This is a genomic window from Photobacterium sp. TY1-4 (genome assembly GCF_025398175.1).
In the GTDB taxonomy this organism is placed as follows: Bacteria; Pseudomonadota; Gammaproteobacteria; order Enterobacterales; family Vibrionaceae; genus Photobacterium.
Window position 1 is genome coordinate 1612714 of sequence record NZ_CP099735.1, and the last position, 115343, is coordinate 1728056.

100 protein-coding genes (1 of these 100 running past the window's edge) are annotated in these 115343 nt (G+C 54.3%); 48 read left to right on the forward strand and 52 right to left on the reverse strand.

All coding sequences use genetic code 11. The features are described from left to right. Positions 1 to 87 precede the first annotated feature (87 nt). The gene (lhgO, locus tag NH461_RS24015) at positions 88 to 1341 is read left to right on the forward strand and encodes an L-2-hydroxyglutarate oxidase (RefSeq protein ID WP_261603474.1); all 1254 of its coding nucleotides are present in this window, start codon (positions 88 to 90) and stop codon (positions 1339 to 1341) included. 114 nt (positions 1342 to 1455) lie between these two features. Here the strand turns inward: lhgO and NH461_RS24020 are convergent, their stop codons facing one another. Continuing rightward, positions 1456 to 2382 carry a LysR family transcriptional regulator gene (locus tag NH461_RS24020; protein WP_261603475.1) on the reverse strand — a complete coding sequence of 309 codons (927 nt, stop codon included), beginning with the start codon at positions 2380 to 2382 and terminating at the stop codon, positions 1456 to 1458. 146 nt (positions 2383 to 2528) lie between these two features. Here NH461_RS24020 and NH461_RS24025 point away from each other — a divergent pair, with 146 nt between their 5' ends. The 6 genes from NH461_RS24025 (at position 2529) to NH461_RS24050 (ending at position 12029) form a co-directional block, all read left to right on the forward strand. After that, positions 2529 to 3980: an NAD-dependent succinate-semialdehyde dehydrogenase gene (locus tag NH461_RS24025; RefSeq protein WP_261603476.1), complete on the forward strand. Its 1452-nt coding sequence runs from the start codon at positions 2529 to 2531 to the stop codon at positions 3978 to 3980. Between the two features lie 351 nt (positions 3981 to 4331). After that, positions 4332 to 7844: an Ig-like domain-containing protein gene (locus tag NH461_RS24030; protein ID WP_261603477.1), complete on the forward strand. Its 3513-nt coding sequence runs from the start codon at positions 4332 to 4334 to the stop codon at positions 7842 to 7844. A 239-nt stretch (positions 7845 to 8083) separates the two neighbouring features. Then, the gene (locus tag NH461_RS24035; RefSeq protein ID WP_261603478.1) at positions 8084 to 9112 is read left to right on the forward strand and encodes a TRAP transporter substrate-binding protein; all 1029 of its coding nucleotides are present in this window, start codon (positions 8084 to 8086) and stop codon (positions 9110 to 9112) included. 130 nt (positions 9113 to 9242) lie between these two features. Then, on the forward strand, positions 9243 to 9821 hold the full coding sequence (locus NH461_RS24040) for a TRAP transporter small permease subunit (protein ID WP_261603479.1): 579 nt from the start codon (positions 9243 to 9245) through the stop codon (positions 9819 to 9821). After that, positions 9818 to 11140 carry a TRAP transporter large permease subunit gene (locus tag NH461_RS24045; RefSeq protein ID WP_261603480.1) on the forward strand — a complete coding sequence of 441 codons (1323 nt, stop codon included), beginning with the start codon at positions 9818 to 9820 and terminating at the stop codon, positions 11138 to 11140. Before NH461_RS24040 ends, NH461_RS24045 begins: the two co-directional genes overlap by 4 nt. A gap of 196 nt (positions 11141 to 11336) precedes the next feature. Next, entirely contained in the window at positions 11337 to 12029 is a 693-nt protein-coding gene (locus NH461_RS24050) for a DUF4336 domain-containing protein (RefSeq protein WP_261603481.1), read from the forward strand. Here the strand turns inward: NH461_RS24050 and NH461_RS24055 are convergent. Next, entirely contained in the window at positions 12019 to 12933 is a 915-nt protein-coding gene (locus NH461_RS24055) for a LysR family transcriptional regulator (protein WP_261603482.1), read from the reverse strand. The genes NH461_RS24050 and NH461_RS24055 overlap by 11 nt on opposite strands. Positions 12934 to 13055: 122 nt before the next feature. On the opposite strand from NH461_RS24055, the gene NH461_RS24060 reads away from it, so the two are divergent. Next, the gene (locus tag NH461_RS24060; protein ID WP_261604625.1) at positions 13056 to 13742 is read left to right on the forward strand and encodes an NAD(P)-dependent oxidoreductase; all 687 of its coding nucleotides are present in this window, start codon (positions 13056 to 13058) and stop codon (positions 13740 to 13742) included. A gap of 306 nt (positions 13743 to 14048) precedes the next feature. Here NH461_RS24060 and NH461_RS24065 read toward each other — a convergent pair whose 3' ends face one another. Beyond that, a complete protein-coding gene (locus tag NH461_RS24065) occupies positions 14049 to 15836 on the reverse strand; it encodes an ABC-F family ATP-binding cassette domain-containing protein (protein ID WP_261603483.1) in 1788 nt (595 codons plus the stop codon). A gap of 427 nt (positions 15837 to 16263) precedes the next feature. Between NH461_RS24065 and NH461_RS24070 the strand changes: the two genes are divergently transcribed. Continuing rightward, complete coding sequence (locus tag NH461_RS24070) at positions 16264 to 17196, forward strand: LysR family transcriptional regulator (RefSeq protein ID WP_261603484.1); 933 nt, start codon at positions 16264 to 16266, stop codon at positions 17194 to 17196. Positions 17197 to 17293: 97 nt separating this feature from the next. On the opposite strand, the gene NH461_RS24075 is transcribed toward NH461_RS24070, so the two are convergent. Continuing rightward, positions 17294 to 17863, reverse strand: a complete 570-nt coding sequence (locus NH461_RS24075) for an SOS response-associated peptidase (RefSeq protein WP_261603485.1) — start codon at positions 17861 to 17863, stop codon at positions 17294 to 17296. A 247-nt stretch (positions 17864 to 18110) separates the two neighbouring features. Here NH461_RS24075 and NH461_RS24080 point away from each other — a divergent pair, with 247 nt between their 5' ends. Then, positions 18111 to 19457, forward strand: a complete 1347-nt coding sequence (locus NH461_RS24080) for a magnesium transporter (RefSeq protein ID WP_261603486.1) — start codon at positions 18111 to 18113, stop codon at positions 19455 to 19457. A gap of 87 nt (positions 19458 to 19544) precedes the next feature. Here NH461_RS24080 and NH461_RS24085 read toward each other — a convergent pair whose 3' ends face one another. The 7 genes from NH461_RS24085 to NH461_RS24115 form a co-directional block, all read right to left on the reverse strand. Beyond that, positions 19545 to 20063 (reverse strand): nitrous oxide reductase accessory protein NosL, encoded by a 519-nt coding sequence (locus tag NH461_RS24085; protein ID WP_261603487.1) that lies wholly within the window; start codon positions 20061 to 20063, stop codon positions 19545 to 19547. A 41-nt stretch (positions 20064 to 20104) separates the two neighbouring features. Then, positions 20105 to 20923, reverse strand: a complete 819-nt coding sequence (locus NH461_RS24090; RefSeq protein ID WP_261603488.1) for an ABC transporter permease — start codon at positions 20921 to 20923, stop codon at positions 20105 to 20107. Then, positions 20920 to 21906 carry an ABC transporter ATP-binding protein gene (locus tag NH461_RS24095; protein WP_261603489.1) on the reverse strand — a complete coding sequence of 329 codons (987 nt, stop codon included), beginning with the start codon at positions 21904 to 21906 and terminating at the stop codon, positions 20920 to 20922. The genes NH461_RS24090 and NH461_RS24095 overlap by 4 nt, the downstream gene beginning before the upstream one ends. Continuing rightward, complete coding sequence (locus NH461_RS24100; protein WP_261603490.1) at positions 21903 to 23246, reverse strand: nitrous oxide reductase family maturation protein NosD; 1344 nt, start codon at positions 23244 to 23246, stop codon at positions 21903 to 21905. Before NH461_RS24100 ends, NH461_RS24095 begins: the two co-directional genes overlap by 4 nt. A gap of 92 nt (positions 23247 to 23338) precedes the next feature. Further along, complete coding sequence (gene nosZ, locus NH461_RS24105) at positions 23339 to 25237, reverse strand: TAT-dependent nitrous-oxide reductase (RefSeq protein ID WP_261603491.1); 1899 nt, start codon at positions 25235 to 25237, stop codon at positions 23339 to 23341. Positions 25238 to 25321: 84 nt separating this feature from the next. Beyond that, positions 25322 to 27457 (reverse strand): transcriptional regulator NosR, encoded by a 2136-nt coding sequence (nosR, locus tag NH461_RS24110; protein WP_261603492.1) that lies wholly within the window; start codon positions 27455 to 27457, stop codon positions 25322 to 25324. Between the two features lie 274 nt (positions 27458 to 27731). Continuing rightward, positions 27732 to 28604: a mechanosensitive ion channel family protein gene (locus tag NH461_RS24115; protein WP_410000150.1), complete on the reverse strand. Its 873-nt coding sequence runs from the start codon at positions 28602 to 28604 to the stop codon at positions 27732 to 27734. 501 nt (positions 28605 to 29105) lie between these two features. Between NH461_RS24115 and NH461_RS24120 the strand changes: the two genes are divergently transcribed. Next, positions 29106 to 29615, forward strand: a complete 510-nt coding sequence (locus NH461_RS24120; RefSeq protein ID WP_261603494.1) for a hypothetical protein — start codon at positions 29106 to 29108, stop codon at positions 29613 to 29615. A 42-nt stretch (positions 29616 to 29657) separates the two neighbouring features. Here the strand turns inward: NH461_RS24120 and NH461_RS24125 are convergent, their stop codons facing one another. The 4 genes from NH461_RS24125 to NH461_RS24140 all read right to left on the reverse strand — a co-directional run bounded on the left by NH461_RS24125 (position 29658) and on the right by NH461_RS24140 (position 33309). After that, positions 29658 to 30107, reverse strand: coding sequence for a DUF3429 domain-containing protein (locus NH461_RS24125; RefSeq protein ID WP_261603495.1), 450 nt, complete (start codon positions 30105 to 30107; stop codon positions 29658 to 29660). 87 nt (positions 30108 to 30194) lie between these two features. After that, the gene (locus NH461_RS24130) at positions 30195 to 31721 is read right to left on the reverse strand and encodes a bifunctional GNAT family N-acetyltransferase/carbon-nitrogen hydrolase family protein (RefSeq protein WP_261603496.1); all 1527 of its coding nucleotides are present in this window, start codon (positions 31719 to 31721) and stop codon (positions 30195 to 30197) included. A gap of 164 nt (positions 31722 to 31885) precedes the next feature. Continuing rightward, positions 31886 to 32302, reverse strand: coding sequence for a hypothetical protein (locus NH461_RS24135; RefSeq protein WP_261603497.1), 417 nt, complete (start codon positions 32300 to 32302; stop codon positions 31886 to 31888). A 188-nt stretch (positions 32303 to 32490) separates the two neighbouring features. After that, positions 32491 to 33309 carry a LysR family transcriptional regulator gene (locus tag NH461_RS24140; RefSeq protein WP_261603498.1) on the reverse strand — a complete coding sequence of 273 codons (819 nt, stop codon included), beginning with the start codon at positions 33307 to 33309 and terminating at the stop codon, positions 32491 to 32493. A gap of 120 nt (positions 33310 to 33429) precedes the next feature. Between NH461_RS24140 and NH461_RS24145 the strand changes: the two genes are divergently transcribed. Next, positions 33430 to 34305 (forward strand): MBL fold metallo-hydrolase, encoded by an 876-nt coding sequence (locus NH461_RS24145; protein WP_261603499.1) that lies wholly within the window; start codon positions 33430 to 33432, stop codon positions 34303 to 34305. A 90-nt stretch (positions 34306 to 34395) separates the two neighbouring features. On the opposite strand, the gene NH461_RS24150 is transcribed toward NH461_RS24145, so the two are convergent. Continuing rightward, the gene (locus tag NH461_RS24150; RefSeq protein WP_261603500.1) at positions 34396 to 35916 is read right to left on the reverse strand and encodes an aldehyde dehydrogenase family protein; all 1521 of its coding nucleotides are present in this window, start codon (positions 35914 to 35916) and stop codon (positions 34396 to 34398) included. A gap of 354 nt (positions 35917 to 36270) precedes the next feature. Between NH461_RS24150 and NH461_RS24155 the strand changes: the two genes are divergently transcribed. Further along, complete coding sequence (locus NH461_RS24155) at positions 36271 to 38094, forward strand: sigma-54-dependent Fis family transcriptional regulator (protein WP_261603501.1); 1824 nt, start codon at positions 36271 to 36273, stop codon at positions 38092 to 38094. A 24-nt stretch (positions 38095 to 38118) separates the two neighbouring features. Here the strand turns inward: NH461_RS24155 and NH461_RS24160 are convergent, their stop codons facing one another. Next, positions 38119 to 39015, reverse strand: a complete 897-nt coding sequence (locus NH461_RS24160; protein ID WP_261603502.1) for a LysR substrate-binding domain-containing protein — start codon at positions 39013 to 39015, stop codon at positions 38119 to 38121. 84 nt (positions 39016 to 39099) lie between these two features. Then, the gene (locus NH461_RS24165) at positions 39100 to 40158 is read right to left on the reverse strand and encodes a GlxA family transcriptional regulator (RefSeq protein ID WP_261603503.1); all 1059 of its coding nucleotides are present in this window, start codon (positions 40156 to 40158) and stop codon (positions 39100 to 39102) included. A 113-nt stretch (positions 40159 to 40271) separates the two neighbouring features. Here NH461_RS24165 and NH461_RS24170 point away from each other — a divergent pair, with 113 nt between their 5' ends. Together NH461_RS24170 and NH461_RS24175 are read left to right on the forward strand one after the other, a co-directional pair. Continuing rightward, positions 40272 to 40988, forward strand: a complete 717-nt coding sequence (locus NH461_RS24170) for an HD domain-containing protein (RefSeq protein WP_261603504.1) — start codon at positions 40272 to 40274, stop codon at positions 40986 to 40988. 219 nt (positions 40989 to 41207) lie between these two features. Further along, entirely contained in the window at positions 41208 to 41735 is a 528-nt protein-coding gene (locus tag NH461_RS24175) for a copper resistance protein NlpE (protein WP_261603505.1), read from the forward strand. A 134-nt stretch (positions 41736 to 41869) separates the two neighbouring features. Here the strand turns inward: NH461_RS24175 and NH461_RS24180 are convergent, their stop codons facing one another. The 3 genes from NH461_RS24180 to NH461_RS24190 all read right to left on the reverse strand — a co-directional run bounded on the left by NH461_RS24180 (position 41870) and on the right by NH461_RS24190 (position 45491). Next, on the reverse strand, positions 41870 to 43705 hold the full coding sequence (locus NH461_RS24180) for a hybrid-cluster NAD(P)-dependent oxidoreductase (RefSeq protein WP_261603506.1): 1836 nt from the start codon (positions 43703 to 43705) through the stop codon (positions 41870 to 41872). Between the two features lie 196 nt (positions 43706 to 43901). Continuing rightward, the gene (locus NH461_RS24185; protein ID WP_261603507.1) at positions 43902 to 44543 is read right to left on the reverse strand and encodes a nitroreductase family protein; all 642 of its coding nucleotides are present in this window, start codon (positions 44541 to 44543) and stop codon (positions 43902 to 43904) included. Between the two features lie 57 nt (positions 44544 to 44600). Continuing rightward, on the reverse strand, positions 44601 to 45491 hold the full coding sequence (locus tag NH461_RS24190) for a DMT family transporter (protein WP_261603508.1): 891 nt from the start codon (positions 45489 to 45491) through the stop codon (positions 44601 to 44603). A 125-nt stretch (positions 45492 to 45616) separates the two neighbouring features. Between NH461_RS24190 and NH461_RS24195 the strand changes: the two genes are divergently transcribed. The 3 genes from NH461_RS24195 (at position 45617) to tnaA (ending at position 48278) form a co-directional block, all read left to right on the forward strand. Continuing rightward, positions 45617 to 46156, forward strand: coding sequence for a MarR family winged helix-turn-helix transcriptional regulator (locus tag NH461_RS24195; protein ID WP_261603509.1), 540 nt, complete (start codon positions 45617 to 45619; stop codon positions 46154 to 46156). A gap of 288 nt (positions 46157 to 46444) precedes the next feature. Beyond that, the gene (gene tnaC, locus NH461_RS25860; RefSeq protein WP_410000151.1) at positions 46445 to 46519 is read left to right on the forward strand and encodes a tryptophanase leader peptide; all 75 of its coding nucleotides are present in this window, start codon (positions 46445 to 46447) and stop codon (positions 46517 to 46519) included. 271 nt (positions 46520 to 46790) lie between these two features. After that, positions 46791 to 48278 carry a tryptophanase gene (gene tnaA, locus NH461_RS24200; protein ID WP_261603510.1) on the forward strand — a complete coding sequence of 496 codons (1488 nt, stop codon included), beginning with the start codon at positions 46791 to 46793 and terminating at the stop codon, positions 48276 to 48278. A gap of 16 nt (positions 48279 to 48294) precedes the next feature. Here tnaA and NH461_RS24205 read toward each other — a convergent pair whose 3' ends face one another. The 3 genes from NH461_RS24205 to NH461_RS24215 all read right to left on the reverse strand — a co-directional run bounded on the left by NH461_RS24205 (position 48295) and on the right by NH461_RS24215 (position 52306). Continuing rightward, positions 48295 to 49857 (reverse strand): cryptochrome/photolyase family protein, encoded by a 1563-nt coding sequence (locus NH461_RS24205; RefSeq protein WP_410000123.1) that lies wholly within the window; start codon positions 49855 to 49857, stop codon positions 48295 to 48297. Positions 49858 to 49943: 86 nt separating this feature from the next. Beyond that, positions 49944 to 51251, reverse strand: coding sequence for a DASH family cryptochrome (locus NH461_RS24210; RefSeq protein WP_261604626.1), 1308 nt, complete (start codon positions 51249 to 51251; stop codon positions 49944 to 49946). A gap of 131 nt (positions 51252 to 51382) precedes the next feature. Further along, positions 51383 to 52306, reverse strand: a complete 924-nt coding sequence (locus NH461_RS24215; RefSeq protein ID WP_261603512.1) for a DMT family transporter — start codon at positions 52304 to 52306, stop codon at positions 51383 to 51385. A gap of 134 nt (positions 52307 to 52440) precedes the next feature. On the opposite strand from NH461_RS24215, the gene NH461_RS24220 reads away from it, so the two are divergent. Further along, a complete protein-coding gene (locus NH461_RS24220; RefSeq protein ID WP_261603513.1) occupies positions 52441 to 53334 on the forward strand; it encodes a LysR substrate-binding domain-containing protein in 894 nt (297 codons plus the stop codon). 66 nt (positions 53335 to 53400) lie between these two features. Here the strand turns inward: NH461_RS24220 and NH461_RS24225 are convergent, their stop codons facing one another. Beyond that, positions 53401 to 53961 (reverse strand): outer membrane beta-barrel protein, encoded by a 561-nt coding sequence (locus tag NH461_RS24225; RefSeq protein WP_261603514.1) that lies wholly within the window; start codon positions 53959 to 53961, stop codon positions 53401 to 53403. A 154-nt stretch (positions 53962 to 54115) separates the two neighbouring features. Next, positions 54116 to 55330, reverse strand: a complete 1215-nt coding sequence (locus NH461_RS24230) for a serine hydrolase domain-containing protein (RefSeq protein WP_261603515.1) — start codon at positions 55328 to 55330, stop codon at positions 54116 to 54118. Positions 55331 to 55554: 224 nt separating this feature from the next. Here NH461_RS24230 and NH461_RS24235 point away from each other — a divergent pair, with 224 nt between their 5' ends. Together NH461_RS24235 and NH461_RS24240 are read left to right on the forward strand one after the other, a co-directional pair. Continuing rightward, a complete protein-coding gene (locus NH461_RS24235) occupies positions 55555 to 56106 on the forward strand; it encodes a 3'-5' exonuclease (RefSeq protein ID WP_261603516.1) in 552 nt (183 codons plus the stop codon). 424 nt (positions 56107 to 56530) lie between these two features. Continuing rightward, positions 56531 to 57487: a hypothetical protein gene (locus tag NH461_RS24240; protein ID WP_261603517.1), complete on the forward strand. Its 957-nt coding sequence runs from the start codon at positions 56531 to 56533 to the stop codon at positions 57485 to 57487. A 78-nt stretch (positions 57488 to 57565) separates the two neighbouring features. Here the strand turns inward: NH461_RS24240 and NH461_RS24245 are convergent, their stop codons facing one another. After that, positions 57566 to 58021: a hotdog fold domain-containing protein gene (locus tag NH461_RS24245; protein ID WP_261603518.1), complete on the reverse strand. Its 456-nt coding sequence runs from the start codon at positions 58019 to 58021 to the stop codon at positions 57566 to 57568. A gap of 345 nt (positions 58022 to 58366) precedes the next feature. On the opposite strand from NH461_RS24245, the gene NH461_RS24250 reads away from it, so the two are divergent. Continuing rightward, positions 58367 to 60133, forward strand: coding sequence for a hypothetical protein (locus NH461_RS24250; protein WP_261603519.1), 1767 nt, complete (start codon positions 58367 to 58369; stop codon positions 60131 to 60133). Between the two features lie 110 nt (positions 60134 to 60243). Next, positions 60244 to 62358 carry a YjbH domain-containing protein gene (locus NH461_RS24255; RefSeq protein WP_261603520.1) on the forward strand — a complete coding sequence of 705 codons (2115 nt, stop codon included), beginning with the start codon at positions 60244 to 60246 and terminating at the stop codon, positions 62356 to 62358. A 61-nt stretch (positions 62359 to 62419) separates the two neighbouring features. Here the strand turns inward: NH461_RS24255 and NH461_RS24260 are convergent, their stop codons facing one another. The 10 genes from NH461_RS24260 to NH461_RS24305 form a co-directional block, all read right to left on the reverse strand. After that, positions 62420 to 63406: a DUF3187 family protein gene (locus tag NH461_RS24260; RefSeq protein WP_261603521.1), complete on the reverse strand. Its 987-nt coding sequence runs from the start codon at positions 63404 to 63406 to the stop codon at positions 62420 to 62422. Between the two features lie 289 nt (positions 63407 to 63695). Next, entirely contained in the window at positions 63696 to 65291 is a 1596-nt protein-coding gene (locus NH461_RS24265) for a hypothetical protein (RefSeq protein ID WP_261603522.1), read from the reverse strand. 192 nt (positions 65292 to 65483) lie between these two features. Beyond that, positions 65484 to 66959 carry a hypothetical protein gene (locus tag NH461_RS24270; RefSeq protein WP_261603523.1) on the reverse strand — a complete coding sequence of 492 codons (1476 nt, stop codon included), beginning with the start codon at positions 66957 to 66959 and terminating at the stop codon, positions 65484 to 65486. Between the two features lie 170 nt (positions 66960 to 67129). Further along, a complete protein-coding gene (locus tag NH461_RS24275) occupies positions 67130 to 68356 on the reverse strand; it encodes a DUF3179 domain-containing protein (RefSeq protein WP_261603524.1) in 1227 nt (408 codons plus the stop codon). A gap of 121 nt (positions 68357 to 68477) precedes the next feature. Beyond that, complete coding sequence (locus NH461_RS24280) at positions 68478 to 69383, reverse strand: LysR family transcriptional regulator (RefSeq protein WP_261603525.1); 906 nt, start codon at positions 69381 to 69383, stop codon at positions 68478 to 68480. Between the two features lie 145 nt (positions 69384 to 69528). Continuing rightward, positions 69529 to 70692, reverse strand: coding sequence for a glutathionylspermidine synthase family protein (locus NH461_RS24285; RefSeq protein ID WP_261603526.1), 1164 nt, complete (start codon positions 70690 to 70692; stop codon positions 69529 to 69531). A 439-nt stretch (positions 70693 to 71131) separates the two neighbouring features. Continuing rightward, entirely contained in the window at positions 71132 to 71824 is a 693-nt protein-coding gene (locus tag NH461_RS24290) for a ChrR family anti-sigma-E factor (RefSeq protein WP_261603527.1), read from the reverse strand. Further along, positions 71817 to 72386, reverse strand: a complete 570-nt coding sequence (locus NH461_RS24295) for a sigma-70 family RNA polymerase sigma factor (RefSeq protein ID WP_261603528.1) — start codon at positions 72384 to 72386, stop codon at positions 71817 to 71819. Before NH461_RS24295 ends, NH461_RS24290 begins: the two co-directional genes overlap by 8 nt. Positions 72387 to 72466: 80 nt before the next feature. After that, positions 72467 to 73069 (reverse strand): hypothetical protein, encoded by a 603-nt coding sequence (locus NH461_RS24300; protein WP_261603529.1) that lies wholly within the window; start codon positions 73067 to 73069, stop codon positions 72467 to 72469. Positions 73070 to 73578: 509 nt separating this feature from the next. After that, complete coding sequence (locus NH461_RS24305; RefSeq protein WP_261603530.1) at positions 73579 to 74190, reverse strand: TetR/AcrR family transcriptional regulator; 612 nt, start codon at positions 74188 to 74190, stop codon at positions 73579 to 73581. A gap of 108 nt (positions 74191 to 74298) precedes the next feature. Here NH461_RS24305 and NH461_RS24310 point away from each other — a divergent pair, with 108 nt between their 5' ends. The 6 genes from NH461_RS24310 to NH461_RS24335 all read left to right on the forward strand — a co-directional run bounded on the left by NH461_RS24310 (position 74299) and on the right by NH461_RS24335 (position 80042). Beyond that, complete coding sequence (locus NH461_RS24310; protein WP_261603531.1) at positions 74299 to 75462, forward strand: MBL fold metallo-hydrolase; 1164 nt, start codon at positions 74299 to 74301, stop codon at positions 75460 to 75462. 127 nt (positions 75463 to 75589) lie between these two features. Further along, entirely contained in the window at positions 75590 to 76057 is a 468-nt protein-coding gene (locus tag NH461_RS24315) for an arsenate reductase ArsC (RefSeq protein WP_261603532.1), read from the forward strand. A 382-nt stretch (positions 76058 to 76439) separates the two neighbouring features. Then, positions 76440 to 78113, forward strand: a complete 1674-nt coding sequence (locus tag NH461_RS24320; RefSeq protein ID WP_261603533.1) for a GGDEF and EAL domain-containing protein — start codon at positions 76440 to 76442, stop codon at positions 78111 to 78113. A 99-nt stretch (positions 78114 to 78212) separates the two neighbouring features. Next, entirely contained in the window at positions 78213 to 78503 is a 291-nt protein-coding gene (locus tag NH461_RS24325) for a DUF3303 domain-containing protein (protein WP_261603534.1), read from the forward strand. A gap of 224 nt (positions 78504 to 78727) precedes the next feature. Beyond that, positions 78728 to 79147 carry a GFA family protein gene (locus NH461_RS24330; RefSeq protein ID WP_261603535.1) on the forward strand — a complete coding sequence of 140 codons (420 nt, stop codon included), beginning with the start codon at positions 78728 to 78730 and terminating at the stop codon, positions 79145 to 79147. A 172-nt stretch (positions 79148 to 79319) separates the two neighbouring features. Further along, complete coding sequence (locus NH461_RS24335) at positions 79320 to 80042, forward strand: hypothetical protein (protein ID WP_261603536.1); 723 nt, start codon at positions 79320 to 79322, stop codon at positions 80040 to 80042. 88 nt (positions 80043 to 80130) lie between these two features. Here NH461_RS24335 and NH461_RS24340 read toward each other — a convergent pair whose 3' ends face one another. Beyond that, entirely contained in the window at positions 80131 to 81444 is a 1314-nt protein-coding gene (locus NH461_RS24340; protein ID WP_261603537.1) for an anaerobic C4-dicarboxylate transporter family protein, read from the reverse strand. A 335-nt stretch (positions 81445 to 81779) separates the two neighbouring features. Here NH461_RS24340 and NH461_RS24345 point away from each other — a divergent pair, with 335 nt between their 5' ends. Together NH461_RS24345 and NH461_RS24350 are read left to right on the forward strand one after the other, a co-directional pair. Then, complete coding sequence (locus NH461_RS24345) at positions 81780 to 84155, forward strand: Lon protease family protein (protein ID WP_261603538.1); 2376 nt, start codon at positions 81780 to 81782, stop codon at positions 84153 to 84155. A gap of 9 nt (positions 84156 to 84164) precedes the next feature. Continuing rightward, positions 84165 to 84320: a hypothetical protein gene (locus NH461_RS24350; RefSeq protein WP_261603539.1), complete on the forward strand. Its 156-nt coding sequence runs from the start codon at positions 84165 to 84167 to the stop codon at positions 84318 to 84320. Here NH461_RS24350 and NH461_RS24355 read toward each other — a convergent pair. The 3 genes from NH461_RS24355 to NH461_RS24365 all read right to left on the reverse strand — a co-directional run bounded on the left by NH461_RS24355 (position 84317) and on the right by NH461_RS24365 (position 88248). Further along, entirely contained in the window at positions 84317 to 85579 is a 1263-nt protein-coding gene (locus NH461_RS24355; protein WP_261603540.1) for a hydroxymethylglutaryl-CoA reductase, read from the reverse strand. The two genes, NH461_RS24350 and NH461_RS24355, sit on opposite strands and share 4 nt — an antisense overlap. Positions 85580 to 85908: 329 nt before the next feature. After that, the gene (locus NH461_RS24360) at positions 85909 to 87435 is read right to left on the reverse strand and encodes a M28 family metallopeptidase (RefSeq protein WP_261603541.1); all 1527 of its coding nucleotides are present in this window, start codon (positions 87433 to 87435) and stop codon (positions 85909 to 85911) included. A gap of 396 nt (positions 87436 to 87831) precedes the next feature. Further along, the gene (locus NH461_RS24365) at positions 87832 to 88248 is read right to left on the reverse strand and encodes an XRE family transcriptional regulator (RefSeq protein WP_261603542.1); all 417 of its coding nucleotides are present in this window, start codon (positions 88246 to 88248) and stop codon (positions 87832 to 87834) included. A 101-nt stretch (positions 88249 to 88349) separates the two neighbouring features. Here NH461_RS24365 and NH461_RS24370 point away from each other — a divergent pair, with 101 nt between their 5' ends. Continuing rightward, positions 88350 to 89258, forward strand: coding sequence for an aldo/keto reductase family oxidoreductase (locus NH461_RS24370; RefSeq protein WP_261604627.1), 909 nt, complete (start codon positions 88350 to 88352; stop codon positions 89256 to 89258). A gap of 255 nt (positions 89259 to 89513) precedes the next feature. Here NH461_RS24370 and NH461_RS24375 read toward each other — a convergent pair whose 3' ends face one another. Both NH461_RS24375 and NH461_RS24380 read right to left on the reverse strand, forming a co-directional pair. Further along, positions 89514 to 90464, reverse strand: coding sequence for a universal stress protein (locus tag NH461_RS24375; protein ID WP_261603543.1), 951 nt, complete (start codon positions 90462 to 90464; stop codon positions 89514 to 89516). A 147-nt stretch (positions 90465 to 90611) separates the two neighbouring features. Then, positions 90612 to 90986 carry a DUF3316 domain-containing protein gene (locus NH461_RS24380; RefSeq protein WP_261603544.1) on the reverse strand — a complete coding sequence of 125 codons (375 nt, stop codon included), beginning with the start codon at positions 90984 to 90986 and terminating at the stop codon, positions 90612 to 90614. 734 nt (positions 90987 to 91720) lie between these two features. Between NH461_RS24380 and betI the strand changes: the two genes are divergently transcribed. The 6 genes from betI (at position 91721) to choV (ending at position 98963) form a co-directional block, all read left to right on the forward strand. Further along, positions 91721 to 92323 (forward strand): transcriptional regulator BetI, encoded by a 603-nt coding sequence (betI, locus tag NH461_RS24385; protein ID WP_255390836.1) that lies wholly within the window; start codon positions 91721 to 91723, stop codon positions 92321 to 92323. A 70-nt stretch (positions 92324 to 92393) separates the two neighbouring features. After that, positions 92394 to 93854, forward strand: a complete 1461-nt coding sequence (gene betB / locus NH461_RS24390) for a betaine-aldehyde dehydrogenase (RefSeq protein WP_261603545.1) — start codon at positions 92394 to 92396, stop codon at positions 93852 to 93854. 65 nt (positions 93855 to 93919) lie between these two features. Continuing rightward, positions 93920 to 95641, forward strand: coding sequence for a choline dehydrogenase (gene betA / locus NH461_RS24395; RefSeq protein WP_261603546.1), 1722 nt, complete (start codon positions 93920 to 93922; stop codon positions 95639 to 95641). Between the two features lie 216 nt (positions 95642 to 95857). Beyond that, positions 95858 to 96808 carry a choline ABC transporter substrate-binding protein gene (locus NH461_RS24400; RefSeq protein WP_261603547.1) on the forward strand — a complete coding sequence of 317 codons (951 nt, stop codon included), beginning with the start codon at positions 95858 to 95860 and terminating at the stop codon, positions 96806 to 96808. 113 nt (positions 96809 to 96921) lie between these two features. After that, positions 96922 to 97767: a choline ABC transporter permease subunit gene (gene choW / locus NH461_RS24405; RefSeq protein WP_261603548.1), complete on the forward strand. Its 846-nt coding sequence runs from the start codon at positions 96922 to 96924 to the stop codon at positions 97765 to 97767. A gap of 2 nt (positions 97768 to 97769) precedes the next feature. Then, on the forward strand, positions 97770 to 98963 hold the full coding sequence (choV, locus tag NH461_RS24410) for a choline ABC transporter ATP-binding protein (protein ID WP_261603549.1): 1194 nt from the start codon (positions 97770 to 97772) through the stop codon (positions 98961 to 98963). Between the two features lie 91 nt (positions 98964 to 99054). Here choV and NH461_RS24415 read toward each other — a convergent pair whose 3' ends face one another. Beyond that, a complete protein-coding gene (locus NH461_RS24415; RefSeq protein ID WP_261603550.1) occupies positions 99055 to 99690 on the reverse strand; it encodes a glutathione S-transferase family protein in 636 nt (211 codons plus the stop codon). Next, positions 99687 to 101012, reverse strand: coding sequence for an MFS transporter (locus NH461_RS24420; protein ID WP_261603551.1), 1326 nt, complete (start codon positions 101010 to 101012; stop codon positions 99687 to 99689). The genes NH461_RS24415 and NH461_RS24420 overlap by 4 nt, the downstream gene beginning before the upstream one ends. A gap of 164 nt (positions 101013 to 101176) precedes the next feature. Here NH461_RS24420 and NH461_RS24425 point away from each other — a divergent pair, with 164 nt between their 5' ends. Both NH461_RS24425 and NH461_RS24430 read left to right on the forward strand, forming a co-directional pair. Continuing rightward, positions 101177 to 102058 carry a LysR family transcriptional regulator gene (locus tag NH461_RS24425; RefSeq protein ID WP_261603552.1) on the forward strand — a complete coding sequence of 294 codons (882 nt, stop codon included), beginning with the start codon at positions 101177 to 101179 and terminating at the stop codon, positions 102056 to 102058. A gap of 65 nt (positions 102059 to 102123) precedes the next feature. Next, positions 102124 to 102789, forward strand: a complete 666-nt coding sequence (locus NH461_RS24430; protein ID WP_261603553.1) for an SDR family NAD(P)-dependent oxidoreductase — start codon at positions 102124 to 102126, stop codon at positions 102787 to 102789. 68 nt (positions 102790 to 102857) lie between these two features. Here the strand turns inward: NH461_RS24430 and NH461_RS24435 are convergent, their stop codons facing one another. Continuing rightward, positions 102858 to 103820, reverse strand: a complete 963-nt coding sequence (locus NH461_RS24435; RefSeq protein WP_261603554.1) for a GlxA family transcriptional regulator — start codon at positions 103818 to 103820, stop codon at positions 102858 to 102860. Between the two features lie 162 nt (positions 103821 to 103982). Between NH461_RS24435 and NH461_RS24440 the strand changes: the two genes are divergently transcribed. After that, positions 103983 to 104501: a cysteine hydrolase family protein gene (locus NH461_RS24440; protein ID WP_261603555.1), complete on the forward strand. Its 519-nt coding sequence runs from the start codon at positions 103983 to 103985 to the stop codon at positions 104499 to 104501. Between the two features lie 123 nt (positions 104502 to 104624). Here the strand turns inward: NH461_RS24440 and NH461_RS24445 are convergent, their stop codons facing one another. From NH461_RS24445 to NH461_RS24460, 4 genes are read right to left on the reverse strand one after another with little or no spacing between them, the layout of a single operon-like run. Further along, a complete protein-coding gene (locus tag NH461_RS24445) occupies positions 104625 to 105242 on the reverse strand; it encodes an SCO family protein (protein WP_261603556.1) in 618 nt (205 codons plus the stop codon). After that, positions 105235 to 105636: a hypothetical protein gene (locus tag NH461_RS24450; RefSeq protein ID WP_261603557.1), complete on the reverse strand. Its 402-nt coding sequence runs from the start codon at positions 105634 to 105636 to the stop codon at positions 105235 to 105237. Before NH461_RS24450 ends, NH461_RS24445 begins: the two co-directional genes overlap by 8 nt. After that, the gene (locus NH461_RS24455) at positions 105629 to 106198 is read right to left on the reverse strand and encodes a hypothetical protein (protein ID WP_261603558.1); all 570 of its coding nucleotides are present in this window, start codon (positions 106196 to 106198) and stop codon (positions 105629 to 105631) included. The genes NH461_RS24450 and NH461_RS24455 overlap by 8 nt, the downstream gene beginning before the upstream one ends. A gap of 10 nt (positions 106199 to 106208) precedes the next feature. Next, positions 106209 to 107390: an MFS transporter gene (locus tag NH461_RS24460; RefSeq protein ID WP_261603559.1), complete on the reverse strand. Its 1182-nt coding sequence runs from the start codon at positions 107388 to 107390 to the stop codon at positions 106209 to 106211. Positions 107391 to 107570: 180 nt separating this feature from the next. On the opposite strand from NH461_RS24460, the gene NH461_RS24465 reads away from it, so the two are divergent. From NH461_RS24465 to NH461_RS24475, 3 genes are all read left to right on the forward strand, one after another. After that, positions 107571 to 108545 (forward strand): LysR family transcriptional regulator, encoded by a 975-nt coding sequence (locus NH461_RS24465; protein WP_261603560.1) that lies wholly within the window; start codon positions 107571 to 107573, stop codon positions 108543 to 108545. A gap of 234 nt (positions 108546 to 108779) precedes the next feature. Further along, positions 108780 to 109037 (forward strand): type II toxin-antitoxin system Phd/YefM family antitoxin, encoded by a 258-nt coding sequence (locus NH461_RS24470; RefSeq protein WP_261603561.1) that lies wholly within the window; start codon positions 108780 to 108782, stop codon positions 109035 to 109037. Then, positions 109025 to 109336, forward strand: coding sequence for a type II toxin-antitoxin system RelE/ParE family toxin (locus NH461_RS24475; protein ID WP_261603562.1), 312 nt, complete (start codon positions 109025 to 109027; stop codon positions 109334 to 109336). The genes NH461_RS24470 and NH461_RS24475 overlap by 13 nt, the downstream gene beginning before the upstream one ends. Positions 109337 to 109438: 102 nt before the next feature. Here the strand turns inward: NH461_RS24475 and NH461_RS24480 are convergent, their stop codons facing one another. Next, the gene (locus NH461_RS24480) at positions 109439 to 109849 is read right to left on the reverse strand and encodes a VF530 family DNA-binding protein (protein WP_261604628.1); all 411 of its coding nucleotides are present in this window, start codon (positions 109847 to 109849) and stop codon (positions 109439 to 109441) included. Between the two features lie 219 nt (positions 109850 to 110068). On the opposite strand from NH461_RS24480, the gene NH461_RS24485 reads away from it, so the two are divergent. The 3 genes from NH461_RS24485 to NH461_RS24495 all read left to right on the forward strand — a co-directional run bounded on the left by NH461_RS24485 (position 110069) and on the right by NH461_RS24495 (position 113035). Next, on the forward strand, positions 110069 to 110998 hold the full coding sequence (locus NH461_RS24485; RefSeq protein WP_261603563.1) for a hypothetical protein: 930 nt from the start codon (positions 110069 to 110071) through the stop codon (positions 110996 to 110998). A gap of 255 nt (positions 110999 to 111253) precedes the next feature. After that, entirely contained in the window at positions 111254 to 111706 is a 453-nt protein-coding gene (locus tag NH461_RS24490; RefSeq protein WP_261603564.1) for a TlpA family protein disulfide reductase, read from the forward strand. A gap of 75 nt (positions 111707 to 111781) precedes the next feature. Continuing rightward, on the forward strand, positions 111782 to 113035 hold the full coding sequence (locus NH461_RS24495) for a sialidase family protein (RefSeq protein WP_261603565.1): 1254 nt from the start codon (positions 111782 to 111784) through the stop codon (positions 113033 to 113035). Between the two features lie 88 nt (positions 113036 to 113123). Here the strand turns inward: NH461_RS24495 and NH461_RS24500 are convergent, their stop codons facing one another. Then, the gene (locus NH461_RS24500) at positions 113124 to 114986 is read right to left on the reverse strand and encodes a methyl-accepting chemotaxis protein (protein ID WP_261603566.1); all 1863 of its coding nucleotides are present in this window, start codon (positions 114984 to 114986) and stop codon (positions 113124 to 113126) included. A gap of 230 nt (positions 114987 to 115216) precedes the next feature. On the opposite strand from NH461_RS24500, the gene NH461_RS24505 reads away from it, so the two are divergent. Then, positions 115217 to 115343, forward strand: partial view of an IS1595 family transposase gene (locus NH461_RS24505; protein WP_261603567.1) — the 5' portion only. 818 nt of this gene lie beyond the right edge of the window; the window shows 127 of its 945 coding nt (coding positions 1-127); the start codon lies at positions 115217 to 115219; the stop codon falls past the right edge of the window.

Sequence of the window (115343 nt, forward strand, 5' to 3'; positions counted from 1 at the left end):
GCAGTGATTGCGGCGGGCGCATTTTTGCCTGTGATCAGATCGCAAAGTGCGATCACGTGCGGTGACAGGCCAAGGGAGTGAAACACAGTGGATCAGATTTACGATTACCTCATTATCGGCGGCGGCATTGTCGGGGTGTCAACCGCCTGGCAGTTGCAGCAGCGCTATCCGGATAAAACTATTGCTTTGATTGAAAAAGAAGCCGGGTTATCCCGTCATCAGACCGGCCATAACAGCGGCGTGATCCATGCCGGGGTTTACTATGCACCGGGCAGTCTGAAGGCTGAATTTTGTAAGGCCGGGGTGGCTGCCACCACTGAGTTTTGCCGGCAGCACAACATTCCGGTGGAAAACTGCGGCAAGTTGCTGGTGGCGACCAACCCGCTCGAGCTGGAGCGGATGCAGGCGCTGTATCAGCGCTGCGCTGACAACGGGCTCGATGTTGAGTTGCTGGATCAGGCGGCTTTGCAGCAAAAAGAGCCGAACATTGAAGGGCTGGGGGCAATTTTCGTCAGTACCACCAGTATCGTCAACTATCGCCAGGTGACGGAAAAAATGGCCCAAGAGTTTACTGCGCTGGGCGGACAGGTTTTGTTGGAAACCGCGGTGACCGGGCTGGTTGAAACGGATGCCGAGGTGACGGTTCAAGCCAGCCGCCGCGGGGAGCCGGTGGCACTGGCGGGCCGCTTTCTGGTGGTCTGCTCCGGTCTGATGGCGGATCGGATGACCCGGATGCTGGGAATTGAGACCGGCTTTCAGATCATTCCCTACCGCGGCGAATATTATCAGCTGCCGGAAAAATATAACGCGATCGTCAATCATTTGATTTATCCGATCCCGGATCCGGATCTGCCGTTTCTCGGGGTGCACCTGACTCGGATGATTGACGGCTCGGTGACGGTCGGGCCGAATGCGGTGCAGGGTTGGAAGCGGGAAGGCTACGGTAAAATTAACCTCAGCCTGCGCGATATGCTCGATATGTTCACCTTTAGTGGGTTCTGGAAGGTGACGCGCAAACACCTCAAAACCGGGTTGGTTGAAACCAAGAACTCCTGGTGGAAACCCGGTTATCTTAAGTTGGTGAACAAGTATTGTCCGAAGATTCAGCTCACGGATCTCAAACCGTATCCCGCCGGGATCCGTGCCCAGGCGGTGCTCAAAGATGGCACCTTGGTGCATGATTTTCTGTTTGCCGAAAGTCCGCGTAGTTTGCATGTCTGTAACGCACCGTCGCCGGCTGCCACTTCAGCGATCCCGATCGGCAATTATATCTGCGACAAAGTGGCGCAGAAGCAAAGCCCGGCGCCGGCGGATTCGCTTCAAAAGTCAGCAGCGGCCTAACGCATTTAGCTCAGTATTGCTGTCAGCAGCCACCCCGTTCCCGCGGGGTGGCTGTTTGGTTTTGGGTTGTTGCTTGGGGGATGACGAGTCGCGATAGCAATTGCTCAGAAGAGCTTATTGATCACGATAGCAATCACGCAGGTTTTTGATGAACAGGGAGCGGACCTTGTTCACGGCGCTGGTTTTCTTGGTGATCGCCATGATTTCCAGCGTATACAGCCGTCGATCCTGGGCGATGGCCTTGAGCTCCCCGCGATCGACATAAGGCTGGGCATAATGCGCCGGCAGAAAGCCGATAAATTTGCCTGAGAGCAGCAGCGCCAGGCGGGATTCGTAATTATAGGCGGTGGCTTTGAGGTTCATATTCGCCAGATGGCCGTGAATAATTTCCTGGGTTTTCATCCCGGCATAGACTGCTGGGTACCCGTCAATGATCTCATCACTCAGCTCGTCTTCTGACAGGTTAAACAGCGGATTGTCCGGGCTGCAATACAGAAAGCAATGGTCGGAATAAATGTGCTGATATTCCAGTCCTTCCAGGCTGCGGTGGAAGGGAATAAAGCCGACATCAGCTTCCTCGTTCATCACCTGGCGTTCAATTTCGGTCATTCGGGCGACTTCTGAGGTCAGATATACCTCAGGCGCCAGTTTGGCAAAACGCTGGAAGACTTTGGGGATCCGGGCCCGGCTGTCGAGACTGATGGTATCGCTGAACAGCACGGTCAGGCTGCCGGCCGGTTGAGCGTCGAGATCGTTAATGGTGTTGCGGAAATCTTCCAATTCGCCAAGCAGTTTGATGGTGGCATCGTAGACCACAGAGCCTTCTTCGGTGAGGGCGAACCCGGCCCGACCGCGACGGCACAGGATGAGATTGAGCCGGGATTCCAGATTGGAAATATGAATACTGATGGTGGAGCGGCTGATGTTCAATTCGGTTTCGGCCGCGGAGAACCCGCCGCAGTCGACCACGGTTTTAAAGATTTTCAGTTGCTTGATTTCGTAATCCCCGATCTGTCCGATCGGCAGAGAGGCTCTTGTCATTGTTTTACGCCTTTAAAACTTAAGGTTTACTCGTCGTGATTTACCCGTTGAGCCCGGGTGATAATATGCGCAACAAGCATTATGAATTGATTTGAAGTGTGTTTCTATGAACCCGTGATGGGTTCTTTGCTGCAAGTGGTGAATCTATGGAAAAATTACGTCTGGCTTTGTCTGCCGGTTATATCAACGGACAGTGGGTTGCGGCCGAGAGCGGGGCAAGCGTCCCGGTGGCGAACCCGGCGACCGGCGAAGTGATCACCCATGTGCCGGACATGGGGCCCCATGAAGCGGAAGCGGCGGTGCTGGCGGCCGATGCCGCGTTTCAACGCTGGCGTAAAACGACGGCCAAGCACCGGGCCGGATTGCTCAGAGCCTGGTTTAATTTAATGGTTGAACATGCCGAGGAACTGGCGCGGCTGCTGACGTCCGAACAGGGAAAGCCTTACAAGGAAGCCTACGGCGAAGTGCTTTACGGTGCTTCTTTCATTGAGTGGTTTGCCGAAGAAGCTAAACGAACTTACGGCGATCATATTCCTTCGGCGATGCCGGGCACCCGTTATTTGACGCTGAAGCAGCCGGTCGGGGTGGTCACCGCCATTACCCCGTGGAATTTCCCGATTGCAATGATCACCCGCAAAGTTGCGCCGGCCCTGGCGGCGGGCTGTACCGTGGTGGTGAAACCGGGGGAAGATACCCCACTGTGCGCCCTGGCGATGGCCAAACTGGCGGAGCTGGCTGGGATCCCGGCCGGGGTGATCAACGTGGTGACGACCGCAAACCCTGCCCCCGTCGGCGAAGTGCTTTGTACTCACCCCTTGGTGCGAAAAGTCTCTTTTACCGGTTCAACACCGGTCGGAAAACACATCTTGCGTCAGGCCGCCGATACGGTGAAGAAAGTGTCGATGGAGCTGGGCGGCAACGCGCCGTTTATGGTGTTTGACGATGCCGATCTCGACAAAGCGGTGCAGGGCGCGCTGATCTCCAAATATCGCAATGCCGGGCAAACCTGCGTATGTACCAACCGGTTGTATGTGCACGATGCCGTATACGATCAGTTCATGGCCCGTTACATCGAAGCGGTGAGCCGGTTGAAGGTTGGGGATGGCCTGGCGGAAGGCACGGATATTGGCCCGCTGATCAATGCGCGCGCGATTACTAAGGTTGACAATTTAGTGGCGGAAGCGGTTTGCCAGGGGGCCAATTTGGTTCTGGGCGGCGCAGTGTCCGATGTCGGCCCACAATTCTATCAGCCGACGATACTGACCGATGTCACCGAACAGATGGCCATTGCGCATCAGGAGCTGTTCGGGCCGGTCACCACGGTATTTCGGTTTAACGACGAAGCCGATGTGGTTCGCCGCGCGAATGATACGCCTTTTGGTCTGGCAGCCTATTTCTATACCCGTGACCACAGCCGGATTTGGCGGGTCAGTGAAGCACTGGAATACGGGATAGTCGGGATCAACGAAGGTATTATTTCCACCGAAGTGGCGCCGTTCGGGGGGGTGAAAGAGTCCGGGTGTGGCCGCGAAGGTTCAAAATACGGCATTGAAGATTATCTGGAAATAAAATATCTCTGCTTAGGGATCGACTCATAATTCCGAATCGTGCTCAACTTTTTTCTCCTGAGCTTGTGTTGCGTCATGCCCCATTCCGTTTTTTGTCGTGACGTCTTTGGCGATACCTTGAAGGTATCGCCTTTTTTGTATGGCCTCTTATCACATTTTATGGAGAGGAATGATGACGTTGGTTTGTATTGACTGGCTTGATGGTATCTATATGACATGCATCGCATAAGATGCATGTAAAATGAAAATTTGCTTCAGGATCTTCGGACGAGGCGTATAAATACATTCCGCATATAAAACTCACATCATAACAAGACTACTTCCGGTCTGAGGCATGTTGCTTCGGGCTGATGACGCGTTTGTTCACAGAGGCGGAAATATATGAGAAAGGAATGGGGTTATCTTTTACTGACAGCGGTGTTAAGTGGCTGCGGTGGTGGTGATACGCCAAAACCGGAGCAGCCGAAAGATGACGGCGGGACCGTTGTGCCGACCAGTTATCAGGTGACGTTTTCCGGCAAAGTGTTTGCCAAAGCCCAAACGGCGCAGCAACTGACATTTTTCGCCGGTGACACCCAATTGGGCCAGGGGGCCAGTCAGGCAGACGGTACCTACAGCATCGCGTTGACGGTTGATCAATCTGCCTATGATCAACTACAGACGGTTCCGCTCCGTGTGGTGGCCTCGGCTGGAGATATTCAGCTGGTAGCCCTGTCTTCAGGTACGTCACCGCAGACGGTCAAATCGCTCACTCGCAGTGTAAATCTTTCCAGTTTCAGTACGGCAGCCTATGTACTCGCGGATCTGGATCAGGATGGCGTCGTAACGGCGGGTGAGTGGGATACTTATCAGGCCGCGTCCGAGGCCAATCGGGTCAATCCAAACCTGCTGAAATTGGCGACATCCTTTGAAGCCGTAATAGCGGAGCAGATAGAGAGCCCAACGAAATCGGTGCTGCGCTGGTTGCAGGATTTGAAGTCAACGACGGCCTGGGACCAATGGCTGACCGCGCACGAAGCGACGTTAACGACCGTGTGGGAAACAACCAAAACGAATGCGCAATTGCGCCAACAAGCCGGTAACTACCTCAAGGGGAAAGCGCTCGAGGATTTCACGGCCGCCGATGTGCTGGTGAAAGCACCGACGTTGGCGTCCTGTCAACTGATGATTCATATCACAGATGTCGGGGCGAATCCTCATCAGGTCGCCGTTGGCCAGCAGCTTCAGTTGGCGACGGATATCACCGACAATCTGACTGGTAATGTGATCCAGGGAAGAGCCGCTTGGTCGAGCAGCGATGCTCAACGAGTCAACGTCAATGCGACTGGTGGGATTACTGCCAAGGCCGCAGGGAAGGCGGATATCACAGCGCGTTATCAGCATGGGCAAGAGGCTTGCGCGGATGAGATGACCTTGACGGTGATCGGTGTTGATCCGGGGGAGCCGGTGTTGTCTTCGATCCAGTTTCATCGCTGGCCGGGAGCAGTCAACGCAGGAGTGACCATTGCACTTTCCGTTACCGGAACTTGGTCGGATGATACCACCACGGATATTTCCGATCAGGCGGTGTGGCGAGTTGCGCCGGACGACTTGGCTGTAATGAATGGCCATCAGTTGACAGCGCTGAAAGCCGGAGTGGTGACGCTGACGGCCAGTTTCGAAGGCAAGACGGTCACCCAACAGCTGACGATTAAACCGCCGGTGCCAATGCCGCCGGAACTGACCGCCATTGCAATTGAGGGCAGCACTTTGGCGAAGCTGGTTGGTGAGCAGTGGCAACTGACGGCGATGGGCAGCTATGACAACAATAGTAGCGCGAATATTACGGCAGAAGTGGACTGGTTGTCTTCAGATCCCGCGATAGCGACGGTGTCGGCCCAGGGTTTGGTCACGGCGAACGCTGTCGGCACGACATCGATCACGGCGACCAAGGGGGCGGTGTCTCAGCAAATCAACATGACGGTGAAGACGGCTGATCCCGTCGTCGAGGCGTTATCTGTCAACGGTGACTTTAGTGATTTCAATAAAGGGGAATCCACTTCGATTGCGGTGATCGCGGACTACAGTAACGGGCGTATCGAGGATGTCACAAATCAGGTGACCTGGGAGATGAGCCAAGCCGGGATCGTTGAGGTGAGTCAGAGCCGGATCTCCGCGTTGCGTGAAGGTTCTGTAACACTGACGGCAACTTGGACCCTGGCGGGTAAAACCGTACAGGCGACGCTACCGGTGACGGTCCTGCCACCGTCACTCGTCTCGATTGAGCCGAATATTCTGGGTGGCGAACTCAGAATGCAAGAAGGGGAGGTGAGGCGCGCAATTTTTACGGTGACCTTCTCAGATCAGTCGGAAGAGACATACGATAACATCACAATTGCGGCCGATACGGACTCCTCGGGGTTACCGGTGGCGTCGTACAAGAAGATGAATCCGATTTTCGGCTTGATCCGCGCGCAGCGGGCAGGAAATACGACGCTGTCGATTTATGACTTGCCACAGCGGGTGTTGGACCAACTGCCGGTCGAGGTCGTGAAACAGGATCGGGCGGAGGTCAAACTGGTGGTTGATGATAATCCGGATGTTTATCAGTGGCACCGGGAAGTCACCCCGTTTATTGGTGAGCAGTTTATCGTGAGTACGCAAAATGTCTTGTGTGACAATAAGGTCTATCGCTTCAGCCATAAAAGCGTTCCGGTGGACAGCGACTGGAATGCCCAGAGTGTTTTACTCTCGACCTTTGATGGAGATCAGCATACAAACAGCACCTTGGTCTTAGGTACAGCCAATAAGCGAGGGATGATTTCGAATCAAATGGTTGATGGTGGCGGCCATGGCTATTACTTGCTGATCGCCCCTGATGAGCAAGGTGTGAGAGCGTACTATATCTACAATCTGTTTGAGTCACGCAGAGTCTTGCATACGGTGGATCTGACCGGCGCGCCGGGCAGCCTGCTGACAACCGGAGATACGGTACAACCCTTTGGTTTTACTGCTGAAGGTCATCTGACGGTGCTGGATAATACCGATGCCACTAAATTCCAAGTGTATATGTATCGTCCGCAGGCCGGTCAGCCCGGAAAGTTTGAGTGGGTTGCCGGGGATACGGTGGTTGGTGAAGGACTGCGGTTTATTCAGATGCCGAGTGTAACCGAACATCTGGTGCTGTTCGAGCAGGGCAGCACTGCGAATGTGGAACCAAAGTATCACTTTATCAACCGGACAACCGGACAGGTCGATCAGGTCGTTCAATGGCGTTATCCGGATTCGGCTGTCGATACGCATTGTAGTGGGATCACCTTGCTGCCCGGCAGCACACTTGCTGAGCTGAAAGCATTCTGTACCGTGAAAGATGCGGGTAACACTGCTGTTGGGTACTGGCTGTGGGAAGATCTCAGTCAACCGCCGTATGAAATTGCGCTGGATCTGACCGTGGGGGATTCCTACCAAGGGGGCGATTCCCCAATCTTGACCCGGACACCTGACGGAACGTTGCTTGCTACCGGTGGATTTATTCAGGAGCAATATAATTCATGGATGCAACTGCATCAGGTGACTTCTGGCACTGTCGCGACTGAGCCGCTGTATCAAGTGTCGGAGAAGTCGGCGGCGCCGATCTACAGCCAACTGTTCCCGCTGGGTGAGACTGCCAATGTGTTGCAGACCAACCCGAATGTTGAGGGCGAACTGCTGATGCTGACCAATCACGGGATGGCGGTGAAGTCAAAGCCGATGGAAACCTGGGAAACGAATGTGAGTATGTATGATTTGCCGCAGAACATTTCTGAAACGCAGCATTTGTACTACTTGAATAAAACCTGGTACATCATTCCGAATGATCTGACAAAGGATATCTGGCGCTTCCAGATGCGTGATCCAAACGTCGTTCAGAATTAATCCGGTTCAATTCATCGGTCGTCAATCAAGCCAGCCTTCGGGCTGGCTTTTTGTTTTCATGAAGCAGCCCCAGATCCCCAAAAAGGTTTGAGGGCAATAAAACTTTACTTAGATAGAGCGGAATTTATCGATTGTGAACGAATTGTAATGATTGATAACAAGGTGGCAACCCAAAAGCCATTTCCCCGGTCTGCTGCGGGAAGGCAGGCATCAGAGAATGATTACAAGGAGCGATATTCATGCTGAAGACCTTATTCAAGTCACGGAAGAAAAGTGTCAAGCAAACCCTGGCTGGTTATCTGTTGGCGTTTTCCGCCACATTGCCGATGATCCCGGAAGCTGTCGCAGCTGAGCACAACTGGCGTTTCGTGAACCTGTACTCCCGCGGTACCGCCTATGGTGAGGTGTACAAACATTTTGCGGAAAATATTGAAGCCATGTCCGGCGGCCGGATTTCGGTCCAGGTCATGTATGCCGGGGAGGGCGTTGGCCAGACTGGGGTACTGGGGTCGGTGAAATCGGGTCTGATCACTATGGGGGCACCGTTTCAGCCGATGCATGCCGGAGAATTCCCGCCGGGTGTGGTGGAAGTCGGCTTGCCGGGCATGACCGATGATGTGGGTGAACTCAGTGCCCTGTTCCATGAACGGGGGTGGGGTGAGGTGCTGGCCGAAGCGTATGACAAGCAGAATCTGGTCTGGCTGGAGCCCTATATCCAATTGCCGGTATACGTGCTGACCAAGCAGCCGATCAATTCGATTGAAGATTTCAAAGGGATGAAAATCCGCGCGCCGGGTGCCTACGGGAAATTCCTGCGCAAGCTGGGCGCGTCGCCTGCATCGCTGTCCTGGAGTGAGATTTATACCAGCCTGGCCACCGGCGTGATTGACGGCTCGATCGGTAGTAACCTGATTGATCACCGTGACGGAAACCATGTCGAAGTCGCCAAGTATATGTATCCGTTGCCGATCGCCGGGGCCCAGGCGCTGCCGATTGTGGTCAACAAGCAAGCCTGGCGTAAGCTGCCGGACGACCTGAAAGCCATTGTCCGAGGGGCCAGTGCCCAGCATGCCCGTGAGCAGATGACGAAGTCCCGCTTGTGGGAGTCGCAGGCGATAGCCGACATGCAGGCCAAAGGGATGAAATGGAGCCCGCAGCCAAGTGAAGCCGATGTTCGGCAGTGGAACGCAGCCGCCAATTCGCTGTGGAGCGAGTACGCGACATCCGATAAATACAGCAGCCGTCTGGTGACAATCCTTCAGCAGTAACATGTTGCCCGGTTGGTTTGTTCGCGACCGGGCACGGCCAGGGGCGGTAAGCCCCTGAGTTGTCTCAGCCTACACCCTGGTCTGAGCCGGGGTGCGGGAGTGAAAAGGTTCTGCTGTAAGGATGAGTGTTATGTTAAAAATGGCAATACGAGGCGTTTGCCTGACAATCAATCGACTGGTGTTTTGGGTGGGGGCATCCGCATCTGTCCTGATGCCTTTTCTGGCCCTGACGGTGGCATTTGAAGTGTTCTCCCGGTATGTCTTGGGGGCGCCGACCATCTGGGCGTACGATGTTTCCCTGTTTCTGTTTGGCTATATTGCCGCCCTGGGTGGTGCGCTGGCGCAGCAAAGAAAGGCCCATATCAACGTCGACGTGCTGTATCTGTCGGTCCCGCCGCGCATCAAAGCCCTGTTTAACCTCTTTTCGTATATGCTGGCGATGTTTTTCCTGGCGGTAGTGCTGAAGATGAGCTTCGGTAAATTTGAAGAGGCCATTGAGTTTAACTATCGTCGCCAGTCGGAATGGGCGCCGAGTATGACGCATTTCTGGGTCATGATGATGGTCGCCTGTGGGGTGTTTTTGCTGCAGTACCTCAGCGATCTGATACAGGATGTCTATTTTCTGATGACAGGACGAGATGTACTGGCATCGCCCTCTGAAGTGGTTGAACAACAAGGCCATTATCTGACGGCCGGGGAGGATGCATGAGTATTGAATTGCTGACCCTTGCTTTGCTGGGCTGCATCCTGGTGAGTTTTGCCCTCGGGGCACCGGTCGGACTGGCACTCGGCGGCATTGCCATGGGGGCCGGTTACCTGACCTGGGGAGAAGGGATTTTCAACCTGATCCCGACGACCATTGAGAGCAACTTCTTCAGCTTCATTTTGCTGGCGATCCCGTTGTATATCTACATGGGCCAGTTGCTGACCCGCTCCGGGATTGGTGATGCGATGTTCAATGCCAGCCAGATGGTGATTGGTAAAATACGCGGATCACTGGCGATTAGCGTGATCGGTGTGTGCTCGATGATCGGCGCCATGGTGGGGATCATCGGGGCCGGGATCATGACCTCGGGCAGTATTGCGCTCAAGCCGATGCTTGAACGGGGCTATGACAAGCGCTTGGCGCTTGGGGTGATCATGGCCGGCGGCGGGCTGGGTATCCTGATCCCGCCCAGTATCCCGATGATTATGTACTCGGCCACCACTCAGAATTCGGTCGGGCGGATGTTCATCGCGGCGATTGTCCCGGCGCTGATGTCCATTACCTTGTTGGTGGTGTACGTGATCATCAGCTGTAAGCTCAATCCGGCTAAGGCACCGCTGGGAACCGGCCAGGAAAGCCGGATGAGCCCGAAACAAAAAGTACGCACGGCGCGGGATGGACTGTTCTCCCTGTTGCTGATCATTGCGGTGCTGGGCAGCATTATCACCGGCATCGCCACGCCGACCGAATCGGGCGCAATCGGGGTGATCGGCGCGATTCTCCTGGCGGTGCTCTTTAAGCGTTTCCGGCTGGAGATGTTCAAATCCTCTGGATTTGAAACGGCGATGCTGGTCAGTGTTTCGATGTGGATCATTCTCGGCGCGTCGGTGTTCAGCAATTTCCATATGCTGAGCGGGGTACAGAATATGGTCGCCCAGTTCACCCAGGACTTAGGTTTGTCGCCTTTGGGGGTGGTGATTCTGATGCAGGTGATCATGCTGCTGCTCGGCTTTATCATTGATGAGTTGATCATCGTCCTGATGTGTGCGCCGCTGTTTACCCCGATTGTGGTTTCATTGGGTTATGATCCGATCTGGTTCGGTATTCTGATGATCCTCAATATCGAAATCGCGGTGCAGACCCCGCCTTACGGCTTTGCCCTGTTCTACCTGAAAGGGATTGCGCCGCCGGGGGTGACCATGATGGATATCTATCGCTCGATCCTGCCGTTTGTATTGCTCAAGCTGTGTGTGCTCTTCACCTGTATGCTGTTCCCGGAAGTGGTGTTGTGGTTACCGAACCTGATTATGGGGGCCAATTGATGTTCCCGCGCGAGCGGAGCACGTGCTGAACAGCGGCGCCTCCGGGCGCTGCTTTGCTTTCCGAGGTGGGAGGCAGGCAACATGATGAAGCGATTAAACAAGGTTTTAGCTGAGATTTGTGATCCCAAAGCAGGGCGGATCCGGCTGGCTCTGGCAAGATGATTGGATTCATCCTGAGCGCGAATGAGGGCCTTGCATGCAACAAATCGGAACAGATCTCTGGGTACATGAAGATGCCATGTCGTTAGTCGGGGTCCGGCTGGGTTTGCGGATGACCATCGTGAAACTGGCCGATGGCGGGGTGTGGATTCACTCTCCGACGGCGTTGTCGTCGCAACTCAAAGCTGAGGTGGATGCCATTGGTCCCGTGACCGCGATTGTCGCCGCCAGCAACAACCACAGCCTGTGGCTACAGGATTGGTGCGAAGCTTATCCGGAAGCGGAGGCTTATGTCAGTGCCGGGATCCCGCGCAGCGTCCCGCTGTCAAACTATCACATTCTGCAACCCGGGCTGGACAACCCGTGGCCGGAGGATTTTACCTGGGCAACTATGCCGGGCGTGCCTGTATTCAACGAAACGGTTTTCTTCCATGACAAAACTCAGTCGCTAATTGTGACCGACCTGATCCAGAATCATCCCGAAACGACGCCTTCCGGCTTTGCCGGGATCATGAGCAAATATGTGTTTCAGCCAATCGGGTTTAAAGGGGTTTGTGTTGCGCCCCCGTTGAAATGGGGGATCATCCGCAAAGACAAATCCGGCTTTGCCTATTTTATCCGTACGGTGTCCGGTTGGGACTTTACCCGCATTATCGTTACCCACGGCGATATCATTGAAGAGAACGCCAAGTCTGTGTTTACCAATCTTTGCCAGCGGTTCACTCGCTGACAGAGTTTGGATTGGGCTCTTTTCGAATATCCGCATGCCAGCCACTGGCGATAAAATCAATCAATTGCCGGACAACCGGCAATTGATAACTGCGCGACAGGTAGACCGCCCATAAAGTGCTGCCGGGGACGTGATACTCGGGCAGCAGTCCAATCAGCTTTCCCTGACGGATCCACGGATTGGCCATATCGCAGGGCAGGCGGGCGACCCCTTTCCCCTTGAGCGCGGCTTGAGTCAGGGTGCCGACATCATTGGCTCTGAGGTTGCCGGTGACCGCAACCGTCTGGGGGTGATTATCCCGGATAAAGGTCCATCGCGATGCTTTGAGATGAACGAAACAGTTGTGTTGGCTTAAATCCGAGGGTGACTCTGGAGCCGGATATTGCTGCAGATATTCGGGTGAGGCGCACACCACGGAATCAATGTGCATCAGTCGGCGGGCAATGAGGTTGTCATCAGGCTGGTCGGTATAACGCAGCGCAATATCCACCCGCTCATCCACCAGTTGGGAAAAATGATCCGAGGCCAGGATTTCGATGGTGACATCCGGGTGTTGATCGGTAAATCGAGTCACGACATCCAGCAACAGGTGCTGAGCCAGGCCGATGGGAGAGGCGATCCGGATAGTGCCGGACAACTGCTGGCTCCGGCTGAGCGCCGAGACTTCCAGCGCTGCAGTTTCGTCTAGAATACGTTCACAGTGGATCAGGGCTTCTTCCCCTGCACTGGTCAGGCTGACTTTGCGGGTGGTGCGATGCAGCAGGCGCTGTTGTAGCCAGGATTCAACTTCCTGAACATGTCGTGAAACCTGTAACCGGCTCAGCGCCAGATGATCAGCAGCCTTCGTAAAGCTCCCGGTTTCAGCCACCTCAATGAAACTGCGGATTGCGGTGAGTTTGTCCATCTCGTTCTCTATTTGTATCTCTGATTGATACAATCTACATCATAACTGCACATTTATCGCCCCGTGATGAGCAATTAGACTGCAAGGGTCGTTAATTGAAACGGAAATATCGGGAGAAAATGATGCAAAAGACAATCGATGCAAACCAAAGCCAGCAAACGAGAAAAAGCCAGAAAGTTGCCGTTCTCGGTGCTTCCGGCTGGATTGGCAGTCATCTTGTGAATGAAGCCGTGTCCCGTGGGCATGAGGTGATCGCACTGGTTCGGGATGCGGAAAAATTCTCCGTTGCAGGTGTTCAAGTACGCCAGTTCGATTTGCTGGATACTCAGGCGGATTTAGCCACCGCGGTACAAGGAGCGGATGTAGTGATTGCCGCGGTGGGTGGTCGTGCTGCAGGGAACCATGAGTTGGTTGCACAAACGGCGCAGCGCCTGCTGGCGACGTTGCCGGAAGCGGGTGTGTCGCGCTTGCTCTGGGTCGGTGGCGCGGGCTCGCTTGAAGTAGCGCCGGGCGTGACTTTGCTGAGCGTGCCTGAGTTTCCGGACGCGTATCGCGCGGAAGCCCAAGCGCAGGGCGAAGCGCTCGCGGTGTTTCGTCAGAGCGACAGCCCGATCGCCTGGACCTTTGTCAGCCCGGCTGCCGAAATCTTCCCGGGAGAAAAACAAGCGCCCTATCGAGTGGGCGGTGAGCAACTGCTGACCGATGCCGACGGCAACAGCCGAATTTCGGTCAGTGACTATGCGATGGCCATGGTTGATGAGCTGGAAGCCGAGCAGTATCCGAACCAGCGTATTGGCGTGGCGTACTAATACCAATCGTAGTAAATAACTGGTCATCCTAGCTTGTTAAAACGCTCGATAACTGCGTTAGAATTTTTGATTGTAGAATAACTACTGATCGAAAAATTCCGCCTTGTTCTCAAACGTTTTTCCTGCGCTATTTCTGATCACTTACTTACTGTGATTGGTATAACAGCGAGCCCCCGGCCTTGCCTGAGGTCGAGGTTGAGGTTGGGGTCGAGGTTGGTGGCTCGCTGCCGGTTGCGGCAAAAAAAACGGACCGTGGTCGCCCACGGTCCGTTTTGCTTTTGGGTTCAATCAGTTCGGGGAGGGTACCTACACCAATCCCAGGGCATGATTGATTTGCTCGATTTCATCGCGCCAGGCTTGCTGAAGCTTGGGCTTCTGATGCTTGGCCTTGCGGGCTTGATCCTCGGTCAGCCAGGTTTCCAGTGTCACCAGCCGTTCAAGCAGTCGTTCGTCCTCGCGGATGACCGCTGCGCCGCCTGAAACCGGTACCGAGCCCCCGAAATCAGGGGCGGGGTGGACCACATCGTCAGCACCCGGCATCGCATCGTGGCCGGCGAGACGCTCGTACAGCGGTGCCAAGTCGTGCCACTCTTCCAGCTTACCGTCATGTACCAGCCAGAACCGGTTGCAACTTTGCTCGATCAGGGCGCGATCGTGGCTGACCAACAGGCAACCGCCGGCAAAAGTTTGCAGGGTTTCAGCCAGCTCCTCTTTGCCTTCCAAATCCAGGTGGTTGGTTGGCTCATCGAGAAACAGCAGGTGGTATTTCGCCAGAGTTAAGCCGACAAACAGCAGCCGGGAACGCTCGCCGCCACTGAGGGTGGCAACCGGCTCCTGATGGCGGATATACGCAAAACCGGCACTGATCAGCGCCATTTTGCGCAACTCATCGGTCAGCGGCGCGAACGGCCGCAGCGTATCCAGCAGGGTGTCCTGATCTTGTAGCTGCGCCAGGCGCTGATCGTAGTAACCCAACCTGAGCTGCGGATGGAAAGCCAGCTCAGGCGTCTGAATACGGCCCGTACTGCTATCCTCATCGGTGATGAAGTCCTGATAATGCTGCCACAACAGGCGCAGCAGGGAAGACTTCCCGGAACCGTTACGGCCCAGGATCGCGACCCGATCCCCGCTTTTGAGCTGCTGGCTGATCACCTCGAACAGCGGTTCAGCCTCCGGGGCAGGCCGTACTTCAAGCGCTGTCATACTCAGCAGGCGGTTCGCGGGCAGTGATTCCCCTTTCAGGGTCAGTTGCCACGGCGTTCCGGCCGTCAGCTGGGTTTGGCTGTCTTTCAGTCGGTCGACCCGTTTGTCCATCTGCTTGGCTTTACGGGCCAGATCTTCGTTGTCGTAGACCTTGCCCCAGGTGGCCAACCGCTTGGCGCTTTTTTCCAGCCGGTCGATCTCCTTTTGCTCTGACAAGTGGCGGTGTTCATCGGCTCGATCCTGCTCTGCCAGGGCTTGCCGGGCTTGCGAGCAAGGCAGACGGAAGAACTGCAGCTGTTTGTCGCGCATGATCCAGGTGCAGTTGGTTACCCGGTCGAGCAGATACTGATCGTGGGAGACCAGGACAAAGCTGCCTTTCCAGTGGATCAGGAATGTTTCCAGCCACAGCAGGGTGGGCAGATCCATATGGTTACTCGGCTCGTCGAGCAACAACAGATCAGGTTGGCGGATCAATGCCCGGGCTAACAGCAACCGGGTATGTTGGCCGCCGCTCAGGGTACCGGCAGTGAGCGACCAGTCCTGCTCGGTAAAGCCCATGTCTGCCAGCAGCACTTCTGCGCGCCAGCGCTCTGCCAGTCGCTCAGTTGGCGGCAAACGGTCAATCACCGCATCCAGCATGGTGACCTGATTCAACTCGGCAGGCAGATGTTGCTCGACCCGTTCAATCAGGCAGTGGCCGGCACGGATCAGTTGACCGTGAAACTCACCGATGGTGCCATCCAGCAGTTTCAGCAGGGTACTTTTGCCGCAGCCGTTATGGCCGATGAGGCCAATGCGATCGCCTTGATTCAGGGTGAAAGAAACCGCTTCAAGGAGAGATCCTGAAGTGACGTGATAAGAAATCGATTGTGCAGTTAGTAAAGTGCTCATGGCTTACTCAAGAATTGCGGGCACAGCGTTTCGGCTCAAAAAATGAGATAAAAAACCTGCGCCATCGTCAAACAAAGCTGACGACAACCCGGTAAGCGTGAGTGAAGATTACGCGTTGATGTTGATGGCTTCGCTCAAGCTCTGGTTATCGCAGCACGATATCGCAAAAACTTGAGTGGTTTCGAATACCAAAGAATTGTGCGAGATGGATTGCACACAAGATCATAAGTTTACCTCCTTTATTTTGTCAGTTAATCAATGTGTTGCATTGTAGGCGGGAATGAGAGAATTAACAACTAATTAACAGCGTGACTTCGGCAGATTGGGAGGTCACCGTCATTTGTTGCGTGAGAATAATTGGTATGCACCTGTTGCGGCGTTCTCCGGTTCGGTTTAGGGTAAACGGCGGTTTTGGGGGAGTTACAGATTGAATCACTTTGACTATAACCTGCTTCGGGTGCTGGAAGTACTGCTTGAGGAGCAGAGCGTGACTGCGGCGGCAGCACGGCTGCACTTGAGCCAGTCGGCGGTGAGCAAGCAACTGGCCAAACTGCGGGAGACCTTCAGCGATCCTTTGTTTGAGAGAACGGCACATGGCTTGCGGGCGACACCGCGGGCTAAAGCGTTGGCGCCGCAGCTGCGGGTGCTGTTGCAGCAGCTGGAACAGTTTACCCGGCCGAATGCGTTCGATCCGGCGCTCAGCCGCCGTGAGTTTCGGATTGATATGGTCGAGGCGGCGTACTCACTGACTTATCCCTGTTTTATGCCGGAACTTCTGGCACTGGCTCCCAATCTTCGGCTCAGCAGTCAGATCTGGAGCCAGGATAGCCTGGAAAAGCTGCTTCGCTGTGACATAGATATGGCGATTTGTATTCGGGAGTGGGATGAGCGCTCGCCGCTGCATGTTAGTCAGATCCCGCCGGAGCTCAATTATGTCGCGCTGGTGCGGGATCATCCGATTTGCATCATGCGGGCGGATCACCCGTTATTTGAGGAGCCCTGGGGGCTTGAGACGTTTCTGAACTATCGCCATTTGCAGGTCAGTTTTGGCGGGGTCGAGCACTGGCTGCTGGATGACGTACTGGCGCGCGAAAAACGTCAGCGGGATATTGCGGTGAACATGGCCGAGTTTCACAGTGCACTACGGTTGTGTGAAAGCAGCGATTTGATCATGAGCGCTCCGGCCAAATATGCCGCGACCATGATGGGGAATTTCAACGTGCGGAGCCTGGACGTCCCGGTCGACCTGGTGCCCGGGGCTTATGTGCTGATGTGGCACCAGCATTATGATTTGGACCCGAGCCATCGCTGGCTGCGCTCCCTGATGATCGATCAGGTCCATGCCCGGTATCCGGCGTAACCGGGCTGTGCTGTGTCGTGTTGAGTTGTGGTGAACTGCGATGAAGCGCCGGTGTAGACCACCGATGTAAACCAACTGTGTGCGCTGTCTGGGTTGCCTACACGGCAGTGACCGTGATCGGGAAAGGTTTGTCTGGGGTCAGGAGCGGCATCGCCGACGTGATATTGCCCTCCAGCCATGACCAGGCATCCTTGGGAAGGATCAGGGCCGGCATCCGGTCGTGGTAAGGGCGACAGGCCTCATCCGGGGATGTCGTCAACGTGACCAGCTCCGGCATGTCACCGGGAAACCAGATCCCTGCCATATAAAACGGGCGGCTCTCGGCATGGCCGAACCGGTATTTCTGTTTGCGTGGGCCGCCTTCATCATGCCATTCATACCAGCCGCTGCAGGGGATCAGGCAGCGATGGTTTTGCATCGCATGGTGAAACAGTTTCTTCTCATTCACGGTTTCGGCCCGGGCATTGATGATCTGTTTTTTCGCCCAGTCCGGTTTGATCCCCCATATTGACTCTTGCTGTTCCAGCTGGCCCTGCTGATAAATAATGGTGGCGATCTGCTGGCTGGGGCGAATATCCGGGCTGGCTTGGGCACTGAAGGCACAGCCAATGTCGTCACGGACCATTTGATTGAAGGTATCGCCGGAAATAATGAATCGTCCACACATGGGGCGTTCCTCCTGGCTTGAATCGGTACGGCTGATCGTCGGTGAAAGTGCCGGGACAATCTTGCGCCAATATCAGCTATTTCAGTATGGGCACAGGCGGGAGCTGTGTAAAATTCGCGCGATCCCAGGCCCGCAGGCAAAGTGGCCTGCACAATTGCCAAGCTTGTGGCCTGAAGGCAATTGTTTGGGCGGCATTGAGCCTATATGCTTGAGTGGTAGCATCAATATCTGACTTGAAGGACTTTCCATGCAAGAGAATGAACTCCAGAGTGCCGTGAGTGAGCTGCTGGCCAGCGATCTTGACCCGACCACCCAGCAGGCGGTGATTGAACAATTTGAACAGGAAAAGTCACCCACTGAGCTTGCCTTGTTGCTGGAGTCCTTGCCGCAGGAAGATCGTCTGGAGACCTGGAAACAGATTTCCGATGCGATCAAGGCGACAGTGCTGGTGGAAATGCGCCTTGATGCCAGCAAGACGATCATTGATTCGCTGGACGAGCCGAGCCTGTTGGCGCTCTTTACCGGCATTGATGCCGATACCTTGCTGGAGCTGCAGGACAATCTGCCGGATCACCTGCTGGAAGAAGTGATCCAACGGATGGATGAGGAGCAGCAGCAACGCTTCTCCACCGCCCAGCAATTCTCGGATGACGAAGTCGGTCACTGGTGTGATCACCAACCGCTGGTAGTGCCGGCGAAAACCAAAATTAAAGTCGTGCAGCGGCTGGTCCGGCGCATGATGCCGGCGCATAGTAATGCGATTTTTCTGGTGGATCAGCGCGGGAACTGGGAAGGCGCGGTGCGGTTCAACAAATTGATTGGCGCTGATCCCCTGTTGCGGGTCTCGGAGCTGGCGGAGCCTGAGTTTCCGACCCTGAATGCCAAAGAGGACGTGTATATCGCGGCAAATAAGGTGGCCAGTAGTGCGGAGTCGGCCTTGCCGGTGATTAGTGACGGGGGGATGCTGATTGGTCGCCTGGATATCGGCAGCGCCTATGAGTTGCAGGCCGAGCGAGCCGAGTCGCAAATCATGGCCACTGCGGGTCTGGATGAAGATGAAGATCTGTTCTCCAGCGTGCGTAAAAGTGCCAAGAATCGGGCCATCTGGCTGGGGATCAACCTGTTAACGGCCTTCCTGGCTTCCTGGTTTATCGGTCTGTTTGAAGCCACGCTGCAACAGGTGGTGGCGTTGGCGGTGTTGATGCCGATTGTTGCCTCCATGGGTGGGATTGCCGGCAGCCAGACCCTGACGCTGATTGTGCGCGGTCTGGCCCTCGGGCAGATCTCCCGGGCCAACCTCAAGCCGCTGCTGAGCAAAGAGATGAAGGTCGGCGCCCTGAACGGGGTACTGTGGGCGATTATCATTGGTCTGGTGGCCGGGTTCTGGTTTGACAGCCTGATGCTCGGCGGGGTAATTGGCATGGCAATTATTGCCAATATTATCTCTGCTGCGCTGGCCGGGGTATTCGTGCCAGTGCTGCTGGACAAGCTGAAAATTGACCCGGCGCTGTCCGGCTCGGTGATCCTGACCACGGTGACCGATATTATCGGCTTTGTGGCCTTTCTTGGCTTGGGAACCTTGCTGCTGCTCTAGGGGAGAGCCAAAACAAGCCGACAAACATTCGTTCCAAGAGGTGGTCTGAGGCCACCTCTTGTCGTTTTACTACCCTTCCTGTTTTCTTTAAAGCATCTCGATGCTGATCTCATCGAAGCGATAGACCTTGCCGCCAAACTCGTCCCTAAAGCGGTTGGCATCGGCTTCCCGGCTGAAGCTGGCCAGGGTTTTGCCCATCGCGCCTTTTTTCTCCGAGCCGATGACATACCAGGCCTCGCGGGCATCAATGAAATATTCGTCTTCCGGTTTTTGCCACGGCGTTTTGCTCATGTCATGGACATAGATCTCTTTCACCTGGCGTTGGTTTTCCGGCTGCAGAATAAAGCTGAACAAGTCTCGGGTGGAGCAGAATTTACTGACGGACTCGGTCGATTTGCTATAGCTTTCGCCTTTGGGGCCGGGGAAGCGGCTGATAATCATCCCGCACAGGTGACATTCATCTGCCTGTTCAATCGCTGCGGCCTGACGCACCTTGGCCTGTTGTTCGGTGTTCTGATCACTGCAAGCGACGCCCAGGCTCAGGAGGAGCGCTATGGCGAGGGATTGGAGAGAAAACAGAGATTGGAGAGAAAAAAAAGTACGCATAAGTCATCCTTAGTCGTTGGCCAAACCAAGCCGGTCAGCATTTAGAGTTTTTTGTGATGAAAGATCAGCGCAGCCAACGCCAGCGGTGCCAGGACCCAGCCGAGCATGATGAGAAAGAGCTGGGCCAGAGACTGGCTTTGCTCGAGGGCGACGGCCACTACCCCGTTGACATCCCCGGTATCGAGCGCGGCTAAATTGATCAGCCGGAACAGGTCGGCCGGGTTGAACCACATCAGTTGCACCAGGAACGACTGGCTGAGGCCTTCTTCGACGCCGATCAGCAGAGCCAGTAGCGCCAGGTCAAACACCAGCACAAAGAAGAACCACAGCAGCAGGGCGATCCCCGCCGCTTTCGATTTTTCAGACACCGACAGGCTGATCACATAGGCGATAGCGATGAAACACAGCCCCAGCAAGATGGCCGACAGAATAAACAGGCCAAAGGCCGGTAACACCTCGCTTGCGCCCGTTTGCCATGCCATTAGCATGGCTGCGCTGCCAAACCCCAGGCTGGTCGCCAGTCCGATAATAGTGCCCTGGCCGAAGAACTTGCCGAGCAGGAGCTGGCGGTGGCTGAGCGGATAAGTCATTAGCAACAGCAAGGTTCCGGATTCCTGCTCGCCGACGAAGCTGTCGTAACTCAGTAGCAGCGCGATGAGCGGGATCAGAAACACCGCCAGGCTGGACAGGCTGGCGATTGTTGTCGAGAGCGAGGCGACGCCCAGTTGGCCGGAAGCGGCTGAGCCATAGTAGCTGAGGCCGATGGCCAGTACCGCGAAAATGAATGTGATGGACAGTAGCCAGCGATTGCGTAGGCCATCCTGAAACTCTTTCAGGGCAACAGCGAATAAAGCATTCATGATGAAGCAACCTCCGGTGGGGTAAGCGGGCGTCCGGCAGCGTCTGGCTGCAGGGCTGAGGGAGCGACAGCCCCCTGACACTGTGCGTTGTCTGTGTTGAGGTAATACTGGTAGAGTTGCTCCAGGTTGGCCGGCTCGATGCTGATATCCGGCAGCAGAGGATCGTCCAGCAGCCGGCGGATCACGGCGAGTTTTTGCTTTTCAGGAACCTGTAGCTGCTCCGGTCCGGTTTGCCACTGGCTTAGCTCGGGGTGGCTGCTGAGAAGGGGCGCCAGCTCAGGGATACGAATCGTGGCCGGGAGGTTGGCTTTCTCCCGCAACTGGACCAGGGTGCCGATGGCTTTTTGGCGCCCCCCGGCCAGGATCATGGCCCGATCAATATGCTGCTCGACGCCTGGGAGGACATGGGAGCAGAGGATGACGCTGGTGCCGTTGGATTTTAGCTGGTCGACACGCTGGTAGAAGTCCTGGGTGGCGATAGGATCCAGCCCGACCGTGGGCTCATCCAGCAGGAGAAGCTTCGGGTTGCCGAGAAAGGCCTGTGCCAGCCCGAGGCGCTGGCGCATCCCTTTGGAGTAATGTTTTACCTTCCGGTTTAAAGCATGGGTCAGGCCGACCTGCGCCAGCAGTGCCGGTACTTCCTGCTGGCTGACTTGTTTCAGCCGGGCAAAGTAGGTGAGAATTTCCAGGCCGGTTAAATGGTCGTAGAAGCTGACGTTTTCAGGTAGGTAGCCAATTTGCCTGCGGCTTTGCCAGGCCTGTTTGGACTGGGGGTCCACGCCGAAAATACGAACTTCTCCGCTGCTGGCTGGGATCACCCCCAGAATGATTTTCATCATGGTGGTTTTGCCCGCTCCGTTATGGCCAAACAGGCCAAGTACTTCTCCGGGGTTCAGCGCCAGGTTGATTGCCTGCAGTGCGTCCAACTGCTGATACTGTTTGCCGGTCTCGCTGAGTGAAATAATAGGTTTCGTTGCTGTCATTGGATTCCCCCGACGTATGCTGATTGGCCGGATGTTGAGGATGTTCGGGCTGCCGATGTGGCCGACTCTTCTGCTGAACCTGTCATGGGCAGCATCAACGGAAAGCTGTCTTTGACCCCGGCAGGCTTGAGCACCGGGAACTGTTTCTGGACCCAGCGCAGCATCAGGATGGCCGGGCTGTCCAGCAGCACCTTGGCTTCAGGATATTGCCAGACGAGCTTGTCGATGCCGTCATTGGGCTCAAAAGGCGTATCGCCGCGGCCATCGTTATTGAGATCCCAGCCGAGATAGTTGCTCCAGAAGTTCCCGGTGCCATTTTGGCTCCACTCCTGCTTCCGGTTCGAGACATATTTCACCTGAACCGGGTTGTTGAGAAAGGTGTTGCCAAAGACCTTGACGTTCTCTGAGCCGGCCGTCAGGTGAATACCGATTTCAGTGGTGTCAATGGTGTTGAAACTCAGGGTGTTGTAGCCCGAGTTGTAGACGAACAGCCCTTTGCCGTCGCGGCCGTTGACCTTGTGCTCCGGCTTGGTCCAGACATTGCTGATGCGGTTGTGGCTGATCTCTGAGTAGGTGATGAAGTTCATCAGAAAGCCGTAATCTTCGCTGTCGCGGGTTTCGTTGCCAATCACGGTCAGCTTGCGGGAGCTCATCAGTGCGTAACCGGCCCGGGTACGAAAGGCCAGATTGTCCTGAACCCGGTTGCTGTGGGAATACATATAGTGAATGCCGTAGCGAAGATCGTGCATGGTATTATTTTTTAATACACTTTGCTGGCTGGCGATAATATAGAGGCCGTCGCGGGTGTGGCTGACGATGTTGTTACTGACGTCGGCATGTTGAACCCGGGACAGCTGGATGCCGTTGCCGCGGTCGGGAGAGCGCAGTTTCGGGTTCCCGATAACTTCATTGCCTTCGACTTTGATGTGTTGGCCGCCCTGGATCCAGATGCCAAAACCGTCCCCTTTCAGGCGGTTGTTGCGGATCACCAGGTGGCTGGCATGCTTGTCGGCATAGATGCCGGCATTTTGTGCGGTCAGATCGCGCCCCCAGTTGTGAATATCCAGGCCTTCAATCCGGATCCGTTCGTTCTGTAACAACAAGGCATGTCCTTTACCGCCGGCATTGATCCTGGCCCCTGGGGTGCCCTGCAGTTTGACGGCGCGGCGTATGACAAAGTTGCCGGTGTATTCTCCGGCAGCCAGGGTGATCACGTCGCCGTCGGCAGCGGTGTCCAGCACCTGCTGCAGGTTATCTTCCACTGAAACCCGAATGGTCTCAGCCAGTGCCACCGGCTGCAGACACAGCAATATCAGCAGTGAAATTATGGATTTGATCATCGCTGTCTCTCTTCCGCGATTTCTGTACAGGAGATTGCGTTCATGATGTCGATGAAGCGCCATCACCGAGTGATGGCGCTTTGGCATCGGGCTTATGCTTCGACCAGCATCCGGCCGCGCATCTCCATATGGAGGGCGTGGCAGAACCAGTTACAGTAGTACCACTGGACGCCCGGCTTGCTGGCAATGAAGGTGACTGACGCGGTCGCTTGCGGCCCAATCTCCATCTGTACGCCGTGGTTGGTCATACAGAAGCCGTGGGTGACGTCTTCGACCATATCCAGGTTGGTGACCACCATAGTCACTTCATCCCCGAGCTTGACCTTGAACTCGGTCAGGCCGAAGTTCGGAGCGACCGAGGTCATATAGACCCGCACCTTGTTGCCGTCGCGGATCACCTTGTTCTGGGTCATCACATCAACGCCGTCTTTTTCCGCCATCGCCAGTGTTTCAGCGAACATCGGATCATCCCGGGTCCACAGTTTTTTCGGTTTGACGACACTGCGGTGAACGATCATGCAGTCGTGGGGCTCGGCGAAGGTCGGGCCGTCATGGACCAGCTTCATGTCATCGCCGGAAATGTCGATCAGCTGATCGTTTTCCGGGCGCAGCGGGCCAACTGGCAGGAAGCGGTCTTTGGAGAACTTACACAGCGAGATCAGCCATTTGCCGTCAGCATCCCGGGTTTCCCCCTGTGAGGTGTGGTTATGGCCGGGTTGGTAATGGACATCCAGCTTCTGACGCAGGTAATTGACCTTCTCACCATTGTAAGCCTTGATCGCATCTTCAACGTTCCATTTGGCGATCTGGCTGTCGAGGAACAGGGTGGTGTAGGCATTGCCGCGGTTGTCAAAGGCGGTGTGTAGGGGCCCCAAGCCAAGCTCTGGCTCGGCAACAATCGCATCCCGTGGCTGGATCTTGTCGTCAAACAGGTCATCGAGCTTGTCGATGCCGATCACGGACACGGTTGGTGACAGTTTGCCGTTGGCAACAAAGTATTTACCGCTGGGAGAGGTGTTCAGGCCATGCGGTGACTTGGGTACAGGAACATAACGGGTGAGCTCTGAGCCTTTGCGGCCGTCCAGCACCGGGATATCGTTGCCGTTGTAGGTTTTATATTTGCCCGCTTTCAGAGCCGCTTCACAACGCGGCAGGTTGAATATCACCACATGATCCCGCTCAGCGGTGATCATCTCACCCAAGTTCATGCCCATCTCTGAGTTATAGCAGGTCGAGGCAAAGTACTTGCCGTCATAGTCGGCATCTGTGTTGTCGAGGTTACCGTCAACCATGACCTGGAACGCCACTTCCATTTTCTCGGCATCAATGACGTTGAACAGCGAGCGGTAGGTGCTGACATCTTCCAGGCTAGCTTTGCCGTCGTTGTTCATTGGGATCTCGAACTCGCCGTTACAGAAGATGTACTTGGTTTCCGGGACTTTCTGCACCCGTAGCCCATGGATCGCCTGAACGTTCGGAACGGTCATCATTTTGTCGGTTTTCATCACATCACAACGGATCCGGGCGACCCGGCTGTTGGCTTTGTCATTGATAAATACGTATTTGCCGTTGTAGCGGCCGTCGGTCATGCTCATATGCGGGTGGTGTGAATCGCCGACCAGCATATCGACACTGTCGCCTTTAATTCGCTTACTTTCGTTGGTGATCCCCCAGCCGGTGGCGCTACAGGTGTTAAATACCGGGATCCGCATCAATTCGCGCATGGAAGGCAGGCCCATAATGCGCACTTCTCCAGAGTGGCCGCCACTCCAGAAGCCGTAATACTCGTCCATTTCGCCCGGATGGACAAATGGGGAATTTTGCGCTTCCTTGGCTTTGGCCTGTGCCATCGACGCAAACATGGCTGCGGACATCGGGGCAACGGCTGCCCCCAGGCCGATCGCAGCCGTTTTGCCGAAGAATTTACGCCGTGATTCGTTTTGCGGGGCGTCCGGGGTCGCGTTCAGATCGTTGCTTTTGTTGTCACTCATGGGTGGTTCTCCATACCGTTCACATCGACACAATTGTGTTCTGGAATCGTTGTTATTGGGGCTGCGCAATATCGCGCTGTGTTGTTATTCGGTGACGCTGATCGGGATGTCTTGTGAAGTATCCCGGCGTTTCTTGCGCGCCAGCTTTTTCAGTGGCGGGCATTTGGTTTCGTTGTAGTAGGTGATCTGGCAATCCAGGCAGTAATGGCATTCGCGCATGTTGATGGTGCCATCCGGGTGAATGGCCTGGATCTCGCATTCTTTCGCACAGGTTTTACAAGGCTGGCCGCATTCAGGGCGGCGCTTGAGCCAGCTGAACAGCCGGGCACCGCTCGATACCGACAGGGCCGCGCCGAGCGGGCAAAGATAGCGGCAGAAGGTTTTGCGCTGGAACAGATTGAGCACCAGCAGGAATCCTGCCCAGGCGATAAACGGCCATTCGCGATCGAATTTGAGTAAAAAGGTGGTCTTAAAAGGTTCGACTTCAGCGAACTGCTCGGCCAGGGCCAGGGAGTCCAGCGACAGGCCGAACAAGCCCAGCAAAATGAGGTATTTGATCGCCCACAGGCGCTCATGGATTGCAAACGGCAGCTCATATTGCGGGATCTTCACATAGCGCGCGGCGACATTGATCAGCTCCTGCAGCGCGCCGAAGGGACAGAGCCAACCGCAATAGACGGCGCGGCCCCATAGCAGCAGGATCACCGCGGCGGCGCTCCAGAGGGTGAAAATGATCGGGTCAAGCAGGAACAGATCCCAGGAGAACTCTGACATCAGGGCATGCAAAAAGGTAAAGACGTTGACGATGGAGAGCTGTCCGCCCCATGACCAGCCGATGAAGACCACGGTGATCACTAAAAATACATGACGCAGGTTGTGCATGAATTTGGGGTGGCGTACCAGCAGATCCTGGAAAAAGAGGATCAGCAGCAGTGTCAGCAGCAATGTCGCCAGGATGATGACTTCCAGTTGGCGTTCTTGCCACACTTGCTCGGTGAGCGACAATTCTGGTTCGGGAACAATCGCCGGTGGGGTATCAACGTAGCGATCCGGGATGTCGTAATTAGCGCGGAAGCTGGAAAAAATACTGTCGATCGGCCCGGTCTGGCGGCGCACCAGCAGCTCCAATTGCCAGTCCGCACCGGGATCAAAATCATGATGGGCCTGAATGCGAAAGACAGACATCTCCTGAAACGCAGGCGCACCCGGAATATAGAGATCCGTGATGCGGTGATGGTCGAGATCGCGAAAGTCGATTTCCCCTTCGTGCTGGTGGATCTGGATCCGGTCGAAGATGCCGCCGCGGACATAGCCGGAGCCTTTGAATGAATAACCGTTGCCCAGCACAACCACCAGGTGTTCGTCTGGCTTGAGGGTCGACATCAGCCATTGGTAATCAGCCTCGCCAAACAGGTTCCGGCCAATGGTCGGAACATCGGCCAGCGCGTAATACAACTCGGCAAACATTGTCTGCTCCTCTCCGGTCAGTGCCGTGTCGACCTGCTCGGCTTCGGTGCCGATAAAGGCCTGATCCACGGTTTCTCGGGTCAGAAAGAGTTTGCGGATCGAGCCGTCCCCGGTGAGCTGCTGCCAGGTGGCTGGGGCAAACTGATCCTGAATCACGGTTGAGGGCGGCTGAATGATGCCTTGTTCGGTTGCAATGATCCCCAGCGATTGCGCAGCTTTGGTGGCCGCCTTGGTCAGCGCGGCATTCATCACTTTGACCGTGACGGTCGCGCCGGACAGGCCATCGATAGCGACGTAGCCTGGCTCTGTGTTGCCGCCCACTTTGATCCGGTCTGATACGGACAGACCCAGGTACTGCTCGGCAAAGGTGGTCAGTTTGTGCTCCGGGATCCCGGCCAGAATAATCGGCTCATGATGTTCCAGCACCTGGGCGTTCAGGTATTGCCCTTGCGGGTCGATGACAACCAGCATGTTGACCGGCTCGCCGGAGTAGGCTGGGATCGGGGTGATATCGTTGGTCTCAAAGGCGTAGCCAAGGAGTGCTTGCGCTTGATAAATCTCGCGGATCAGCGGCTCACCGGCTTTGTCAGTGATCCGGGTTGCCTGTGGAAAGGTCGCTTTGATCAACGGCAGCGGATCCTTCGGCGGGCTGACAAACAGGGCGCTGGCCGGAGAGATCCCGCCAATCCAAAGAAAAGCTGCAAGGATGAGCTGTATTGCGGTCGCGCTGACTCGATTGAACCTGGACACCATTCACTCCCTGACCAAGATCGGCCCTGATGACTTTTAAGTTGTATTCTATTTGCAACTTTATGGTCGGATATGATTGAGATCAATTTAGTTACAACTGGTTACATATCTCGGCTCAAACTGAGAGATTGGTAGATAAACGCATGGCCGACATGGCCGACATGGCCGGGGGAGCGGAAATGGGTCGGGAATTCGCGCGCGGACAAAAAACCGCCTTCGAGAAGGCGGCTGTTGGGGATGGGTTGTATCTGGGATGCGTTGTATTGGGCCTGTCGGCTTAAACGACCTGCTGAGGCTGCATCACCATTTTTTCCTTGTTCTGGAAGTGATGGCAGTACAGGCCCATGAAATCTTCCCGGATCAGCTGCTCAATTTCCGCGGCACGGTTGGTCGGGCAAAACAGCATAAAATGCACCAGTTGTTCGCCGGTATCGGTGTTGGTGATATGAATGTGCGCCTCAGCGCCCGGTAAGTCGACCCCGGCGTGCCGTTCAATCACATGGTTATACCGCTTGGCCACTTCGGCAAAATCTTCGCAATGCTCGTCGATTTTCGCCAGCATGATCGGCACCAGGGGAAACAGATTCACCGTTTCGCGGATCGTGATTGAAAAATGATGATACACATAGCGCTTCATAAAGTTCAGGTTCTTCACCGGGATGCTGAAAAACATGCTGTTCGGCAGGGTGACGGTCTTCCCGGTATAGTGATAGTTGCCGTGATGGATATCGACTTCCTGGATCACGGTGGCCATCAGGTTGTGCTCGATCACTTCGCCACACAGCGAGCCGACTTCAATCCAGTCGCCAATTTGGAATGAACGTGAGCTGGCGCGCTGGATCGAACCGGTAAAGCAAAGAATAATTTCTTTCGACGCCACCACCACCGCCACGGCGATGGCGGTCAGCGACAGGGCAAACTTGCTGATCTCCGACTGCCAGAGGATGAACATCAACAGCAGCAGCACCGTAAACGTGCCGTTTTTGGTGCGCGAAATCCATTTACGCTGATCATCGCTGAGGAAATTATCGTCCCCTCGGATCTGCGAGATCGTCAGGCGTCTCAGCAGCAGCATGATGCTGAATAACAGGACGCTGAACAGTAGTTTATGCTGCAGCAGGTAGTCGGCGATTAAATTAAAATATTCCACAATCATGTTCAGTTACTTTCGGATTTGTTCGCCCTTAGCCGGGGCAGGTGAGACAGGGACAGCAGCGAAGCCATTCTGATGTCATTCTCGACATAAAGGCTGAAAATTCTCCATGATGTTCGGTAGGAAGTAAATATCGTTGGAAAGATTATTTTCAGCAGTCGCGATGATACCGGATCTTTGTTGCATGTGTCTGAATTTCCTGTCCTATACTCCATAAATAGTCGGCTGGGCGACCTGCTGATGTCGCGGTGCCTGGACAGGTTTGGGACAAATTGTACGCACTTGTTGCCGGCGAAAGATGCATTTATTGGACGGACCCGGCAAAAGTTGGGTCGGATGCCACGCTTTATTGATGTTGCATATGGTTGATGATGTCCAGGATATGGCAACCTACCCCTTTTGCCCGGCAGGTAGTTGCGGGCAAACTCTTTGGCCTGGCGACCTGTTGTCGGGCAAATTATGATAAACCGTGTGGAAGTGAACCGCAGGGACACCTGCGTGAAAGAAGGACTCAATGTGATCCGTTTCATTCAATTAATCGTCGCCTTGTCGCTCCTGGCTGGCGTCGGCTATTTCATCTTGCAGGGGGCACCGCACCCCGATGAGCATGAGCCGAAATATAAATTCCTGGTCTCGAAATACCGGTCCGAAACAGAAGAGCACCGGAACCTGTATCTTCACCACGCCAGTTTGCAGGATATCCCGATGCCGGTCGGGAGCTGGGAGGCTTTTGCGGGACCGGGGCGTCACTTTCTGTTGAAGGTGAATGAAAAAGGTGGTTTTGTGTTGTCGATTAACCCCAACGCGAATGATGACTCGGAAGGGGCGATCACCGGGATCCTGAAAATCACCGGTCAGGCGTTTAAAGCCCACCATGTGGTCGGCTCTGCCAAGCAGGTGATTCCGAAAAGCGGCCATATTATCGTAAAGTCATATGCCGATTCGGCATTTCAGCTCATCCATCCGCAGACGATGGAAGTGATCCGGTTCGAACGCATTGCCGGGTAGGCAGACTTGTCCAGCGAAGCCCGGGGAGTCGTTTCCCTCGGCTCAGCTGGCCAGCGCAATGAGGTGGATCAGGGCAACAATGCCGGTCAGCCTGTTACGCATCGGCTGGTAATCGGCGGGTTGGCCTTCTTTTTCAATCTGCCGAATCTTCATCTCGGCGAACCACACCGCAATAAAGCCAAACAGCAGCAGTAACACCGACAGGGCGAAGTGCTCAGGTGCGCGCAGCAACACCCCCCAGGCGATCAGCGAGAACAGAATACTCAGGATCAGCGCATTGCGGCTGAGTTGATGTTGGATATGGTCAATGGCATTGCCCCACAGGATCCCGGCAAGAAAACTTAAGATCACCGCGCTGTAAGCGATGAACAGTTGCTGCGGCGGAATATCGAACAAGCTGGTCTCGGTCCAGAGGCAAATCAGGCTGATGATGAAAGGCAGTAGCCCTAAGTAGGCGAGCCGGGTCATGAGGTTCGTGACGGGTTGTTCCATAAGACACTCCTGATTGTTGAGTGGAAGACGTCTTTCTTTTTTAAAATTCGACTACTTTTTGAAATCCAACTACTTGCTGCGATTCAATTACTTGCCGCGATTAAATGGCCCGTAGAGATCCATCCGGCGGTGGCGCAGGTTGGTGACCGAGCCGGCTTTGTTGAGATATTTGAGTTTATCCAATTCGACATCGGCAAAAATGATCATTTCCGTGTTCGGGCTGGCTTCGGTGATGGTGGCATCATGCGGAAAGTAGATGTCGGAAGGTGAGAACACCGCGGACTGGGCATACTGGATGTCGACATTATCCACCCGCGGCAGGTTGCCGACACTGCCACCAATCGCCACATAGCACTCATTTTCAATCGCACGGGCCTGGGCACACAACCGGACTCTCAGATAGCCGTTTTTGGTATCCGTCCAGAAGGGGACAAACAGAATCTGCATGCCCTGCTCGGCCATGATGCGCCCGAGCTCCGGGAACTCGACGTCATAGCAAATCAAAATCCCGATCCGCCCGGCATCGGTATTAAACACCTTGATTTTCTCACCGCCGTCAATCACCCAGTCGCGCTGTTCATGGGGGGTGATATGGATTTTATACTGCTCATCAATACAGCCGTCCCGGTGCAGCAGGTAGGAGACATTGTACAGCCGGTCGTTTTCCAGGATCGGCATACTGCCGGCAATAATATTGGTGTTATGGGTGACCGCCATTTGTGAAAAGCGCTGTTTGATCTCTTCGGTAAACTCGCTCAGAAACCGGATGGCTTCAACAGAATTCAACCCGGTTTTTAAACCCATCAGCGGCGCATTGAAAAACTCCGGGAACAGCACGAAATCGGCCTGATAGTTGGACAACGAGGTGACGAAGAACTCGGCCTGATCCATCAAATCTTCCAGCGAAAGCATCGGACGCATCTGCCATTGGACGATCCCCAGCCGGACCAGACTTTTCTCTGATTCCAGCAACGGCACTTCTTCTTCATAAAACACGTTATCCCACTCCAACAGGGTCGCGTAGCCGCAGGATTTATCATCTTCCGGCAGATAGTTTTTCATGATCCGTTTGACGTCAAAATCGTTCGAGAGCTGGAACGAGAGGATCGGGTCATGGATCTCTCGGCGTTTGACTTTCTCGATATATTCCAGCACGGACAACTTGTTGGCGACGGTGTGATAACCGGGGATCCGCCCGCCGGCCAGAATGGCCTTGAGATTCTGATCACGGCAGACCTCTTTGCGGGCTTCGTAGAGCCGACGTCCGAGGCGCAGCCCGCGATAATCGGGATGGACAAACACATCCAGGCCGTACATGGCATCTCCGCTGGCCTGGTTCTGGATGACATTTTGCTCATTAATGATATCGGTGTAGGTGTGGCTGAGGGAAAGCCGGTTGTAGTCGACTTTAATCGTTAATGCGGCGCCGACAATTTTACCGCTGTCTTCAATACAAATTTGACCTTCGGGAAACTGATGGATTAAATCCATAATGGTCATTCGTGGCCAGGCGCCGCCCACATCGTAAAACACTAAATCCATCAGGGTCGCCAGTTCATCGTAATCGCCGGGCTCGATATTGCGAAGGTTCAACAGGGGCGTATTGTTCTCCATGTTTTTTCCTTGTAATTCGTTGGGGTTACGGCCTGCGTATAAGCTAAGTATATACAGTCTGCCGCCCCCGTAATGAAATTGCCGGGCTGTGTTGATGCGCCCGGCGACATGACAGGGTTGTGTGCTTGATGGTGCGGCAGCCCGCTGGTATAGATGACGGCCAGCTAGTAGGTGATGGTGATGTTGTATTTTTCCATAAATGCGTTGCTGCTGAAGGTGCCAATGAGGGCGCCGAACGCGCTACTGAAAGCGATCACAAAGGAGACGGGCAACAGGAGTGCATGGGAAATATAGTTGTCGCCGAACAAGTACAGCAGGAGGGCTGCTGTATAGGCTGCCAGCCCGAATTTGTTGGTGGTGAAGAAGAGCGGGATTTCAAATGCCCAGAGTGAGGTTTGCGGCTTAAAACCGGTCAGCCCGATGAGCACGTAGGCGGCAGTCAGGGCAAGCGCGACGGCAGCTGCTATCAGAAGTTGCGGTATGGCCATTTTTCCATCGGCAAATAAGACATAGCCAATGCGCAGCGAGAACAGCGCAGCGGCCGCCCAGGCGAGCATCAAAGGGCCTAAGATGAGTCCCATATATCCTCCTTGATCGTCTGTTACCGTCATGGCCGAAACCATGGCGGTATTAGGTTAAGCGTATGAGATCACAACGTAAATTGGCTATTCATTTGTTGGCCGGGAGCGGAAAATGGGATGAAGGTAGAAGTTTTGCACTAAAAGGTCATCATCCATACTCGCCCGGTACGTCCGTGAAGTCGCCGTGCTTAATCCAGTAAGGTTTGGATCAAACGCCGGGTTCTTTCCGGCAACAGCTTGCGTTGCGGATAAATTAAGAACAGGGAGAGTTCGGGGAGCGGCTCGGGCGGGGTCAGGCTGATGAGCTCACCACGCTCCAGATAAGGGCGACAAAATAAGGCTGGAAGCACGGCGGCACCCAGACCGTTCAGACACAGTTGAAGCGACGTGTTGAGATCTGAGGTATGAATATCAGGTGTTTGATGGGGAAAGCTGGCTTGCCGGTGCGGATCATGGACCGGCAGGTGTTGCCAGTGGGTGATGGGTTGATGCTGCGCCAACCAGGCCGGGCTGGCAACCAGCAGCAGCGAGCGGGCACGCAGTGGTCGGGCAATTAAATCGGGATTGGCTGGATCGCGGCCGCGGATCGAGAGATCGATTCGTGCTTCGACTAAATCGACGGCCTGATCACTCAGAACCAGTTCGATGTTTACCTTGGGATGTTGGCGACAAAACTCGCTTAATTTTGCCAGTAGTCCGCTATCCGGGGTTGCTGCCGGATAGCCGACCCGGATTGGTCCGGCAATCTCATGGGTTGCTGCCAGTTGATTCTGCGCTTCATCCAGCAGGGTCACCGCCGGTGAGGCGCTGGCAAGATACTGAACTCCTTCCGGTGTTAAGGCAACCTGTCGGTTGCTGCGTTGAAATAGCCGGACCCCGAGGCGTTTTTCCAGCTCCTGGATCCTGGCGCTGACGGTACCGCGGGGGAGTCCGAGTTGGCGCGCGGCGGCAGAAAAGTTCAACAGCTCTGCCACAAGGATGAAGGTTCTGAGAGCGTCAATATGCATTTTTGTCAAAAATTATCAGACATAGTGTCTAATTAGTCTCATATATCCGGACAAAGTCAACACGAGTAAGCTGAATTTCCTGGTTCATTTGTTTATTGAGACGTATCAAGGAGTTCAGTGATGAAATATTCCCTATTAAGTGCCGCATTGATGATGAGCCTGACTGCGACCAGTCAGGCCGAGGAAGTCACGCTGCAATGGTTAGGCGGCCCGACGCTGCTGGTTGAATTCGGCGGGATCCGGCTCCTGACCGATCCGATGTTGGGAGAAGGTGAGCAGGCCTACCAAATGATCGACCCCAATCAGATGTTTCAACTCAGTCAATTGCCTCCGCCAGTCGATCACAAGCGCCTGACCCCTTTGCCGGCGTTGGATCTTCAGGCGCTCGATGTGGTGTTGTTAAGCCACAGCCACGAAGATCACTTCGATCAGGTTGCCCGCCAGGAATTACCAAAAGATGTGGCTCTGGTCGCGGCAGAATCGGATGTCCCGCTGGCCCGGAAGCTGGGATTTGACCAGGTAACCGGTCTTTCCGTCGGGAAAAGCTGGTCATACCGTGAAGGCGAATACCAAGTGACGGTGACTGCCGCACCGGCAAATCATACCCTGGAGCAGGCCTTCTCGCCGGTGCTGGATGGCGGGAATGGCTACTGGCTCAATTTTCGCCATGGTGACTGGCACAAGAGCCTGTACTGGAGCGGTGACTCGTTTTTCACTCAGTCGGTTCAAAACTGGCTGGCGGCCTATCCGGCACCGGATATCTTTGTTCCGCATGTCGGGAGAGTGGGCACCACCGGGCCTTTTGGTCAGCTGTCGATGGGGGCCGAAGAGGTGATTGGAGCGATGAAAGCCCTGAAACCGGCACATACCTTGCCGATCCACCATTCGACGTATGCCCTGTATCTCGAACCGATCAGTGAGTTGAAGCGCCAGGCCGAGCAAGCCGGGATGCCGCTGGACTTGCCTGCACCGGGCACCCGGATCAGTTATCGCTAGGTCTGTAGATGTAAAAAGAGGGGAAAGCGTGTGGATGACATGGGCCAAAGGCGGCCCATGTCAGGGTTAGTTGCGGAAAAGGGACGCGGCTTAGAAGAAGCCCAGCGGATTGACGTCGTAGCTCACCAGTAGGTTCTTGGTGTTCTGATAGTGATCCAGCATCATCTTGTGGGTTTCACGTCCGATCCCGGATTTCTTGTAGCCACCAAAGGCGGCATGCGCCGGATAGGCGTGGTAGCAATTGATCCAGACACGTCCGGCTTCGATCTTACGGCCCATGCGGTACGCCAGGTTGGTATCGCGGGTCCACACCCCGGCGCCCAGGCCGTACTCGGTATCATTGGCAATTGCCAGGGCTTCGGCTTCATCTTTGAAGGTGGTCACGGCAATGACCGGGCCGAAGATTTCTTCCTGGAATACCCGCATTTTGTTGTGCCCTTTGAGCATGGTTGGGGTGATGTAGTAACCCTGCTCCAGCCCGTTGCCTTGCTTGATGGCATGCCCGCCGATCAGCACTTCTGCGCCCTCGTTGCGGCCGATGTCGAGATAGCTGAGGATCTTGTCGAATTGCTCTTTCGAGGCCTGAGCGCCGACCTGACTGTCGGTATCAAGCGGGTTCCCCTGCTTAATGGTTTTCGCGCGCTCGATGACTTTGGCGATGAATTTGTCGTAAACCGATTCCTGGATCAGGACCCGGGACGGACAGGTGCAGACTTCGCCCTGATTAAAGAAGGCCAGCAGCAGCCCTTCGACACATTTGTCAAGATAGGCATCTTCATGATTGAAAATGTCGGCAAAGTAGATATTCGGTGACTTGCCGCCCAGCTCAACCGTCGATGGGATCAGGTTCTCTGCGGCGCACTTGAGAATGTGGTTGCCGACTTCGGTTGAGCCGGTGAAGGCCAGCTTGGCAATGCGATTGCTGGTGGCCAGCGCCTGACCGGCTTCATGGCCGTAGCCGTTGACCACGTTGAGAACACCTGGTGGGATCAGATCGCCGATGGTTTCCATCAGCACCAGAATGGAAGTCGGGGTTTGTTCGGCAGGTTTAAGGACCACGCAGCAGCCGGCGGCCATGGCCGGAGCCAGTTTCCACGCCGCCATCAGCATCGGGAAGTTCCACGGAATGATTTGCCCGACCACACCGATAGGTTCCGGGAAATGGTAGCTGGCGGTATGGACATCAAGCTCGGCGGCAGAGCCTTCCTGGGCCCGGATACAGCCGGCAAAGTAGCGGAAGTGATCGACGACCAACGGCAAGTCGGCGGCCAGAGTTTCCCGTACGGGTTTGCCGTTTTCCCAGGTTTCCGCCACAGCCAGTTTTTCAATGTTCTGTTCAATCCGGTCGGCAATTTTCAGCAGGATGTTAGCACGCTCGGTCACGCTGGTGGCAGCCCAGCTTGCGCGGGCGTGATGCGCTGCATCCAGCGCCAGGTTGATGTCTGCTTCCCCGGAGCGGGCAACTTTGGTGTATGCCTCGCCATTGACCGGCGAGATATTGTCAAAGTACTCGCCGCCGACGGGTTTGACCCACTCCCCACCGATGAAATTGTCATAGTGCGACTTGAAAGTGATCACAGCGTTTTCGGTGCCTGGTCGTGCGTAAATCATAGATCCTTCCTTCTTTGCTATGGTGAGCCGTGTTCCCGATTCGTGATGATGGGTGATTCCGATCTATCTCAGGTCACGGCCTGTTCACGTTATGTTTTCGGCCGGGTCGCGATGCCTCACAAGGCCCGTTCCAGCACGTTGATTTTTATGGTGTTCTGATGTGTTGCGTCCCACTTACTAACGCAAAGCACGGGCCAGAATTGCAGACTTGTTGTTAATGTTTTGTAACGCTATGATTAATAAAAATTTGTTAATCCCTCGTTAAATTCACCCAGAGTAGCGGTAACCGCTTGAAACTGTTCAAGTGCTACAAAATGGAACAGTTGCTCTGTGACAACCTGGAACAGTTGGCTTATGCACCCATTTCTTGAGACCGATCTATCCCCCTGGCGTGACAATTGGCTGGAACAGTCCTGGCGCCGCAGTGAGCAGGCCGGGTTGGCGCAACAACAGGCCCCGGAGCACATCCGGCTGGATCAGCAGCAGTTGTCGGAGCGGCAGTTTCATGCCCAGGGATTGATCCGGGTGGTCGAGCAATGGGCCTTGCCCTTGTTCAACCAAATGCTGGCTGGTTCCAGCAGTCGTTTGCTGCTGACCGATCAGGAAGGGGTGATTATCGGTGCCTGGGGACAGTCACGATTTGAACAACGGCTGACCAGTATTGCGCTGGAGTCCGGCGTCTGCTGGCAGGAAAGTCTGAAAGGCACCAATGCGATTGGTACCGCATTGGCCGATCAGCGGGTGGTCTCGGTGATTGGGGATCAGCATTTTATCCGCCAGCACCGGTTTATCAGCTGCTCGGCCGGGCCGGTGTTCGGGCCTGCCGGGGAGCTGCTGGGGGTGTTGGATATTACCAGCGAGCAACAGGTGCACTCGGAGCAGGTCCGGATGCTGATCCAGACCATGGTGCAGCAAATCGAGAATGCGCTGCTGTGCCAGATCCCCAACGGCAAGTTCCGGGTGGATATCGCCTGCGATTCCGCGCTGCTCGACAGTGGCTGGCAGGGAATCGTGATAGCTGATGCCGATGGCCGGATCCTGGCAAAGAATGCAGTGGCGACCCGGTTACTGGCACGGACCATGCGTGCCGGGGAGCAGTTGGAGTCGATGCTGGCGCGTCCGCAAACCGGGGCCAGTACCATGTTGCTTCCGGCCGGAGAGCTGGTGCTGAATTGTCAGCCGCTTGAAACACCCGCCCATGAGCAGATCCCGCGTGCCCGGGTCTATTCTCCGTCTTGTCCGCTTCATTATGGCGATGATCAGATTGAACAGGCCTGGCAGCAGGCGTGCAAACTGATCAACAAAGACATCAGCTTGCTGATCCTCGGGGAAACCGGGGTCGGCAAGGGGGAATTCGTCAAACAGCTCCACCGCCACAGCCTGCGCCATGCCGGGCCACTGGTCGCGGTCAATTGCGGCGCATTGCCGCAGGAGTTGATTGAATCGGAGTTGTTTGGCTATGCGCCGGGGGCATTTACCGGAGCCAGCAAACAGGGCTACCCCGGCAAAGTGCGCCAGGCCGATGGCGGGATTCTGTTTCTGGATGAAATTGCCGATATGCCGCTGGCCGCCCAGTGCCGCCTGCTGCATGTGCTGCAGGAAAAAGAAGTGGTGCCGATTGGCTCGAATCAGGCGCAGCAAGTCGATATTCAGATCATTGCCGCAACGCACAAAAATCTGGAACAGCTGGTGGCAGAGGGCCAGTTCCGCCAGGATCTCTATTACCGGCTCAATGGCCTGATCCTGACCCTGCCAGCTTTGCGTGAGCGTCGAGACCGCACCGTTTTGATTGAGGCCATTCACCGTCAGCACCGGCGGCAGGCACAAGCGATTTGCCCGCATCTGATGCAACTGCTGTCCGGCTACGACTGGCCGGGCAATATTCGTGAGCTGGACAACGTGTTACGGGTGGCGACTTTACTGTCTGATCATGCTGCGCAACTGACGTTGGCGCACCTGCCGCAGCATATTGCGACGCCGCTGGTACAGCAACCCCAACCCCAGACGGCACAGGCGTCGGGAACCGGCAAAGATTTGCGAACGACGCTGTCTGATACCTTGCTTGAGACCTACCGCGCCAACAAAGGCAATATCAGCAAGACGGCGCGGATGCTGGGGATCAGCCGCAACACCCTGTACCGTCAACTCCGGAAACTCGGGATCAGTTCGGGAGCATGAGACCTCTCTGAATCTGTCGGGCCTCTACTTCGCCTTATGGGCCACCGGGGTGTGCTGTAACTGCTCGTTGAGGAAATCGACCAGCAGCCGGACTTTCGGTGACAGGTGGCGATTGTGGGGATACAGCGCGTAGATCCCGTCGTCATTTTCGGTGAACTGGTCCAGCAAGGGGATGAGCTGGCCGCTGTCGAGATAGGGTTGGACGTAGTAGTCCGGGAGCTGGACAATGCCCAGCCCTTTGAGCGCCGCATCGGTCAGGGCATGGCCACTGTTACAGCGTAGCGAGCCTTTCACCCGGATGTTGCGGGACTTGCCGCCTTCCTGAAATCGCCAGTAATCCAGCGTGCCTTTGAGGCAGTTATGGGCATCGAGCTCAGACAGGGAGTCCGGGCGGCCGAAGCGGGACAGGTAGTCTGGGGAAGCACACACGTAAATGGCCCGGGCACCGAGCCGCTTAGCCATCATGCTGGAGTCTTCCAGTTTGCCGAGGCGAATTGCCAGATCAAACCCTTCCTCAATCAGATCGACTTTGTTGTTCGACAGATGCAAATCAATCGTCAGCTCGGGATACTGGCAGGCAAAATCATTGAGCAGCGGGGCAATGGTTCCTTCGCCATAGGTGACCGGGGCGGTGATCCGCAGGGTCCCCCGGGGCGTGCTCTGTAGGTGCGTGATGGCTCGCTCCGCTTCTTCCAGGCCGTCCAGCACCTGGCGGCAATGCTGGTAATAGACACGGCCGACTTCGGTGGTCGAGACCTTGCGGGTGGTGCGGTAAAACAGCTTGGTGCCCAGCCGGGTTTCCAGGGCGCTGATCTGGCGGCTGACCTGAGCGGTTGAAATGCCGAGCCGCTTGGCGGCGGCGGTAAAACTTTCCGCTTCCGCCACGGCGACAAACTCACTGACACCTTCCCAATTGAACATATTCTTTTCCATCACAAACTGAGGGGATGGGGCGAAATTGTCAGGAAATTTGCAGTAATTGCAAGCCTTGTTCCCGCCATCGATTCAGGGCTCAGCTTGTTCCTGCTCCCGTTCCCGTTCTTGTGTGCGTGCTTCCGGGACCGGGCTGCGAAACGCTTTGCGATAGGCGCTCGGGCTGGTGCCGACCACCTGCAGGAATTGCTTGCGCAGATTGGCAGCAGAGCCCAAGCCGCTTTCCCCGGCAACCTGCTCGATGGAGTGGTGGGTTGATTCCAGCAATTGCCGGGCGAGGTGGATCCGGCGCTGGAGCAGCCAGGTGGTGGGCGGGATCCCCAACTGCTCGAGAAACCGACGATGCAAGGTACGTGAGCTCATGGCGCTTCGCCTGGCCAGTTCGGTCACGGTGATCGCCTCGGCCAGATGGCCTTCCGCCCATTGCAGCAGCGGCTGGAGTGAGTGCGTACTGTCGGCAACCGGCGGGGAGGGAATGAATTGTTTCTGACCGCCGCTGCGCTCCAGCGGCATCACTGACATCCGGGCGCAGAGGGCTGCGACGTCGGCGCCGAAATCGCTGCGGATCAGATGCAGACAGAGATCGACCCCGGCCAGGGCACCGGCGGAAGTCAGCAGCTGTCCGTGGTCGATGTACAGCACGTCCGGATCGACAGTGATGGTCGGGTACTTGTCCTGGAGCAATCCGGCATAGTGCCAGTGTGTGGTTGCCCGGCGGCCATTCAAGAGCCCCGTAGCCGCCAGCACAAACGCACCGGTGCAGATGGAAGCGATTCGGGCGCCGCGTTGGGCCGCCTGTTGCACGGCGGCGATGAGTGCCTCCGGTAAAGGGGCGAGCGGATCATGGAGACCGGGCAGGATCACCGTATCGGCCTGGATCAGATCCGCATAGGTGTGTGGTGCTGCGAGGGTGCCGAACGGGTGCCGGATCTCGGGCGAATCGGCGCACAGTTTCACCTGATACGGGTGGTCTCCGTTGCGTAACGTGACCCGCGAAAAGGTATCGCAGGGCAGGAAAGCATCGGTCGGGACCACGCCGTCATAGAGCGCCACGGCGATCTGATGTTGTGGGGACCGGCGGTGCTGGGGAGATGATTGCTTGGGTACTGATTGCCTGCGTAAAAATTGCATTGTCTGATTTGTTGCGCTCATTGTCATATCGGCCACTTGGGGATTGTGGCAGATCCGGTACAGTTTTCAACCGAATCAGGCGCAATTGAGCGTGTGACCAAGGAGATTGAGACATGAGTGCGTTAACCACCACCAAGCCCAAATCGGGCAAAGCCTGTATGCTGTGCCACCTGGCATCCGGCGCTGCGACTTCATCGCTTAGCAAGGCCCGGAACCGGATATTCCGTCGTCAGCCACCGTATCTGCCGCCGCAAGCGTACGTGATCCCCGATAGTGCGTTGAGCCGGAAAGCCCTGGCACTGGTGACGGAGTGCAGCCCGAGCTTTCTGCTGAATCACTCACTGCGCAGCTATGCCTTCGGGCTGGCGATGGCCCATAAGGTGAAGCAGACGATTGATCAAGAAGTCTTTTTTGTCGGTTCCGTGATGCATGATCTGGGTCTGACCGAGGCTTATTCGGGCGCGGAGACGTTTGAAATTGAAGGTGCACGGGCTGCCCGCGAGTTTTGCCTGCGCCATGATTTGGCTCCCCAGAAAGCGGATCTGGTGCATGAAATGGTGGCATTGCACAACTCGGTGGGGGTGGCGCACCGCTGCGATCCGGAAATTGCGTTGCTGCATTTTGGTGCCGGAGCGGATGTGGCCGGGCTTTGGGGACATGATTTGAACCGGCGAACGATTGAGGAAGTGCTGGCCCGGTTTCCGGAGGAAGGCTTTAAGCCGGGGATGATTGCCTTGATTGCACAGGAAGTCCGCCACAAGCCGCAGAGCTATATGTCGACGTTGGTCGAGCTCGGCTTTCTCAAACAGATGGCGAAAGCGCGCTGGTAGGTTGCTTACGCGGCGACAAGCTTTCAATCATCCGGCCTGGACGCCGTAATTTTCGCTACACTCTAGGAAGCCTTGGGGCTGGGTCCATGTGTTGTTTTTGACAAAGCCATGATATAACCGCGATTTTTGACCAAGGCCTAACCTGGTGATGACGCTGCGCGCACAGAAGCATCACTATAATTGCACTGTGTTCGATGCTTTAGAATTGAAGGAGTCATCATGAAAAAGACACTACTGGTACTGGCGATTGCAGGGTTGGCACTGGCTGGCTGTGATCAGCAATCCTCTTCGACTCAGGCGCAGGCCGATGCCGCGGCAACCCAAGAACAGCAGGTTGCGTTAACAGGCACCGAGCAGGCGAATGCCGTGCAAACCGGTACCGATGCGATGACCGCGCAGGCGGACTATGTTGATACCGACCACAATGCGCAAAATGCCCTGGACTGGAACGGGACCTATCAAGGCACCCTGCCTTGCGTAGATTGCGATGGCATTGAAGTGACGCTGACCCTGAATATGGATGGCACGTATTCGCTGAATGAAAAATATCTGGGGAAAGAAAACGGTGAGTTTTCTTCAAACGGGAATTTTAACTGGAATGCGGCTGGCAATACCATTTCGGTTCCGACGGAAGACGGCGCATTTGCCCAGTATTTTGTGGCCGAGAATCAATTGTTCCGTTTGGATCAGCAAGGCCAGCGGATCACCGGCGACCTTGCCGAGAAGTACATTTTGAGCAAGCAGTAATACGTGACACAAGAAAGACGACGCCCGGCACATGCCGGGCGTTTTTGTTTTTCCCTGAGAATAGTTTGATTGCCGTGCGAACGCTTCAGCCGGGAAAGCTTTCGCCGGAAAAGTTTCAGCAGGGGAAGCGAGGATCAAGAAACCACTTCGATATCCGTTTTCGGAATACAGCAACAGGCCAGCACCCGACCCGCTTCTTGATCGCCCGGCAGCAGGGCCGGTACATCCGGTTGCTCAACCTGCCCCGATTCAAGCGTCACTTTACAACTGCCGCAGAATCCGGCACGGCAGCTGTAAGCAAGGCCCAGCCCGGCATCTTCGGCCTGATCGAGCAGGGTTTTCTGGTTATCCCCCTCAAACAAGTTGCCATTGACGCTTATGGTGACGGCTTTAACCGGCGCGGCGTTGCCCCGGATCGGGCCGAAGGCTTCCTGATGATAGTGGGACTCATCCAGGCCGCGGGCCAGCAGCAGGCGTTTGGCCTCACTCATAAACTCCCCCGGACCGCAGACAAAGACCTGGCGTTCATTCAGGGCCGGGATCTGGTTCAGGTGTCCGTCGTCCAGACGACCTGTGAGCCCTTGCCATGATGTATCCGGGCGGCTGAGGGCGATCTGCACGCTGAGCTGCGGGAACTGTGCGGTCAGCAAATCCAATTCTTGTTGGCATGGAATGTCCTGCCGGGTGCGGCACTGATGATAAAACACCACATCCTTAATCTGCTGATGGTCGGCCAGATAGCGCAGCATGGAGAGCATCGGGGTGATCCCGCTGCCCGCCGAGAGCAGGAGCAGCTTGTCGGTGTGGACCCCCAGGTGGAAGCTACCGTTCGGCTGCTCGGCCACCAGGCTGTCACCGACCTGGAAGTGATCATGGAGCCAGTTGGACACCCGTCCTTCGTCGACACGTTTGACGGAGATGGCGTAACGGCCGGGGCGTGACGGGCTCGAAGAAAGGGTGTACCGGCGGGAGATAAACTCGCCATTGATTTCCAGTTGGATTGGCAGGTGCTGGCCCGGCTGGTAGGCGGGCAGGGTCTGCTGTTTGACCGGTTCGAGCCAGAAGGTACAGAAATCCCGGGCAATGGTTTCACGCTCGACGCAGGTGAGCGTCAGATTCAGGGTGCTGTTGTCGGGATAAACTTCTTTGGGTTTGGTTTCCAGCACCTCAACAGGATCGCCGGCTCTGATCACGCCTTCGTTACGGGCGACGAGATTCTGACCGAAAAAGACATCACCGCTCCGATCGGCGCGGAATTTCAGCAGGGTGGCCAATGGCTCTTTGAGTGCGTTGAATTGGCCGGTTTTCGGGTTGACCGTGGTCATAATACAGCGCGCACAGGGTTTCACTGCTTCAAATTCCACTTCTCCGATCCGAATGCGTTTCCAGTTGTCTTCGGCAAAGGCTTCGGTGCCGGACACCACCAGGTTGGTGCGAAACTGATCCATGGAGTGGTACTGGGTGCTGCGATCGTTCAGCGCTTGCAGCGAACCTTCACTGATCACTAGCATAGGGTAACCATCGGCAAAGCTGACGTTTTGCTGGATTTTCGGCCGTACCCGGTTAGATTGCTCGCCGGTAAAGAGTAGTTTGACCGGCTCGCCGAGGAGATGGCTGAACCAGGTATCGGCTCTCGACGTGGTGGTATAGGCGCTGAAATTGTCTTTCCACACCTGGGTATCGGTTTCGTTCAGGGCGAATTGGTCGTATTTCAGCACCAGCGGCGACATCTCCGGGTAGCTCAGGGTCAGGCCCTGCGGTTGGAGCGTGGCGGTCACTTTGATCAGGGCCGGGTGTTTGCGGGCGGTGATCATACTGCCATCGGGTTTGGCGACCATAAAGCGGCGATCGAAGCTGAGGCCTTGTTTTTCGACCCAGGCTTGCGACAGGCTCAGGCCACGAATCGATTTGACCGGAAAGACGTTGATTTGCGAAAGCACGGCGGCTTGCGGGGTGGCTGACTGACTCACGTTCACTTCCTTGCGTAATATGATGGCTGTTATTTTTCGTCGCTATTTTAAACAAACGGCGCGGCAGAATCATCGGCTGACGCAGATTTTATGTGTGCAGGTGCACTTAGGTGGGGTTGGAACCGATGCGACAGGCAAGGAATCGTGTGACGAAAGGCAGGCGGGAAGTGGTCGGGTTGACCACTTCCCGAAAGGACTAGCAGATATCCAGGATCGCCTCGACCGGTTTGCGGACTTTCTGCGGCCAGTTGCCCTCGCTCGCATACCCAACCGTGACCAGCAAGACCGGAATATCCTGCGCACTTAAGCCAAATTCCGCGACAATACCGTCCGCGTCAAAGCCGCCGACAGTACCGGACGCCAGACCCATGCCTTCGGCCGCAATGATCAGGCTCATGGCTGATAATGAGGCGGAGCGGATGGCTTCATCACGCTGTAACTGGCGGTTATTTTCGTGCATCGATGTGGCCGTTTCCACCCACAATTGCTGAATCGCGGGAGAGATGATTTGCTTGTCGACAGACAGTTGCAATGTCTTGCCCAGCTCCCGGTATTCTTCCATCTGACCACAGACAATATATGTCACTGCGGCCGCTTTGATCTGTGGCTGGTCGTAGGCCAATGCCGACAGTTTTTCTTTGCTTTCCGGTGATTGGACGGCGACAAAGTACCAGTTTTGCATGTTAAATGCTGACGGTGAAAAGCTTGCCAGGCGGACCAGCTCGCGAATGGTTTCCGGTGCCAGGGTTTTCTCCGGATCATAGAGGCCGGTTGTCGAACGGGATTCCAGCAGGGTGGCAACGGTGTTTTGTTCAGTCGCGCTTAGTGTCGGGTTCATGATTTTTCCCTTGTGATTTGTAGATGATTCGTCAAATCGGTTCGTGTTGTGTTCAGCTCAGGCTTTTTGAGGTTGCAGCTTTTTTGGTGCAGGTTGCCACTGGAGCACGGTAATGGCAATCAGCACGGTCAGGATACCACCCATCTGGCGCAGATCCAGGAACTGATCCAGCACCACCCAGCCAAGTATCAGCGCGGTGAGCGGACTCAGCAGCCCCAGCGCTGAGACCGAGGTGGGTGTCAGCAGCTTGATGCCTCGGAACCACAGGGTGTAGGCAATCAGGGCGCCGAAAATGGTCAGGTAGCCGTAGCCCATCAGGTTTTCCGGGGTCAGTTGCGGTAGCGGTGGGTCGACCAGCATGGCGACCGGGGCCAGGAACAAGCCGCCGATAAATAGCTGCCATCCGCTAAAGGCCAGCAGGGGAATCCCGGTCTGCCAGCGACGAGACAGAAACGTACCTAAAGCCATGGCACCAGTCCCGGCCGCCGCTGCTGTTAAGCCGATGGGATCCCACTGACTGTCGGGAGAGACAAACAGCAGCGACATCCCCAGAATGCTGGCAAGCCCAGCGCCTAATGTGACCAATGCGGGCCGATTGTGATCGATAGACCAGGCCAGCAACATCACCAGCAGGGGCTGAATGGCCCCGACCACGGCGGCAATGCCGCCCGGCAGACGGTAGGCCGCAACAAACAGCAACGCCTGGAAGATCCCGATATTGAGCAGCGACAGAGTGAGCAGTTTGGGCCAAATCCGTGCCGGCAGCGCCGCCCGGCTCCACAGGATCAGCAGCAATCCTGCCGGCAGGCAGCGGATCAGTGCTGCAGTAAACGGGCGATCCGGCGGCAGCCACTCGGTCGTCACGATGTAGGTGGAGCCCCAGATCACCGGTGTCAGCGCCGTGAGCAGAGTATTGAAAACAGCTTTGTTTGCCGTGAAACCTGTCATGATGTCATTCCTTGTTATTTTATCTTTACTTCAAGATAAATTTACTTTGGACTCGGTTTGTCTTGATGTCAAGATAAAGTTATGACACATTGATTCCCATCAACGGACAGTCAGGAAATTCAGAGATGCGCAAATCAGATACCAAGCCGGACAATACGGCCGAACAGACCAACCCACCGGGAGATGCCGTCGATGCCATTATCAGTCAATGGCAAAACGAGCGGCCCGATTTACGGCTGGAGGCGATGGCGACATTCGGTCGGCTGAAACGTTGTGCTGCCCTGGTTCAGCCCATGCTGGAGCAGACGTTTTCGGAGTACGGCCTCAGCGCCTGGGAATTTGATGTGCTGGCGACCTTGCGTCGCTCCGGTGCGCCGTACCGACTGGCGCCGACGGCGTTGTTTTCGACCTTGATGATTACCTCCGGGACCATGACGCACCGGATGAAACGGCTGGAAAGTAACGGGCTGATCGAGCGCCTGCCCAACCCAACAGATGCCCGCAGTTTGCTGGTTCAGCTGACGGACAAAGGGCTGGAAATGATTGAAAAGGCGGTGACTGCCCATGTCGATAATATCGAATCCCGGCTGGCGGCTTTGGATACTCAGCAGCAGGCACAATTGGATGAAGGACTGAAAGTGCTCTTGTCAGTGCTGGAAGAATGAGCCGTCGTCGGTGAATTAGCCAAGGTGAAACGACAGGCGGCCTTAGGCCGCCTGGTGGATTTACGGATAAGCGCCGTATCCGGAAGGCATCAAAAAAAGGAATATGTTAATTTTTTGTTGTGGAGATCTCGTTTTGATATTTTGATGAAAGACGCCTACGCTGATTTATAGATAATGATACATAGGACATTTGGAAGCTTGGTTTTCAAATAAGGATAGTTTTCAAGTAACCCTAGTTATTAAGGGACTGTAGCTTTCAGTAGCCATGGTTTTCAAATAGGTGTTGTGATGAATAAATTAGTCATACTCAGCGATTGGTTTACCCTCGACTATAAAATTGCTTTCTTTTTCCCTTCGAACTAATCCTGTCTGCACATGCTCTGTGCACTGAATGATGGTCTCTGTGATTGATGGACCCGGGTTGTTCCCGTTGCTGTCTATTTTTTAAGAGCGTCATTTGAATCAGTTTCTGATATCACCTACGTCATTGAATGATGCCGTTTGGAAAATCAGTCTCGTATAGGTTGATATTTTTGAAAATAAATTCATTCGCGTTGTTCTTTTATTGGAACGCTATTTTATTTGATTGAGATTTTTCTGAACGATGCGAAAAAACATATTCAAGGATTTGAAGATGGAAAACTTTAAACATTTACCTGAGCCATTTCGTATTCGTGTCATCGAACCGGTCAAAACAACAACCCGGGAATATCGTGAGCAAGCGATTCTGGACGCCGGAATGAACCCATTTCTGCTTGACAGCGAAGATGTGTTCATTGATTTGCTGACCGACAGCGGCACCGGGGCGATTACCCAGGAGATGCAGGCGGCGATGTTGCGCGGCGATGAAGCCTATAGCGGCAGCCGTAGCTATCATGCCCTGGCGAGTGCAGTGAAAGACATCTTTGACTACACGTATACGATCCCGACGCACCAGGGGCGGGGGGCAGAGCAGATTTATATTCCGGTGCTGATTAAAAAGCGCGAAAAAGAAAAAGGTCTGGATCGCCGTAAAATGGTGGCGCTGTCGAATTATTTCTTTGATACCACCCAGGGACATACTCAAATTAACTGCTGCGTGGCAAAAAATGTCTATACCGAAGAAGCGTTCGACACATCCGTCGAGGCGGATTTTAAAGGTAACTTTGATCTGGAAAAATTAGAGCAGGCGATTTTAGAAGCCGGACCGGCTAATGTACCTTATATTGTCAGCACCATTACTTGTAATTCTTCCGGGGGGCAGCCGGTTTCTATTGCCAATTTAAAAGCTGTGTATGAAATTGCCCGGAAATACGATATTCCGGTGATCATGGATTCGGCCCGTTTTGCGGAAAATGCGTATTTTATTCAACAGCGCGAGCCGGGATATCAGAACTGGTCGATTCAGGAGATAACCCGAGAGTCTTATAAATATGCCGACGGGTTGGCGATGTCGGCCAAGAAAGATGCCATGGTGCAGATGGGCGGGCTGCTTTGTTTTAAAGATGACACGCTGTTTGATGTTTACACCGAATGCCGCACACTGTGTGTGGTGCAGGAAGGCTTTCCGACTTATGGCGGGCTGGAAGGGGGCGCGATGGAGCGCCTGGCCGTCGGTCTCTATGAAGGGATGCGTCAGGACTGGCTGGCGTACCGGATCGGTCAGGTCAAATATCTGGTTGATGGGCTGGAAGCGGTCGGCATTGTGTGTCAGCAGGCCGGTGGCCATGCGGCGTTTGTCGATGCCGGGAAGCTGTTGCCGCATATTCCGTCTGATCAGTTCCCGGCCCATGCGCTGGCGTGTGAGCTGTATAAAGTCGCCGGGATCCGAGCGGTGGAAATCGGTTCCCTGTTGCAGGGCCGCGATCCGGCCACCGGTGAGCAGATGTCGTGTCCGGCAGAATTGCTGCGTCTGACCATTCCGCGGGCAACTTATACCCAAACCCATATGGATTTCATCATTGAGGCATTCGAGAAAGTAAAAGCCAATGCGATGAACGTGAAAGGGCTGACCTTTACTTACGAGCCAGCAGTGCTGCGCCACTTTACTGCCCGGCTCAAAGAGGTAGAAACAGAAGCGGTTTTTACGCCAGCCAGGGAATCGGCGCAGCAAACCATCGCAGCAATCATCGCTGAGGAGTAGAACCCAGACACTGTCATTACAGCTCCGATAAATGAGCTAAACAGTATTCAGCCCGGTCTAACACGGCTTGTTGTTGGTCCGGGCTGAGTTGATCCCAGCTGCGGTAAATCATCCCAATTCGCGGGTTTCGGCTCAGTTGTTTGTCATGATGATGGAGAAAATGCCAGTAAAGACTGTTGAGTGGGCAGGCTTGCTCCCCGAGCTTTTCCTTGACGTTGTAATGGCAGTCCCGGCAGTAGTCACTCATCTTGTTGATATAGTTCCCGCTGGCGGCATAGGGCTTGGTGGCGACCACGCCGTGATCGGCAAACTGACTCATGCCCCGGGTGTTGGGGAGCTCGACCCATTCAATCGCATCGACGTAAATCCCCAGATACCAGGCATCCACTTCATCGGGATGGATGCCGGCCAGCAGGCAGAAGTTCCCGGTTACCATCAGGCGTTGAATATGGTGAGCATAGGCATGACTCAAGGACTGGCCGATGGCCGCTTTCATGCAGGCCATCTTGGTGTTGCCATCCCAGAAGAAGGCGGGCAGGCTGCGTTGGGCATCCAGTGCGTTGTGGTTGCAATAATTTGGCATGTTACCCCAGTAAACCCCGCGGATGTATTCCCGCCAGCCGAGGATCTGGCGGATAAACCCTTCCACCTGAGCGATGTCGATTTGGTCCGGTTGTGCTCGGTACGCATCCAACACGGCCTGAATCACCTGCATCGGGTGCAGCATTTTGCTGTTTAGGGTAAATGAGAGCCGGGAGTGATACAAGCTCCAGCCATGGGGCGAGTGTTCCGTCATCGCATCCTGAAAGCGACCGAAATTCGGTAGACATTGTTTGCAGAAAAATGCCAGCAGCTGCTTTGCTTGCTGGCGGTTGACCGGCCACAGCAATGGATCACCGGTTTCACCAATGGTGGCGACCTGATGTCGTTTCAGTCGTTTTAGAATATCACCAACGTCATTGGCAAATAGCAGCGGTGCCGGAACGGCCTTGATGTCTGCCGATTTGAAGGTTTGGCGATTGTGTTTGTCGAAATTCCATTGGCCGCCTTCCGGTTTGCCGTCTGCCATTAAAATATCAAAACGTTTGCGCATCCGGCGGTAAAAGTGCTCCATGAGCACGGATTTCCCTCGGGGAAACTGCTCGGCGAGTTCGGCAAATGGCAGCAGGAAGTGCTCACTATCCCATTCCCGCAGCGAAACGCCGTCAGGTAGCGTCAGGCGATGTAATTGCTCGTAAAGTCGGTACTCATCGGGGCGCTGAAAATCGAGATGGGTGATTTGGTATTGCTCGATGAGATGGTTGAGCAACATCGGCAGTGACTCAAAATCAGCCGTGTCATCCAAAGTCAGATGCAAGACATGATGTCCTGCCTGGCGCAGTCCTTGGGCGAATTGTTGCATGGCGGCAAAAAACGCGCAGATTTTCTGGACGTGGTGTTTGGTGTAGCCGGCTTCCTGGTGAAGCTCGGCAATCAGGTACAGGGTGTCCGGCTGATTCTCCCGATACCAGCTGTGGGAAGGATTGAGCTGATCGCCAAGGATCAGCCGCAGTGTTCGATAGTTTGTCTTGCTCATCATGGCTCAAAAATAATGGTGGCTGTGACGTGGTGCCCGTGGCCGAATGGTTTTGCAGTCGTTGAATGGCTTCAGGGTCGTGACTTGTTTCAGAGCCGGGGCCAGTCCGCAGCATCCATCGCATCCAGATTTCCGTCGTGTTGATCGCCTTTCCATGTACGAATAAAGGTGCCATCCGGATCATAGCGTTGGGTTTGTTTTTCCAGATGAAAATGGCGGTGTTCTTTGGGATCGGCACCGACTCCGGCGATGTACTGCCAGTTGCCCCAGTTTGATGCTACGTCGTAATCAAGCAGTTGCTGTTCAAAGTAGGCGGCACCGTAGCGCCAATCCAGACTCAGCTCATGGACCAGACAGCTGGCAACCAGTTGCCTGCCTCGGTTTGACATGTATCCGGTCTGGTTGAGTTGGTGCATGCAGGCGTTGACGATGGGATAGGGCGTATTGCCGTTGCACCAGCGCCGATAACGCTCGGCATAGTAGCTGGTGTTGGGCCCGTGACGCTTGATGCCGCGAAAGGCAAACAGCCTGGTCGGGTAACGGTGGGCATACCATTGAAAATATTCGCGCCACAAGAGTTCAAACTTGATCCAGCCGGTCGAGGTGTTGCGCTCAACCTGGGCCTCGAACTGGGTGAGTTGATCGATGAGGGATCGGGCGGAGAGACAGCCCAGCGCCAGCCAGGGTGAGAATTTGGTCGAGTTCTCCCAGCCGTCGAGGGCATTTCGGGTTTGTTTGTAGTCACTGGGGGCCCGGCTGGAAAAGTAACGTTGAAGTTGCCGGAGGGCTGCTTGTTCGCCACCATGAAAAACGGAGGGGCGATGGGTGAGCAGCGAGCTCAGCACATCAAAATGCAGCAAATTTTGGGGGGGCGGTGGTAAATGGGTCAGGGCCGGGAGCGGATGCCGGATCGGCAGTTCATCAACCCGCTTGCGAAACTGCGAGAAAGTGGGTGGGAGCTGCTCTATGTGAAATGGCAGCGCTTCCGGGGTGAAGAGCGTGTGGCTGGGCGTGGTGGTGAATGACAGGTAGGGATAGCGTTCGGTCAATGTTTGCCAGCTTTGGTTTTCATAAGTACCGGCATGCTGGCTGCGATAGAGGCGGGTGACGTTGTATTGGGTGATGAGTGCCGGAAGCGTGTTCAGCGGATGTTCCAGCACAACCAGTAGTTGCTGTCCGAGCCGGGTCAGTTGCTGCGCCAGATCGGCCAGTGACTGTAAGAGAAACAGCTGGCGCCAGGGGCCGAGTGGGTTGGTGTGATAGGGCAGCCGGTTGATTTTACTCAGTGGCAGGCAGTAAACACACAGCAGGGTGTCGACCTCATCGGCTGCCCGTTGTAGCGCCGGATTGTCATGAAGTCGCAGATCATTGGAGAACAGATAGAGTCCGGTTGTCATCATCACCGCCTGATCGTTTGTTTTATGTTGATGATTGATAACTATAGTTCGGCGGCATTGCGGTCAACTGTGTTTTCTGGTTTCAGTGAGTGAAAGCCGGGATCACGTCAGCGATGGGTGTTGTTGCCAGCTCACGGGTGTGCTGTTGGCCTTTGTCGGCGAAGAGCCTGTAACCAGCCGAGGCCGAAAGTATTGAGTACGGTGGCGATGATAATCAGCGCAATGCCGCTGATTTGATGCCCGTGAAGTTGCTGCTCAAAGAAACAGAGTTGCCAGAGCAGGGCGAAAGCCAGGTTGGTATAAATGAGTGGGGCGAGTTGGGAGCCGGTTTGAGCATACTGATAGGCTTTGGCCCGACACAATTGGGTATTGGTGGTGCTCATCGCCAGCAATAACAGGAAAAGCAGCGTCATGTTTTCTGGAGCTGTGGCGGACAGCTCGGGTAAACCATGTTGCCAGACATCTGCCAGCGTCAGTGGCAGCATGAAGAGTCCGGCCATGAAAAAACACCAGCCATTGAGAGCTGTTGCGGGGAGTTGACTTTTACTGCCCTGAAAGAGGGTGAGTTGTGAACAGGCATTAAAGAATCCGGCGGCCAAGCCTACCAGTAGTTCCGGGCGAGGCTCGATGCCTTGTGACCTGTCCGCCTGAAGCAGGACGCCGATAAAGGTGATGGCCAGGCAGCCGAGTGTCAGCGGTCGTACCGGGGTTTTTAACATCAGCTTTTCTAATAAAGGCATAAACAGGGGACCGGTACTGAACAGCACCACGCTTTCGATCAGGGTTAAGGTGTTCAGGGCAATCAAAAAACAGACCTGGGTGCCGATGACGCACAGTGACCGCAGGATAATGCTCCGCCAGTGTTGCCGGGTCGGGGCGACCCACCCGGAGACTTTTAGCATCGCCAGCATGATCACTGCAGGCAAGATAAAGCGCAGAAACCCCAGGGTTTCAATACTGAAGCTGTCGGTTAGCCATTTGGCGAGCAGGCCGTTCAGAGACAGGCTGAATGTGGAAGCCAGCATCAATAAGACCGGCCGGAAATCGGTTGTCATCGGCACCTCCCGAGTGGGTGTATCAGACTGGCGGGGCGTTGTCGTCAGTCCAGTGTTGTTGCGGTCAGTGTAGGAGGCTTGCAGGAATCAAAAAAGCGAATAATACTGACTAAAATGGTTAGAAAAACTTACAGATGAAAAAGCTTGTTCCTTTAAAGTCCATTTATGCTTTTGTCGCGGTGGCTGAAACCGGCAGTATGACGGACGCGGCCGAGGTGCTGTATGTCAGCCACTCTGCGGTGAGCCAGGCGATCAAGGCGCTGGAAGCGCAACTCAACCGGCCGCTGTTTCGCCGCGTCGGACGCCGGGTCGAGCTGAACGCGGCCGGACGGAAGTACTATCGTCAGGTGGCACCGGCGCTGAGCCAGATTGTCGAAGCCAGTGAGTCGTTGGCCCGGGAAGCAAGTAGCAACCGGTTGACCTTGAATATGGTGAACTCCCTAGCGCTGCACTGGTGGATCCCAAGGGTGCCGGACTTCCAGCAAGTCGCCCCGCAGATTGATGTGCGGATTTCCACCTTGAACCATGTGTTTGATTTAGAACAGGAAGGTGTCGATGTCGCGCTGATCCACGGACAGCCGGAAGATTGGCCGGGTTATCACTGTGAGAAGCTCGGGGATGATGCATTGATTATGATCTGCAGTCCCCATCTGCTGGCCCAGTCACAAGAAGGCCCTGAGCAGCTGTTAAGTCGCTATCCGGCTATTTATGTGACCAATCCCCGAAGGCAAGATGACTGGCAGCTTTGGTGCCAGGCTAGTGAAATTTCAGCTCCTCCTTCACAGAAAAACTTAACATTTAGCACCTCTGTGCAAGCGGTTCAGGCGACCATCCGTCAGTTGGGTGTATTGATCACCCATCAGCAGTTTGTGCGCGATGAAATTGAGCAGGGCATGCTGACTCAGGTGGGGCGCGCTGTGATTCATCCGCAGCGCCATTTTTACCTGGTGTGTTCCCCGGACAGGCTAAAACAAGAAAGTATACAGGTGCTCAGAAGTTGGTTGCGAGGAGAGTTTGCCCGAAGTTAGTTGCGGATAGGGTTTAATGAGGTGATTACCGGGGACTTTGGTTGTCCCCGATAAACAGTGAGCGGCTTAGAAGTGGTAAGCTAAGCCCACAGAGATGAAGTCCACATCGATTTCATCCAGGGTGTAGCGCTCGAATTCACCGCGGATAGAGAATTTATCCATCTGATAAAGTGCGCCTGCACCAAAGAAGGTATCGGTACCGTCATCTGTAAAAGTGATCGAACTAGATGAGGTGTTCATATCGGCATTCCAGAAATGGACACCAAACTTACCGAACAGCTTAAAGTGATCGCCCAGCGGTAGGTGTCCCACTAGCGATGCACCGACAGTTCCAGTCTCAATTTCTACGTTACCGCCTCTGCCTTCGATAGTTACCCCACCAAGGGTCGCCAGATGGGCTTCCATGCTGACAAATTCGTTGAAGTTAGCGCCACCGAATAGCTTTAAGCCGGTATCTTCATCATCAATCGAAACGCCTAATGATGCAGCGGCGTCTTTATCTTCATCGGTAAACAAATCTTCGTAGTTGGTTTGACCCAGTGAGGCGCCAACATAACCACCGGCTGCGTTTGCCATGGCTGGGGCAAGGGCTGCAATCAGGCTTAAACTAATCAGTGTTTTTTTCATTATATGTTCCTAGTTTGATATAACCGCGGCAGGAGCATATAGACTAACTTTTTGTTTATGAATGACATTTTTTTGCTTGTGTGATGTTTGTCATTATTATCGAGGTATTTGGTCACTGAATGGACCTGTGTTGATTGAAATGCATTCAATTGCATCAGGATGGTGGGGGTGTGAGTGCATCTGAAATGGCCCTGAATGCAGCCAGCGCAAGTTCCATGCTCTCGTAGTGATTGGCCATAAAATGGGTATCCGTGCTGTTTTTAACGATCACCACATCCGCTTTCCGGTTGATATAGATGTATTGACCATAGATGCCGATGGCGACAAATTCTTGATTGGCATGTTCTGGGATCCACCATTGATAACCGTATCCCCAATGGGTGCTGGCGTTGGCTCTTTTTCCTGGAACTAAGTGCGGTGCATCCGGGGTGATGCTGTCCTCAATCCACTGCGCCGGAATAATCTGCTCGCCATTCAATCGTCCGAAATCCCGATACAGTTTACCGAAGCGCAGATAGTCTCGACTCATCAGGTTAAGGCCGCCCAGCACCATAGGCTCTCCGGTACTGTCAGTCAGGTAAATGGCATCGCCTTCTGGTTGAAGCTTGGACCAGAGCCTGGTTTCAAAGTAGTCGCTGATCCGTTGGCCGGTGGCAGCCCGTAAAACCATGCCCAGGACATGGGTGTCGATACTGATATAAGCCATGTAAGTGCCTGGTGTTCGCCATCGTTGTAACGTGGCGGCAAATTCATCAAAACTGCCACCGAGCGCCATCAGTCTCCCCATGCGGTTGATGTCACTGTTAAAATCGCCATAATCCTCGTTGAAGCACACCCCGCTGGACATTTGCAGCACATCTTTAATCGAAACGCCGTCATAACCGGAGCCTTTCAGGCTGGGCACATAATCCGTGACGGGGGAATTTAAGTCAGCAATGGCTCCTTCCTCAACCGCGACGCCAAATAGCGCGCTGAGAAACGATTTCGCCATCGACCAGGAAATCCGGGCATCACTTTCACCGGTTCCCTGAAAATAGTTTTCAAACGTAATACTATCGCTTTTTAGCACCACCAGCGCCGTGGTGCTGGAGGCCGACAGCCATCGCTGGATGGAGTGCTCCGCGCCTTGATATAAAAACGCGCTGGGAAGCGGCTGGGGCCGATACTTGAATTGTTCGACCGGGCCGGTGCGAGGGATGGTTATCGAGGGAAAAATCTGCGCCATGTTTGAGAAATTCCGGATAATCAACTCTGGCTCAAACAGGCGCACGGTATGATAGAGCTGGCGCAGTTCGGTGTGAAAATAGCCCATTCCCCCAACCAATAGAATGAGAAGGGCTGCGGTCCATTGATAGATTTTGTGCTTCAAGGTTTTCACTCCGTTTGAGGTGCACTTTTCCCAACAACAGTGTGGTTGAAAGCGTCTGCCGGGGCCAGAAAACATCATGATGCAGTCAACGTTTTTCGTGACAGGTCAAACTGTCTCTCCCGAGCCGGCTTCATCGATTGATACTCTGATAGACCTCGCCTTTGCCCATGCTGTCTTTGAAATGGTATCCTGCGTGCCCTTGTTAGTGTTGTGCCGGAAACAGAATGAATTTTAATCGCATTGTTTGCTTTGACCTCGAAATGTGCTGCTGGAATGATGGTCGGGAATCCAGAACCGGCGAAATCATCGAAATTGGTGTTGCGGAGCTGGATTTAGTCACGGGCCAGATCGTTCGCCGGGCACAGCATTTCGTCAAGCCGGAGCACGATGAAGTGTCGCCATTTTGTACAGAACTGACAGGTATTAAGCCGGATGTCATCGCAAAAAACGGTAAGCCGCTGGCGACGATTCTGAAATCCGTCGAGCAGAAGTTTGGCGGCCGGCATAAGATTTATGCTGCCTGGGGGCGGGATGATGCGATTTTGCGGGCCGAATGCAAAGCCAAAGATTTGAAAGTCCCGTTTAACGAATACCTGAACCTGGCGACGCTGTTTCGCCTGCAACGCCATGTGAGCAATAAGCGTTGTGGCTTGCGGGCCGCGATGGATATGGCAGGCCTGGAATGGGAAGGGCGCCATCACTCCGGTTATGTCGACGCCTATAACCTCGCCCGACTGGCAAAAACCCTATTTCTGTCACCGGAACATAGCGCTTGAGACCTATATCGTTGATATCACAGTCGTTCGATTGAACACGGTGGTATCAGCGCTTTCTGAGACATCTTTTTTTTCCTTCTTTCGTTTCCGTACTTATATTTTTTTGTGGTGTTGTCGGTCAATCTTATTTGTCAATAAATTGGCGATTTCGATTTGAAAGTTGACGCTCTGTTTTAGTTCTATTGGCTGCTGGTGGGGGCGGGTATCGTAACTAGGCACGCAACAAATTGAAATTTAACGGTCAATAGCATTTCATTTGAATGGAGGCTTATTGAATATGATTCAATCGTGATAACTGCACGGATGATCGCTTTTATTGAAATTTTTTGAAATTTTTTATTTAGAGAGAGTGATTATTTACACAGCAAAATTGAACAGATAAGATATGCGCTGTTTATGGATTAAAACTATAAAGGAAACAATTTTGAAAACTAAATTTCTGACAGCGTGTTTGGCTGCTGCCCTGCTGGCTGGCTGTAATAATAGTAATGAGGCTCGCACGGGTTCTACTTACAAGGTTCAGGCGTTTGATGGTGCAATCCAGAATATCGCAGGCTCTTTTACCTGTACTAATGATGGTGAGACTGAAACCGGCACATTGCCGAAAACAGCTTGGAGCGGTTTTTCAACGGTCTCTGCGACTGCGGCGGCTTTGATCATCACCAATCCTGAAACCTGTAAGTTTACGTTTGCCCCGACTGTCGGTGCGGTGGACGTATCTAATGGTAAAGCGATGGATGAAGTTTCACTCAGCATTCCACGTGGTCTTGCGACTACGAGTTCCCCTGTGGTTGCAACGCCGTTGACGACGCTGATCACCCAAGAGCTGGGTGATGCGGACTACAACGAGTCGACGGCAACGACTGTTCTGACAAACCTGGGCTTGGGCGATGTCCTGAATGCTGGTGGTCTGACTGTTGCGCAACTGGTGACTGATCTGGAAGGTTCAATCAAGACACTTGAAAGCAGCGCGGATCAAAATACCAAGAAGCTTGGTGGTCAGCTGACAGCAACAACACACGTTCTGACGGATGTGATTGTTCAGAAAGGTACGCTGACGACGACACAAACTGCCGTACTGGCGAAGAACCTGACCACCACAGTGACGGCTACTAACCCGTTCTACCCAGCTGGTGGTGCGGACGGTAAAGGTGCAGCGGTTGTGGTTGATGTGAAAGCGACTGTTGAGGCTGTGAAAGAAAAGCCTGAAGATCTGGCAACTATGACTGATCCGAAAACAACAATCGATGATATTCCACCGGTTGTGAAAGAAAATGTTGATAAAGGTACTGACATTGCTAAGCCAGTGCCAAACCCTGAGCCAGAAGTTCCGACCGGAACTACAGGTAGCGCAGGTAGCGCTGGCGGTTCAGGTGCTTAATTAAGCGTTCACTGAATAGCAGATGCGTGTTTTACATACCGCCGCTCCGTTTTGGAAGCGGCGGTATTGTTTTTAGACTTAGCTTAAACGAACATTCATTGTAATTTCGGCTTGAAAGACCAAGGTACCCTTTGTATCTCTGACTTCAACCGGCACCTTCTTTTCTCCTGTCGTCTCCCAGTTAATCTCATGTCCATTTGCCGTCGCCGACAAGTCAGTGGTTGCTTTGTTTAAATACGCAACTGTCATACCGACGGGGATCCAGCGACTTTTCACCGGAACGGAAACATCAGTCATCATGCCTGCCGCTAATTCGGCCATATTACACATCGCGATGGCATGCACCGTGTTGAGGTGGTTCGTTACCCGGCGACGTTTTTTCATGGTCACTTCGGCAAAACCCGGCCTTAATTCATGGATTTGAGGTTTGATTGATGAAAAATAGGGGGCGACTCGGCAGACAATCCAGCTAAATAGCTGTCGGCCGAATGGTAGCTTGGTTAATCGTTGATAGGTTTTAAGATTCTTACGCATTTGCATTCCCTGTTGCGATAAGTTGTTGGATGAGGTTGTCTGGTATGACCAGACAGTTCTACCATAGATGAATCAGCCGGCAAAGCAGTTGCTCGGATCAACGGAAGATGATGGGGACTGGATGGAGAGGGGAACGAGATGATCATGTTGATGAAGATGCTGAGCGGTGGGCTCGGATGAGATGTCCCATAAATGAGAAAAACTGACACAGGTAAAGTGAATCATCTCGCAAAAGTGGAATGAATATGCATCTGGTTTTGTAATGTTTTTGTAAACCGACATGTATACCTTACTATACATATTTTTTCACGATGACGATTGTAACTTTTATTCAAAGGATGAATTATGGGCCCCTCAAAATTTTCGTATCAAAAGCTTGCGCTGGCCGTCATGTTGGCGAGTGGCGTACTGGCCGGGTGTTCTGACTCTGATGGTATCAACAAGACGACCCCAGTTGCTCCACCTGAGGCAAAAGCAATTGTGAATCCGGTCACGCTTATTTTTCAGGGAATTGATAGTGGAATTTTAACAAATCAACAAATTAACTTTACGCTGGCTGGGAGTGAGAAAGATTATTTGTTTGTTCTGGGAGCAACGAAGAATGCTGATGGCTCTTATGATTTAACACCTGGATCGGGAACGGTGATGATCAGCCGGGGTGATAATGCTGCTGTGGAAGATTTCAGTTTAGACCTTCATGCGACGTCACCGGGCTATTTTGCGACAGGAATGAGTATTTTGATTCCGGCACAGAAGCAGGCTGTAACGGGTAAGGAAGGCGCCAGTTATGAGATTATCTTTACCCCATTAGCGCCGGATGCAAACACCACAGCGGGTGTAACGGCTAAACAAGCGACTGCAAAAGCGCCAAACGGTGTGCTTCAGGAAGCACTGGAGTTAGTCACCGACGTTGCCGCCGACAATGCGCCAAATAAAGCAACAGTGGGGAAATCTATCGTTGATTTGACGGTTCCGGCGAATACGCGAATGACAGATGATCAAGGGAATCCCGTCGAAGGCAATATTACCGCCAATATTGTGTATTTCTCGAATGAGCCAGAAGGTGCAATTGCCAATGAGTCCGTTCTGGATGCATTTCCTGGCGGGTTGTCACCTAGCACAGTCTTAGGTGAAGATGGTAACCCAAATGATGAATATGATGAGATTACCTTCGTTTCCGCAGGTTTTACGGCGATTCAGATCCAAAATGACAAGGGAGATATCGTATCGAACTTTGACCGACCGGTGCCGTTAACCTTCAATGTTGCTAAAGAAACGCTTGACTTAGAAGGAAATCCGATCACAAAAGGTGGCACAATCCCATTATGGTCTTACAACGAAAAAACGGGTCAGTGGAAGTCTGAGGGGGTAGCCAAAATCGAGGACGTCAATCCTGATGGGACTTTCAAAGTGACACAAAATATCAAGCACCTGTCGTACTACAACTTGGATTATTATGGCCGTCGCTGTCGAGCGAATATCACCTTTAAAGAAGCCAATGGGAATGATTATAACCCAAGGGTGATCTTTACCCGTAATGGTGGGGGCTGGAACAGAAGTATCTACATTTCGGGTATGGATACACATACCTTTTATAACATCCCGGATGGCAGTCAGGGTGAGCTTAAGGTTGTATCGCGGAGTGACTATACAGCAGGTCTAATCAAATCGATCAGTAAAAATGGGGCTGCCTTAACCTTGACAGCAGATAAGACTTATGAAGGTAATTTCTGTGATCTGGATGGCGCCACCATTGAAATAGAATCGCCAAGCACGAAAACCTTGAATGTCTCATTACAAAGTAAGTGTAACGACACTGGGGAAACCAAAGCACAACCTGGTGTTGTTTATGTTTATGGTAAAAACTATCACGGTTACTACGGGGCCGTAACACCAACAGCTGTTACGCCTGGAACGATGCGGTTGGAAGAAGGCGACTATTTGTTGTCAGGCCGCATATATACCGAGAAATATGGTTCTCAAGTGGACACCAAAAACATTATAATCTCGGATAATTCGGATGTAACCCTCACGTTTCCAATCGATAAATGTGGCACCACGACGACGGGGACGACCGGGACAACGGGTGCCAGTGGCGGGAGTGGTGCATAATCACATTTCATCCTGAAAGGCAGGCGAGAGCCTGCTTTTTTTCGGATTCGTATAGATAGAACAACGTTGTAGTGAGCAGTTTAATGAATGAACAAAATGCGAAGCAAAGGATGTTTCGTTGGGTTGGCGCGGGTGTATTAACGCTCCTACCGTTGAGCGGGCAAGCCAATTCGACAATTGTCCCTCACTTTTCTCAGACCGGGTTTACCGGTGCGCTGCGTACCCCGAACGCGCAAACCCTGGCTTTTGGTGACATCTCGTTGGGGTGGAACTTTGAAGACAACATTGATACCAGTCGTGGTTATTCAAATGGCGCCCATAACACGGTAATGCTGGGATTGGGGATTTTCCCCGGGTTTGAGTTTGTTTCGCAGGATACCTACAAGCGATTTAATGGGGACGTTGGTTGGGGCAGCGCGAGTAGTGATCTCTCATTTTCGGCCAAACTCTCCAGTGCGGCATGGTTTCCGGATTCACCGTTTTCGATTGCGATTGGTGCCCAGGATTTAGGGGGCATCGCCAGCCATCACGATAATCAGTACCTGGTGGCCGGCTATGATTGGAAGAGCTTACGGCTCAGTGTCGGCTATGGCCGGGGAAGCGCGACGAACCAAATGGGCGCGGCATACCTGGATGGTGGCTTCGGTAGCCTGGAGTGGCAGACGTTTGACTGGATGCAGTTGGTCACCGATTACGACGGCACCGGGATCAATGCCGGCGTTCGGCTATCAACGCTGGATGGCTGGTTGCCGTGGCGCTCGCGTCTGAGTGCAATCTGGCAGTTTTACTCGGACAGCGAAACTGCAAATCGCGATAATGCGTATGCGGGAGTTCAGTTGTTAGTGCCTTTATCGCTCTCGCCTTCACAGAAAAACATTGTCCCGCGGACCAAATCTGTCTGGCAGGCGCATGAAGATGCCGGCTTAGCGGCAGAAACGGAATCAGTGGTCTCGTCGCAGACGCCGAAAGGTTTGCCGCAGGCACCGGAGCTTGTTGCCCCGCAAGTCGGTGCAGAGGTATTGGCGGATTCTGCTGATGTGGTCATGTCACGGTTGGCTAAACATGGCTTTCAGCATCTGAAAGTGGCTACTCAGGGCGAACACCTGAGCGTTGCACTGGAAAATAATCGCTATCGACGCAATGAAGTGGATGGGATTGGGGTCGCGATGGGGATGATCAGTGAAGCCTGGTCCGGTAGTTTCGACTTATACCTGTTGAACAACGGCATTCCGGTGACCAAGATTAGAGCACAGTCTCAGCGGGTGCGTGACTATTTTCAGGGCGATGCGCCGAGTGTCAGTGGGATGAATATCTCGACGGTATCTACCTATGATTACTACGCCGTTCCGTGGAAGAAACCGGCGCAAGCCAATTCAGCCTGGATCCCAAACATCAATTTCTCACCGAACCTGCGATCAACCCTGGGAACGGAATTTGGCGTGTTTGATTATTCACTGGCCTTGGGGACTAACCTGGTCTGGGATTTATGGCCGGGCGCGAGCCTGGATGTCCGTCATTTGTTGCCGTTAACGGCGAGTGATGATGTCGAGCAAGTGTCCTGGCACCCGATCAACGAACATGAAAATGAAGTCGACCGGGTTCTGGTTCATCAGGCGTTCGGATTGCCGCTGGGCCTGTTTACCCAGTTTAGCTATGGCCGGATGTACGGCGACTATATCGGTGGGATGAACGAATCTCGCTGGCAGTCAGCCAGTGGCCGACACAAACTTTCTTTCAAAATGGGCTATTACGAACAGGAAGATACCGAGGTTGAAGCGGAGCCACGTCTGTTGTCTTATCGGTACTACTTACCGGAATGGGACTGGTTGCTTGAGGTGCAAAATGGTGAGTACTGGCGCGGGGATACCGGCACAGCAGTGAAATCGAATCATTGGTTTGGGGATGTTCAGGTGATCATTGAAGCCCATACCGCAGGTGAAGACTATGCGGGCATGTACTTCAAGATCCCGATCACGCCACGTCAGGAGATGAAGCCGAAGTATGTCCAGGTGACCGGGATCGATGAATGGCGCTGGGGTTACTACACCAAGATTTCCGGAAATGATAACCGGATCACCCCGGGAGCGATTTGGGAGCCGGAGTTGCAACATAGTGTCGAGCGACGGTATTTCAACCGGGATCGCCTCTCGCCTGTCTATATTCGCTCGCAGCAGCAGCGGATGAAGCAAGCGTATACGCTCTACGCGCTCGGCAAAGCCGATTAATGCGAGCACTGTACCATCACAGAGCGGGGCTTCGGCCCCGCTTTTTGTTGCGTGAAAGGTGTTAAAACCGATAACGATAGCCCAGGGTAAAGGCGATATCGGTACTGTTGTCCATGTTAAAAATGTTCTCTACTGCCGAGAACTCGATCGCGCTGTGCCGGAAGTGGTAGCGGTAACCCAGCAAAATTTCATTGGAGGGTTGTGACAGATCCGAAGCCGCATCGGTGGTCCCTTCATAGATGTGGTATTCCGCCAGTAAGCGATGTTTGGGTGTCAGCTGATACTGGTATCCGACCCCTGCCGCCAAAGCGACGGTATTGTAGGGAATATCGACCAGCACGTTGTCATTGTTGCGGTAAGAAAGGCCAAGCATGGCGTAGAAAGCGTGTTTGTCTCGACGGTAGCCGTAATTGAGCTGGACGGCCTGCTCAAAGTTGCTGGTCTCAAAGGGGCCGCTGGGCACATAGTTATAGTAGATAGAGCCCCCTATCGACAGGCCGTGTCGTTCTGTTTCCAGAAGCTGGTAACTGGTATATAGGGTGAAGGCATTGCCCAAGGTTTCACGGTTAAAGTCGTGGATCTCAATGCCATATTCCGGTACAGACAGATCAAACGAATGATCATCCACCTCGTCCCGGCCATTTTGCCCAATGCCGAAGAAATCATGAAATGCAGTGGTAACATTATCCAGGTGGTTGTTGGCCGTAAAGCGCCAGGTGTAATCCAGCGCTACAAGCCACTTCTCATTGATTTGCCACTGACTACCGATAGACAACGCGTTTTGATAGTAATCCGCATTGTACTCTTCAGTATGTGCCCACACGCTGGCTATGGTGGCAGTGGTATACAGCTCGACTGTACCGGGGGTATAGCTAAAACCATGACGCATGAGCGGGGTCAGGCTATTGGATTGGATGGGTGACTGGGCGTAAGTTTTCAAGGGACCATAGTCAGCGTAGGGGGACACGGGCGCTGCCAGTGCTGTCGCCGGGAAGCCAACTGCAGCCAGTCCGGAGAGCGAATAGAGTGTGATACTGCTTTTATTCATCACTTTGCCGTTTACATTATTAGTTTGGGTCAGTCATCAAGCGTTCTGTGAGGGGCCCTTTATAATGGATGTTGCCTGACCGCTGTCTGAATCAAACACGAAGTCACTTAAAATAAGAGCCTGATTCGGATGGCGCGTCGCACGTCTTGCTCTCAGTGTAGTGAAAGTGCTGTGGGTTCGGTTGCTTGGTTTTGCAACTCAATCTTAAGTCTGAGTGCATGGGCGCGCTGAAGCTCAAAGAAACAAGCGGGAGCTTGGGCTCCCGTTTTCTGCCTTGACGGTGCTGAGGCTATGGAATGATCAGAGTGGGCTTGGCCTGGTAAGAAAGCGCAAAGTCGATCTCCCAACTCATCCCGTTCATGTTCAGTCGTCCGTCGGGGATCCCGGCAAGTCCGGGTTGCCCGGTATCCTCAACTTGCCATTGCTGGGTTCGCGGTGTGGCCAGGTTACTGAAATTATCGCCTTGTGAGGCATCATCGAGTGTCAGGATGTAGTGCTTGTTGTTCAACCGGGCTGCACCATATACCCGTACGCTGTGACCGCCTTTCCAGTCACCGTCGATGTCATACCAACTAAATAGAATGGTGACGGCACGACCTTGCGCCAGCTCATCAAAAATCCATTCCCAGGTAGGGAACAGACCTTCCCGCTGCGAAGTGAGCCCACCCATTGTCACGGTGCCATTATCGCAGTCGGCATTATCGCCCAGAACTAAACTGCTGCTGCCCTGATGACGAAACTCAGTGGCGTCCAGAGAGCCGGATACGGGATCGGCCAGGTAACCGAATACTCCCCGGATTAACCCGCAAAAGGTGGTGTATCCGCCGGTGTCAAGATCATGGACATCATCCCGGCGGCCATAGCTGTCGATGTTTGCCACCAGGCTGTTGGGTGGTTCCGGCTCCCAGATCAAGACGTCCCCGGCGGAGCCGATCTTACCGATGCCGCGAATATGGAGTTGTGGCACGCGCCAGGCAAGCGGCAGATTGTCATATCTGTCTTCCAGATATTGCAGGGCATTGGCGTGGGCAATGGGAATACACTGGTTCTGCCCCGCGTCCAGGTTGGGTTGATCGGCCTGGATAACTTGAATGGGAAAGTCGAGATCATCGGGCAGGGAAGGTGCCGGCGTGACAGGTTGTGGCGGCCTGCCAAGAGACAGGGTGTCGGGAATGGTGGACGAAACCGGGCTCGTCCGGCCATCAACATGTCCGGCGCCTTCGGCGTTGACGATGGTCGTTCGGACCGGGTAAACATGAGATGGAAACTGCGCCGCAAATTGTGCGATATCCGTGATGGTGGGTAACGGTTGCGATGAGAACAAAATCGTTGCCCGGATCTGCTGAACGCTCCCTTCCCCATCTTCTCCCGGACGTAAATCAAAATAGATCGTGCGCTCAGCTTGCCGACTGGCGGGCGGTGTCGGCGGCACTGGCGTATAACGCTCATTTTCGCTGGAGCGATTGTTATCGTGATCGGTTCCGGCACGGGGTTCGTATTTGTGCTGTGTCGGGGTGCGAGTGGTTGTCATGTCAGCCGTGGGGCTGACAATCAATAAATTATCAACGGACCAGGTTGGTGTTGCCGCCCCTGTGCCAGAGTCCGGATACAGAAATACATTGATAAAACCTGCGCCTAAGGGCTTTCCCTTGCGATCCAGCAGGCGCTCAGGCTTTACTTTGAATTGTCCCCAGTCACTATTCGTGATCGTGCCGATTTCGAGATCAAACGTCACTTGTTCAAAGCGGATTGCCCCTCGATCAGCGGTGATCGGCAGGATCGATGTGTGGTTCACCGGCGGGTATGTGATGTCAGGGCTGCTTGCTATGGATGAAATGCTATGGAGCAGTGATAAAGCGAACAAGAGTATTGGGATCTGTTTCATCGTTGTAACTCAACATTTGCAGGTACCGCCCGGGTATCATTTGGCAGCCGTTGCCATACACCAGAATCAATACCCACCCCTCTATGGGTAGGGTTAATGGCTTTAACACGTTGTTTAGCCGATAGAATCTAGAGAGTATAGACAGCCGGGTGAGTCGCGTTTCTGGTTGTTGAGACGCTCGCAAGCACCTGATTAATCCTTTCGCAGGACTTGAGGGGGCCAGGGTGGTTCAAAAAGGCTTTCGAACAAAAACGGCTCGTCGAAGTGGCGCTGGCCGATGAATGCCGTGGCATGATGGCCGATCTGACGCTGTGTGCCGGGGGATTTCACACCCAGCGGCCAGAGATAGAAGCGCTCGGTTCGAACACTGGCCGGCAGCATGCCTTGTGGGTTAAACAGGCTTTGCCGGGCGCTCTCTGTTGTCGGCAGGCTGCGCAGTCGGTGGTAGGGTAGCATTGTCAGCGGACGGACATGGGGCATGGTTTGGAGCCACCGGACATCTTTGAGCATGTGTTCGCCGTGGGTCAACGTCACGCCAAGCTGATTGGTGCGCTGCCCGATATAAACAGACATGGTGATGGGCCATTCATTCTGATGATCCGGCGCGGAAAACCTGAGCTGCGGCGAAAGGGCAAAGACCATGTGGTAGCACCCGCAATGATGAATACTGTCGAGCATGTAAGGGGTGCCGTCGGGATTTAACGTCAGGCGGATCAGGACGCCATCAAACGGACCGGCATAGGGATCAAACGATGACCGTGCGGTGCGGTTGGCAAACCACAGGCTGTAGTTGAGCTGCACCAACGTCTTGCCGTAGAAGCGGGTCAAGCTGAGATGCGTGTAAACGACGGGTTGAGTCAAATTGATGGCCGGTTGATCCGGCGAGAGGTACTCAGCCCGGCCGGGAATATCATCCCGAGAGCGGGATGCTACCTGAAAAACGGGCATATAGTAGGCCAGTAGTTGTTGCTGCTGTGACTGGGTGAGTTGCGGCCAGCCCAATGCGGATTGTTGCCTGGCTTGTTGAAACCAGGCGTGAATCGTCGGTTGGGTCAGGGCCGGTTTATCCGTGGTTGTATAACGAATCAAATCGTCCTCGTTGGGCTGGATAAACTGGCTGATGAGCCGCCGCTTTTCTTTGTTCATCGATGGCCGGGCAAGATATCTGCTGATCGGATAGACACCCCAGAATCGCTGCCAGTCAGAGTAACCGGAAGGGAACTCGGGCGGGTTCACCGTCAGGGCGGACCAGAAGGCCGGATTATAGAGACTTCGACTCGCGAGTTGTGTGGCACATTGCGCCAGTTTTTCCGCCTCATATCCGCGTTTGTTCGGCAGGTTTTGATATTCGACTTGCCGTTGCAGAGCAGCTTGGTGTGCGACATAGGTCAGCCATTGTTGCTGTTGCGCACGGGTGGTCAAATCGGGGAGCCAGGATAGGCTGAAGCGGTTAAAAGCCAGGTGCGGAAATCTGGGGTCCCAGACCAGTTGCGCATCCTGTACCCCTTGTTGTTGCACGGTTCGCTTAAAGTCGGTCAGTAGCGTAAGGCATGCCGTTTGGGACTGGGTGTAGATCTGCTGTTGCGCCGGAACAGTCTCCGGGATTGGCTCCGGTAATACGGCACAGGCGGTGAGTAAGGCAAGAAAGAGCAGAGCCAGCAGGCGCATAATCATCCCTTTTGGTAAAGCGCTAAGATAAGTTAAGCAGATGAAAGCGGATTCGGTGATAGGGAGTCACCGCAGGGATTTATCGCTGCCAAGTCGTTTCGTGGTGAAGCTGTTAGAAAAGCGGGATAAAACACAGTGACCATTGCGGTCACTGTGTGATTAAAGGGCGGTTAGACGCGGTTGATCTCTGTTTCCGGGAAGAAGTTCGCCCAGATCACCCAGAAGGCACCGGCTTTGACGGTTTCAACCCGAGGCAGCTTGCCGTGTTGGGTTTGGCCGTAAAAGTCGATCTTAGTAATGTGCTGACCTGTGGTGTTGTAGAAAACACCTAAACTCTTCAATGCCTTGTCGTAGTTGATCACCACCGCTTTGCCACCGATGGTGGTGTTAATCGGTTGTGCCTGCGCTTTGACAAATTCCTCGGTATAAGCCACATAGTCATTGCCGATGTTTAAGCCGTGAACGAGCGTTTTACTCGGCAAACGCGTATCAATGTGATCCAACGTCGGGAAGGTCGGCTCTTCGTTTGTCGCCTGGTGGGCCACCGCCAGTTTAAAGATGAGCTCCATGACTGGATCGTAAATCGCCAGGAATGGGTTGTCCCAGAACGTCGGACGCATATCTTCGACCAGATAGTCATTCACATAAACTTCGCCATCCGGAAAAGCTTCGGCAAATTTTTCAAAAGGCATACGGAAAGTTGGCCATTCACGCATCCGGGCTGCTGAACCTGCGTGATAGTCTGATTCGGTTTGGCCCCAAAGCTGCTGGATCGGCTCACCACTGTTTTTATCAAACATGATCAAGTTGTTTTCCAACTGGCTCATCGGTGCTAAATCCAGCGCTTGCCCGTTGATTTCCGGTGTGTACGCCACCCCGAGGTTGGTCAGGCCGCAGTAAGTCATGACGACATGTTCACCACCCAGCTCACCATTTCCCGCAACATGGGGGCGAAGCAGTTGCTTGTCTGAGTGCGCGCGGGCTTGTCCATTGATCTCCAGCACGATGACACTCTCGTAGGGTTTGACATATTTTTTTGCAGCTTCAATGGACACAAAGACGCCGTCATCCATACGCGCCCGCATCATGATATGTGGGTTGATCATGCCGCTGTAAAACGTGAAACAGAAGAACAGACCCAGCGTGATAAAGGCTTTGTTGCCGACTATATCCCGTCGCCTGTATTTGAGATAACCGGCAATCGCTATCGTGACCAATGCACCCAACGCAATCGCCCAGCGGTTGTACCAGACCCACAGGGTTGTTTCGCGGGGAGACTGGACAACCCATTGGCTGACGTCAGCCAGATCTTTGAAGAGTAAGAAACCCAGCACCTGGGCGATGAGCATGGACAACCAAAATATCTTTTTAGCGTGGATGTCGAAAATGTTTTTCATAGCAGACTCTCATTGATAAACAGAGTGGTTAATGAGGAGTCTAAAGTGGGGAATACAGCGGATAAATGTCTGACTGTGAGATGGATTGTACCATTGAGTGGAACAATCCATGATCTCGTGATTACTTGGAGAACTGGGCCTCAATGGTGCTGATTTTTTGCTGCAGAAATTGCTGGATATCTTTGATCAGCACGCGGACTTTGCTGGGCACAAAGCGACGCGAGTGGTATATCCCGTAGATGCTGAGCGGAAAGCAATACTGGCCGTCAAATAAGCGAACCAGTTGTTGCTTGTTGACCGGGTCGACCGCCATGAACAGTGGCAGGCAGCCCACGCCTTGCCCTGCGGCTGTGAGTGCCCGCAACACATAAGGAGAATCCGCGGTACATTTCGGCATCGCAGGGAGTTCGACGTTGGGGTGATCCCAGGAGAGTTGCTGGGAAGAGAACTGGTGCATGATCAGGGTGTGATGCTGCGCCAGCTCTGCCGGTGTTTGCGGGATCCCCTGGGTATCCAGGTAGCCCGGACTGGCAAAATAGTCATAGTGAACGGTGGCTAACGGGATCGCAATGAAGGAAGAGTCCGGCTGGCTACCGAAGTCGATCCGAAGGTCAAAACGCCGGTCGGCCATGGCTGATAATGGCTGGCTGTTGGAATGAATCACCAGGGAAATGTCGGGATATTGCTGACAAAATTCGGCGATATGGTCAGTACACAACTCAAGAATACAGTCCGGCGCGTACAGGGTGAGCTTCCCGGTATAATCGCCCTGGCGATGTGCAATATCTTTTTCCGTGGCCGCCACATCATCCAGGATCTGTGTTGCTTTATGATAAAACCCTTCGCCGACTTCGGTCAGGATCAGACTGCGGGTGGTCCGCTCCAGCAGCCGGGTTTTGAGGCTTTCTTCCAGATTTCGGATCCGGCGGCTGACGGTTGATTTGGGCAGTTCGCAGAACTCAGCGGCTTTGGTAAAGCTGCCTTGTTGTACTACCTGTACGAACAACGCCATATCATCCAGATTCATTGTTATTATCCTAAGGGCCGAAAGCGGTCGTCTATCATTCGCGCTTCCGGCGGTGAATGGGGTGCTGCCGACGGTGAATGGGTTCTGCCCGCATCCAGCTCTGTATTCGGGTGTAGCTCTCCTGCGGTTGCAGCAGGAATAGGCGCTACAGAATAATATGTGGCAGATACCGGGATAAATCCTGGGTCACGCGCGAGCTGTCTTCCCGAATCGATATCCCACCGGCCTGATCATTGATCAGCCAGCTGCCAATCAGGGTGTAGCTGCCGTTAAATTTCGGCAGCGGGTGATAGGCCTGATAAATCATGCCTTCATCCCCGTACGGGCCTTCGACCCGCAGGGTTTGGCGTCCCCGTTCAACAATGCTGATATTGGCCCCTTCTCGGGAGAAAATGGGTTTGATCACATAATCCCTCAGTTCACTTAAGCCGCGATCATCGGGGAAATAGGCCGGAAGTAGGTTCGGGTGGCCTTTGAACTGGTGCCAGAGCAATGGGAGCAGCGCCTTGTTGCTGAGGATTGATTTCCACATCGGCTCCAGCCAGTTGACTTTGGCCCGGGTCAGCGAGTTGGCGTATTCTTCCCGGAACATGAATTCCCACGGGTAAAGCTTGAACATCCAGCGAATGGGGCGATCACGCAGATCGGTAAATTCGTGTTTGCCGTTCAGGCCGATATCTTCCACATACACAAAAGCGGTGGAGAGCCCGGCTTCTCGGGCGCAATCTTCCATGTATTGTACGGTGCCGCGATCTTCCTCGGTGTCTTTGCAGCAGGCAAAATGCAGTGTCTGCCCGGGCTGCTGGCGGGCGAGCGCCTGGAACCGGGCCATCATCAGTTCCTGTAACAGGTTGAATTGGTCGGCATCCCGGCGGATGGCACCGCTGTTGACCATATCTTCCAGCCACAACCACTGCCAAAATCCGGTCTCATAGAGGCTGGTCGGGGTATCGGCATTGTTTTCATAGAGTTTGGCCGGGCCGTTCCCGTCATAAGCAAAATCTAGTCGGGAATAGAGGGAAGGTTCGCGGCTTTTCCAGGAATCGAGCACCGGCTGCCACATAGTTTCCGGGATCTGGAATTTGTGCAGCCAGTAGTCATCTGCCACCACGGTCTCGACAACTTCCAGACACATCTGATGCAACTCTTCGGTCGGATCTTCCAAATCACGTTCGATCTGCGCCAGCGTGAACTGGTAATAGGCGGTTTCGTCCCAGTATGGCTCGCCGTACATGGTATGAAACCCGAAACCAAACTCTTTGGCTTGCTCTCGCCAGTGCGGACGTTCGCGGCTCTCGATTCGAAGCATGGGGGGATCCTGATGTTCTCTGAAAACTGTTTGATGACAGGCAGTTAGTGTACCTGCAAGTCATCTCCGGGACGAAGCATCATATGCCAGAAGTGGGAGGGATCACAACAAGCGGGCTTTGGCGCGGCGCTGTGGGGGGAAGGCTGTGAGAAAAAGGCCCCTTCAATGCCTGGCTACTGAGTGATGGAGGAAGGGGCCAGATGTACCAATGAGTTGCGGACGCTAGCAATGTGAAACACACGGTACGAACATCCCGAAGGAATGCCCTGCCAGTATAGGGGGCTGAGTTAGAGTAAAGAATCTAATTCCGTGCGATTCTGATGCAGATAATGGAAATGATGACGTTGAAACAGGGCGGAGGTGGAAGGCAGCCAGCCCTGACGGTTGGTCTGGTGCTGGCTGGGTGGTATGGATTAACAGAGCAGCATGTACGAGCAACTTAGCGGAAAAAGAGCTGGCTGAACGGGTTCAGCAGTGTCGCCAGGCCGGAAGTAAAGTGCAGTGGCGCATCCAGCAAGGTCAGGCACAGGCAATCCATCCCCGGCCGGGTTTTTGGTGTATGGGTATGTGCCGGCGTTCTGACAATAAAATCACCCGGCAGATAGGTGTTGTTCTCATCGACAAACTCGCCCGCCAGAACCAGGGTGATTTCCTGCCCCTGATGGGTGTGCTGCGGCAAAGCACTGTCACAATCCATGTAGATAAAGTTCATTTGACTCTCGCCACCCGTGGCTACATGCGCCCGTTTCAGATGGCCCGGCAGCCGGGTCCAGGGACCGATTTGATCGGCATGCGCTTTGAATGCCTGGGGCAGCGGGAACACCTTGCCGTTAACGGTCAGCGTCGGGCTGGACGTCGAGACCGGCTCGCGGTGAGCGGCGGTCGGTGTGGCGTCGTGGTCCGTTTGAGTCAGAATGTGCTGCATCATAGTCGATAGTGCGTCAGTCATGGGTTCGACAGGCATCCGGGCCAGCGATTGCGCTTCGCGATCTTCTAACTGAGCCACGTGTTGCCGACAATGCGGACATAGCTCCAGATGTGCATTGATCAGAATACTGGTTGCCGGGTCCAGCGTTCCGTTCGCGTAACAGGCTAGGATGTCGGTGTTTGGGTGGAAACGAATGTCAGTCATCCAGAGCCTCCTTCATTTTTTGCAGCGCCAGTCGCAGCCGGCTTTTGATGGTTCCCAGAGGCACGCCCAGCGCATCGGCCACCTCCTGGTGTGAGGTACCTTGCAGGCAAACCAGCCGAACCACTTCGGCCTGGGCCGGCGGGAGTGTGTTTACTAAGTCTTCTAATTCCTGACTGACAATCGCGTGAAATTCGTGAGGCAAGCGGGTTGCGTCTTGTTCTTGGGCAAGGACTGGCCAGAGGTCATCCCCTTGCACCCAGTCATTTTGGTGTTTCATTTTTCTCAGCAGGTCGAACTTTACATTCCGGGCGATAGAGTAAATCCAGGTGACTGCCGCACCTTTGGACTCATCATACAGGTGGGCTTTGAGCCAGAGTTTCAGCATGGTTTCCTGGACGACCTCCATCGCCAGGCTCTCATCTCTGAGTTGCTTGCGGGAAAAATTCAGCAGCTTGGGGGCCATCAGCCTAAAGAGGGTTTCATAGCTCTGCTTGCACCGAAAATGCGCGATCTGGAATAACAGATCAGCAACCTCTGTGGCTGGTACTGCTTCGTCTTGCATGGGCTCCTTGGCCTTATTTGCGGACGTGGTTTGATCGAATCTAATCATTATTCTACTGCAAGCTTGGGATCCATACCCAGTTAACGCAACAGGTTGCTGCAAAGATCACCCTGACGCATGATTTTCTCCAGATAACGCAGACAGACCGCCGGAGAAGGGTGATGCAGCAAGCGTTGCTTAGTTGCGACTGTTAGCGGCAGCAGCTCCAGCCAGCGCCAGCACAACCAGGCGGCACTGGCGGGATGGGCTGTGGCCGACAGTTCAGGCAAGGCGTACGCCTGTTGCCATTGGGTGAATCGTTGCCGCAGCAGGTGGGTGTCCGGCAAAGATAAATGAGCGGCCCAGAGTGGCCGAACGGTGGCGGACAAGTACAGGCTGCCCGCATGTCGGGAAGAGGAGTGGATCACGCCCCATTGCGTCAGCCGGAGCTGAACCCTGATCTGCGGACCGCTCAGCCAGTCAATCTGGCTGATTGCGGCATGGGTAACCAGCTGGCCCGGTTGATCGGCAACCTTGCCATTGCTCTCTTGCATGACCAGCCACAATCCGCCGGCCCGGGTCGCAGCCCGCAGGCGTTCGGTAAACACAATGCCGTTACCAGCTAATTGCCATTCGCGGCCGGGCAACAAATGCTCCGTGGTTGCCAGGTAGGGTAAGGTGTGTTGGGTAGAATAGGCAGGCAATCCGATGTTCTCCTTAATGCGGACTCATCTTTTATACGCAGTGAAAGGGCAGTTCGATGACTACAAGTTTGCATCTTTGGTTTATGTATTGATTGCTGGTATTGCGAAACGCGGATCGTGCACGGATCGTGTTGACGTGGCGGCGCGCAATCACCGGTCGAATGTCGGGAAGGGCTGAGGAGAGCAGCGATGCTATGGCCAGATTGATCGATATGCATACCTTATAGTTCGGCATCCGGAAATAAAAAAAAGGGAGTGTTGGCTGAGACTCCCTAACCTCCAACTTCGGAGGGGCCATAAAGAGGGTACCGACGACAAAGCGGATGGCCTTGTCGGGCAGGCTTTCAGGTGTAAACAGTGCAAGGCAAATCGACTTCAGGTGCATGATTGGATACGGCGTGGCGTTGTTTCCGGATCACCCGCGGCGGCAAAAAGATACTGCCATGAAGAGCCGTGTTTCGATGTCGCCGGACCGTGCAGCGCTTCCTGCCGCCAACCAAGCGCCTGACTTAGTTTGTTTTCTCGTAAGTATTCACAAACTGTTTCACGGCCATCTTGATTGCGATTTCTCTTTCGGCCTCACTGGCAGGCGGCTGGTGGGCAAAGAGTTGCGGGTAGAAGGTAATGCACTTGAGTGAAGACAGGAACTGCTCTGAAGCAATGTGCGGGCAATCGACATTGAGCTTTCCGGCTTCAATCCCGCCCCGGATCCATTTCTCCAGCCCCTTACAGTTTTCCAGTTGCTGAACATCCTGCAAGATGAGCGAGGCGTATTTTTGTGAGCGGATGGATTCAGAACACACCACGCGGGCCAGTGAGATAAAACACTCACTGGAGACCAGATCGACTTCCTGCCGGGCAACGTCGGTCAGCTGGTCTGCCACCGATTGCGTCGCGTCGAAGGCGATTTGGTGAATGCTGATGACATTGGCAAACAGACGCTCGACGATTGCACTGAACAGCGCTTCCTTGGTGGGATAGTACTTGTACAACGTCCGCTTGGAGACCTCGGCTTGTTTCGAAATGGCTTCCATACTGGCTTGTTCCAGTCCTTTGGCTTGGAAGATTTCAACGGCTGCACAAAGAATATTTTCTTGTTTAATTTCAGCTAATTTAACCATTTCAATACCAATGATGAATAAAAAAGTAAACGACCGTGTTTACTTTGGTCGGATTATCGTTATGATTATAAGTATACACCACCGTTTACTTTTGGGGCTAGCCGAAAAATGAAGACATCACTCAAGGCATCTGTAACAGCAGTGATTGTTGCGCTGGGTTTAGGCGCGGGTTGCAGTGAGCAAGTTAATGGCGACTATGTGCAGAGTGAAGATGTTCGACAGGCGCGGATTGCCAGCTCTCCCCAGTTTGTGGACGGTAAGGTGATCTCCCGACTACCGCGAGTTGAAGCCAAAGAAGGAATGCTGAAAACCATGTGGCGTTTTTTCACCCAGCGCAATCAGTTCAAGCCGGATGCTCCCCTGGAGTTTGAGTCGGTTGACACTGAGCTGCTGGCGCAGCGGAGCCAGTCCTTGCGGGTGACCTGGCTGGGACACTCTTCCTTGTTTGTCGAACTGGATCAGTCCCGGATCCTCATTGATCCGGTGTTTGAATACGCCTCGCCTAGCCTGTTCTCGTCCTGGTTTGATCGAAATGTTCCGGCGCCGGTCAGCCGGGAAGACTTGCCTCGTCCTGATGTGATCCTGATTTCCCATGATCATTATGATCATCTGGAAGAGAGTACGGTCCGTTACTATGCGGCCCGAAATGTGGCGTTTTATGTGCCGCTGGGGGTTGGCCGCCACCTGGAAAAGTGGGGGGTGAAGCCCGGCAATATTCATGAATTTGACTGGTGGGAAAGTGAGCAACTGAACGGGGTGACGTTTACTGCCGCACCGGCCAATCATAACTCCGGCCGTGGTCTGTTTGACCACAATACCACGCTGTGGTCGTCCTGGGCGATCCAGGGCAATGCCGGGAGCGTGTTCTACAGTGGCGATTCCGCTTATGGCGAGCACTTTAAGGAAATCGGTGAGCGGTTGGGGCCGTTTGATTTGTCCTTCATCGAAGTGGCCGCCAATGTCAAAAATGGTAAAGGCTATCCGGTGGAAGGCTGGGGCCATATGCAGGCGAGCCATACTTTGCAAGCCCACCGGGATGTCCGTGCTGAAAAGCTGATGCCGGTCCACTGGTCGACATACGAATTGTTTCTGCATCGTTGGGATGAGCCGGTGACGGATTTAATCGCCGAGGTGGAAACGTCCGGCGATGTGCTGGTCACGCCGATGGTGGGTCAGTCGCTGGATCTCGGTCAACCGGTGCAGACCACCTACTGGTGGCAGGATGACAACGAGTGGCTGGATTTTTCACAATTGGCACAAGTGGAATATTAAAACGCCTTTCTGCCCGGCTTGTCTGACTTCGCCTGACGATACTTGGAACGGCTTGCAAGAAAACTGTCATCATTCCGGGCGGGCTTTCTTCCTACACTCATCAGTGAAGTATCAGTAGGGGAAGCCGATGAAGATTCTGTTTATTTGCCGTCATAATACGTGCCGCAGTATTTTGGCTGAAGCGATCGCCCGGCGATTTATGCCGGCAGGTTTTCAAGTCGCCAGCGCCGGCAGCGATCCGTCGGGAGACATCCATCCGTATGTCTGTTCCTACCTCAAAGCAATGGGGCTGGATCCGACGGATTTTCGCAGTAAGTCCTGGGAAGAGCTCACCGGGTTTCATCCGGATATTGTCATTTCGGTGTGTGATGAGACGCATGGCGAACCCTGCCCGAACTGGTTGGCTGATGGGATCCGGGTCAGCTGGGCGTTGAACAATCCCCTGGAAGCCAATACCCAGGCTGAGTTTGACCAGGCATGTTATGTCGCATCCACATCCCTGAAACGACGGATCGATAAGCTGGCCGGTTTGGATTTCGCCGCGATGAGCCGGGAAGATATTTCGGCGGCGCTGGCGCAGCTGCACGCGATGTAAAGTTCAGGTTTTGTTTCCTAGCCCAAGCCCGCTCTGTCGTCTTTTCCGCAAAGTTCATCACATGTCTGTTCGAAGCGCGGGAAAAACTTCATCTGGCCTTTGCTGAAAAAAACATCAGTCTGAATGGGGGCGCTGTGCGGGATCTGTTAACCCCTCGGCACGATGATCCGAAAAATTCTTTCTGAAAAGACAGTCGTTTAGGAATAGTTCTGAATAACTATGGACGTTCAGGTATCAAGTATTCACTCAAAATATAGTTGGCGCTTCCTGATTCAGCCTGTATCTTGGTCGATCGTCACGGGAATGTTGCTTTCCTAAATGGCCTGGCCCAAGAACTGTGGGTCAGACATGAACTTATAATAACAAGTCGATGAGTCAACCGATGGAAGATGTATTGCATGTGCTGCTACCGCTGCTTGAGGTAGAACAAGGGATTGTGACGGCGTGTAACGGCGTCTTTACGGAGCAAATTGGGTATCAACCGCAGGCCATTATCGGCAAGCCTGTAGCCTCTTTCCTGTCTCATCTGTCGAGCGAAAAGCATCAGCCCCTGACCCTGAAACAGTTTCTGGCTCAGGCCGGGCGCGCCCCCCACGGGATGCTGGCCTGTGCGCAGTTGACCGACAACTTCCACTATCCGCTGCCGGTCAGAATTCATTGCGCCGGGACCCGCGATGCCGGCCGGTTTCGGCTCTGTTTTCAAATTCTGGAAAATAAATCCCTTGACCCGATCACCGGACTGCGCAACGGCTGGGCGATTCGCTGCCGCGCCAATCATGTGTTGGAAATGGCCAACCGCCGTCCGGTCAACCTGGCATTGATTGTGCTGAGCGTTGATAACTTTTCGACGATCAACTTTCGCTACGATTTTGATATCGGCGATCTGTTCCTGACGGTGGTCGGCCAGAAACTCCAGACCCTCATTGGTGAAAAAGGGTTGGTGGTGCGTTATTCCAATGCCAAATTCGGTCTCCTGATTGAGGAGCATAACGGTGTCTCGTCCTCGGTCTTCAGCGAACGGGTGCTGCGGCTGTGCAATAAACTGTGCCAGATGGGAGATGCGCCCATCCAGCTGAGCGCTGATCTGGCCATCCATCGCTCATTCAGCCTGGGCGTTAGTGCTGAGGGGATCTGTTACCCGGATTACCATGCGATGGAAGTTGCAGCGGAAGATGCGCTGCAAGATGCCAAGAAAGTCAGCCAGTCGAATTATGTCTTTGCGGAGAAGCAAATTGGCAGCGGGATTGTCTATCATAAACTGATTATTGATGCATTTCCGCAGGCCATTGAACAGTATCAGATCCAAATTCACTACCAGCCTCAATATGCATTGAACAGCGGTCGGCTGATTGGATTGGAAGCTCTGTCTCGTTGGCATCATGCCGAACTGGGTCATATCGCGCCGGATGTGTTTGTCGGTATTGCGGAAGAGATTGGCCTGCATTTTGAGTTCGACCTCTGGGTGGTGCAACAGGTGTGCCGGCAGATTGTCGCGTGGCAGGAAACCCGGGTGCCAGCGCCGAAAGTGGCGATCAATATCTCCTTTAAGACCCTGGAAATGTCGACCTTTATTGCGCGGCTTGAGCATATTCTGCAACAGACGCAGTGCCCGACCCCTCTGGTTGAGCTGGAAATTACCGAAACCGCCAATGCCCATAATGTGTCACAGCTCAGGGAGAATATCGTCCAGGCGCGCCGGTTGGGGCTGAGTATCGCCGTGGATGACTTCGGCACCGGATACTCATCATTAAAGCTGATCCGTACCTTCTGCCGCTCACTGGACATGGTGAAACTCGATCGAACCTTGATTGAGAATATCTGCAAGACCGAGCTGGACCGGGAATTTGTGCATCAGATCATTGCGCTCAGCAAGGTGTTGAATGTCAAAGTTTTGGCTGAAGGGGTCGAGACGGCGGCGCAGGCGGCGTTGCTGCATGAGCTGGGGTGTGATTATGCCCAGGGTTATTATTACCACAAGGCCATGCCAGCGGAAGAAATTGCACACCTGATGCAAGCGATGCAGGATTCGGCCCCGCAAGCTGATCTGTTGCGGTAAGCATCTTCATCAAGCTGGTGGGAGCAACTGCGCTCCTCTCACACGCCTGTCCGGGCACCATCTATACTTATTTTCAGTCCTTCCACGAGGGTACTGACGATGACCTTTCTTGTAACCTGGCAGCTGCATCAGGGCAAGCTGCATCCCATTCTCGCCCATTTTTCCCAACTGACTGACGCGCAGGATCAGGAGATGATGGGGGAGCACGTCAAGATGATTGGTCGCTGGCATGATCTGGTCAGCGGCACCGGGGTTGCCGTATGTGAATCCGATAATATTGAGGAAATCATGGCTTACGCCCTGCGCTGGAATAATGATATGGATATCTCGGTTCAGGTCGTGGTAGATGATGCCCAGGCGAAAGCGCTGGGAAGCCAACTGCTGACTTAACGGGTTTCCCAGCCGGTTCAATGCCAGACGATCGATTGAATCCGATGAGGACATCTTACTGTCATCTTGGATTGCTAAATGTGTTCATCATCAGCAGGATTGCTGCGGGTGGGCACATTTTTTATTCTGGTACGTATTGCCGAAAACCAAACCGGGTCACGGTAATTTCCCGGCAGCTTGAGTAGAAAGGGAAGCTATCCCGGCGTCTGAACAAGGAGAAAAAAATGGAACAACACCAAGCGGTGTCAGGCCGTTGTCTGTGCGGAAAAGTAACCCTGAAAGCTGAACAAGCGGATTTGCATGTCGGCGCCTGCCATTGCGGGATGTGCCGCAAGTGGGGCGGCGGCCCTTATCTGGCGGTGGAAGCCGGTGATCAGGTGAGCATTGACGGCGAAGCCTTTGTCAGCCGGTATTCGTCATCTGAGTGGGCGGAGCGTGCCTTTTGCAGTGCGTGCGGTACCCATTTGTTTTACCGGTTGAAAGACAACAACCAGTACATAGTGTCGGCTGGTTTGTTGGATCAGCAGGACAAGCTGGTGATGAACCATCAGATTTTCATTGATAAGAAACCCGACTATTACGCCTTCAGTAACCTGACGGAAAATATGACCGAGGCTGAAGTTTTCGCCAAGTTCGCCCCTTAAGTCTCGGTAACTTGTCTACACTTGAGGTATCTGCCTGTGCTTGTGATGAGGTCGGATACTTCAAGTTTTTCAACGGTACAACTCGAACAACGCTCTTATTTCATCCCACCCTGTGTCTCTGTTTTCTTTTCCATTGTTGGCATTCACCGATTGATACAAAAGGAATGAAATCATGCTCAATTTTGCGAATAGCCAGGCCCTGACAACAAAACAAGCAAAAGTGACCACGGCTGCCAATATCATTAAAGATGTGATTTTGCCGGATTTGAACGAGCTTTATTCTCCGGCCGAGATTGAGATCCTGCAACAAGCCCAGCAGTTGATGGATGACGGGAAACACCGGATCCAGCAGCTGAAAGATAAGCGGCGCCGGGAGGAAAAATTGCGGGAAGATGTGGAATCTGAACTTCATCAGCGGGCCTACCAACAAGCGCTGAAGGCGCTGAACCAGATGTCGTTGTCGGAGCTGTACCGGCTTAACGTCAGCCTGGGTGGCCAATGTTCGTCCATTGAGGGATTAATTGAAGAGTATGATCATCGCCACCATCTGGCGACCGCGCAGAGCTGGCTTGATACCGAAGTAGATGCCGAGCGTTACCTGGCGCTGACCCCGGAAGAGGCCCGGGAAACCTGGCGGGGCGGGATTGCCAGGGCCGCGGTGGAGATCATTAGCTGGCCGTCCCTGAAATATCACCGTGACTACCAGACGCCGGGTGGGGGCTTTATTGAACCGCTCGGGATCCCGGAGGACTTTCCTCAGGCGATTTATGCCGACAGTCGCAAGGCCAGTCGCTTCAAGCTGTCTTTGGCCTGCTGCCAGGTGCTTCGGGCAATCAAGCGTTATGAAGCCAATGTGGAGCAGGTCCGGTTGATCCTGGCCGGGCTTGGCGCCTGAGCCGGGCAAGCGCCACTGACCCCCCCCTGATAATTAAAAGCCCTGCGAACGCAGGGCTTTGTCGTTGTGGCCGGGGCTGGCGGTGGACTCAGAGCACAATCCCGGCAAACAGGAAGCCGAACAGGATACTGAACACCATACTCAGCAGACCGGGGATCATAAAGCTGTGGTTGAAGATGTACTTACCGATCCGGGTGGTGCCGGTGCGGTCAAAGTCAATCGAGGCAATGATCGGGCCGTAGTTCGGAATAAAGAAGTAGCCGTTCACCGCCACGAAGGTGGCGATAATCACGGCCGGTGGCAGGCCGAGGGTGATGGCTACCGGTACCAGTACGGCGGTGGTCGCCCCTTGGCTGTTGACCATGACTGACAGCGCGAACAGGGCAAAGGCGAAGGTCCACGGGGCGACTTCGACCAGACCGGCAACGGCTTCTTTCACCATTTCGTCATGGCCGCCGATGAAGGTATCCCCCAGCCAGGCGATCCCGAAGATAGCAACGATCGCCCGCATCCCGGCATGGAATACTGAGCCTTGGGTAATGGCATAGCCGTCCGGCTTGCATAGCAAAATGATCAGGGCAGCAACGGAGAGCATGACGATCTCGATGGTATGCGCCATCCCCATGGCATGGCCGTCAAACTGCGGCCGCAGCGACGGAAACGCCCCCATGATCACAACAGTTACTGCGCCGAGCAAGAACAGAGACACGGCTTTTTTTGCTTCTGGTTTGACTTCAAGCTCCGCAACTTCCTGCTCCTGCTCCATTTCGGCGCGGAAAGCCGGATCGGCCATGCGGCGCTGGAATTCCGGATCATCATTGAGCTCTTTGCCCAGTTTGTTGACAATCACGCACGCGGCGGTCAGACCCAGGCTGGTGCCGGGAATGGTCACCATCAGCACATCAGCCAGGGTGATGCCCTGCGGCTCCAGGAAAGCCACCAGTGCCACCACGGCGGCGGCGATCGGGCTGGCAACAATCGCGAACTGGGAGGCGATCACGGCCATCCCCATCGGGCGCTCCGGACGGATCCCGCTGCGGCGGCTGACTTCGGCAATCACCGGTAGTACGGAGTAAGCCACGTGACCGGTCCCGGCCATCATGGTGAAGATATAAGTGACCAGCGGGGCAATAAAGGTGATGTATTTCGGATTACGGCGCAGAATACTGGTTGCAATTTTGATTAATAAATCGAGGCCCCCGGCAGCCTGCATGGATGCGGCAGCCGCGACCACGGCCATGATCATCAGCATGACATTGATCGGCGGGCTGGTGGGCTCGATCCCAAAAATAAAGCTGAGAACGGCCAGGCCGATCCCCCCCATGACGCCGAGGCCAATCCCGCCGATGCGGGCCCCGATCAAGATACACAGCAGAACAATGGACAATTCAACAATAAACACACCAATCTCCTTGATGACAGCGTTTAATACTGGGGATCATGATATCGGTTTGTCGGGCCACACAACCGAACCTTAATCACACTCCTACGACATAACCTTATAAATTTAAAGGGTATTTGTTATCAAATGGGGCGCCTTGTAACACGTCGGTTGTGTATTGTGTTGCGCCTGTTAATCCCCGGAATTGCCGGGGTTACAAAACCAGATTTGTGTATTAAATGAGCGATTGTGTCTATGGCGGATGATTTTGCCTGCTAAACGTAAGGTAAGTCACTAAAATATAATCAATTGCTGTCTACACTGAGGATATCTGAGGTCATAAAAGAGGGATGTTTATGTCAGTGAAACCTCTGAGCAGTGACAAACTTTATCGTGCGTCGGCCCTGAACGAGCTGGCGGCGGACTGTACCTCGACCAAGCATTTAACACCGCTGGATGAAATTGTCGGCCAGGAACGGGCCCAAAAAGCGGTGGAGTTTGCCATGTCGATTAAAGAGAAGGGCTACAACATTTACGCCGTCGGGCGCAATGGGTTGGGGAAGCGGACCATGATCCTGCGCTACCTCAACCGGCATGATCCGAACGGCAGCAGTGTGTCGCTCTATGACTGGTGCTATGTGGCGAACTTTGAAGAAACCCGCAGCCCGAATGTGCTCAAGCTTCCGCCGGGCACCGGTCACCAGTTCAAAAAAGAAATCGAAAAATTGATGCTGCGGCTGGTCAAGGCACTGCCGTTGGCCTTTGACAATGAAATGTATTATAGCCGCTCTGAGACGCTGAAAAACCAGCTGACCCAGAAGCAGGAAAGTTCGCTGGTCACGCTGACCAACGAGGCGAAAGAGAAAAGTGTCAGCTTGTCATTGACCCCGCAAGGGGAATACCAGCTGGTGGCGATGAACGGCGAAGAGCCGCACACGGAAGAAACTTTTGCCAAGTTGTCGGAAGCAGAGCAGCAACAGTTTGATGAGACGATCAATGAGTTGGAGAAAAAGCTCCGGGGGATCGTGCGCCAGCTGACGGAGATGGAAGAAGAGTTTTCTGACAAATTTGAGAAGCTCAACGAAGAGGTGGCGCTGGATGTCGTCGTGCACTTCATCAAGCCGTTGAAAAAAATCTATAAAGGGCTGCCGGAAGTCAAAGCCTATCTGACGGCGATGCAGAAAGACATTCTGGACAACCTGGATATTTTCCTTGAAGAGAGTGAAGAGCAGGTGGCGCTGGCCTATGCGGCACTGGATAAGAAAATGCCGCGCCGCTATCAGGTCAATGTACTGGTGAGCCAGGATCCGGACTCCAAGTTCCCGATTGTGGTGGAAGACAGCCCCAGCTACCACTCGATTTTCGGTTATGTCGAAAATGCCACCTACAAAGGCACGGTGTTTACCGATTTCTCGCTGATCCGAGCCGGGAGCCTGCATCGCGCCAATGGCGGGGTGCTGCTGATGGATGCGGTCAAAGTGCTGGAGCGCCCGTACGTCTGGGACGGTTTGAAACGTGCGCTGCGGGCCCGCAAGCTCAATGTGAATTCGCTGGAGCGAGAAGTGACCTTGTCCGGCGCCATTTCGCTGGAGCCGGAAGATATCCCGCTCAACGTCAAAATTATTCTGTTCGGGGATTATCAGACCTATCAGCTGTTGCAGCAGTATGATCCGGATTTCAGCGAGCTGTTTCGGGTGACCGCCGATTTTGAAGATGAAATGGCGCGGACCGACGCCTCAGAGGAGCAGTATGCCCGGTTTATCTCCAGCATCGTCAATGAAAGTGAGATGCTGCACTGTGATCGCAAGGCCATTGCCCGGATCATCGATTACAGCTCCCGTCAGGCGGGCGATCAGAACAAGCTGTCACTGCACTCGGCCGATATTGCCAACTTGCTGCGCGAGAGTAACTATGTCGCGAAATTGTCCAAGGCGACCATGATCCGCGCTAACCACGTGGAGCAGGCGTTGCTGAGCCAGGAGATGCGGGTCAGCCGGCTTAAAGATCAGGTGATGCAGACGTTTCAAAATGGCACCACGCTGATTGATACCGAGGGGGCTGTGACCGGGCAGATCAACGGGTTGTCGGTGATCTCGACCACCGATTACCAGTTCGGCGCGCCAAACCGGATCACCGCCAGCACGGCGTTTGGTGAGGGAGAAGTGTTTGATATCGAGCGCCAGGTCAAACTGGGCGGACGGATCCACTCCAAAGGGGTGATGATCCTGTCGGCTTATCTGGCATCAGTCTTCGGTCGGACCAAGACGATTCCGCTCAAAACCCACCTGACGTTCGAGCAGTCATATGGTGGCGTAGACGGCGACAGTGCGTCGATGGCAGAGCTGTGCGCCATTGTGTCGGCGTTTTCCCAGACGCCGCTGCGTCAGGATGTGGCGATCACCGGTTCGATGAACCAGTTTGGTCAGGCGCAGCCGATTGGCGGTGTGAATGAGAAGATTGAAGGCTTCTTTGATGTTTGCGTGATTAAGGGCCGCCAGCCGACGCAAGGGGTGATCATTCCCCAATCCAACGCCCATAATCTGATGCTGCGCAAAGACATTGTGGAAGCGGTGGAAAAAGGCGAGTTCCATATCTGGGCGATCAGCCATGTGTCGGAAGCAATCGAGATCCTGACCGGTAAACCGGCCGGAGTATGGTCGGAAGAGACCGGCTATCCGCTTGATTCCGTGTACGGCCTGGCACAGGTCAAGCTGAATGCGCTGCGGCTCTAGCGAGACAAGGTGAGCTGTATAACCAAGTCGACGGGGCAGGAAAACCTGCTCCTGACTCAATCTCAACAAGCGTCGGCAACCGTGCCGACGCTTTTTTGTCTCTATTGCGTGGGTGCGCAGGTGTGTCCGGAGCATTGTCAGGTGCTGGTCGCAGCGATGGGTTAGCCGCGCGCGAGTTTATGGTGGGCCCGTGAGAAATGACCGGCACAGAAAGCGCCGACAATCGACAGCTCGCCCGCCAGACACAGGGAAGCACAGACCTCGGCCAGCGCTTGTGACTGGCCGCTGCCGACCAGGCCGAGCAGATCCAGGCAGGCATGCTGACTGGGCAGGGAAGTACCGCCGCCGACGGTGCCCAGCATCAGGTTTGGCAGCGTCACCGAAGCGTAGAGATCGCCATTGTCCGCCATTTCAATCCGGGTGATCCCGACCGCTGATTCAGCCACGCAGGCGGCGTCCTGGCCGCAGGCAATATAGAACGCAGCCAGCGCATTGGCGTAGTGGGCGTTGATCCCGATGCTGCCGCTCAGCGTGCCGCCGACCGTGGTCATCCGGGTAAAGTCCGCCATTTGGGCCGGTGTGGTGTGGAGATACTGTTTGATCAGCGCCGGGGGGATGTGAACTTCTGCCGTGACTTTCTTGCCGCGCACACTGCGCAGGGTTTGTGCGGTGGCCTTCTTATCGCCGGACAGGTTGCCGTCCAGGTAGGCTTGCGTTGGTTTCACCGGGGTGTGGTGAAGAATATATTCAAACACCGCGTTGGTCGAAATGGTCACCATGTTCTGGCCCGACGCATCCCCGGTCAGATATTCGAATACCAGGTAGACGTGGTTGCCTTCAATATTGACGCTGATATCCGACAATTTACCGTGGCGGGTGGTGGATTCGGCCACCTGCTTGAAGGCATCATACTGCGTGACGGCCCAGGCGACGAACTGTCCGGCGCGCGCCAGATCGGCAAAGGCAAAACACGGCGTGCGGGTGACCCCTTCATTGAGTAACATCGCCGTGGCGCCGCCCGCCTGGGTGATCAACTGCGCCCCGCGATGATAAGAAGCCACCAGGGCTGCTTCTGACGTTGCCAACGGCACCGTGTAATCGCCCTGGGCAAACAGGCCGTTGACCCGCAGCGGGCCGGCAATCCCGACCGGCAGTTTGACCGTACCGATAAAGTTCTCGATATTTTTCTGGTAGCAGGGCATCTGCGCTTGTGTCGCGGGATCGAGCAGCTGGGCTTTGGCGTCGTCGTTGTCCAAAACCTGCCAGCGTTTTTCCACACTGCTCGGGGTCAGGAACGGGGAGCGGGGAAGTTTACGCACCGGGGTGGCGTGATCCGGGCTCAGGCGCTGCTGCATTTCCTCGGCAGACAAATGGCTGAGCACGGAGGTCAGGTAATCCCGGCGGTGCAGGTTGAGTTTAGGCATAGCAATACTTCTTCGCTAAAGTTGGCCGCTGATTGTAGCGTCTGGAATTGAAATTACTACTCCTGCCACTGGCGATAGCGACGATCCGCCAGAGGGGAGTCCATGGCATTGATGCCGGTGTTGGACGGCCTGCACCAACAATATGGCACAGATATACAACGCCTGTGGTTGCGCCGGGTGAAGGATGATATGCGTGGGCATTCAGGGGCAGGAGGCTGTTCGGCCCCAAAGAACCGGAAACCAGAAGGTTTCCGGTGAGGGTGATACAGACGCAGAGACAGATGAATCATGAGGGATTCTGTCTCTGCACACGGAAGACTCAGCTTGAACTATTGAGTCGATGCCTGAAGGGTGACGCCCGAGAATTGGCGATAGCCGTCGAGTAATATCGAGTAGGTTCCCGGTGTCGCCCCGGTAAAGGTACACACTTCGTTATTTCCATTTCGGTACGGGCGACAATCCCAGTTCTGTTTGCTGGCTTCTGAGCCGTGTGCAACATACAGGTCAACATCTCCCGAGCCGCCGGACGTGCTGATTTGCAGGGTTTTCTGTGCCGGCAGTTCAAAGCGATATCGCACCTGACTACCCGTTGTTCCGGACAAACCGTTCACCGGTACACCGTCAATCAGTACATTGTCTGTTGGCGGTGGTGGGGTGCCGCCAACAGCACTCGCCATTTCGATGGCGTAGGCGAGGCCCAGTTGGGTGAACTTCATCGCATGTGAACCGGTAGGATCTGAGTTTTGCAGCGTGTCGTTCGTCGTATGGATCATCGGGTTGTAGTCATTGAACTTCGATTCAAAAGGCATGGCCGCAGAAAAACCGGCTTTATGCCATGAGGCGTGATCAGAGCAGGCATAACCACAGGTGTCGAACCCGTAGGTTAAGCTTGGCAAATACTCATCAACCAACTGGCTCAGGAACGTGGTCAGATTGCTGTCCGTGTAATCCGTGATAAAGACAATATCTTCAACCGAACCTTGGTAGTTGGTCATGTCCAGCTGTAAGGCAGAAATGACTTTTTTGCCCTCGGCTTTATATTGGTTGGCCAGATCCTGGGAGCCGCGCAATCCCACTTCTTCGGCGGCATAGGCCATGAAGGCAATACTGCGTTTTGGCTGGAAATTGTTCTCCGACAGCACACGAATAATTTCCGTCACGCTGGCAATCCCTGAGGCATCGTCGTCGGCCCCGGGGGCGACACTCTGCTCATTGGTATGTGAGCCGATGGTGGAATCCAGGTGTCCCCCCAGTACGATCCATTCATCCGGTTTTTCTGAGCCCGTGATTGTCAATACGACGGATTTCTGATTGTAACCAAAGTGCGACACTTGGGTAACGCTGGCATTGGGCAGAGCGGTGCTCAGCGAACGCCATTCATTGGCCAGCCAGTCGGATGCTTGCGCGCCGGAAGTGGTGGTATAAAAACGGTTGATGAAGCTGGTCAATGAACTGATGGTGCCGGTAATTGCTTGTGAACTGACCTGAGGCAACCAGGCGTTCACGGTGTCTTGCTGGCTGATCACAGGGATCGGAAAAGCAGCAAGAGACTGCGGGATGTTGCTGGCTGCGATGGCACTTTCTGCAGATGAATGGACCATATAACCGCCGCAGCGTTGATGGTCTTCGTGCATGTGATGCGAAAGCTCCGCCAACTGACTGGAATCCACCTGCCCAACCCATACGGGTCCGCTGCTGGCCAAGGACTCCGGCAATAAAGCGCGAGCGTTGTGTTGCATGACGGATTTCACGGTTTCACTGGCATCTGAACCAATGGAGATCCAGACTTTATCTTCGGCATAAGCCTGGGTGCAAACCGTTGAAATGAGGAAAGCCAATAACGTTGTGTTTCTCATATTCTCCTCCCTGGAGATTTTTATAAAATCAACAAAACGTAGGTCAGTTTGGCTGGAAAGCGAAGTTATTCCTTTTGAATCAACATGTAACGCAAGGTTGTCACAAAATCATCAGTAGCGTTTTGGATGTCTGTATTTCAGCGTGAAATAGGGTTTATCTGAGGGTTGTTGATATTAAACGGAGAAAATGAGCGGATGGGCAAGATTTAAAATTTGATAGAAGAGGAACGGGAAAACTGAGTATTTGGGCTTGGCTTGCTTTCATCCTGCGATTGATACCCGTCGGAGCGGGTTACCTGGTAAAGGTTGATTTGTCATCGCGTGGTATCTCGGTCGTCGCGACTTATGTGTACCCAACTCATGCGCTTTTAACTTATGCGATGTCACATCATGCAATTACTTCGACGCCGCGGGCTCATCTTTCTGGGCAACTGCCAGGAAGGTCGCCATGGCGCTGATATCGAGGTAGCCGTCGGCTTTCTTATGGGCCCGGAGGAACTGATAACCGGTCACCAGTTGATGCAGTTTGGCCGCATCTTCGGCGGTGAGTTCATGGCCGTGAACATGGGCATAGGCAGCATGCAACGCCTCGCGGTCCACAACTTCGGCCTGGCGATACAGGTAGCCACAACCGGTGGCGAGCCACTCCAGTGAGCAATTGGCTTTCATGGCGATTTGATTGGCTTTGCTCAGGCTTGGTTCGCTGCCGTTTAAGTATTTGCGGATCAGGGCTTCACTGAGTTCGACCCGGCGGGCAAAGCCGCTGATGCTCTCTTCACCAATCAGTGATTTCAGGCGTGATGCAAATGACATAGTTCGTACTCCGGTTCGAAGGGTGGGGGTTATAACATTGCGACAGGGGGGAAACAAGCCTAGGATGGTCGGCAATGATGACGCAAGAGGGAGCCAACCACATGGTGGCAAAAGTTGAGTTAACGCCGCAGGGACCACAATTTTCTGAGCTGGTCCAGGGCTACTGGCGTTTGGCAGACTGGGGCATGACCCCGGCGCAGCGCCTGGATTTTCTAAAGCAGCACCTGGCACTGGGGATCACCACGGTAGACCATGCCGATATCTATGGTGGCTATCGCTGTGAAACCCTGTTTGGTGAGGCGCTTGCGCTGGAGCCGAGCATACGCGATCAACTGGAGATTGTGACCAAGTGCGATATCAAGCTGTGCTCTGACCAATATCCGGCGCAACGGATCAATCATTACGACACCAGCAAGGCGCACATTGTCGAGTCGGTGAACAATTCCCTGGCCCGCCTGCAGGTCGACATGATTGATGTCCTGCTGATCCACCGCCCGGATGTACTGATGGCGGCCGATGAGGTGGCCGAGGCGTTTGCCGAGCTGAAACAGCAGGGCAAAGTGAAACACTTCGGGGTCTCGAACTTTAGCCCGTCGCAGTTTGAACTGCTGCAATCGCGCCTGGATGCGCCGTTGGTGACCAACCAGGTGGAGATTAATCCGCTGAACTTTGAAGTGGCCCATGACGGCACGCTGGATCAGTTGCAGATGAAGCGCACCAAGCCGATGGCCTGGTCATGTCTGGCTGGTGGTGAGATTTTCTCCGGTCAGTCAGAGCAGGCTGTTCGGGTACGCAACGAGCTGGAAGCGATCCGTGAAGAAGTTGGCGCGCAAAGTATCGATCAGGTGATTTACGCTTGGGTGCGTCGTTTGCCGTCCAAGCCGCTGCCGATTATCGGCTCCGGCAAAATTGATCGGGTGCAGGCGGCCGTGGATGCACTGAACATTGAACTCACCCGTGAGCAGTGGTTCCGGGTCTGGGTGGCCTCCAAAGGCCACGGGGTGCCGTAAGCGACAACCCGCAGACGTTTTTGCCTGTGATCGAAAGCCTCACGTCCCGCACGTGAGGCTTTTTTGGTGCTGGTGCTGGTGTTGGCTGTTTGGGTGACGTTGTCACCTTTTGGGGTTTGGCTTTAGGCGTCGAGCTTGTTTCGTCAAAGCTGTTTGTGTCGAAGCTTATGGCGTCAACGCTGCTTACGTTAAAGTTACGTTAAAGCTTCTTGCATCGAAGCAGCTTGCGTTAAAGCTTCGGCGCACGGCGTGCCGTCAGTCGTCATCCCCCAGGAGTGGACTATGGAATCGATCCGGCTTGAGGGTGATCACCGAGCACTGAATATTATCCAGCATATACTCGGCGGTATTGCCCATCACAAAACCGGCGATGCCGGTGCGCGACAGGCTGCCCATGATCACCAAATCAACGTCGTGGTTGTTGATATAGTCCGGCAGTACGGTTTTGGCGTTCCCCTCGAGCATGATCATCTGCATCGGCACCCGGCTGTGCGGATAATCAGCCATCAGCTGGGCCAGTCGATCTTCCCGATCGTCCCGGAGTTGCTGGGCGATGACCGCAATTTCCAGATCACTGCAGCGGCTCCAGTCCCGTAAATATCCCTCACTCTCCAGCTCCCAGGCGTGACAGAGCGACAACCGGGATTCATTGATGATGGCAAACTCATAGGCATGGCACAGCAGTTTCTCGTTCAGCGCCGTATTGTCGAGATGGCTGACATCCAGCGACACCACGATGTGCGCGAGTTTGGGGGGCTCTTGCTGTTGGTGCAGGGCCCAAATCGGCACTTCAGATTCACGCATCAGGTGGCGGGTGGACGTGCCCCACTGGCAGGCGGTTTCTTTGTGTTCGCGGTGGGCGTCAATCACGATCATATCCACCTGAAGTTGTGAGGCGACTTTGATGATCTCTACATAAGGCACCCCGGTGACCACCTGGCTCTGAAACTCAATATCCGGGTATTGAGCCTGTAAATCCTGTTTGTGCTGGTCCAGTTGCCGCTGACACTCGTGTGTCGCGTGTTCGAGCAGGCTGAGGGTTGAAACCGAGTAACGGCTGAGGTCGGCCAGTTCGGCTAACTCTTCGATAACGGTCAGGAGCGTGACTTTGGCCTGGATCAGATTCGCCACGTGTAGCGCCTGATGAAATGCAGCGTCCAGGGCCTGCTTGGGCGCCAGGGGAAAAAGGAAGTGACGGTACGTCATTTCAGCCTCCGGGGAACTGTAGGTCTATCAGACAGTGTGGTCTATGGAGGGCTGATTGTGCCACTGGTGTCCGGAAATTCTCAGAGGTGGTGCTGGCAACCGATGGGGAAGATTACCGTGGGGCGATGAAATAACCGCTGATTGGGATCAGCGGTGGGCACGGATGCGATAATGGTAGAACACCTCCACCAGTCCCTGATATTCGATGGTACCGGGTTTACGTGACAGCTCCCTGACCGTGACATAGCTGTCGTCGATTTTCACTGAACGGACATCGAGGCGGTTGATGGGTACCCGCAGGGTCCGGTGCAGATCATAGGCGCTCTGCCGGGACAGTGTTTCCATGAGCTGGTGGCCTTGCTGATAGGCGGCTTCTTTGCTCGAAACCAGATCGGTGCGCAGGGTATAAAAACCGTTTTGATGCTGATAGCGGTCGATGGTTGCGAAGTGATCGGCGACAACGCCTGTACTGAACAAGGAGCTGAACATCACAAGGGTGGCGATCGTGAGGGATTTCTTCATGGCTGTTCTCCTCCACGCGAAGTCTGTGTGTCAGACAGTGGCTGTGCTGCGGCCGGTGGACATCGCGCAGTCTGTCTGGTGCCTCGCCCCTACTTTTTGTGAGTTATTGTTGTACGCTAATTTATACCCCTAATTTTATGTCCGAAGCTCTCGGGTCGCAAATCGGCCCGCCGATCATCTCCTGGCACGCCTCCTGAAATGTGAGTTAACAAAAAGTAATTTTTGAACCGTTCTCGGGACTATCCCTGAGTCTCGCCTCTATCGTCTGATCTGGTCATGGCCCGAGCGTGGGTCTGAACTGTGCCGTCATTGCTGTGAATTACCCGCTTAAAGATTAGAGTGCTAATTAATTTTGGAGCTTCACATGCTGTGGCCTGACATGATCCCGGAATGGAGCGGATCCCTGCCTGATTTTGAACTGTTTTTGAGTGACTTTTGATGGATTTTTCACCCGTTCTGAGGGCGGATAGCGATGTCGAATCGCTGAATGAGCGTGTCAGGCTTGTCTGAAAAACAGATTCGATAAAGTCATTTTTGCTCGAAACAATTATATTTTTTGAAAACAAATCATTTTCAATTTTATTTGTTTAAATTCAGTTATTTATTGTTGATCTTGGTTAATCGTTCGTGTTGTTAAAGATTACTGCACGAAACAATTTGCTTGATCTGGCACGGGGATCGTGTAGATTTGTTTTTAATTAACCGTTCAATCAAAAAACATTTGGGTAACATTTATGCCGAAGGTTGGGATGCCGGAAATACGTCGGCCGCAGCTGGTCGAAGCGACCATGGCGGTGATTGATGAGGTGGGATTGTCCGGGGCCAGTGTGGCCCTGATCAGCCGGAAGGCCGGGGTTTCCCCCGGGATCATCAATCATTATTTCGGTGGCAAGCATGGTTTGCTGGAAGAGACCATGCGCTCGGTCCTGCGTCAGTTGTCCGCGACCTCGATTGCCTATTTGAGTGCGGTTGACCCCCAGGATGTGACGGCACGGATCAAGGCGATTGTGGCGGCCAACTTCGACAGCTATCAGGTTGAAAATAAGGTGGTAAAAACCTGGTTGGCGTTTTGGGCTCAGTCGATGCATGACCCGGCGCTGTACCGGTTGCAGCGAGTGAATGAAAAACGTCTGCTCTCCCATCTGCGGCGTGAGCTCAAGCGGGTGCTTCCGGCGCAGGACGCGGCGTTTGTTGCTCAGGGCATTGCGGCGCTAATCGACGGGATCTGGTTGCGCGGGGCATTGAATCCGGACGGGATTTGCCCGCAGCAGGCGCAGCGGATCATCCTGGATTATCTCGATAAGCAGCTGGTGGCGCTGAACGCATCAGGCCAGTAAGCACGATTGAAGTGCGGCCGGGCGGTCGCATTACGGCAATGACTAACGTAAGAATTCTGAAGGCAGTTTGATGACAATGAAATCTCTTTACCTCAATGGTCAGGCGGTTGAGACAACCTCTGGCGAAACCTTTTTGACCTACAACCCGGCGACCGGCGAGCCGCTGGCGGAAATCGGCCAGGCCTCAAGCGCCGATGTTGAGCGCGCCGTTGCTTCGGCGCACGAAGGTTTCAAAGTCTGGTCAGCGATGGGTGGTGCCGAGCGGGGCCGGATCCTGATGAGAGCCGTCACGATCCTGCGTGAGCGCAACGACGAGCTGGCTGCCCTGGAAGTGAAAGATACCGGCAAGCCGCTGCAGGAAGCAATTGCGGTCGATATTGCGACCGGCGCCGACGTGATTGAGTACTACGCCGGGCTGGCTGCGACCATTCACGGTCAGCAGCAGGATCTGGGACATAACCAGTTTTTCTATACTCGCCGCGAGCCGTTGGGTGTGTGTGCCGGAATTGGTGCCTGGAACTATCCGATCCAGATCGCGATGTGGAAATCCGCCCCGGCGCTGGCCGCCGGGAACGCGATGGTGTTCAAACCGTCGGAAGAAACCCCGCTGACCGCGCTGAAACTGGCAGAGATTTTCACTGAAGCCGGGGTGCCGGATGGCGTGTTTAACGTGGTGCAGGGGGATTACCGCGTCGGTCAGATGCTGTCGCGCCACCCGCAGATTGCCAAGATGTCATTCACCGGTGAATGTGGCACCGGCAAGAAAGTGATGGCTGATGCGGCGGGCTCGCTGAAAGACATCACCATGGAGTTGGGCGGTAAATCGCCGCTGGTGGTGTTTGATGATGCCAACCTGGAGAACGCAGTGTCTGCCGCCATGATGGCCAACTTCTACACCCAGGGCGAAGTGTGTACGCACGGTACCCGAGTGTTTGTTCACGACTCAATTTACGATGCGTTCCTGGATCAACTGGCAGCACGCACGGCCAAGTTGGTGATTGGCGATCCGGCGGATATGCAAACCCAGATCGGCGCGCTGATCTCCCGCGATCACATGGAAAAAGTGCTGGGCTTCATTGAAGCCGGGAAAGCATCCGGCGCTCGACTGATCTGCGGCGGTGCGCGGGAAATCGGTAACGGCCTGGAGAACGGTAACTTTGTTCAGCCGACCATTTTTGCCGACTGCACCGACGACATGCCGCAGGTGAAAGAGGAAATCTTTGGCCCGGTAATGTCGGTGCTGCGCTTCAGCGATGAAGCCGAAGTGATCCGCCGTGCCAACGATACCCAATACGGCCTGGCTGCCGGGGTCTTTACCCAGAACCTGTCACGCGCCCACCGGGTGATTGCTCAAATTGAAGCCGGGATTTGCTGGGTGAATACCTGGGGTGGCTCACCGGCCGAGATGCCGGTCGGTGGCTATAAGCAATCGGGGATTGGCCGAGAGAACGGGATCGAAACCCTGAACCACTACACCCAGAACAAGAGCGTATTGATTGAACTGGGCGATCTTGAATGTCCGTATGACTAACGCGCTGGCCCCGGTGTCAGCCGGGGCTTTCCACAGCCAGAAGACAGAATGACAGGAGAGCTCAAATGACTACAACATATGATTACATCATTGTCGGTGCCGGTTCGGCCGGATGCGTGCTGGCCGACCGACTGACCGCTTCGGGCGAGCATAAGGTGCTGCTGCTGGAAGCCGGGGGCACAGATCGCAGCATTTTTATCCAGATGCCGACCGCGCTGTCGTATCCGATGAACAGTGACCGCTATGCCTGGCAGTTTGAAACCCAGCCGGAAGCCGGGCTCGATGATCGCCAGCTGCATTGCCCGCGCGGCAAGGTGCTGGGTGGCAGCTCATCCATCAACGGGATGGTTTATGTCCGCGGACATGCCTGCGACTTTGATGAATGGGCTGAACACGGTGCTGAGGGCTGGCGTTATCAGGATTGTTTGCCGTATTTCCGTCGCGCCGAGTCCTGGATTGGCGGTGAAGATGACTACCGTGGCGGCGATGGCCCGGTGGCCACCTGTAACGGTAATGACATGAAACTTAACCCACTGTACGCGGCATTCATTGATGCCGGTCAGGAAGCGGGTTATCCGAAAACCGACGATTACAATGGTTATCAGCAAGAAGGCTTTGGCCCGATGCATATGACGGTTAATCACGGCGTGCGGGCATCGACTTCAAATGCTTACCTGCGCCGGGCGATGAAACGTCGTAACCTGACGCTGAAAACCGGCGTGGTGACCCGCAAAGTGCTGCTGAAAAACAAGCAGGCGATCGGGGTCGAGATTGAAAAAGGCGGCAAGATTGAATCGATCTACGCCAATACCGAAGTACTGCTTTCGGCAGGCTCAGTCGGCTCACCGCAGTTGCTGCAACTGTCCGGCATTGGTCCGAAAGCTGTGCTGGAGCAGGCCGGCGTTGAAGTCGCCCACGAGCTGCCGGGCGTCGGCAAAAACCTGCAGGATCACCTGGAAGTCTACTTCCAGTATGAGTGCGAGCAGCCGATCACCCTCAACAGCAAGCTGGGGCTGATCAGCAAGGGTTTGATCGGAACCCGCTGGATCCTGCGCAAAGACGGCCTGGGTGCGACCAACCATTTTGAATCTTGTGCGTTTATTCGCTCTCGCGCCGGGCTGAAATGGCCGAACATCCAGTATCACTTCCTGCCGGCAGCCATGCGCTATGACGGTCAGGCGGCCTTTGACGGCCACGGTTTTCAGGTCCACGTCGGTCCGAATAAACCGGAAAGTCGCGGCCGGGTCTGGATTGGCTCTGCGGATCCGCACCAGAAACCAAATATTGAGTTTAACTACATCAGTACCGAGCAGGATCGCCAGGACTGGCGCGACTGTATCCGCCTGACCCGTGAAATTCTCGCCCAGCCGGCGATGGATCACTATCGCGGCACCGAGATCCAACCGGGCGCGGCGGTCAACACCGATGCCGAAATCGATGCCTGGGTGCGCCAGAATGTCGAAAGTGCCTACCACCCTTCCTGTACCTGCAAGATGGGCGCAGACACCGATCCGATGGCGGTGCTGAACTCAGCTTGCCAGGTACGTGGGATTGACGGCTTGCGTGTAGTCGACTCCTCCATTTTCCCGACCATCCCGAACGGCAACCTCAATGCGCCGACCATCATGGTGGCGGAAAAAGTGGCCGATGCCATTTTGGGGAAAGCCCCGCTGGCTCCTTCCGATGCGCCGACCTGGATCGCGCCGAACTGGGAAAGTCAGCAGCGCTCCGGCCAGGCGAAGCGCCCGCAGGAGACCAGTCAACAACCAGCAGCTGTCGTAAGCTGACCGAGTTGTACGCTGCGGCCCTGCTTCACACCGACCTGCATGGGTCAAAGTCAGGAAGCTCAGGAGCTCGGCGAAAGTAAGACGAACGGCGAGTATTCGCCGAAATGAATCACACAGGCTTATCTTCTGCGACGCCATGACAGCGGGCAGGGAAGCGCCTGGGGCCTCTTGCGGCCTGAAAAACCTAAAAAGATAAAACGGAGAAAAGGAAAAGTCATGAAGACACATACAACCCTGAAAACACTGGTCATGGGTAGTTCGGCTCTGGCTCTGAGCCTTTCCGCTTCTGGCGCGTTTGCCGCTCAGTGCGAGACTGTACGATTTTCCGATGTCGGCTGGACCGATATTACCGCCACCACCGCAGTCGCCAGCGAAGTGCTGAAAGGTCTGGGTTATCAAACCGACACCCAGCTGCTGTCTGTACCGGTCACCTACTCCTCCATGGCGAACCAAGACATTGATGTGTTCCTGGGGAACTGGATGCCGACCATGGAAGCGGATATCGCCAAATATCGTGCGAACGGCACAGTCGAAACCGTGCGTGCCAACCTGGAAGGGGCGAAATATACCCTGGCGGTGCCGAAATACGTTTACGACGCCGGGGTGCACAGCTTTGCTGATCTGGCGAAATTTGAAGACAAGTTCCGTGGCCGCATCTACGGCATTGAGCCGGGCAACGACGGCAACCGCCTGATCCAGAAAATGATCGATGACAACGCGTTCGGCCTGGAAGATTTCCGCCTGGTGGAATCGAGCGAAGCGGGCATGGTGTCGCAGGTCAAGCGTGCCGTGAATCGCGAGCAGTGGATCGCCTTCCTGGGCTGGGCGCCGCACCCGATGAACAGCAACTTTGAGCTGGTCTATCTTGATGGCGGTGACGACTACTTCGGTCCGAACTACGGCGGTGCCAACGTTTATACCAACGTGCGTCAGGACTACCTGGAGACGTGTCCGAATGTCGGCCAGTTGTTGAAAAATCTTGAATTCACTCTGGAGATGGAAAACCAGCTGATGGGTGACATCCTCAATGACAACGTCAAGCCGAACAAGGCGGCGAAAGCCTGGTTGAAAGCCAACCCGCAAGCGCTGGAAAAATGGCTGGATAAGGTCAAAGCCCGTGATGGCGGTGATGCTACTGCTGCGGTCACGCGCTACCTGAAAAGCTAAGCACTGAAATCAGCCCTGCCCTGTGGCCGTGCAACTCTGTATGGCCGCAAGGGCAGGGCGGTGAAAACAACGAAAACTAGAAAGTAATAACAGACCCTGAATAAGGAGTGACCGTGGACTTTATCACCGAGCATAAGATCCCGTTGGGCGATTGGATGGCAACCTTTGTCGATTGGCTGACCTACAACGCCGCTGGATTTTTTGACTCACTCTCATACAGCCTGGAAACCATCATCATGCTGCTGGTGGACCTGTTTAAATGGTTTCCGCCGGCAGTGCCAATCGCGATGACCGCCGCACTGGCCTGGTTTCTGCACCGTAGCCTGCCGCTGGTCGGTTTCGTGGTGGCGGCATTACTGCTGATCATGAACCTGGGCTACTGGCCAGAAATGCTGGAGACCTTTGTACTGGTGCTGACTGCCACCACGATCTCCGTGCTGGTCGGGGTTCCGGTCGGCATTGCAGCGGCACACAAGCCGTGGCTCTATACCATCATGCGACCGATCCTGGATCTGATGCAGACGATCCCGACCTTTGTTTACTTGATCCCAACCCTGGTGCTGTTCGGCCTGGGCGTGGTCCCGGGGCTCATCTCTACCATTATTTTTGCCATTGCCGCACCGATCCGCCTGACCTATCTCGGGATCAGTCGTGTTCCGGAAGAGCTGGTCGAAGCGGGTAAGGCCTTCGGGGCCAACCGGTGGAAGCTGCTGTTCAAAGTGGAGCTGCCGGCGGCAATGCCAAACATTATGGCAGGGATCACCCAGTGCATCATGCTATCGCTGTCGATGGTGGTGATTTCGGCGCTGGTCGGTGCCGACGGACTGGGGAAACCGGTGATCCGCGCACTGAACACCGTCAACATCTCGCAGGGCTTCGAAGCGGGCCTGGCGATTGTTCTGGTCGCGATTATCTTGGACCGCCTGTGTAAAACCCCGAGCCAGAGTAAAGAGGGATAATCATGACTGCCATTCGAATTCAAAACCTGGATGTGATTTTTGGTCAGCACAGTGCCAAGTCGCTGGCGTTGCTCGACGAGGGCAAAAGCCGTCAGGAAATCATTGAGGCTACCGGCGATGTCGTCGGGGTGGATAATGTCAGCATGGATATCCAGGAAGGTGAGATTTGCGTGCTGATGGGGCTGTCCGGCTCTGGTAAATCCAGCCTGCTGCGCACCATCAACGGTCTGAACCAGGTGAGCCGCGGCGCGCTGGAAGTCAAAGACGGCGATCAGGTGATCGATCTGGCCACCTGTGATGCGACCCAGTTGCGTCACCTGCGCACAGAACGCATTTCCATGGTATTCCAGAAATTTGCCCTGATGCCCTGGCTGACCGTGCTCGATAATGCCGCCTTCGGCCTGGAAATGCAGGGGATTGGCAAAGCCGAGCGTCGACGCCGCGCGATGGAGAAATTGGAGATGGTTGGTCTGGCCGAGTGGCAGGACAAGTATCCGCATGAACTGTCCGGCGGGATGCAGCAGCGGGTCGGCCTGGCCCGCGCCTTTACCATGGACAGCGACATCCTGCTGATGGATGAGCCGTTCTCGGCGCTCGATCCGCTGATCCGCAGCCAACTTCAGGATGAGCTGCTGGTGCTGCAACGCAAGCTGAACAAGACCATTGTCTTCGTCAGCCACGATCTGGATGAAGCGCTGAAAATCGGCAACAACATTGCCATCATGGAATCAGGCAAACTGATCCAGCACGGCAAGCCGGAAGAGATTGTGCTCAAGCCAAACACCCAGTATGTCCAGGATTTCGTCGCTCATACCAATCCGCTGAACGTGCTGCGTGGCCGCTCGCTGATGACCGATGCCGGGGCATTGGAGAAACTGGATGACATGCTGGTGCTGAACCGGAACGACAAGACTTGTGTCAGCACCTCGGCAGAAGGCGAAGTGCTGGCGGTGACCCGTCAGGACGAAGCCCTGAATGTGCAGCAGTGGCAGGAAGGGGATAACCTTGATGCGCTGGAGGCAAATCAGGTGGTGATGACCACGCCGGATATCTCGATGCGCGATGCGCTGGAAATCCGCTACCGTACCGGCCAGCCGATCCTGCTGGGCACCCAGAAACGCCTCGAAGGCGTGCTGTCGGACAACGATTTCTATCATGCCTTGCTGGGAAAACACTTCTCAGCCGAGTTGGCGTAACGCGCGACAGAATCTTATCCATTGAAACAAACGGCGGCCTTCGGGTCGCCGTTTTTGTTTGAAGTGGCTTCACCTGTGCGCAGCCACGTGCCTATTTAAACCGCGTGACTGCAAAACTCTCTCGAGCTTCGACGCTTTCCATCCAGTCTGCCAGGGCCGGGAAATCCGAGCGCCATGGGATCTCGCTCAGGCGGAAGTCGAGGTAGGCCAGCGCAATGCCAATCACCACATCACAGATTGGGATACCGGTTTGGGTGAGATGCCGTTCATCTCTCAAATGATTTTGATGATCCCTTAGATGATGGTCAATTGCGGCTAGCAAGCGGTGGATGGCCTGGATGCGCCGTTGGCCGAGTTCATGCTGATCGGCACGGTTACCGTCATGTTTGCGGGCAATCACCGTTTGAAACGTGGCATCCATCAGTGCCTGGCCGTATCCGAGTAAGGTCAGGGATTGTGGATGAGAGGGCAACGGAGACAAAAGCTGCGGTCCGTTTGGTGCCTGTTGATCCAGATAAAACAGAATATTGAGCGTTTCCGTGATGGGCGCACCGGCATCGGTCACCAGCACCGGAATTTTGGCCGCCGGGTTGACGGCGAGCAGCGCTTCAGGGGATTGCCAGGGATCGACCCAAACCAGCTCAAGGGTCTGGTCGAGTTGGTTTTCAATGGCTGCGATACGAACCGCCCGGGCGTAGGGTGAGGTCGCATTGAGATAAAGTTTCATTGGTCTTCCATCGTCTGTGGGGTGGTCGCTCTGGTGGACTGTCGTTTGGTAAATTGTCGTCTGGTAGATGGTTCCGTGGTATTCGGCTGCGCGTTGCCGGGATTCGTAGGGTCTTGACTTTCAAGGTCAGGCTTGGCTGCCTCATGGGGTACGGTGGAAACATGGCGGCTGAACCCGATCGCCAGCATACCGATGGCCATCAAACCGGCCGCGAGCGGAAACAGGGGCGCGTAGCTGCCGGCTTGATCATAAAAAGCAGACATCGCCATCCCGGACAGGGCCTGAACGACGGCAAACCCGGCGGTCGCCAGTCCCCACGCGTGTTTGTGTCGTTGAACCCCGACAATCTCAGCCAGGTACCCGGAAGTGAGCGAGACGATCCCCGGGATCATCGCGCCAACCAGAAAAGAGGACAGGGAGAGCCATAGTAGGGAGTGGCTGGCGACGGGAATGACAATCGCCAGGGTCTTGAGCAGATAGGCGCTGATTAATGCCTGGTGCCAGCCGCCGAATTTGACCAAACGGCTCGCAATCACCGGACCCAGCATCGCGCCACCCCCCAGAATCGCCCATTGCAGCAATGCTGCGTCGCGGCCAATGGTCAGCTCGCGGGTCAGGAAATCAACCCAGAAAATCGTGTGCGGAATAAAGCCCGCGGCATCGAAGCCATAGGCAATCACAATCAGCCAGACTGCTGAGGGCAGCGGAGCACGTGACTGAGTCGTATTCGTGGTGTGTTCCATGGGTCGTACCGGGAGTTGGTTCAGGCTCAGTCCGCCGAGGGCAGCAGAGAGCAGCGACAGACCGCCAAGGGCCAGCCAGGTGGTCGACAGGCCAAGGGATAGCAGGTAGGGCATCAGGCAGGCAGAGATCAAAATCCCCAGACCGATGCCCATGAAAATCATGGTTGCTATGATTGGTCGGTTGCGGGCGTCGGTATATTGCAGTGCCAGCGAAGGGCCGACCACCATCAGAATCGCCCCGGCCATGCCCGCGATAAAGCGCCAGAAGGCAAACCAGCCAAACGCTGCCGGGCTGGCGCAAAGCACAAAGCTGGCCACGACCAGTCCCATCGCGATGAGAAGGGTGCGCCTGGCACCCAGCCATTCCGATAATTGATGGGCGGTGAAGGCCCCGATCAGGTAGCCGATCAAATTAGCAGCGCCAAGATAGCTGGCTAGCGCGGGTAGAAACCAGCCCTGTTCGGACAGGGCCGGGATCAGGGGTGTATAGGCAAATCGCGACAGGCCAACTCCGAGGATGGTGGTATTCAGACCGACGCATAACGCGCTGGCTGCCGTGCTGTTCATGCTTTGATTCATAAGCGCGTCCTTTGCTCAAGCGCGGGTGTTGTGGCGTGAAATGGCACCCCCGCAATTGCCCCATGTTTGCATGCTGTCTGGATATTAAAAAACGATTTATGGTGATTATAAAAATCACTTTTTGAGATATATTGAGCAATGTGTCTGGTGCAGGGAGCCCCGAAATGCAGCTAAAATCATTAAAAATGTTAGTGACCGTGGCGGAAACCGGTAGTTTTGTCGCTGCGGCTGAACAGTTGCACACCGTGCAGTCGAATGTGACGGCCCATGTGAAGAAGCTGGAAGATGAACTCGGTGTTCAACTTTTGCTTCGTAAGAAAAGCCGCGCTGTGTTGACCCCGGCCGGACGGGAGCTGATGGGGTACGCCGAGCAGATGCTCCGGCTCCATGATGAGGCTTGCCAGAAGTTTCAGCTGGGTCATCCCCACACCGGTGCGCTGCGCATTGGCGCGATGGAAACCACCATGGCGCTGCGTTTACCGCCGGTTTTGGCGCAGTTCCACGGCGAATCCCCACAGATCGATTTACAACTCCAAACCGGACCCACGGCCCAGCTGTCGCAGCAACTGCTGGAGGGAACGCTCGATTGTGTGTTTGTCGCCGGGGGGATCACCCATCCTGAGTTTGTCTCAACACCGGTGTTTACCGAGCATCTGGTGCTGGTCTCGGCCCGGCCGTTTCAAGGGCTGCCGAGTCACACCGAGTTGCTTGGTGCAACTTTCGTCGCGTTCCGGCAGGGATGCAGTTACCGCCATCGCATTGAGCTGTTTCTGGCTGCAAATGACATTGCCGCAGCGAAAGTGGTCGAATTCGGCACGCTGGAGGCGATTCTGGGCTGTGTCGTGGCCGGGATGGGTTATGCCTTGTTGCCGGAAGCCACTGTTCAGGCATATCAAAGTCGCTACCCGATTCATTATCATCCCCTCCCACAAGGCTTGGGTCTGGTCGAAACTTACTTCGTGACACCGAAACCCTCGGCCTGGAGTCCGGCCTTGTCCCGCTTTGCCCGGACGCTGGAAGACGTGCATGGCGAATGTGCGGCCTGAGTTGAATGGATACCGGGCTGGCTATGTAAAATAAACAAGTCATTTTTTCAATCAAAGGCAGGGATATGATTGTTATTACAGGTGCAAGCAGCGGTTTGGGGGCTGCCCTGGCGCAGCGCTACAGCTGCGAGGGTAAACGGTTATTGCTGACAGGGCGCAATCATCAGCGTCTGTCTCAGGTTGCCGGTAATATGTCGGGGAACGTCGAAGCGAGAGCTGCTGATCTTGGTGATCCGGCGACGGTGTCGGCGTTGTTTGACGATCTGGAACCGATCCCTGAGATGGTGATCCACTGCGCAGGCAGCGGCCATTTCGGGCCGATTGAACAGCAAGATCCGCAAGCGATCAGCGCGCTGCTCGACAATAACGTCAAATCGACGATCTACCTGCTGCAGGAACTGGTGAAGCGCTATCGTGAGCATCCGGTGAAGGTGGTGGTGGTCATGTCGCCCGCCGCGCAAGTCGCCAAGGCTGGGGAATCCACCTATTGTGCGGCCAAGTGGGCGGTGCGCGGGCTGGTCGAGTCGGTGCGTCTGGAGCTCAAAGGCAGTCCGATGAAGCTGATTGCGGTCTATCCGGGCGGCATGGCAACGGATTTCTGGGCCACCAGCGGCAAAGCCATGGATATTTCGGGCTTTATGACGGCCGAGGAAGCGGCGCACATGCTCAAGCAGGCACTGATCGCCACCGAGCACGGCTTCGTGTCTGACATTACCCTTAACCGAAACTGATCGGTATTCTTTCCGAAATGTCACAAAGGTCAGTCAGTTGCTGGCCTTTGTGGGGTTTGAAGCACTGTTTAACGGTGGTGCGGATGTCGGTGCGGGCGATGGCTCGGGGATTCTTCGCGGGAAAATCGCGCCCTGAACTCGCGTGGTGTCAGTCCCATGATCTTCAGAAATGCTTTACGACAGGCGCCGGGATCTTCATAACCGACCTGATGGGCAATCCACTCAAAAGGATGTTGCGAGCCTTCCAATAATTCACAGGCTTTCTGGACCCGAAGCCGCTGTAAATATTGATTGGGATTATAACCGGTTGCTTTTTGGAACCGCCGTTGCAGGGTGCGTTCAGTCAGGTTGGCTTGCGCCGCCAGATCGGAAATGGCAAGCGGGGTGCCATAGTCATGGTTCATCCGTTGCTGAACCGTCACAATGGCCTGATCGCCGTGCAGCAGAGCCGGGATGAAGCGCTGATAAAACCGTTGTTCGCGCCGCGCGGTATCGACAACCAGCAACTTGCCGAGCTGGTGCATCACGCTGGACGAGGTGTATTGCGTGACCAGCTCCAGTCCGAGATCCAACCAGGACATCAATCCGCCGGCGGTGATGATATCGCCATGATCGATCAGGATGTCATTGGTGTTGAGTGCAATCTGCGGAAACTGCTGGTGGAATGGTTCGGCAAGTCCCCAATGGGTGGTGATGGCACGGGTGCCGACTACCGTGGTCGCGGCGAGAATAAAGGCGCCAGCACAGGCTGAGGCGAGCCGGGTGCCTTGATCGTATTGGGCTTTGAGCCAGTCGGTGAGTTGTGGCGGCGGGTTGAGGTAATCTTGTTGGTGCACGCTGGGGGGCAGGATGATCACCGAAAATGGTCCCGAGATTGCGTCATGTTCACGACAAATGACAGGTTCAAATTCAACCGGGATCTGCTGCTCCCGGCAAATTCGGCTGGCCAGCACAAACATCTCTTCTAACCCGTAAACGGCAGATTTCAGTGCATTGGCATAATGGCAGATGCCGATATGAATCGTTTCCATGGGGGCTCCAAGTTTATCGTGCAAGGTTATTGTCTGAGGTTATTGCTCAAGATTGTCGGTTTTCGCCTGAATTGTGTCATTTTAGACACTGCCGGGCAGGCCGCAAGTGCGAAATAATCATCTCTTATTCAGAACAACCTCTGATTAACAAGGAGAATAACAATGGCTCAGAAAGCACTGCTGGTGATTGATTTACAAAATGACTACTTTCCGGAGGGCCAGTATCCGCTCTGGAATACCGCGCAAACCCTCACCAATATTCAGGCTGTGATTGCCAAAGCGCATGCTGCGGAGGTGCCCGTGATTTTGATCCAGCATGTGGCCGATCCGGCGAAAGGCAGGGCGCCCTTTTTCAATGCCGACAGCCAAGGTGTTGAAATCCATTCGGATATTCAGGACTGCACGCCGAATAGCACCGTGGTGGTGAAAAGATTTGCGGATAGTTTTGAGCAAACGCAGTTGGCAGAAATTCTGGCAAAGCATCAGGTCGAAGAGTTACTGATCTGCGGCATGATGACCCAAAACTGTGTCACTCATACAGCAATATCTAAAGCTGCGGAATCCTATAAAGTTGCAGTGATTGAGGATTGCTGTACCACCGTCGATGAAATGGTTCACAAGATCGCCCTCAACGCGCTGTCGGTTCGGGTGCCGCTGATCAACAGCCAGCAGGTATTCTGATTTCGCTGGTGGCGGGTGTACTCAACGTATCTTAAGAATCAAAACGTTAATGGCCGAGCGGGTGGGTGTTCACTCGCTCGGCAGGTAGATTCCCCTAAAATGGTGGAAGTTTGCCTATTACTTTCAGCGATCCGCTTCAACCCTAAGCGCAAGCTCCCGCGCCAAAGCGGTCGCATCAAATCCCGGGGGGAACCGGCCGCGAAAAACGCCCTCCGGGTCAATGATGGAAAATTTGATGGAATGCGCAACGCTGTAATCTTCATCATCCGGCGAGACTTCAAACCGGATGCCGAGGCTGTCGGCAAATGCTGTCAGTTGCGCTTCACTGCCCGTGATGCCGAGGATGGACGGATCAAAGTAGCGCACATACTGGCTGAGGTCATTCACCGAATCCCGGCCGGGATCCACTGAGACAAACACAAAGGCTATGCCCGGGTTGGTCGGTGTGTCAGCCAGGCTGGCGACGAGTCTGGCCAACTGGGCCAGACTCGTCGGACAGATATCAGGGCAGTGCAAAAAGCCAAACAAAACAATGGTCCAACGCCCGGTGAGTGATTGGCGGGTAAACGTACCCGCCTCAGATGCCAGGCTGAAGTTCGCCACTGGACGCGGGTTATCGAGCCATTCGATCGTTTGTTGCTTGCTGGGTTCGGGGGGCACCACAGACACAGCGATATTCAAGGTGAGCCTCATGGCCATGCCCAGGCAGAGCAGCAGGGCTGTGAGCATGGATTTACGCATGGGATTGCCCTTTATCGCAGGTATAAACCAGCCAGAGTCCTAACAGTGCCGGTAAGGTCACGCCGCCAAAATCAATCACCAGGAACTCAGGCCCGCAGATCCCCACCCACACTTCCCAGAAGTGGAAAATCGCGTGGCTGGCCAACCAGGCCGTTGGTATGACCCACAGCACCCGGCGATGTTGGGTGTACATTGCCCCCCAAATGAAGGCCACCCCGATCAGCATGTAAATCATGCCGATATCGCGTAGAAAATGCTGGTTGAACGGCCCTCGATCCGGCACCCCCGGCACCAGCCAGTACCAGGTTTCGGGGTCGATTATCATAAAGACGCCATTTCCCAGCGCTGCCAACCCAAGCAGTAATGCGGTGCCGATGTTGAGTTTGTTAACCATGTTCAGCCTCCCGGTCTGGCGCTGAATCCCGGTTCGGCGCGAATGCCGATTCGCTGACCAGAATGCGACAGCAGGCTTTCCCATATCCCAGGCTGTATTTCAGGGCCGGATAAACCCGATAGGCGCTGATGGCAAAACCAAGTGTGATCAGTCCCTGATTGCCCCATAAATCGCGTACTTTTTCCCGCAAGTCATCTGCCTCGGGATTGTGCGCCAACACCAGCTCAGTAAACTGCACCACCAAGGCGATCTCTTTTGGCAGCTTGTCCAAGTCTTGATCAATAATCGCCTGCACGATGTCGGGGCTGACTTTGGCTTCCAATGCCATATCGACGACAAGCTGGGCGCATGGCCCGCAATCCTCCGAAAGAATGGCGCGGATTCTGGCGGCATACAGCGGCCCCGCGGGGACATTCCCTGAATGGGATGCCATAGTCTGAAATCCCATAAACTTCAGAAACGCGCCCAGATCGGTTGCCAGGATATCCTGCTGATACCGGACGTCGTAGTCGTACCGATTTTTGAGGGCCAGCAGCATTTTGTTGAATGTATATCGAATCATATTGGGTTCCTTATTGATATTGAGAAGTCATTTCTTCTGTTCCCGTTTTTTCCTGCGCCAGTACCGGTTTGAGCACCAGGAAACAGCTCGACAGGAATGTCAGGGCGCAGGCGTAGAGCATCACGGTGAAGTTCCCGTGATCCAGCAAGCTGGACGCGAGCAGTGGCCCGGATGCCAGACCGACCGAAGACACAACGGCGGCGATGGTTGAAAGTCGCCCGCTACGGTCCATTTCAGCCGTGACGGCTAACAAATAGGATTGAACCGCGGGCCAGGAGAAGAACAGCAAGGCCATCGCGGTCACGTACAGCAGTGGCGTCAGCGGTGACATGCTGAGCAATAGCGCAGAGATAACCGACAGCACCCCACCGGCAATCACCCAATACAGACGGCCGAAACGCTTGCCGCTGATAACCGGCAACATCGCACCCAGCAATCCCAATAATCCGGTTGCGGCGATAGACAGACTCACATGGTCAACATCAATGCCGGCCCCGAGGCCAATGAGTCCGACATACGCCCAAACCGCACTGGCGGCAATCTGATAGACGGTAATGGCCAGCATCAACAGCAGCGAGTTGCTGCACCATTCGGGCAACGGCATTGCCGATTCGGCGGACTTGTGGTCCCGGGGAAGAGACGGCAGAAATGGCATCATGGCCAAGCTGAGCACGACAAAGCCAGCCATGACTCCAAAGACCGCATAGGCGTTCAGCAGCGCCTTGAGCGCCGGCAGTCCGTAAATCACCAAAGATCCGATACTGAACTGGATCAAGAGCAGGGTGCCAAAGGCGCGATCCGGGTTGTTTAAGCAGGCCAGTACGGAAAAGCCGATCCCGACACAGAGCCCGCCAAACGTTCCGGCCAGAAACCGCCAGCCAAGCATCACACCATAGTGATCCACCCACAGGGTGCCGATATCAATCACCGCCAGCAGGGCCAGAAACAGATACATGGCAGGCTGCCAGTGGATCCGGCGCACCAGGAAAATGGCGATCGTACTGCCCAGCAGTCCGCCATAACCATTGAGCGCGACGACCTGTCCGGCCTGAGCATCACTGAAACCCAGGCCGCCCGCGAGAGCATTGACGACACTGGGTAAATAATTGATATAGGAAAGCCCGGCCATCGCGATGAAGGCGAGGAAAAAGTAGGCCAGGGGATGATTGTCAGATAATTTTCTTACACTCATGAATTTCAACATAACGCTTCATTCCGTCACACTGTTTGTCGTTGATGGTTGCAGTGTATGCATCTGAAAAGGAGGGAAAAATAGGCCGGATTCCCAAAGAGTCGTGAATTCTTTTCACGAATTTTCTTGTTATAGTCAGTCAATAGATAAACGAATGGATGAACGGATTCGGGATAGCACATGGATAAATTCAGATCTTTGGAAATCTTTTTGGCCACATGTGATAGCGGGAGCTTCGCGGCCGCGGCAAGAATGTGTAACACGGATCCGTCGACGGTCAGTAAGGCCATTGGTCGGCTGGAAGCGCAGCTCGGATTGACGTTGTTTCAACGCTCCACCCGACAGTTGCGCATCACCCCGGCGGGGCAACGCTATGCCGATACCGTGCGGAAGATGATTCAGGACCTGACGAGTTGCGAAGAAGAGCTGAAGCATTCGAATGATACGCCGAGCGGGACGTTGCGGATTAATTCCGCCGTTTGCTACGGTCACCTTTATCTGCGTCCGCTGTTGCGGGCATTTAGCCAGCAATACCCGGCCATTAAGCTAGAACTTGAGATCAATGACTTACACGTCGATATTATCGAGAACAACATTGATGTCGCGCTGCGGACGGGCTATGTGAAAGACAGTCGTCTGGTGGCAAGGCGTCTTAGCCCGATGGACTTTCTTGTTTGCGCCTCGCCACAATATCTGGCGGCGCACGGCACACCGCGTTGCGCCGATGATTTTCAGCAGCACAGCTGGATTGGTTTTCGGGTCAAAGAGACCCAACAGCTCCAGCCGATCTTTTTGCCGGATGAACACGAGGAATACCAGCCTTATGAGCTGGAACGCACGCATATCACCGATGACGGTGAATCTATGGCGTATCTGTGTATGGATGGGCTGGGGTTTGCCCAGCTTCCGCATTTTCTAGCCAAACAGGGTTTGGAAAGCGGTGATCTAGTATCCCTGTACCCATATTTCAGACCGCCGCAACCTGATAATGGTGTATTTGCCATTTATCCCAAGCGGGAATATTTACCCGCCAAGGTCAGGGTATTTATTGACTACATGACCACAGCGTTAGAAGCCATAGGAGAAAGTACCCATTACACCTGGGCAGAAACTTGGCCGCCGTTGGTTGTCTGGGAGGAGCGCTTCACTCGTTAGCCGCCGTGATGCTTGCTAGACTGAAAGTGATAGAATAGTATCACCATGATACCAATCGTAGTAAATAATTGGTCATCCTAGCTTGTTAAAATGCTCGATAACTGCGTTAGAATTTTTGATTGTAGAATAACTACTTATCGAAAAATCCTGCCTTGTTCTCAAGCATTTTTCCTGCGCTATTTCTGAACACTTATTTACTGTGATTGGTATGAGTCTTTCTTTGGAGCCGCAGTCATGAAAGTTGAACTGGTTACATCCCTAAAGCGTCAAGCGACAAAAATCTTGGCTGATCTTCACGACAGTAAAGAACCTGTGCTTATCACTGAGCACGGTAAACCATCAGCATATTTAGTGGATGTTGAAGACTATGAGTTCATGCAAAATCGCCTCGCGATGTTAGAGGGGATTGCCCGAGGTGAGCGAGCGATCGCAGAGGGCAACGTGACCCCTCATTCTGAAGCCAAGGAAAAAATGTCAAAATGGCTGAAGTAATTTGGACCGATCCAGCTTTATCAGACTTAAATGAAACTGCTGAATATATCGCACTCGATAACCTCGTTGCTGCCAAGTTACTTGTGCAATCCGTATTTGAAAAAGTTGAGCGATTGGAACTTTTTCCAGGATCAGGTCGTGTTCCGCCTGAATTGCAACATTTAAGCTATCGTGAAGTTGTGGTAAGCCTGTGTCGGGTTTTCTATAAACAAGAAGGCGACAAAGTCTTTATTTTGCATGTCATGCGTGAAGAGCGAGATCTACGTAAATTCCTGTTAAGCCAGCAATCGTCGCCGTGAGCGATTCACCGAAAATTCGTATGTCGCCTCCCAAAACGAAAAGAGCCAAACATCGGCACGATGTTTGGCTCTTTGTGATTTGACCTGCTGCGAGGCTCTCAATTAACGGCGGAAGTTGCGACTGCGGGATGAGCGCTCTTTGTGCGCAGACGCCGCTTTTGCTTGTGATTTCAAAATGGAATCCACCGTCAGTGCCATCGGCTCTTTGGGCTTGAGGCCGTGCGGGAAGGTGCGCGCACGTGGCGGCAATTCAAACTCTTCGCTGGAGGCACGTGGCATACGTTTAAACCGGTAAAGGTAAAAGTTCTCCAGTTTTTCTCTTGCCCACTCGGTTTTTTTCAAATATTTAACACTGCTGGTAATGGACGGATTGGTATGAAAGCAGTTAAACCGCATGGCGGTATCCAGAATTTCCCAACCGTAAAAATCGACCAGCTCCTGCAGTAGTGTTTCTAACTTCAGACCGTGCAGGGGATTATTTTGTTGTAATTCAATTCTTTCTTCTTCAGTCATCATCATACGTTCCTCAGTTTCTCATTTGCCGACGCTGGTTGGGTTGTGGTTTCCGCACGAGTATTCAATGGCGCGCCGCGGCGGCACAGATGATTGAACCGTGACATGAAAATTGGAGGCCGGGACTATAGCAGAACTTGTCGCTCTTCCCTATGATTATCGTTCCGAATCACAAGGACTGCCCATCAAGGTTCGATCCATGATAAATCATGACAATACATGAATTTTAAACGCGCAATTCCCTATCTCATCATCGCAACCTGTATCGCATTGACGTTTGTGCCGGTGTTCTATCCGATCGAGGTTGACCAGCGCGGGCTGGCATTACCTTCGTGCGTGGATGAACCTGTGGTTATCACACCGATCCATTTTTTCGTGTCGGAAGGTGTGCTCAAAGATCGGAGCATGGATGAAGTGCAAGGCGGGCTTCATCACGCCATTGAAAAAAGCAATGAGATCCTGGCCAATTCCTGTGTCCCGATGCGCCGGGCGATGGGGGAGATCCTGACCGTTGATTTTTCAGAACAAGCGATGTGGATGATTGAGCATGTCTATCAGGGATTGGTTCGTCAGGTTGGGAAACCCGCTCTGGAACGCCTTCACGCTCAGCCCAACCATTTTTACGGCGTGATGCTGGGCCGAAGCGATCGCTATTTTGATGATTTCTCCGGCGAAGCGGCGGTCGAACTGAACGATCGCATGTTTGTGATTGCCCATGATGCCGATGATGATACGGTCGAACATGAACTGGGCCATTTAGCCTGGGCGCAGCACCAGGAACTGACCTGTTTTTCGTATCTATCACTTCGGTTGAACCGAACGACTTCGGATGAAAATCAACATCTGTTGAAGCCTTACGCACGCGGTTATGGCTGTTCAGGAGAAGGGACGGTGATGAGTTATAACGACCTGAGATTGCCGGTTTACTCAAGTCCGGACATCTATTATCGGGGCAAAGTTTGCGGGGATGCCAACAAGGCGGATAACGCCCGGATCATGCGGGAATATGCCAGAGCATTGAGACAACTGACGCTAAGACAACAAACGCTCAAACCACAGGCACTAAGTCGACAGATGCTGGGACAACAGACCGTGAGCCAACAGGCGCGTCAACATCAAATGAGCGCTAGCCAGGATGAGGATGTCTGACTGGGCGCCAGTCAGCAAGTGCGGTTTCCGGGACCGGTTCAGTTGATGTAAATGGGCATAATTGTTGTCAGAATAACCAGTCATTCACATCTGCGGGTAGAGTTGATGCAAATCAAATACTCGCCAGTTATCATCTTGTTAATAAGAAAGTGTGCGCGTCTCGGAATAATAACTTGCATTCATAATGTATGTTAATGGCGTTTCACAACGTGCCAAAGGACGTTGCACATGGACTCTCACTGCCGGAAAAACCACATGATCAAAAAAATGACGCTGCTGACTTTACTCCTGGGTGGACTGTTGAATACACCGTTTTCCTATGCCTTTGAGGATGCTTACGGCAAAGCACTGTCCTGGCAGGGACAATGGAAGGTGGTGAACTACTGGGCGGAATGGTGTGGGCCATGCCGTCGGGAAATTCCGGCGTTTAATCAGTTGTCGGCAGAGCTGGACGGCCAAGTCATGATGGTTGGCGTGAACTTTGACAGCCTGACCGGGCAAGCGTTGATTGAAACGATGGAACGGTTGAACATCCGGTTTCCGGTGCTGGATGAGCCGTCGAAAATTAAGGCCAATCTGCCACAACCGGTTGTCTTGCCGACCACCTATATTGTCAATCCACAAGGCGAGCCCGTGAAGATGCTGGTGGGTGAACAATCCCGGCAAGATATCCAGAAGGCGCTCGCGGCGGCACAGAGCGCCACCTAACAAATGACCCCTGCAGCGCCTGCTGCACCCCAACCCGTATCCAATTTATTTATTCACGATGATGAAGGACTTCCGATGAAGCGAATGATCTGCGCTTTGAGCATGCCCCTGCTGTTTTTGACCGCATGTGCTTCCCAATCCCAACAGGCTCAATCCCAGCAAGGGCAGCCTCAGCAACCCAGCGTCAATCAGCTGGTCAGCCCGGCCGGGATGAACAGCAGCTTGTCTCGCCTGTTTACCAACAGTGACGGCAAGGTGTACCTGTCCTGGGTGGAAGAGAATGCGGAGACTCAAATCAGCCGCTTGCGCTACGCCACATTTGAGGATGGCCACTGGCGCGAGCCGGCCACGATTGCGTCCGGGGATAACTGGTTTGTGAACTGGGCGGACTTCCCCTCCCTGATTGCTGACGGGGATCGCCTTGCCGCGCACTGGCTGCAAAAGCGGGCCGATGGCAAGTATGACTACGATGTCAAAGTGGCTTTTTCCGGCGATCACGGCCAACAGTGGGGAGAGGCGATGACGCCGCACAAAGACGGTGTCAGTGCTGAACATGGTTTTGTCAGCATGTTGCCGCTGTCCGGCCAGCAGACTTTTGTCACCTGGCTTGACGGCCGTTATACCAAAAGCGGACACGGCGAAGGCAGCCATTCTCATGGCCATGGTGGCGGCGCGATGACGCTTCGCGCCGGGATCTTTGACAGCCAAAGCAACACCGTCGATGAATGGGAACTGGATCACCGGGTGTGTGATTGCTGCCAGACCAGTGCGGCGATGACCAGCAAAGGGCCGATTGTGGCCTACCGGGATCGCTCCGAAACTGAGATCCGCGACATTTCCGTGGTGCGCTATGTCGATCAGCAATGGACACAACCAACCGCGGTGTACGCGGATCACTGGCAAATCGAAGGCTGTCCGGTCAACGGTCCGGCGATCACCGCAGCAAACGAGCAGGTTGCTGTGGCCTGGTTTACCATGAGCGGCGATGTGGCGCAGGTGAAACTGGCGGTTTCAAACGATGCGGGGGCGACTTTTGCTGCGCCGGTGATGATCAGCAAAGGGAATACCATGGGACGGATTGCGATCACCACGCTGGATTCCGGTGACATTGCAGTGGCCTGGATGGATCAGCAAGGCGCAACAGCGCAAATTAAGGTGGCGAAGTACAGCCCACAAGGTGTGCTGCTGAACAAGGTGGTTGCTACAGAGACCCCAGCGGCCCGCTCGACCGGCTTTCCTTCACTGACAGCTGCAGGCGATAATCTGTACCTGTCGTGGACTCAGGTGGGGGAGAGCAAGCAGGTGAAGACGGCTCAGGTGTCGTTGTAACACCGGCCGAAACCAAACCGGATCAGGAAACGGGCATCGTGTGAAACGATGCCCGTTTTTTTTGCGTTTTTTTTTTGGGGGGGGGGCGTCAGAGCCTGAAGTGACCGACCAGCGTCTTGAGATCCCGGGTCATGGTTACGAGTTGCTGGTTGGCGCTAGAGAGCTGCGCCATCCCGGCGACGGATCCTTCGAACAGCGTACTGATCTCGGCCATGTGCTGGCTGATCTCATTGCTGGTATGGCTTTGCTGCTCGGCGGCCACCGCAATCTGGCGGTTCATTTCGCCGACATGATCCACCGAATCGGTGATCTCCAGCAGCGCATCATTGGCTTTACGGGTTTGGGCAATCGTCCGGGTCGCCTGGGCCAGGTTGTGCGCCATCACCTGAGTCGCGGCATCGGCATCTGTTTGAATGTCGCCGGTAATGGTCAGGATTTCCCGGGTGGCATCCTGAGTCCGGAAGGCCAGACTCCGCACCTCATCGGCCACCACCGCAAAGCCGCGGCCGGATTCACCAGCCCGCGCGGCTTCAATTGCCGCATTGAGGGCCAGCAGATTGGTTTGATCGGCGATCCCCTGGATCACGCCCAACACCTCGCTGATATGATGGCTGTGGGTGACCAGTTTCTGAATCGTGTCCGAGGCATTGCCGACTTCCCCCGCCAGTTGCTCAACATCCAGCAGACCCTGCTGCGTGACATCGCACCCGGTATGGGCTTGCTGGCGGACCAGCTCGGCAGCATCTTTGGTCTGATTGGTGCTGTGCATCACTTCCTGAACGGTCACGTTCATCTCTTCCATCGCGGCCGCAATCTGGCTGATATCCTGGCGCTCTTTGAGGGAGTCGGCATTGGCCTGTGCCATCACCTCGGCCATTTGACCTGTGGTCTCGGCCAGCTGGTTGACCGCGTGGGTGACCCCGGTGACGGTATGATGGATTTTACTGACAAAGGTGTTGAAGGCCTGGCTGAGCTCTGCAATTTCATCCTGGCCCCGGGTATCGAGCCGGGCCCGCAGATCCCCGTCCCCATGGGAGATCTCATTCATCCGGTGAGTCACCTGCGCCAGGCGGTGTGAAATTTTACCGGCGAAGAACAGGACGCCGACTGCAATGAAAAAGGTGATCCCCATGCCGAGCAGGAGCTGAACGTTTTTAGCCTCTGATTGGACCGCGGCGATCTGAGTTTTGAGCAACGCTGCTTCTTCGGCCAGCAAAGTTTCGGTTTGCCGGATGGTGTGTCTCAGCTGACCAATTTTACCGTCCGTGCTGTCGAGACCTTTTTGCCGGGAGCCCTCGGCAAATTGCTGAAAGGCTTGTTGGTAAGTGTGCAACAGGGGGATCGCCTGCGCCGAAATGGCGGCGGCGCCGGATGTGTTGAGCCGGCGTTCCATCCCGGTGACACGGCGGTTGAAGGTGTCGATATACTTGTCGGCAAAACGCAACATAAAGTCTTTTTCATCGCGGCGCAGCTGCAACAGTTGGACCTGCAACGGCGCATTGTTTTGTTGGTTGATCAGTGATTCCAGCGCATGGGCAGCATCTCGCAACGTGCCGTAGAGCCCGTCCTTTTCGTGCAGCCCGATTTGTTGCTGAATGGCCACCAACTGATGAAACTGCGTTTGGTACGCCGAAAAAGTATCGTGCAGCGCCTGCTGTTGAGAAAACGCAATCCCTGCTGCGTCTAAATGGGTATCTAACTGTTGCAGGTGCTCGTTTAGTTCTGTAAACCGGCCATCAAATTCATCTTTATAAGTTAAGTTTTTGCGCGCGAGAAAATCTTTTTCATGTCGACGTAACGTCAGCATGTCGGATTCAATGACGGAAATGAATTGAGCGGCCTGCATCACCGTCTCTATTTTATAAAAAAAATAAGATGAGCTTGCCATCAAGATTGCCAGTGAAATAACAATCGCCGCAGCCATACTGCGCAAAATATTTTTAATTGTCATGATGGGGTGTGACTCCTGTCGAAGGCCGATCTCTCGAATGTGTAATAGTTTTTGTCAGCTCGGGTGTAGGGGTAGAGGGGACTTCCTCATGATGATGGGGACGGGAGCGGATTATAGGGAGAATTCCACACCAAACAAGGGGTTATGATGGTTAAATTTTTACTTGATTACCCCTAATACTCAGCCCCCTGAACTATACTAAATGTAGGTGAGTTCATGAGGGTAAAGTCATGGCTAAAAATCAAGTTCAGTTTCAAAAAGGCATTTCTATTCATCAGTTTATGACTATGTATGGTACTGAGGAACAATGCCAGAAACGATTGTTCGAGATGCGTTGGCCGACGGGCTACCGTTGCC

Coding starts and splice junctions, on each gene's coding strand:
- NH461_RS24245 (WP_261603518.1), bottom strand. CDS start 58,021: ATGCGTAAGAATCTTAAAACCTATCAACGATTAACCAAGCTACCATTC.
- NH461_RS24430 (WP_261603553.1), top strand. CDS start 102,124: ATGATTGTTATTACAGGTGCAAGCAGCGGTTTGGGGGCTGCCCTGGCG.
- NH461_RS24420 (WP_261603551.1), bottom strand. CDS start 101,012: ATGAATCAAAGCATGAACAGCACGGCAGCCAGCGCGTTATGCGTCGGT.
- NH461_RS24050 (WP_261603481.1), top strand. CDS start 11,337: ATGCAACAAATCGGAACAGATCTCTGGGTACATGAAGATGCCATGTCG.
- NH461_RS24210 (WP_261604626.1), bottom strand. CDS start 51,251: ATGACAACCGGACTCTATCTGTTCTCCAATGATCTGCGACTTCATGAC.
- NH461_RS24140 (WP_261603498.1), bottom strand. CDS start 33,309: ATGCATATTGACGCTCTCAGAACCTTCATCCTTGTGGCAGAGCTGTTG.
- NH461_RS24260 (WP_261603521.1), bottom strand. CDS start 63,406: ATGAATAAAAGCAGTATCACACTCTATTCGCTCTCCGGACTGGCTGCA.
- NH461_RS24160 (WP_261603502.1), bottom strand. CDS start 39,015: ATGTTCAATTGGGAAGGTGTCAGTGAGTTTGTCGCCGTGGCGGAAGCG.
- NH461_RS24435 (WP_261603554.1), bottom strand. CDS start 103,820: ATGGAAACGATTCATATCGGCATCTGCCATTATGCCAATGCACTGAAA.
- NH461_RS24330 (WP_261603535.1), top strand. CDS start 78,728: ATGGAACAACACCAAGCGGTGTCAGGCCGTTGTCTGTGCGGAAAAGTA.
- NH461_RS24265 (WP_261603522.1), bottom strand. CDS start 65,291: ATGAAACAGATCCCAATACTCTTGTTCGCTTTATCACTGCTCCATAGC.
- NH461_RS24470 (WP_261603561.1), top strand. CDS start 108,780: ATGAAAGTTGAACTGGTTACATCCCTAAAGCGTCAAGCGACAAAAATC.
- NH461_RS24275 (WP_261603524.1), bottom strand. CDS start 68,356: ATGAAAAACATTTTCGACATCCACGCTAAAAAGATATTTTGGTTGTCC.
- NH461_RS24095 (WP_261603489.1), bottom strand. CDS start 21,906: ATGACAGCAACGAAACCTATTATTTCACTCAGCGAGACCGGCAAACAG.
- NH461_RS24370 (WP_261604627.1), top strand. CDS start 88,350: ATGGTGGCAAAAGTTGAGTTAACGCCGCAGGGACCACAATTTTCTGAG.
- nosR (WP_261603492.1), bottom strand. CDS start 27,457: ATGGTGTCCAGGTTCAATCGAGTCAGCGCGACCGCAATACAGCTCATC.
- NH461_RS24130 (WP_261603496.1), bottom strand. CDS start 31,721: ATGGAGAACAATACGCCCCTGTTGAACCTTCGCAATATCGAGCCCGGC.
- NH461_RS24295 (WP_261603528.1), bottom strand. CDS start 72,386: ATGCAAGACGAAGCAGTACCAGCCACAGAGGTTGCTGATCTGTTATTC.
- NH461_RS24440 (WP_261603555.1), top strand. CDS start 103,983: ATGGCTCAGAAAGCACTGCTGGTGATTGATTTACAAAATGACTACTTT.
- NH461_RS24025 (WP_261603476.1), top strand. CDS start 2,529: ATGGAAAAATTACGTCTGGCTTTGTCTGCCGGTTATATCAACGGACAG.
- NH461_RS24085 (WP_261603487.1), bottom strand. CDS start 20,063: ATGCGTACTTTTTTTTCTCTCCAATCTCTGTTTTCTCTCCAATCCCTC.
- NH461_RS24215 (WP_261603512.1), bottom strand. CDS start 52,306: ATGACAACCGATTTCCGGCCGGTCTTATTGATGCTGGCTTCCACATTC.
- NH461_RS24170 (WP_261603504.1), top strand. CDS start 40,272: ATGAGTGCGTTAACCACCACCAAGCCCAAATCGGGCAAAGCCTGTATG.
- NH461_RS24285 (WP_261603526.1), bottom strand. CDS start 70,692: ATGCTTCGAATCGAGAGCCGCGAACGTCCGCACTGGCGAGAGCAAGCC.
- NH461_RS24460 (WP_261603559.1), bottom strand. CDS start 107,390: ATGAGTGTAAGAAAATTATCTGACAATCATCCCCTGGCCTACTTTTTC.
- NH461_RS24325 (WP_261603534.1), top strand. CDS start 78,213: ATGACCTTTCTTGTAACCTGGCAGCTGCATCAGGGCAAGCTGCATCCC.
- NH461_RS24040 (WP_261603479.1), top strand. CDS start 9,243: ATGTTAAAAATGGCAATACGAGGCGTTTGCCTGACAATCAATCGACTG.
- NH461_RS24485 (WP_261603563.1), top strand. CDS start 110,069: ATGAATTTTAAACGCGCAATTCCCTATCTCATCATCGCAACCTGTATC.
- NH461_RS24500 (WP_261603566.1), bottom strand. CDS start 114,986: ATGACAATTAAAAATATTTTGCGCAGTATGGCTGCGGCGATTGTTATT.
- NH461_RS24320 (WP_261603533.1), top strand. CDS start 76,440: ATGGAAGATGTATTGCATGTGCTGCTACCGCTGCTTGAGGTAGAACAA.
- NH461_RS24020 (WP_261603475.1), bottom strand. CDS start 2,382: ATGACAAGAGCCTCTCTGCCGATCGGACAGATCGGGGATTACGAAATC.
- NH461_RS24205 (WP_410000123.1), bottom strand. CDS start 49,857: ATGATGAGCAAGACAAACTATCGAACACTGCGGCTGATCCTTGGCGAT.
- betB (WP_261603545.1), top strand. CDS start 92,394: ATGACAATGAAATCTCTTTACCTCAATGGTCAGGCGGTTGAGACAACC.
- NH461_RS24075 (WP_261603485.1), bottom strand. CDS start 17,863: ATGTGTGGACGATTCATTATTTCCGGCGATACCTTCAATCAAATGGTC.
- NH461_RS24175 (WP_261603505.1), top strand. CDS start 41,208: ATGAAAAAGACACTACTGGTACTGGCGATTGCAGGGTTGGCACTGGCT.
- NH461_RS24045 (WP_261603480.1), top strand. CDS start 9,818: ATGAGTATTGAATTGCTGACCCTTGCTTTGCTGGGCTGCATCCTGGTG.
- NH461_RS24185 (WP_261603507.1), bottom strand. CDS start 44,543: ATGAACCCGACACTAAGCGCGACTGAACAAAACACCGTTGCCACCCTG.
- tnaA (WP_261603510.1), top strand. CDS start 46,791: ATGGAAAACTTTAAACATTTACCTGAGCCATTTCGTATTCGTGTCATC.
- NH461_RS24445 (WP_261603556.1), bottom strand. CDS start 105,242: ATGCGTAAATCCATGCTCACAGCCCTGCTGCTCTGCCTGGGCATGGCC.
- NH461_RS24310 (WP_261603531.1), top strand. CDS start 74,299: ATGAAGACATCACTCAAGGCATCTGTAACAGCAGTGATTGTTGCGCTG.
- NH461_RS24270 (WP_261603523.1), bottom strand. CDS start 66,959: ATGCGCCTGCTGGCTCTGCTCTTTCTTGCCTTACTCACCGCCTGTGCC.
- NH461_RS24165 (WP_261603503.1), bottom strand. CDS start 40,158: ATGCAATTTTTACGCAGGCAATCAGTACCCAAGCAATCATCTCCCCAG.
- NH461_RS24060 (WP_261604625.1), top strand. CDS start 13,056: ATGCAAAAGACAATCGATGCAAACCAAAGCCAGCAAACGAGAAAAAGC.
- NH461_RS24190 (WP_261603508.1), bottom strand. CDS start 45,491: ATGACAGGTTTCACGGCAAACAAAGCTGTTTTCAATACTCTGCTCACG.
- NH461_RS24400 (WP_261603547.1), top strand. CDS start 95,858: ATGAAGACACATACAACCCTGAAAACACTGGTCATGGGTAGTTCGGCT.
- NH461_RS24315 (WP_261603532.1), top strand. CDS start 75,590: ATGAAGATTCTGTTTATTTGCCGTCATAATACGTGCCGCAGTATTTTG.
- NH461_RS24495 (WP_261603565.1), top strand. CDS start 111,782: ATGAAGCGAATGATCTGCGCTTTGAGCATGCCCCTGCTGTTTTTGACC.
- NH461_RS24080 (WP_261603486.1), top strand. CDS start 18,111: ATGCAAGAGAATGAACTCCAGAGTGCCGTGAGTGAGCTGCTGGCCAGC.
- NH461_RS24480 (WP_261604628.1), bottom strand. CDS start 109,849: ATGACTGAAGAAGAAAGAATTGAATTACAACAAAATAATCCCCTGCAC.
- betI (WP_255390836.1), top strand. CDS start 91,721: ATGCCGAAGGTTGGGATGCCGGAAATACGTCGGCCGCAGCTGGTCGAA.
- NH461_RS24225 (WP_261603514.1), bottom strand. CDS start 53,961: ATGAAAAAAACACTGATTAGTTTAAGCCTGATTGCAGCCCTTGCCCCA.
- NH461_RS24475 (WP_261603562.1), top strand. CDS start 109,025: ATGGCTGAAGTAATTTGGACCGATCCAGCTTTATCAGACTTAAATGAA.
- NH461_RS24425 (WP_261603552.1), top strand. CDS start 101,177: ATGCAGCTAAAATCATTAAAAATGTTAGTGACCGTGGCGGAAACCGGT.
- choV (WP_261603549.1), top strand. CDS start 97,770: ATGACTGCCATTCGAATTCAAAACCTGGATGTGATTTTTGGTCAGCAC.
- NH461_RS24035 (WP_261603478.1), top strand. CDS start 8,084: ATGCTGAAGACCTTATTCAAGTCACGGAAGAAAAGTGTCAAGCAAACC.
- NH461_RS24135 (WP_261603497.1), bottom strand. CDS start 32,302: ATGGGACTCATCTTAGGCCCTTTGATGCTCGCCTGGGCGGCCGCTGCG.
- NH461_RS24490 (WP_261603564.1), top strand. CDS start 111,254: ATGATCAAAAAAATGACGCTGCTGACTTTACTCCTGGGTGGACTGTTG.
- NH461_RS24155 (WP_261603501.1), top strand. CDS start 36,271: ATGCACCCATTTCTTGAGACCGATCTATCCCCCTGGCGTGACAATTGG.
- NH461_RS24455 (WP_261603558.1), bottom strand. CDS start 106,198: ATGATTCGATATACATTCAACAAAATGCTGCTGGCCCTCAAAAATCGG.
- NH461_RS24335 (WP_261603536.1), top strand. CDS start 79,320: ATGCTCAATTTTGCGAATAGCCAGGCCCTGACAACAAAACAAGCAAAA.
- NH461_RS24235 (WP_261603516.1), top strand. CDS start 55,555: ATGAATTTTAATCGCATTGTTTGCTTTGACCTCGAAATGTGCTGCTGG.
- NH461_RS24380 (WP_261603544.1), bottom strand. CDS start 90,986: ATGAAGAAATCCCTCACGATCGCCACCCTTGTGATGTTCAGCTCCTTG.
- NH461_RS24415 (WP_261603550.1), bottom strand. CDS start 99,690: ATGAAACTTTATCTCAATGCGACCTCACCCTACGCCCGGGCGGTTCGT.
- NH461_RS24255 (WP_261603520.1), top strand. CDS start 60,244: ATGTTTCGTTGGGTTGGCGCGGGTGTATTAACGCTCCTACCGTTGAGC.
- NH461_RS24375 (WP_261603543.1), bottom strand. CDS start 90,464: ATGACGTACCGTCACTTCCTTTTTCCCCTGGCGCCCAAGCAGGCCCTG.
- NH461_RS24465 (WP_261603560.1), top strand. CDS start 107,571: ATGGATAAATTCAGATCTTTGGAAATCTTTTTGGCCACATGTGATAGC.
- NH461_RS24250 (WP_261603519.1), top strand. CDS start 58,367: ATGGGCCCCTCAAAATTTTCGTATCAAAAGCTTGCGCTGGCCGTCATG.
- NH461_RS24055 (WP_261603482.1), bottom strand. CDS start 12,933: ATGGACAAACTCACCGCAATCCGCAGTTTCATTGAGGTGGCTGAAACC.
- NH461_RS24280 (WP_261603525.1), bottom strand. CDS start 69,383: ATGAATCTGGATGATATGGCGTTGTTCGTACAGGTAGTACAACAAGGC.
- NH461_RS24305 (WP_261603530.1), bottom strand. CDS start 74,190: ATGGTTAAATTAGCTGAAATTAAACAAGAAAATATTCTTTGTGCAGCC.
- NH461_RS24195 (WP_261603509.1), top strand. CDS start 45,617: ATGCGCAAATCAGATACCAAGCCGGACAATACGGCCGAACAGACCAAC.
- NH461_RS24125 (WP_261603495.1), bottom strand. CDS start 30,107: ATGGAACAACCCGTCACGAACCTCATGACCCGGCTCGCCTACTTAGGG.
- NH461_RS24365 (WP_261603542.1), bottom strand. CDS start 88,248: ATGTCATTTGCATCACGCCTGAAATCACTGATTGGTGAAGAGAGCATC.
- NH461_RS24150 (WP_261603500.1), bottom strand. CDS start 35,916: ATGATTTACGCACGACCAGGCACCGAAAACGCTGTGATCACTTTCAAG.
- NH461_RS24450 (WP_261603557.1), bottom strand. CDS start 105,636: ATGGTTAACAAACTCAACATCGGCACCGCATTACTGCTTGGGTTGGCA.
- NH461_RS24360 (WP_261603541.1), bottom strand. CDS start 87,435: ATGAGAAACACAACGTTATTGGCTTTCCTCATTTCAACGGTTTGCACC.
- betA (WP_261603546.1), top strand. CDS start 93,920: ATGACTACAACATATGATTACATCATTGTCGGTGCCGGTTCGGCCGGA.
- NH461_RS24220 (WP_261603513.1), top strand. CDS start 52,441: ATGAAAAAGCTTGTTCCTTTAAAGTCCATTTATGCTTTTGTCGCGGTG.
- NH461_RS24290 (WP_261603527.1), bottom strand. CDS start 71,824: ATGACTGACATTCGTTTCCACCCAAACACCGACATCCTAGCCTGTTAC.
- NH461_RS24065 (WP_261603483.1), bottom strand. CDS start 15,836: ATGAGCACTTTACTAACTGCACAATCGATTTCTTATCACGTCACTTCA.
- NH461_RS24090 (WP_261603488.1), bottom strand. CDS start 20,923: ATGAATGCTTTATTCGCTGTTGCCCTGAAAGAGTTTCAGGATGGCCTA.
- NH461_RS24145 (WP_261603499.1), top strand. CDS start 33,430: ATGAAATATTCCCTATTAAGTGCCGCATTGATGATGAGCCTGACTGCG.
- NH461_RS24345 (WP_261603538.1), top strand. CDS start 81,780: ATGTCAGTGAAACCTCTGAGCAGTGACAAACTTTATCGTGCGTCGGCC.
- NH461_RS24100 (WP_261603490.1), bottom strand. CDS start 23,246: ATGATCAAATCCATAATTTCACTGCTGATATTGCTGTGTCTGCAGCCG.
- nosZ (WP_261603491.1), bottom strand. CDS start 25,237: ATGAGTGACAACAAAAGCAACGATCTGAACGCGACCCCGGACGCCCCG.
- NH461_RS24030 (WP_261603477.1), top strand. CDS start 4,332: ATGAGAAAGGAATGGGGTTATCTTTTACTGACAGCGGTGTTAAGTGGC.
- NH461_RS24355 (WP_261603540.1), bottom strand. CDS start 85,579: ATGCCTAAACTCAACCTGCACCGCCGGGATTACCTGACCTCCGTGCTC.